This is a genomic window from Methylotenera mobilis JLW8 (genome assembly GCF_000023705.1).
Taxonomy (GTDB): Bacteria; Pseudomonadota; Gammaproteobacteria; order Burkholderiales; family Methylophilaceae; genus Methylotenera; species Methylotenera mobilis.
Genome location: NC_012968.1, coordinates 1,557,131 through 1,672,473, shown reverse-complemented (window position 1 = coordinate 1,672,473; position 115,343 = coordinate 1,557,131). Strand labels below are relative to the sequence as shown.

The window sequence follows — 115,343 nt, the reverse complement described above, 5'->3', positions numbered from 1 at the left end:
CAGTATGTTTATGCAATATGTTTATAAGGTGCAGTAAGTTTTATAACTTGCAGTAAGTTTTATAACTTGAGTAAATTCATCGGTTATTTTAACTTAATTTGCAGTGTTGCCTTGTAAGTTTTCAGCCGAACTTTTGCATAAACTCTATGCTGGTAGTGATTAATTGAATCTGTACTTTAAAAATAGTAAGCATAGGCGGAAAAACAGTAATCATTGCTGGGTGAACCATGCTGCATTTGTTAGAATACGGATTTAGCTCAATAGATTCATTTATCTCATGGCAACAGCAAACAATCCTCGCAAAATTCTAGTTACTTCAGCGCTGCCGTACGCAAACGGCAGTATTCATTTAGGCCACTTGGTGGAATATATCCAGACTGATATCTGGGTACGTTTTCATAAAATGCAAGGCCATCATGTGCATTATGTATGTGCTGATGACACACACGGTACGCCTATTATGTTGCGTGCAGAAAAACAGGGCATTACACCAGAAGCGTTAATTGCCAACGTACACAAAGAGCATGCTGCTGATTTTTCAGAGTTTTTGGTACAGTTTGATAACTACTATTCAACCAATGCACCTGAGAATAAAGAGCTTTCGCAAAGTATTTACAAAAAACTAAAAGCAGCAGGCAAAATCTCCACCAAGACTATCGAACAGTTTTATGACCCAGTCAAAAACATGTTCTTGCCAGACCGCTTTATTAAAGGTGAGTGCCCTAAGTGTCACGCTAAAGACCAATACGGTGATAGCTGTGAAGTGTGTGGCGCCACCTATAACCCGACAGAGCTGATTAATGCCTATTCAGCGGTTTCTGGTGCGACACCAGTGCGTAAGGAGACCGAGCACTATTTCTTTAAACTCTCCGAATGCGAGCAGTTTTTACGTGATTGGACACGCTCTGGTACGTTGCAAGGTGAAGCAGCCAATAAAATGGGTGAGTGGTTTGAAAATGGCCTGAATGATTGGGATATTTCCCGTGATGCACCTTATTTTGGTTTTGAAATCCCGGATGCACCAGGAAAGTATTTTTATGTGTGGCTAGATGCGCCAATCGGCTACATGGCTAGCTTCAAAAAGCTATGCGAAACCATAGGTCTGGATTTCGATGAGTATTGGCAAAAAGATAGTAAAACTGAGCTGTATCACTTTATTGGCAAGGATATTTTATATTTCCATGCTTTGTTCTGGCCGGCGACCTTAGAGTATTCTGAGCACCGTAAACCTACACAAATTTTTGCGCATGGCTTCTTAACCGTAAATGGCGAGAAAATGAGTAAGTCACGCGGCACGTTTATCACAGCGCGTAGCTATTTAGAGCATATTAAGACCCCAGAGTATTTACGCTATTACTACGCAGCTAAATTAAATAGCACAATGGAAGATATCGATCTGAATTTGGAAGATTTTGTCGCTCGTGTGAACAGTGATTTGGTGGGTAAATACATCAATATTGCGAGTAGAACCGCTGGCTTTATCAATAAGCGTTTTGAAGGGAAATTAAACCCATCGGCAAATAACCCAGTGATTGCTGAAATTAAAGCCTCTGCTGCAACACTTGCTGAGAGCTATAGTGAGCGTGAGTACAGCAAAGCTTTGCGTGAGATTATGCGCTTAGCTGATGTTGCCAATGGCTTCGTGGCTGAAAAAGCACCGTGGGTAATGGCTAAGCAAGAAGGGCAAGATGCCGCGTTGCAACAAGTGTGCTCTGATGCTTTAGAAATGTTCCGCTTGCTTACCTTGTACTTGAAACCAGTGTTGCCAAAACTGGCTGGTGAGATTGAGCAGTTCTTGAATATCGCGCCATTAACTTGGGATGCCGTCGCAAACTCCTTATTGCCGCAACATGCAATCAATGCCTATGAGCATTTAATTACACGCGTGGATGGCAAGCAGGTTGAAGCCATGACAGAGGCGAATAAAGAGAATCTACAAGTAACGCCAACACCGGCAGCACACTCTCAGCAACGCCATGCCGAACATCAGCAAGCAGCGAGTACTGATGCAGTAGAGGCCGAATACATTAGCATTGATGATTTTACTAAGGTGGATTTGCGCATTGCCAAAATCGTGAATGCAGAGCATGTGGAAGGTGCGGAGAAACTGCTAAAACTTAGCCTCGATATTGGTGAGGATAAGCCACGCCAAGTGTTCGCCGGTATTAAGTCTGCCTATGATCCTGCCAGTCTGGTGGGGCGCTTGACGGTAATGGTGGCCAACCTAGCACCGCGTAAAATGAAGTTTGGTATGAGTGAGGGGATGGTGCTGGCGGCTAGTGATGAGCGTGGCGGCCCGTATATTTTAAGCCCGGACAGCGGTGCACAAGCAGGTATGCGTGTTAAATAAAGATTTATTAAACTTATTTTCCTGTGGGTAATCTACAGGAAGGTTAGAATAAATTACTGGCGATATGAATAAAGTTTAAGCTTGTGTGGTGTAGCCACACAGGCCGATTTAAATTAATAAAGGGAATTTCTATGAAGTTAATTAATGCTATGTTACTGGCAGCTCTTATGATCTCAGGGCAAGCAATGGCTGCGGATAGCAATGCCAAAACAGCAATTGGCGGTGGTTTAGGTGCAGCCGCAGGCACTGCTATTGGCAGCGTGGTGGGTGGTAGCACCGGTGAGGTGATAGGCGGCGCGGTTGGTGGCGGCCTAGGTGGTGCTGTGACGACTAAAGGTAAAGGTCAGGCTGGTGCAGTGATTGGTGGCGCAGCAGGTGGTGCAGGCGGAGCTTATGTAGGCCGCCAAGTGAGTGGTAGCACGGCAGGTGCTGTGGTGGGTGCAGCAGCAGGTGGTGCTGGTGGTGCGGTAGTAGGTAAAGTGATTGATGAACCAGGACCTAGAACCGGTGGTGATTACAAGCGTAAGCACAAACATGGTAAAGGTCACTACAAACACAGACATCAAGGCCATGATGACTAATAGATTGAGTCGTTTAATCAGATTGAATCTATAAAAAATTCAACCAATAAAAAAGCCGCAATTAGCGGCTTTTTTATTGTTGTTTAAAACTATTCTTTTTTATCAGCAGCAGCTTTTTTGTCAGCTTTGGTTGATTTCTTAGCTTTGCTTTCTGTTTTAGTCTCTGTTGCTTTCGACTCTTTTTTGTCAGACTTGGCAGCTTTTTCTTCTTTAGCTGTATCGGTTTTCGCAGCTTTGGCTTCTTTTACATCAGCTGTTTTGCCTGCAGTTGCTGCTTTTTCTGTACCCACTGCTTGCGATTCTTTAGCTGGTTTATCTGCTTTAGCAGCTTTTTTCTCGGTGGTTGCTTTCGCATCTTTGGTATCGGCAGTTTTACCTGCTGCCGCTGCCTTTTCATTACCTACCGCTTTAGGGCCTTTAGCAGGCTTGCTATCGTTAGCCTTGGCATCAGCCATTACGGCTGTTGATTTGCCGCTAATTGAAACATCTTTACGCACGCTTTGCAGAGTGGCAGCACCAACGCCGTTTACTTTTTCGAGATCATCTACCGATTTGAAATTACCATTTTTCTTACGGTAGTCAATAATTGCCTGTGCTTTGACTGGGCCAATGCCGTTGAGGGATTCAAGTTCAGCCTGAGTTGCAGTGTTGATGTTAACTGCGGCTAGCGCACTGATACTAAAGCCTAAAAAAACAAATAATGCTAGTAACATTTTTTTCATTTTAATTCTCCGTTAAGTTATCAGACTAATCATTAATATTGTTTTAAAATTTAAACAATGCGATGCCCATCATAGCTTAAACCGTCAACATCAAACAAGCTTGAAACGGTTAAGTCTAAGACACACATTCAGCGTGAATCGCCTCTAATGCTTTGAGTGGGTTTGCTGCTTGTGTAATAGGTCTGCCGATTACCAGATAGCTAGACCCCATGTTTAGTGCATCTGCAGGAGTGACAACGCGCGACTGGTCGTCTTTGTTGACATTGGCAGGGCGAATGCCTGGTGTGACCAAGCAAAAATCATTGCCTAGTTTTGTGCGTAATATTTCGGCTTCTAATGCTGAGCAAACCACGCCATCCAAACCGGCTTGCTGCGTTAGTGTTGCTAAATTTAAAACATGGGTGGCGATATCCGTTTGAATCCCAATTTGATTTAAAGTCTGCTGATTCATACTGGTTAGCACCGTCACCGCAATTAATAGTGGCTTGCTAGCGCTGGTATCCACGGCTTGCTTAGCTGCTTGCATCATTTCCATGCCACCGCTGGCGTGCACATTCAGCATCCAAACGCCTAAGTTGCTTGCGGCGGAACAAGCTTTAGCCACGGTGTTCGGGATGTCATGAAATTTTAAATCTAGAAACACGCCAAAATTTGAGCGTGCCAGAGATTCAACAAACTGCGGGCCTGCACTGGTAAATAGCTCTTTGCCTACCTTCAAGCGACATAACGCAGGGTCTAACTGCGCTACTAGTTTTAGTGCACTGGCGCTATCTGCGTAATCAAGCGCAACGATGATTTTTGGGTCGTGTGATTGTGGCGTATTTTGTGATGTCGTCATGGTATATATCGTTTAATTAAACTGCAGTGGGTTCTGATGGCAGTGCTTCCCATGCGTTACACGCTGGGCATTGCCAATGATGGTATTTGGCTTTAAAACCGCATTGTTCGCAATGATAAGCAGTTTTGTTGCCAATCGCATGGCGCACGGCTTGCTGCATCAGTTGCGTGTCTTGTAAGTTGCTATGTTGTGGTTGGTTAGTTTCTACGATAGCCCGCGCCTGCAGTAACAAGTCTAAGGTATTGAGGCTAGGCTTTTTAATCAATTCGGTACGTGCGAGCTTCGCTGCACTTTCTGCGCCTTCTTCGGCTAAGGTTGCCTCATACAACACATTAAGCAATGAGTTTAGCTGGTAGGTTTGCAAATAAGTGTTGAGTAAAGCAAGCCCCTCAGCTGTCGCATTTAAATTACGGTAGCTAGCGAGTAATTTGGGGGCAATTAAGCCTAAGTATTCAGGTTTTTGGAACTCTATGCGCTTCCAGGTGGAGATCGCGACCTTATGCTCGCCGGACTCAGCTTCCAGGTCACCCAGTAATACATTGGCGCGTACACAATTTTTGTTGGCGCTGAGTGCTAGGTCTAGCTCAAAGCGTGCGCTATGCGTGTCATTGGCAAGTTTAGATTTGACAGCCATTTCACAATAGTAATGTGAGATTTCAACACGGAACGGCACACCAGAAAGACGCTCTAGCTCAGTTGCGGCTTTAATAGCACGCTCCCATTCACGCTCTCGTACATAAATTTCTAGTAGTGCACGCAGTGCCGGTTGGCGGTAACGGTCATCATCTAAAGTCTCAAATAGTTCTTCAGCGCGGTCAAACAGGCCGGCTTTTAAATAATCCTGCGCAAGCTCTGCGGTAACTGCGAGTTTTTGCTGTGGTTCCAGCTCTTTCTTGGTGAGTAGATTCAGGTGTAAGTGTATAGCACGATCTACCTCACCACGTCTTCTAAACAGGCTGCCTAAAGCAAAGTGTAGTTCTAGTGAGTCTGTATTGGCTTGTACCGCTTCTGAAAAAGCTTCGATGGCTTTATCATGCTGGTTGGTAATTAGGAAGTTCAAGCCTTTGAAATAGGCGGCGGGGAGGGCGGTAGACTCGGCCAGTAGTTGTTTAAGATCAACACGTGCGGCTATCCAGCCCAAGCTAAAGAATAAAGGTAATGCTAATAGCCACCAGAACTCAAATTCCATTTTATTCTACTTTATTAATTAATTAAGATTGTGAGCTTAGGTGCTGTGTGTGTGCATGTCTATGGTGATGCGCTACTTAACCTGATAAAGGTATGTAACCCAAGCTTGTTAGCATTTTACCTTATTTGTATATGGCAACATAAAAAAAACGGCAACCAGATGGTTGCCGTTTTAGCTTGGAACTTAAAAGCAAATGCTAGCTTAAATCCACACGTTCACGTAGTTCTTTACCTGCTTTAAAGTGAGGTACATGTTTCTCAGGTACCTCAACCTTGCTGCCGGTTTTTGGGTTGCGACCCAAACGCGGTGGACGGTAATTCAAGCTAAAGCTGCCAAAGCCTCTTATTTCAATGCGTTCGCCTGTCGCAAGGTTATCAGACATAGCGTCTAATATTGCCTTTACTGAAAGCTCTGCATCTTTCATCACCAGTTGCGGAAAACGTTCTGCAAGCAGTGTGATTAGCTCAGATTTTGTCATGCTTATATGCCTTTTTTTTCTTGATACTAAAATAACGGGCTAATTATTTCTTGCTATCTAACTTGGCTTTCAATAGAGCACCAAGGTTAGTCGTACCAGCAGCCGCGCCGTCATCTGGCAATTGAGCAGGTTCTTTAGCTTTAGCAGATTTAGCTTTAGGTTTAGCATCTGATTTTTCTTCAGATGAAGCACCTGAAGGATCAGCAGTCAGTTGTTTTACGCCTAATGAAATGCGCTCTTTTTCAACGTCGATAGCTAAGATCACAGCTTGTAATTCGTCACCTTTTTTGAAGTTGCGGATTGCTTCTTCGCCTGATTGTGCCCATGACAAATCAGATAAGTGAACTAAACCATCGATGCCGCCTGGCAAACCAATGAACACACCGAAGTCTGTGATTGATTTGATTTGACCTGAAACTTTGTCGCCTTTAGCGTGTGTTGCAGAGAAATCATCCCAAGGGTTAGCTTGGCATTGTTTCATACCCAATGATAAACGACGACGTGCTTCGTCGATTTCAAGAATCATTACTTCAACTTCGTCGCCTAATTGAGCGATTTTGCCTGGGTGAATGTTTTTGTTTGTCCAGTCCATTTCTGAAACGTGAACTAAACCTTCGATACCTGGTTCGATTTCAACGAATGCACCGTAGTCAGTCAAGTTAGACACTTTACCGAACAAGCGTGTGCTTACTGGGTAACGGCGTGTTAATGCAACCCATGGGTCGTCGCCTAATTGTTTGATACCTAGTGAAACACGATTTTTCTCTTGATCGAATTTCAATACTTTAGCTTCAACTTCTTCACCTACTGTAAGCACTTCTGATGGGTGCTTAACGCGACGCCATGCCAAGTCAGTGATATGTAGCAAACCATCAATGCCGCCCAAATCAACGAATGCACCGTAGTCAGTGATATTTTTAACGATACCTTTAACAACAGCACCTTCAGCCAATGTACCTAGTAAAGCTTCGCGGTCAGCACCAGCAGAAACTTCCATTACAGCACGACGTGAAACCACGATGTTGTTACGTTTACGGTCTAGTTTGATTACTTTCAAATCACATTCTTTGTTTTCGAATGGAGTAGTGTCTTTAACTGGACGTACGTCAACCAATGAACCTGGCAAGAATGCCATGATGCCGTTTACAGATACGCGTAAACCGCCTTTAACTTTACCACTTACAAAACCTTTGATGATGCGGCCTTCGTTCATCGCATCTTCTAAGTCTAACCATGTTTCCATGCGTTTAGCTTTTTCGCGTGAAAGTACGGTTGAACCGAAGCCGTCTTCTAGCTTCTCAATTGCTACTTTAACAAAGTCGCCCACTTGAACTTCAAGTTCACCTTGAGCATTACGGAATTCGTCAGCGTTGATTACGCTTTCAGATTTAAGACCTGCGTTAACGATCACATGATCATTATCAACAGAAACAACTTCAGCAGTGATCACTTCGCCAGAACGCATTTCTTGGCGAGCTAAGCTTTCTTCAAAAAGCGCAGCAAAGGATTCCATAGATGAAGCAGTAGAATTAGAAGTAGAAGCCATTAAATAAAATTACCTAAAATATCCCACCTAGCAGTGGGGTAGTTAAAAAACTACGCATCGGTGACGACGGGTAGGACTAAATAGGGTGATAAAACCCGAATCTGGAATTATAACTAAAACATTGAAAAATAAAAGACTATTTATGAATTTTTACTAATATTTTTACTATTTAAAATAGCCTGTTGCACTATATTTTGGTGAAATCAAGGTGTTGCAATCTAATCTTGATTTATTTTCGAAATATTTAGCCACTTAGTCTTTTAGTCATACGCGCTAAAGCTACATCTTAAGTAGATATACAAATATAGGTTTATAAGCTTAGGCGTTACACTTCTGATAGGCATCCAGCACCATGTTCACCGCGTCTGCAATACTCAGATTGTCAGTTTCTAGCAGGATGGCATGCTCTGCCATGACTAATGGTGCACTGGCGCGGCCTTTGTCTCTGGCATCGCGCTCTTGCAGGTCTTGTAAGATGTTATCGTAGTTAGCTGGCTGGTTTTTGCCTAGTAGTTGTTTGTAACGGCGCTGTGCTCTTACCTCGGTGGAGGCGGTAAGGAATATTTTGAGTGGGGCCGATGGGAAAATCACCGTGCCCATATCGCGGCCATCAGCCACTAAGCCTGGTGCTTGTAGAAAGCTGTGCTGCAAATCGACCAAGGCTGCGCGAACCGGGGCGTGCACCGCAACTTGGGATGCGCCTTTGCCCATTAACTCAGTGCGAATTTCGTTGGAAATATCCTGCCCATTTAACAACACTTGCTCATGTACGAACTTGATTTGTAAAGATTTTGCACATGCGGCTACCGCGTTGGCATCATCCCAGGCAATATTGTTTTGGTGCGCTGCAAACGCCACTACTCGGTAGAGTGCGCCGGAATCCAGGTAAGCGAAGCCTAGTTTTTCGGCAACCAATTGCGCTACTGTGCCTTTGCCGGAAGCGGATGGGCCATCAATGGCAATAACTGGAAGGTGGTGAGCTTGCGTGTTGTTCATCTGTAAAAATTTATCGTAGTGTTAATAACAATCAATGCGTGTAAATTCGCCCCATAGTAACAAGGCACATCTGGGCTTATGACACCAGTTTTTTGAATTCAGCAAAGTAGTTAGGGAATGTTTTGGCTACACAGTTAGGGTCGTTAATGATAATCGGCACACCACCTAAGCTAACTAGTGAAAAGCACATGGCCATGCGATGATCATCGTAGGTGTCAATCGCTGCATTCGGGGTTAGGGTTGCCGGCGGCGTGATGGTGATGTAATCAGCGCCTTCTTCAACAATCGCGCCTACTTTGCGTAACTCTGTGGCCATGGCGGCAATACGGTCAGTTTCTTTCACGCGCCAACTGGCGATATTGCGTAAAGTGCTGGTACCCTTGGCAAACAGGGCGAGGATGGCCAGGGTCATGGCAGCGTCTGGAATGTGGTTGCAATCCAAATCTATCGTATGAATCTGCTCGGCCTTGCTAGCAGTGATATGGTTGTCAGCATAGCTGATATTGCCGCCCATCAGTGCTAAGGCATCTGCAAAACGCACATCACCTTGAATGCTGTCTTTGCCTAAACCTTGCACCGTGACGTTGCCGGCAATAGCACCAGCCGCTAGAAAGTATGAAGCACTGGATGCGTCGCCTTCTACAAAAATTTCCTGCGGCGCAGTATAGCTACTGTTGGCGGGGATCGTGAAGCTTTGCCAGCCATTGCGTGCCACTTGCACGCCAAACTTTGCCATCAGGTTGAGGGTGATTTCAATATAAGGTTTGGAAATTAGTTCACCGATCACCTCAATGGTGGCTTGCTGTTTGGTTAATGGTAGTGCCATCAGTAATGCAGTAAGAAACTGGCTGGAAACATCACCGCGAATCTTAATCCGCTTGGATAAGTCCAATTGAGGTGCGGCAATTTTTAGCGGTGGATAACCATCGTTAGCCAGATATTGAATATCTGCACCAGCTTGTTTTAGGGCGTCGACCAAGTCGCCAATCGGGCGTTCATGCATGCGCGCCACGCCGGATAGTTGGTAATTGCCGCCTGCTAAAGCCAATGCCGCGGTAAGAGGCCTGAAGGCGGTACCTGCGTTGCCTAAGAATAAATCAGCCTGTTTATTAGGGAAGTTGCCGCCGCAGCCTGTGACGCGCCAAGCATTGTCAGCAAAGTTCTCTAACTGTACGTCTAAAGCTTCCAATGCCTCTAGCATGCGGGAAGTATCGTCAGATGCTAGTACATCGCGTATCTCGGTGGTGCCATTGGCAAGTGCGGCCAGTAGCAGGGTGCGGTTAGAAATGCTTTTTGAGCCTGGTAAAGTTAGCGTACCTTGCGCCTGATGGCTTGCGGCTAGTGTGAGTTGTTCCATAATCAATTCTTTAATTAACTCTTTATCTTGTAGATTACTGTGCTCTTGTTGTGCTTTAAGTTTTTTGTGTTTTAAATTTACTGTGCTTTAAGTTTACTGATCTCTAAGTTTTGCCCAGTTGTTACGGGCAGTGCTGGCGCGCTCGAATAACGTATGCAGTGCGTCGCCATCGCTTTGTTCCAGCATGTGTTTTAATCGAGACAGCTCGTCCTGGTATGCGGTGATTTCACTCAATAGTGCCGTTCGGTTAGCGAGGCTGATATCACGCCACATTTCAGGGTGGCTGCCTGCAATGCGGGTAAAGTCTCTAAAGCCGCTGGCGGCAAAGCCAAATAGCTGCTCTGCGTTCTGGCGTGAGGCAATATCATCCACCAGCGCAAAGGCCAACAGGTGTGGTAAATGGCTGACCGCGGCAAAAATGCTGTCGTGCGTTGCTGCCGGCATTTCGGTGACGCTGGCACCGCAAAGCTGCCATAACTCACGCACACGCTGCACTGCATCAGCATTGGTGGCTTCAGTTGGCGTCAGCACTACATTTTTATTGCGGTACAGGTCTGTAGTGGCAGCGGTAACGCCACTTTTCTCCGCGCCGGCAATGGGATGGCCGCCCACAAACTGGTTAAATTGCTCACCCAGTATTTCCTGTGCGCAGGCAAGTACGTCACTTTTAGTGCTGCCTGCATCGGTAATCACGGTGCTTGGCGCTAAAGCTGGTTTAATGCTGGTAAGAATGCTGGCTGTTTGCGCGACTGGCGCGGCAATCAGCACCATATCTGCGTATTGTAGCGCTTGGGAAGCGTCACTGCATGCGGCATCTATTACGCCTAAATCCAATGCGGATTGCATGCTGTCAGTGGAGCGACCCACACCTATGATTTGTGCTGCACTGCCTGCTTTTTTTAAAGCGAGTGCAACCGAGCCACCAATTAGGCCCACACCGAAGATAACGATTTTTTTCAATTTTTTTAAGATGGTTCACGACAATCAATAGCTGCAATTGTAACATTGTTGTAATTGCCAAAAATCATAGCGCTATTTTTTGTTTTTCTGGAGCTGAAAATTAAAGTGTAAATCATTAAAAAACTCTTAATTATTTTTTTGTGGCGTTATTTAAACAACTAGGTAATAATCAAAATAAATATTCTGCACAAAGTAAATAATAATGAGAATTTGGCAGCTAATAATATTTATTCAACTCATCGTGTTTCTTCAGTCGCGGCCGCTTCTTGCTGCTAGCGTCGATGCGGCCGCGGGCTCTAAAGTTGCGGTCATTGCCTCTTCATCATCTACCCCAGGTGTCATTAGCGCCAATACGCTGCGCGCTATATTTGTAATGAATCAGACCAAGTGGAGTGACGGTACTCCAGTCAAAGTCTATGTGTTCTCAGATTCAAATCCAATCCATGAAACTTTTAGCAAAGAGGTTTTGAAGTTTTTTCCACGCCAGCTAAGACGCGCTTGGGATAGGCAGGTGTTTGCGGGCTTGGGGCAATATCCTGAGCAGGTTTCTACGCCACAAGAAATGCTCGCAAAAGTGAAGGCTACGCCTGGTAGCGTAGGTTATCTATTGTCGCAAGAGGTGAACCAAGATGTACGCATACTTCAAATTTCGCAATAGATCTAGCCGTAGCCGGGCTGGCCTTAATCAATGGAGCACTAGGTGGCTACTGGTATTCTCTCTGTTCGCATCCAGTGCGGCTAATGCGGTTGATATGCTGGATGGCAAGCTACAGCTACATGGATTTATTACCCAAGGGATGATCAATACCACCGGCAATAACTTTCTAGGTAAGAGCCGCGATGATATTAGTTATGATTTCCGTGAGGTGGGCTTAAACGCTACCTATCGTGCGCTGCCTCAATTACAGTTTTCCACACAACTCATTTCTCGCAAGGCAGGTGAAAATGACAATGGCGAGTTACGGATTGGGCATGCCTTTGTTGATTGGACAGTAGCCTCTGGTGATTGGGGTAGCTCCGGTGTGCGCTTGGGCCGGGTGAGGGTGCCATATGGTCTTTATGCGGAAACCGGCGATGTGGCATTTACCCGTGACTCAGCTATTTTGCCGCAGCCGATTTATTTTGATGTAACGCGCCGCTTACAAAAGTCAGCCGACGGTTTGTCGCTTTATCATAACGCGGTTTCTGACTATGGTAACTTTGGCATCAAGTATTACCTAGGGTATCCACAGGCCGACGGTAAGTCGACCGAGGCTACGTTTTTAGGTAAGGACATGCCTGGTCGATTGGACTCTAAATTGACACAGTTGGTTAACTTCTCATTTGATAGTAATAACGGTCAGTGGCGGCTTGGATTGACAGCAGCTAATGTCAAGATGGCGTACGATAGAAAAGCTACTGACTCTTTATCCAGTGGTGATATCACCTTAGTGCCCTACCTGTTATCCGCACAATATAATGCGGAAAAATGGAGTTTAACCGCCGAATATTTACTTGAATTTCTTGAATTTAAGGGATTTGGCCCGCTCATGGATAGCAAAACAAGTGCAGATGGCTTTTATGTGCAGGCGGCCTACCGTCCAGCGTCCAAGTGGGAAGTTTTTACTCGCTATGATGCTTTTTATAGAGACCGTTCTGATCGCCATGGGAGGGATTGGCAGGCGACCACAGGACTCCCTGACTTTATGCTCTACAGTAAGGATTGGTCAGCTGGCGTGCGTTATGACGTGAATGAAAGCTTTAGCTTGCGTGCAGAAGCACATCGGATTAATGGTGCTGGCTGGCTATCTCCGCTGGAAAACTCAAATCCTGCTGCACTCGAAAAAAGCTGGGATATGTTGATTTTGCTTGCTTCTTATCGCTTCTAACTCTTAGCCTAAATCATGTTATCGCTGAGAAAAGGTCCGAATATTTTCTTTAGTCTTAAATGGAAGATTATGGCTTTGTTGGGCTTGGTTTTCGTGACACTAACGTTGTTGTTGATTAGTTGGGCTTATTTAAGTCAGGCTGAACGCCTTAAGCATGAGCGTGAAGTTGTACATGCGCGCTACTTGGTGCAGTTTAAGGCGATGCTGGCTGACTTTTCATTAAAGACTTCACAAGTTTCTTCTTTAGTCGCAACCATGGTGGGTGTTGATGGTGCGTTGTCAACAAAGGGCGCTGCTACTGCAAAATGGCTGGGGCCTCGTGTTAACTCTGCGCTCGCATCATTGCAGTTAGATTACGGTTTAGAGTCAATCCGTATTTACGATCAACATCAGCATATGCTGGCTGAGTGGGCTGGGTTAAGGCAGCAAAATGCTTTGGAAGTACAGCAGGTTGCCGAAGCGATTCGTCAAGAATCTAGCCTTACATGGATTGATTGTACTGAAGTATGTTTGCAGTATGCCACAACGCCTATGCTTACTAATGGCAAGGTAAGTGGTGTGGTTGTGGTCGCATCCTCCATGGCTGATTTAATCTTATCGTTTAATCGATTCTCTGGTGCCGATGTTGGATTTGTATTAAAAAACGAGGCGAATCATTATCAAAATGCCTTGCCGAAATTAGGGTTACGTATTGCTGGGCTATCAAATGCCAATGTTAATTTACCTTTGTTACAGCAGTTGGAAAGCATTGTATTGGCAAAGAGTCAGCATGTTTGGCAGCGTGTTGCTTATTCTGACAAATACTATGATCTTGTTTTTTTTCCGATTGAGCACAAATTGGTGAATGTGCCGGCCATGGTTGTAGTGATTGAAAATGTAACAACGCAAGTGCTGGAGACGCATGAGTCCACATTACAGCGCTTGAAATTTGGCTTTATTTTTACTTTTTTCATGCTACTGGCGATTTATTTTTTATTGAATACGCCTCTCAAACGTATTACTGATGCCGTTAAGGCCATTCCATTTTTAGGAGAACGGCAATTTGAAGCGGTACGCGCGCAAATAAAAATACGCAAGAACCCAGTGCTTTTAGATGAGGTGGATCGGTTAGCAGAAGCCGCACTGAAACTAACAGACCGCCTACAATCTCTTGAAAAGGATGCGAGCCTGCATCAATCTGAAATTCTGGATATGTTAGGTCGGATCACACAAGCTAACGCATTTTCGGAGCGTATTTTAGATACCGCACAAGTAGTAATTGTGACGCAGGATGGGAATGGCAAGGTAACCAGTATCAACCATTATGGTGAGCAACTCTTAGGCTGGGATGAACGTAACCTGCAAGGTAAGTCTTTAATTGATGCACTGGAGAAACCGGGAGGGCGTGGACAATTGCGCCAAGTGTATCAGGGCATTATTGCCAACAGTGTTGACACTCATTATCACGAGTGCACCATGTTGTGTAACCATGAAGTAAAGCGTGAAATAGCATGGCACCACTCACGTATGGATGGTGAGCAGGTGCAAATTTTGTCGGTAGGGGTTGATATTACTCTACGTAAAAGAAGTGAGGAGAAGAGCCTGTACTTAGCTGAGCATGATCAGCTTACTGGCTTGATTAATCGTCAACGGTTTATGCAGGAAATAGAAGCTGCACTCGTGAGGTTGAATGGGACTAGTGCGTGTGAAGCATTGCTTTATCTGGATTTGGACGGCTTTAAATATATTAACGATATTTCAGGGCATACGGCAGGTGACATGGTATTACGTACTGTAGCGGATATCTTGTCCAATATCTGCGACACGCAGGATACGCTCGCGCGGCTTGGTGGTGACGAAATGGGTATTTTGGTACGGGATTGTGATTTGCCAAGAGCAATTAGTATTGCTGAAGAAATAAACCGTCAGTTAGGCGAGATTAAATACCCGGGGCTGGCTGGTGATCACCATATTACAGCAAGTATCGGTATTGTGGCTGTTAGTGCCAATAATCATGATGCTAAGCGCTTACTGGCTAATGCAGATATTGCTATGTATCAGGCTAAGCTGACCGGTAGTGCACGCTTGCATGTGTTTTCTGAGGGCGAACACTTACAGCAGAAACTAGAGCAGAAAGTGCTATGGGAAGACCGCATTAAACAAGCGCTACGAGAGCAGAGCTTTGTCATGCAGTATCAGCCTATTTTGGATATCCATCAAAATGTCATTAGTCACTATGAAGCACTTGTACGCATGGTCGATGAAAATGGGGCAATGGTGCCGCCTGGCGAGTTTATTGAGTTTGCCGAACGTTCAGGGTTGATTAAACAAATCGACCACTATGTCGTGCGTACTGTGATTAAACGTTGGGCAGAGTTGTTGGCGGAAGGTAAGGATCGCAAAGTGGCCATCAACCTCTCAGGACACAGCATGAATGATGAAAACATGCTGACCTTATTGCAGAGCTTGTTTTTACAGCATCCTGAATTGCCATCACATATTATTTTTGAAATTACAGAAACTGCAGCAGTAGCAGATTTTGCAACGGCACAAACTTTTATTGAGACCATACGTGCTTTGGGCTGCGCGTTCTCATTGGATGATTTTGGCGTCGGCTTCTCTTCTTTCTATTACGTGAAGCACTTCCCGGTGGATTATGTAAAAATTGACGGCTCGTTTATCCGCAATCTTGCCGATAGTACGGATGATCAGATATTTGTGCGCGCACTCACAGAGGTGGCGCGTGGCTTTGGCAAGCGTACAGTGGCAGAGTTTGTGGGTGATCAGCGCTGTTTAACGCTGCTGCGAAGCTATGGGGTTGATTATGCGCAAGGTTACTTTATTGGTAAGCCAGCAAATGAAGTTGTGTAAAGTTAAATAGTATTAAGCAGTGTAATGCTAGATGTGACAGTTAACACCTCAGCTTGCTGGCTACATCAGCAATCTAGCGGGGAATCAACGCCACTCACCGTCTATTAGTTTTTCCAGTGGTTGGTAATTTTGTTTATACGCCATTTTTTTGCTGTCTTTAATCCAGTAGCCTAGATACAGATAGGGTAAGCTCAAGGTTTGAGCCCACAATGCTTGCCATAACACGTTATAGGTGCCATAGCTGGTTGTGCTGTCGCTGGTGTCGTAGAAGGTGTAAACCGCAGAAACGCCATCAAGGACAATATCGACCACGCTCACCATTTTGAGCTGACCACCTTCCCTAAACTCAACCAGCACGCTTTCTACGTTAGATTGGCATAAAAAGCTCTGATACTGTTCTACATCATTTTCTTGTGTATCAGTTTCAAGCTCTCGTTGCTCATCTGTTTTGTCATCACTGTGGCGAGCGCGCTGATAGCTGGCATACAGCGCATAATGCTCTTCATGAAAGCCTATAGGCAGTATGCTGGTGGTGAGATTCTGGTGTTGTTTAAACGCACGTTTCTGGCTGCGGTTGGGCGTAAATCTAGCCAACACCAACCTTACCGGCACACACTCTTGGCAGTTCTCGCAATGTGGTCTGTACGAGAATTTTCCGCTACGTCTGAACCCTTGTTGAATTAAGCCGCTGTATACGTTTGCGTCCACTAGGTGTTGTGGCGCTGCAATGAGACTTTGTGCCATTCTATTGGGCAGGTAGCCGCAACTATAGCCTGTGGTCACGTAAAATTGCAGTTTTTGCAGCGGTGTATCGCTAGGTAAGCTCATGGCAAAAGTATAACTCTATTTTTATGCGATGTTGCTAGGTCTGGCCTGGGTTAGCCTAGATATTTGCGCTGCAAATTCGGCACGCTCAATTTCGCGTGCACCCAAACTCGCCAAATGTGCGGTTTTCATTTGGCAGTCTATCAGGCCAACTCCTTGAGCCGTTAGGTGCTGTACCAAGCTCACAAAGGCAACCTTGGATGCATCGGTTTTGTGATGAAACATACTTTCACCATAAAACATATTGCCTATATGCACGCCGTAACAGCCGCCCACCAATTGGCCATCAAAGTAAGATTCGACTGAAATCGCAAAGCCAGCGTCATGCAGCCGGCAATAGGCATCAATAATATCCTGCGTTATCCAAGTACCGGCTTGCTGGCTGCGCAACGTGTTGCTGCAAGCGGTAATCACTTCACGAAACTGCGTGCTGAGCTTCACCTCAAAGGTTTTCTTTTTAAGCGTTTTTTGTAGTGAGTTGGATATTTTTAACTCGTGCGGATACAACACCATGCGTGGGCTTGGGCTCCACCAAAGGATAGGTTCGCCCTCGCTAAACCAGGGAAAAATGCCTTTATGGTATGCTGCGAGTAGGCGTTGCAGAGATAGGTCACCACCAATTGCAATTAAGCCATTGGGTTCGCTGAGCGCTTCAGTTAGCGCTGGAAAGGCACATTCGCCATCTATACTGGCCACTCGACCATTGGGAAGTTGATAATAACCGTGGCTCATAAACTTAGTCTTGATTTGCTGGCTGCTGTCCAATTGTGTTGATGATGCACTATGCTGTTTATCGTTACTTAGGCATCATCATTTAGAAGCATTATTTAAAAGTAAGTTTTAAATATAAAGTAATCACGCAGATTGATGAAATGGTTTAGCGTGCATTTTGCGCATTTGACAGATTTTATTTAAAAGATCTTAAAGTATGCCAATGCCTTTTCGCCAAAGTACCATAGGGCAAAAAAGAATGCGCCGAAGTAAATGGTAGTGACGACTAGCCAGAATAGCGCAATCAGGTACATCAAACCGTCATCTTCAAGTTCCCCTATGCAGTAAAACAAGATGGCGAGACCGGGTAGGAAGTTATTGAATGGCAGTACCCCAAACGGAATTGCCATCAACCCGCCTGCTGCCAGCAAGATAAAGCCTCCCATTTTCTGGCCGCGTACGCCTGCTGCAATAAATGGGTAGCGTGGTTTACTGATTTTTCTGCATAGCCCCAGGATCTCCAGGCAAACTTTGGCTAACATTTTCCAGGTGTTTTCACTAAACTCAATGGCCAATACTTGTTTGGGCAAGACCGGTGATTCGTGACCACGTAACAGCTGCCAGCCCAAGGTGGCAAAGGCCACACCACCCAGTACCGTGAACGGACCCAGCGGGATGGGCTGCAAAAACGGTAATACCAGTATGATGCAAATAAAGGCATAACCTGCTTCATCTAACGTGTCTAATGCTTCGCCCACGCTCAATGGCTGGCCCTTGGCTTTCTCTGCGAATTGATGCAAACTTTTTACTAAGTTGGCGTAGTCACACATAGTTTTGCGTATGTTCTTGTGGGCGTATCATGTGAGTATTGTATGCAATATTGGAGGTGGTGGTCATGAAAAAAACCGCAGTTAATTGGCTGGGTTTTGATATTCATGTAATTGAACTATAAAAAAGCTTCTTAATCATATGATTAGCGCGTAAAATGCGCGCACTTTTATCGATTTATAGCAGATACCTTGGAACAATACTCAACAATGTTAGCAAAGCCTATTCCTAGCTATCGTCCTTATTGGGCGAAGCGGTTTGGGCCTGCGCCAATTTTACCGATGTCTCGTGCCGAAATGGACGCCCTAGGCTGGGATAGCTGCGACATCATTTTGGTGACGGGGGATGCGTATATTGATCACCCCAGTTTTGGCATGGCATTGGTAGGCCGTCTATTAGAGGCTCAGGGTTTTCGCGTTGGTATTATCGCGCAGCCAGATTGGCAAAATGCCAATGCATTTAAAGTGTTGGGCAAGCCGAATCTGTATTTTGGTGTGACGGCAGGCAATATGGATAGCATGGTGAATCGCTATACCGCGGATAGAAAAATCCGTAGCGATGATGCTTATACCCCTGATGCTGCACCTAATAAACGTCCAGACCGTGCGGTATTGGTATACAGCCAACGTTGCCGTGAGGCTTATTCTGATGTGCCATTAGTGGTGGGTAGTATTGAGGCGAGTTTGCGCCGTATTGCACATTATGACTATTGGTCAGATAAAGTACGCCGCAGTATTTTAGTGGATTCTAAAGCTGATATTTTATTGTATGGTAATGCTGAGCGCGCGCTGGTTGAGCTGAGCCACCGCATCGCCAAAGGCGAGAAGATTGCCGAGATTCAAGATATTCGCGGTACTGCTTTTTTACGTAAGAAGGTGCCAGAAGGCTGGAGTGAAGTAGAAAGCACCAAGCTGGATCGCCCTGGTGCGGTAGATAAACCAGTTGACCCTTATGAAATGAAAATGGGTAAATCAGATGCCAGTTGTGCTACTGATGAAGCGAAAAAAACAGAATTACCGGCAGGCGTAAGTGCTATTGAGATTGTACCAAACCTCAGGTTAAAAGCTCCTAAGGCTGATCGGTCTAAGCAAGTAGTGCGCTTGCCTGCGTTTGAAGAGGTGGCGCATGACCCGGTATTGTATGCGCATGCTTCACGTGTGCTGCACTTAGAGGCTAACCCAGGTAACGCGCGTGCTTTGGTGCAAAAGCATGGCGATAGGGAGGTGTGGCTCAATCCGCCGCCTATCCCGCTTACCACCAAAGAAATGGATTATGTGTATGACATGCCTTATGCACGTAAGCCGCATCCTGCCTATAAAGATGCCAAAATCCCAGCTTGGGAAATGATACGCTTCAGCGTGAATATCATGCGCGGCTGCTTTGGCGGCTGTACTTTCTGCAGTATTACCGAGCACGAAGGCCGTATTATTCAAAGCCGTTCCGAAGCTTCTATCCTGAAAGAGGTGGAAGAAATTCGCGATAAAGTGGATGGTTTCACCGGTGTGATTTCAGATTTGGGTGGACCTACCGCCAATATGTACCGTATTGCTTGTAAATCTGAATCCATTGAAAAGAATTGCCGTAAATTAAGCTGCGTTTATCCGGCGGTGTGCGAAAACTTGAACACCGACCATAGCGCGCTGATTCAGCTATACCGTAAAGCACGTGCGATTAAAGGTGTTAAGAAGATTTTGATTGGCTCCGGTCTGCGTTATGACCTTGCGGTGAAATCACCAGAGTACGTGAAGGAGCTGGTGCAGCACCATGTGGGCGGCTATCTGAAAATTGCGCCTGAGCATAGCGAAGAAAACGTGCTGAGCAAGATGATGAAACCAGGCATGGGTGCTTATGATGAATTTAAAGCCATGTTTGAGAAGTTCAGTGCGGAAGCAGGCAAGAAGCAGTATTTGATTCCATACTTTATTGCTGCACACCCGGGTACTACTGATAATGACATGTTGAACTTGGCATTATGGCTGAAGAAATACGACTTCAAGTTAGACCAAGTGCAGACCTTTACCCCTACACCGATGGCGATGGCTACCGCGATGTATCACTCAGGTAAAAATCCATTGCGTAAGGTAACGGAAGATTCTGATGATGTGCCTATCCCAAAAGCGGGTAATGTGCGCAAGTTGCATAAAGCGTTTATTCGCTATCACGACCCTAATAACTGGCCAATGCTGCGAGAAGCATTGAAGAAAATGGGACGTGATGATTTAATCGGTAGTGGCAAGCATTGTTTGATTCCGGCTTGGCAGCCGCTATCCAGCAAGCCTGTGACCACGGTGCGCGGTGAGCAGTTAGAGCGCACGGTAAGGCCTAGGCGTACCACAGAGAAAAAGCGCAAATACTCCTAAGTAATTTTTTGTGAGGGTAATGTGATGTTAAGGTCATTCATACCTAATTTATACCAAGCCCTCATAATGCTGATATTTGCCTTGCTCAGCACCAATGCTTTGGCTGAGCGTGGGCTGTTCTGGAAAGCTGAATCTAGAACCGCACCTACGATTTATCTATTTGGCTCGATTCATACCGATGATAATCGCGTGACTGATTTCCCCCCCAGCGTGCTGGCGGCATTAAAGTCGATAGACGTCTTTATGATGGAGTCTGACGCACCGCAAGACCCACGCATGCTGCAGACGCCGGATTCCGACCTCAAATCTAGCTTAAGCCCTAAGGAGCTTGAGCAACTGTATGCATTGGCAGATTTTCACGTCATGCATAGAGATGTGGCGCTGCGCACCAAGCCCTGGTTGTTAGCAGTGGTGTTTGACTCCCCTAGGCCACTTACCCCATATGCGCAAGATAATTTGCTTATGCGCCTTGCAGAAGATAACGGCAAAGCTGTGCAGGGCATAGAGTCTGCGGCTGAGCATTTTGCCGTGATGGATAGCCTGACCCAGGCTGAGCAACTGGCTTTACTGCGGCAGGTCTTAAAGCGTAGCCAGCAAGCCAAAGAGCGTGATTATGAGCAGTTAATCAAAGCCTATTTAAAGGGAGATGCTAATAAACTCGCCGCCCTCAATGCGCATACCACCGGCAGTATGCTGTCTAGGCCCTTATGGGAGAAAATGCGCGTTAAACTGCTCGATGAGCGTAATACGGTGATGGCGCAGCGTGTACTTGCTAAAGCACAAGATAACAGCCTATTTGTGGTGGTGGGCGCTTCACATCTGGCTGGCTCAACCGGCCTGCTTGCTACGCTGAAGCAAGCAGGTTACAAGTTGAGCGTAGTGAAATAACAGAACTTTAGTGAAGTAAAAAAATTTAGTGAAATAACAGAATTACTGATGCGTTACGTGACGTCCCGCTTCGTAATTAACTGTTTCTGGCGATTGGTTCACATAGATAAGTTTATCGGTTGCAAAGCCAAGTTCTTTGGCTTGTGCAATCAAGTGCTGCTTAATGGGGTAGGATAATTGTGGTGTACGCGAAAGTATCCAAAAGTAGGATTTATCCGGCCCGCAAATCATGACGTAGTTGTAATAGGGTTTATCTAATTCAATGATATTGTAAGCCCCGTAAAACGGACCAAAGAACGATACTTTCAGTTTGCCTGTATGCGTTTTGTCTGTGTTGGCAGGGTCCACAAAATAGGCTTTGCCCACTGCTTCTTCCCATTTTTTTGTACTGGTATTCAGGCCGCGGTTAATTACCTTAATGCCGCCGTCATCACGTAGGCTGTAGGTGGCCGTGACGTTATCTAAACCACGTTCAAAACTATGGTCCAGCCGCGCAATTTCGTACCATGTGCCAAGGTATTGCCCAGCATCAAAACTTTCAATCACTTTTACGTTGTCAGGTACCCCCATGCATGATGATAAGAGTAAACAGCATGAGATTAATAGTTTGCGCAGTGCCATGGTGAGTGAGCCTAGTATCGTCGTTAGTGAGCTATTGATGTAAATGGATTAGACATTATTTGCTTAGTATCAGTTTGTGATTCTGGTTGTCTATTTAGGTTGCTCTGATTTAGACATCCATGCAAACAGTGAAGCACTCATCACTTCTTCAACCGACATGTCAATCGGTGTTAGCCAGTCGCTCGGCACAAACACAGTGTAGCCGCCTATCATGTAACCCATAGGTAAGTATACGGCAACACGATCACCCTGTATAAAGCCTGTCGGCAGTGCATCTGTATTTTGTCTGGTGATTAAGCCTACTATTTCCAGCGTATTTTCCGGCTCTGCTGTGCGACCAGGAATTTTTAGAATCACAGCCTGTTGTGCGCTACCTTTTTTGTGTGGGGCAAAATAATCAGCAAAACTCTTTAGCGATGAATAGATGCTTTTGACCACGGGTAAATTGGTGAATGGGAACTCAAGTAGTGCCAGCAGTTTGTACAGCTGTTTGTGCGAAACTAGATAGCCCAGCAGCACAATTCCCCCCAACCCCATTGCCAGACCCAGACCAGGGATGTAGAAATCACCAATAATCGGACGCACCCACCACATAGCGATATGCTCTGCCCAAGTTAAGAACGTATACAGTAAATATACGGTAAGCCCCAAAGGCAATGCTGTAATCAGGCCGCGAAAGAAATATTGGTAAATACGTTTCATAAAGCTCCCGTTCTATATGGCAGGTAAGATGCTGGTGCGCTGATTTGTAATGGATTTGATTACTGGTTTTGACCATCTGCCTGCAAAGCGTTCAGGTCAGATGCGCTTAACCAGCGCCATTCCCCAACTTTTAAGTCTTGTGGCAATTCCAAACGCCCAATTTTAATGCGCTTCAATGCTTCTACACGATTGCTGATAGCAGCGACCATGCGCTTTACTTGATGGTATTTACCTTCAGCTAGCGTCATGTGGATTACGTGGTCATTGATTTTGGTGCATGCCAGCGCTGCAATCGGTGCATCTTCATCAACTAGCTGCACGCCTTTTAAAATATGTGCAATTTGCTCGTCACTGACGGCATGCTTACAAGTGACCTCATAGACCTTGGGTACCTTGTGTTTGGGCGAACTCATACGGTGGATAAACTGACCATCGTCTGAAATTAGAATCAGCCCGGTGGTGTCTTCATCCAGTCTGCCTATGCATTGCACGCCTCGCTCTACCAGTGGGTGTGGCAGTAAGCTGTAGATAGTAGGGTGGTGCTGTGTTTTGTGTGAGCATTCATAATTACTGGGTTTGTGCATCATGAGGTAAGACTTTTCATGATAGACCCATGCCTCACCCTTGATGGTGTAGTGCAGGTTTTCCAGTTCAAAAGTGGTATCTGGGTCATCGCACAACTCACCGTTTACCGTCACCTCTTCGTTAATAACAAGAATGCGGCATAGCTTGCGGGAGCCAAAGCCTTGGTTGTGTAATATGCGTTCGATAGAAAGTTTTTTAGCCATAGCCGACATTATAAGGCACAAATAAAAACGCCCGCATGTTTCGGTGCGGGCGTTGTGATGGCTGTGCTTTAAAATGCGGTACTTTAAAACTAGGCTTAAAAATAAGTCTTAGTCCTCGCTAACGCATTTATAAGCTAAGGCGCCTATCACTGCACCAACAATCGGCGCTAGCCAAAATAGCCATAGCTGCTGTAACGCAATACCACCCTCAATCAAGGCAGGGCCAGTGCTACGTGCAGGGTTGACTGAGGTGTTGGTGACAGGGATGCTGATTAAATGGATGAGTACCAAAGTAAAGCCTATCGCCAATGGTGCCAAGCCTGCAGGTGCGCGTTTGTCGGTCGCACCCATGATGATAAATAAGAACATGGCAGTCATGACGATTTCTGTGATTAAGCCTGCCATCATGCTATAACCATGCGGTGAGTGTTCTGCAAAACCGTTCGATGCCAAGCCACCGGTATAGCCCTGCATGCCGCTAGCGATAGTGTGTATCAGTAATGCGGCTAAAATTGCGCCCAATACCTGCGCGATAATGTAATGTGGGAGTTCTTTGGCGCTAAATCGGCCACCTGCAACCAAACCAATCGAAATAGCAGGGTTGAGATGGCAGCCCGAGATATGGCCGATGGCGTAGGCCATAGTCACCACGGTTAAGCCAAAAGCGAAGGAAACTCCTAAATAACCTAAGCCTAAATCTGGAATGCCAGCAGCGAGGACTGCGCTACCGCAGCCGCCCAACACTAACCAGAAAGTACCGATGAGTTCGGCAAGTGCACGTTTTGATAATGACATAATTACTCCAATCTTATAGTGATTATTAGAATCTACATGGACTGCATTTATATCAATTGCATCGCTAATTTACTGCAATCATGATGTGACTACAAGCGAGTTTGGGTTAAACTAGGCCTTTAATTCACACACCATTGTTATATGTCTTTTAAGCACATCATCTCCCGCGACAACCCAGTTTTTAAGCAACTCAAGAAATTTGCAGACAATGCGCGCGAGCGTAGGGCTGAGGGCAAAACCTTGCTAGATGGCGTACATTTGATTGAATCGTATATGGACACTTTTGGTGAGCCGGATTTAATCATTATTCCTGAAGGTAAAAGTAGCGTAGAAGCTACCGGTTTGATACAGAATTTGGCGGATATTTCAACCATTATGCTGCCTACATTAATGTTCGCAGAGCTGACCCCGGTGGCCAATGCTACCGGCATTTTGGCGCTTGTAAAAATACCGCAACTACCTGTTCCAGAGCAGCCAGAATTTGTATTGATGCTAGAGGACATACAAGACCCAGGTAATATTGGCAGTATGCTGCGCACAGCGGCTGCATCCGGTGTTGATGTGGTTTATCTAAGTACTAGCTGTACTGATGTATGGTCGCCCAAAGCGCTGCGCGGCGGGCAGGGCGCACAATTTGTACTGCCTATTGTGGAGCGCGTAGATTTAATTAACGCACTGCAGGAGTTTGACGGTAATAGTTATGCTACCGCCATGCAGGGTGAGTCTCTTTATGCTCAGGATTTATCTGCGCCTACAGCTTTTGTGATTGGTAATGAGGGAGCTGGGCTACGTAAACAAACCATGGCGGCGACCAGCAAACGGATTACTATCCCGATGGCAAACACTGCATTGGGCTCGGTAGAGTCTCTCAATGCGGGTGCGGCAGCGGCGGTCTGTTTATTTGAGCGGATGCGTCAGGCGTCTTTGACGTAAACCTTTTGAAAATAAGGATGTAGTAATGTTTAACTACCCAGTCACTGAATATCAAGCAGATACAAACCAAACGGTTGGGTGTGCCACTCGGCCAGCCCAGCGTGGGTTTAGTTTGATAGAAATGATGGCAATCGTTGTGATTATGGGTATTTTGGCTATGGTGGCGATTCCGTCCAGCATGGGCCGTATTATTAAAGAGCAAATCACCGCGGCATTGCCGTTAGCCGATATTGCCAAAGCACCAATCGCTGCGGCATGGGCGACCTCTCAGGTGATGTTGGCGGATAATGCAGCTGCCGATTTACCCAGTAGCGATAAAGTGGTGAGTAACTTTATTTCTGATACCAAGATTGAAAATGGCGTAATCCATATGACCTTTGGCAATAAGGCACACCCCAAAATCAAAGACAAAGTGCTGAGCCTGCGACCAGCGGTGATAGAAGAGTCTAAAGTGGTGCCTGTAGCATGGGTGTGTGGAAACGCAAAAGCCCCAGACAATATGGTGGTAAAGGGCGAAAACAAAACCAATATACCGGATGAGTATTTGCCGCGACTATGTAGGTAGGCCGTAGTACCTAAACTTAAGTACCTAAATCAATTATCTAAGCTCATTGTTTGCTGAGTGCGAGGCGACATGCCAAACCAATAAAAACAACGCCCGCCACGCGGTTGATTACCAATTGACCACGCTTGGAGCTATTAAGCCAGTGAGAGATGTAACTTGCTGCCCATGCGATACAGCTAAAAACAATAAGGGCGGCGATGATGAAAACTATGCCGAGCATGATGATTTGTAGCGGAATTGAGCCGCGCGCGGGATCTGCGAACTGCGGCAAGAATGACAAAAAGAAGATTGCCACCTTAGGGTTTGTAATGTTCATCAAAACACCGCGACTATACAGTGCCCAACCACCTTGTTTTTGATTTGCGGCGTTAGAAATGTCAGTAGCGCCTGCGCGAAATGCTTGCCATGCGAGATAAAGCAGGTAGGCCGCGCCTACCGTTTTTAGAATGGTAAAAGCAAGTGTTGAAGTTTTAAATATAGCAGCTACGCCAAGCGCCACGGCTGAAATGTGGAACAACAGTCCTGTGCAAAGACCAAGCGTAATGATGAAGCCTGACTTTTTGCCGTTTATGGCAGACTGGGTGAGGACAAATATGTTGTCCGGGCCAGGTGCAATCGCCAGTGCAACTGATGCAGCGAAAAACAATAGAAGAGCGTCTACCGGTATCATATTTGCGACTCCAAGCTCGCGTGAAAACTCATACGGCCTAACGCTTTTTAGCCGTGCTTAATGTACTTCTGGGTGCGCTTTTGTGGTGACTTCACTGACCATTAGTTGCGTGGCATCCACTTTATCAAAGCTGTAGTGAGCGTTACAAAAGTCACAGTTCACTTCAATTTTGCCTTGCTCCTCAATGATGCTGGTGATTTCATCGTTGCCTAGCATGCGCAACATACCGGAAACACTTTCACGCGAACAGCTGCAATGAAACTTGGTATTGCTCGCTTCAAATAATCGTACATCTTCCTCGTGGAATAGGCGCGTGAGTATGGTTTCTGTCGGCAGGTTGAGTAGCTCGTCGTCGGTAATCGTATCAGCTAAATGCCCAATACGATTCCATGCGTCTAAGTCCTGTGCGCTAAGGTCTTCAGTTTTAGTGACTTGGTTCATGGTATCCGGCAATTTTTGCAGCAGCATGCCTGCCGCGGCGTTGCCATCGCAATGTAGCCAGATTTTGGTGTCAATTTGCTCTGAGCGTAGCATGTAGTTTTCTAGAATGGTGCTGATGCTGTCGCCCTCTAGCGCAACGATTCCCTGATACGCCTGACGGCCATCTTTGGGGTCTAGCGTGATCATGAATTGCCCTTGTGACATGAGGTCGAACAGGCTTTGTTCGTCTGATACTTCACCTTTCCACTTGGCGGTGGCACGGATGCCAAAATCTGAGTTGCATTCAACCACCAATAATTTTAGCGCGCCCTTGCTTTGAATTTGCAGTACAAGTGAGCCGCTCATTTTAAGGGTGGCGGTCAGCAATGCACTGGCGGCCATTAGCTCGCCCAGCGCGCGTTTTAGGCCAACAGGCAGGTGCTGTTTGTTCAGCGCTAGTTGTAGTGTGCTGGTGAGGTTAACAAGGTTGCCACGTATCGGCGTGTTTTCAAAAACAAAACGTTGTAGGGTGTCTGGTAGTTTATTCATCCCGACATTTTAACATTAGCGTGCAGCATTCAAAAATGTTTGGATGGAGTTTTTGATATCCACACGTTATGTGTTGTTGGCATTATGCGTTAGCTGGCAATGATAATCTGCTTGGTTTGCGGTACGGCCAATATTGACCAATACGCAAGCGCCCACTGCCATATTGTATTTAACGGTGCAGTGCTGATACTGGCGGGTGGTTGCTGCCCTAAAAAACATAATGCATCGTAAAGTAACTGGCTGGCAGTGCCAATTTCTATGGGTTTTGCTAAAGTTTGTTTGCTGAGCTTTTCATGGTTGGCATTAGCAGCAACTGGCACGTGTGCATATTGTGGCGTGGGGAAGCCAAGCTCCTGCTGCAGATATATCTGGCGAGGCGTGGAATTTAGTAAGTCTGCGCCACGCACGATATGTGTGATGCCTTGCGCGGCATCATCTACCACCACTGCCAGCTGGTAGGCAAATAAGCCATCTGCACGCTTTAAGATAAAATCACCTACATCTAGGCCAATATGTTGTTGTACTCCGTGCTGAATCTTGTCATGAAAGCTAATGGTGGCGTCATGAGTTTTGATGCGCCAAGCAATGGCAGTGTTAGGCTTGGTTGCTTTATGCAAGCAAGTCTGGGGATAGATGCGCCCATCAATGCCGAAAGCCGTGCTGGAGTCGGCAATTTCCTTGCGGGTGCAGGTGCATGGGTATATCAGCTGCTTGTTATTGAGTTGGTTGAGTGCGTCAGCATAAAGCTCACTTCGCTGGCTTTGGTAAACCACTGTGTCGTCCCACTCAAAGCCAAATGCTGCTAGCTGCTTTAGTATTGTATCTGCCGCCCCTTGAATTTCACGTGGTTTGTCTAAATCTTCCATGCGTACTAACCATCGCCCTTGGTTGACTCTTGCTTCACAAAAGCTGGCAACAGCCGCCACCAGCGAACCAAAGTGCATAGGCCCTGTGGGCGAGGGGGCGAAGCGGCCAATGTACATATTGGTGAAAATTTAATTCACTGGTTGTAGGTAGGGCGGAATATGCCAGTAGCCTAGCTGGTTACCCAATAGCATGAGCTGGCAGTGCAGGCGGTCATTACCGCTGGCGCTGACATCAAACTCGTAAGTGCGTAAAAATTGCACGCGGCCACGGCGATTACGCCCTAGCCATATTCTGCTGCAGGCGACAGACTCATCTAGCAACTGCAGATTGAATCTAGCCGAAAGTTCGCTACCAAGCAGAATGGCACGTTCACGTTTGTTTAAACTGTCTATCCAAAACCAGCCGATGGCCAGTAGGATAATAATTAACATTATTTCCATTAATACTCACTCATTCCTATGTAGGGTCTAGCTCGGATTCATCAGGCTCATCTTCATGTAGTGACAAGCTATCAAAATTGGACGAACTCTTAGTCTTGCCTGCATTTTTACCATGTAACTTAAATCGTAAGCGCAACTCGTTAATTGAGTCTGCATTACGCAGGGCATCATCTTCAGTAATGCGGCCTTCCTCGCATAAATTAAAGAGGGCTTGATCAAATGTTTGCATACCAAGCTCGGTAGATTTAGCCATCACTTCTTTAATCATGTTCGTTTCACCCTTTAAAATCAGGTCAGAGATCAGCGGTGAGTTAAGCAAGATTTCAATGGCAGCACAGCGACCGCCACCGGTTCTGGAAACCAGACGTTGCGAGATGAACGCTTTCAGATTGAGCGATAAGTCCATATGCAACTGCGCGTGACGCTCTTCAGGGAAGAAGTTAATGATGCGGTCAATCGCTTGGTTGGCGCTGTTGGCGTGCAAGGTGGCCATACAAAGATGGCCGGTTTCTGCAAATGCTAGCGCAAACTCCATGGTTTCTCTATCGCGGATTTCGCCAATTAAAATCACATCAGGGGCTTGGCGTAATGTATTTTTTAGCGCGTTAAACCATCCGTTGGTATCTCTACCTACCTCGCGATGGGTGACCAGGCAGTTCTTACTTTGGTGCACGTACTCTACCGGGTCTTCTACGGTAATGATGTGGCCAAACGTGTTTTCATTGCGGTAATCAATCAGCGCGGCTAGCGTGGTGGACTTACCCGAGCCGGTGCCGCCTACTAGAATCACTAGCCCGCGCTTAGTAAGCATTACGTCTTGCAGCGTGTCAGGCAGGCCTAAATCGTCAAACTTAGGAATTTCAGTGGTAATGGTACGTAGCACCATGCCGACTTTTTCTTGTTGTACAAATACATTCACCCGGAAGCGGCCTATATTTTTAGGCCAGATCGCAAAATTACATTCTTTTTCTGTTGCAAATTCGGTGCGTTGCTTTTCATTCATCAACGCATCAGCAAAGGCTTTGGTATGTTCACCGCTCAGTTTCTGCTGAGTAACTGGTGTCATCTTGCCATCAATTTTCATGGCGGGAGGAAAGTCTGCGGAAATGAATAAATCCGAGGCTTTCTTATCAAGCATGCCACGTAAAAGGTTATGCATGTAATTAAGTGCTTGTTCGTTTGTCATTCAAGAAACCTTATCTATTGGGGTTACAATATGGCACGAGTTCATCCATAATTAACAAGTCGTCACTTTCACGCTTGTTGTCGGCAATTGTACTTAATTTAATTGTAAGCGAACATTCGCTTCATCAGCTATTGTTGCATGGGATTATTGATAAGAGCCATTACTGCATGAATGAAATACGTGAAAAAGAAGCCATCGATGCTTACTTAAAATTGTTGCAGGCTAAAGGCGCAAAAAGTGATGTGCTACATAGGCGCTGCTTGTTTATTGATCTTTTAGCTGAAAAGCTTGTTGGACAGGTGTCTAACGGTGAAGTCTATCGAGATATTGTTGAAAATGTGATGGACTCAGTTCCAGCAGATGCTTGGCATGATAGTCTTACCGCTGCACGTGAATTTTATCCGTTTTGGATGAAAGATTTTAAAGCGATTGCTGCTTTAAACATTAACCCTGGTTTTGATGTTAAGCCTATAGACTGGCGACCAGTACAGGCATCACTCAAAGCGTTATCTGATAGATTAGAAACAGAGAAGTTTGAGGCCGCTGAAAACTGGCCTTTAAAAGCATATACCCAAGCTTTGCGTTATGAAGGGGCTGAGCAGTCTTTGGTGGATACACGTATGAAGCTGGCGAAAATCATATTAATCCGCTTGCGCACCGCACCAGATAAAGACAGCAAGGCCTATCGTGCGGCAGTGGATCAGACCTTGCCCTTATTCAGCATTAAGCATAGTCGCCGCTTGTTTTTGGTAGTCGTGCGTGAGTTTTATCATTTTTGGTCAGGTAACCCGGATGCTGCTAGCATGGTGTTGAAAGAGGGCGCTGGTAACGCATTAATCTAGTTTTGAAACCATCTCTTGAGTTGGATTGCACATATTTAGTGCAATGCACCATGTGTTGCACAATGTTAGTGCAATAATTCCATGCTGTGTTATGCAAGTTCTATACAAAACAATAGGTTATGTTTTGGCGTGATATTTGCTTATTTTGCGGGGCTTAAAATGTTAATAGGTGATTGAAATGGAAGCATTAGTCTCAGCAAATGATGTTTTATTTGTATTGCTTGGCGCCATTATGGTGCTTGCAATGCACGCAGGTTTTGCATTTTTAGAGGTGGGTACAGTCAGGCATAAGAATCAGGTCAATGCACTGGTTAAGATCATGGTGGATTTTTCAGTTTCTACCATTGCTTACTTTTTTATTGGCTACAGCATTGCCTATGGCGTAGATTTTTTTAGTGGCGCTGACGTGCTGGCTGCTAAAAATGGATTCGGTCTAGTCAAGTTTTTCTTTTTACTGACATTTGCCGCGGCGATTCCGGCGATTATTTCCGGCGGCATTGCCGAACGTGCGAAATTTAATCCGCAAATGTTTGCTACTTTTACCTTGGTTGGTTTTGTGTACCCGTTTTTTGAAGGGATTGCATGGAATAACCATTACGGTTTGCAAGAGTGGCTAAAGGTGGCGACTGGTGCGTCATTTCATGATTTTGCAGGTTCGGTTGTGGTGCATGCGATGGGCGGATGGATCGCACTTGCTGCCGTGATTTTGCTCGGTGCACGTAATGGCCGCTATAGTAAAGATGGTCGTTTGCATGCGTACCCACCGTCAAATATTCCGTTTCTTGCATTAGGTGCATGGATACTGACCGTAGGCTGGTTTGGCTTTAACGTGATGTCTGCACAGGCTGTACAAGGTATTAGCGGTTTGGTTGCCGTGAACTCCTTGATGGCAATGGTGGGTGGTACTTTAGCAGCTTTGGTGATGGGTAAAAATGACCCGGGTTTTGTGCACAATGGCCCTTTAGCTGGTTTGGTTGCGGTTTGTGCCGGTTCTGATGTAATGCATCCGCTAGGTGCATTGGCAACTGGCGCAATTGCTGGCGTGCTATTTGTGTTGACCTTTACCTTAACCCAGCAGCGCTGGAAAATTGACGATGTGCTTGGCGTGTGGCCGTTGCATGGCCTATGTGGTGCTTGGGGTGGTATAGCCGCCGGTATTTTTGGACTTAAAGCATTAGGTGGAATGGGTGGCGTAAGCTTTGTATCGCAATTGGTTGGTACAGCAACCGGTGTAACAGTTGCCTTGGTGGGTGGTTTTGCTGTGTATGGCGCCTTGAAGCAATTGGTTGGTATTAGATTGACCGCAGAGGAAGAGTATGACGGCGCAGATTTGACCATTCATAAAATTCCATCTACAACTAATGATTAATCTTTAAATTGGCCATTGATAGAAATTAATAAAGTCTGTCGGCGAGTAATAAAGTCTGTCGATAGAACTAAAGTCTGTCTTAACAGATAATTTAAAAAGCCCTGAGAAATCAGGGCTTTTTTGTAGGGTAATCTTTATCTACTGCTCTCTGACGTTTAAAGTTGGTAACCAAAGCAGTGTAAAGTCGGTAACTAATTCAAATTTTATGTGATTGGTACTTTTAAGAAGAGTTGATACTAATGATGAAATTTTGTATCAAGGTGTAGTTTTACGCAGTTTCTACATGGCTTTAAATTTACAGCTCTTTTATGTCACAACCTTAATGTCCCTTAATTCGGTCTGTAGAGTCGGAAAATTCCGTGAAAAGTTTGTGGCACCTACCCCTCTAGGTCTTAGAATAGCTTATCAGGTGTAATGCGAAGCCCAAATGAAACCCACTGGTTATCATTCACACCATTGAGCTGTCTCCCCAAGGTAGCGTCTACTTGAAACAGGTCAGGTATAACAGACATCCTTATGCCAGCTTGAGTGAAGGGGTTTGATTGATGGTCTCCGTATACTTCTAAAACCCCTGTAAACCTCGGTGAAGCCTTGAACTCACCACCGACACCCCAAGTCATGTTGTCTTTGTTGGACGCATGGTCATGCAGCACGCCCGCATTTAGGTGCATTACTATTTTGTCATCGTTAAAGGATGCTGAGAACGGAATATACGCATAAGTGTTTCCGAGTTGGTTTGCGCTAGGAGTTACCGCTGGGTGGTAAACCTTACCAATTGCAAAGCCTATTCCCCATCCGTTAGTTTCAAGGGCTTTGAATAAAGTCTTAGCTTGTATCACATAGTCTGATGTGTCCTTTGTATCACTAGCCATAGACAAGCCAGCACCTAGAGTCACCTCAAGGTTACCTGTAGGGTTGCAGGCAGGCAAAGCCCAGAACTCAGTGCTGTTTGGGTATATGCGAGTCCAACTTTCAAGCTGACAGCTCTCTGCGTTGGTTAATCGTGCATCATCGGTAACAAAAGGACGAGCTGACCATGCGGGGTGTGCGTATAGCAGGATAGGTAAAAGTAACAGTTTTTTCATTGTTGCCATTTTATTCTAGTTTTATTTATTTTAGGTTACAGCCTCATGTATGGATTGTATTTACTGTGCGTCCGCCAGAGGTGTAACTAGTAGCGTAAAAGAACTCATGTAGCAAAATAAGATTTCTGAGCTTTCGGTAGTGCTTATAGAAAAGGTTTGCGAAAATTCCAGTATCAACTGGATCAACTCCAAAGCGGACATATAAGTGGTCTCACAAGCTCCAAGTTTTTCCTCATAAGTTGCAACTAAAAATGCATGGTAAGTCATGCTTATGCTTGTTAGTAAGTGACTGCTTTCGGCCCAAAGCAGACGTTCATTTATGAAAAGCGACTGGCAGAAACGTGGAACAACGCTGACATTAAACTTTCGTGAATTAACCAGTATTAATTAAATCAAAAACTAAACAAATAAACGCTTTTGTGGATTTATAACTTTAAGATTTCAACCTTAGCGCATTTGCAATTACTGAAACAGAACTCAAACTCATGGCAAGAGCCGCTATCATCGGTGAAAGTAGCCATCCAGTAAGTGGGAAAAGCAGGCCCGCGGCCAAAGGAACACCGAGCGAGTTGTAAACAAAGGCAAATGTCAGGTTTTGCTTCATATTGATTATTGTCTGCTCAGAAATTGCTCTCGCTTGCGCAATACCACGCAGATCACCTTTTACAAGCGTTACTTGGGCACTATTCATTGCAACATCAGTTCCTGTTCCCATCGCAATACCCACATTAGCTTTTGCCAATGCTGGGGCATCATTAATACCGTCTCCTGCCATTGCAACAATTCTTCCTTCACGTTGTAGCTTATCTACCAATGCTAATTTGTCGGCTGGCCTGACCTCCCCATAGATCTCACTAATACCCAATTTAGCAGCTACAAATTTTGCTGTAACTAGGCCATCACCAGTAGCCATGATGACACGAATGTTAAAAGACCTAAGGATATTTAACGCATCTAATGAACTAGCTTTAATAGGATCAGAAACAGCTAATAAACCAGCCACATTTCCATCCACTGCCAACACCATGACACTTGCTCCCTCCGCCCTTAAATTTTCAGCCTGTAACTTTAGCTCTTCATATGAAACTCCAATTTGTGTCATCAGAGCACTGTTTCCTAATGCAAGCGACCTTCCGCCGACTATACCTTTTACACCTATGCCAGAGATTGAGTCGAAGCTTTCTACTTTTTCTAGCCGGAGTTTCCGATCACGAGCTTCTTGCAAAATAGCATCGGCCAAAGGATGTTCGCTCCCTTGGTCTAAGCTTGCTGCGAGACGAAGCACTTCTTCTTCCGTATACCCTTGATTTGCAAATACTCGATCAAACCGTGGTTTACCTTCGGTTAGCGTTCCAGTTTTATCAACAATAATGGTGTCTATTTTTCTGAAATTTTCAATCGCTGCTGCATCGCGGAACAACACTCCTTGAGAGGCTGCTTTTCCTGTAGCAACCATAATTGACATTGGTGTTGCCAATCCTAGCGCACATGGACAGGCAATAATAAGCACAGCAACAGCATTAATGAGCCCGTATACCCAGCTTGGCTCTGGGCCAAACACGCCCCACACAAAAAATGTCAGTAGCGAGATAAGTACGACTGTTATAACAAAGTACCCTGCAACATGATCAGCAATGCGCTGCATAGGTGCTCTTGATCGTTGCGCTTGCATAACCATTTGCACAATACTTGAAAGAACAGTTTGAGTTCCCACCTTTTCAGCTCTTAACACTAATGTACCACTTGTATTTAATGTTGCTCCTATCAGTTTATCTCCAACGCGTTTTGTCACTGGAACAGGTTCACCTGTAAGCATAGACTCATCAACTGCGCTAACTCCCTCAATCACAACGCCATCAACAGGTACCTTTTCACCAGGACGGACGCGAAGAGTGTCGCCAACATGCACATGCGTCAAGGGCACATCCTGCTCTGTACCATCGGTATTAATTTTACGAGCTGACTTAGGTGCCAAACCCAGTAATGATTTGATAGCTGCAGATGTCTGTGATCGTGCCTTAAGCTCAAGGACCTGACCAAGTAAGGTAAGTGAAATGATGACTGCAGCGGCTTCAAAGTAGACAGACACTCGGCCCATATCGATAAATGAATCTGGGAAAAAATCAGGTAATGCTGTTGCTATTACACTGTAAATAAATGCAGCTGAAGTACCGAGACCAATTAAGGTCCACATATTAGGTTTACGGTTAATTATTGATTGGACGCCTCGTTGGAAGAAAGGCCAGCCTGCCCATAATACAATCGGCAAAGAAATAATGAGCTCAATCCAGCTTTGAGTCGCCATCTCAAACCATTGTAGCCTGTGACCTAACATTGCCAAAACTGTAACAACAACGGTTAATGGCAATGTCCAAAAAAAACGCCGTTTAAAATCTATTAATTCCGGACTTTCGTCTTCCTCAAGGCTCGGTAGCTCTGGCTCCAATGACATGCCGCACTTTGGACAGACGCCTGGAGAGTCCTGCCGTACTTCGGGATGCATCGGGCATGTATATATAGTCCCTTTGGCGCTTAACTCAGCTGAAATTTGGTCATCATTTACAGGTTGAGGTTGATGATATAGAGCTGGATTTTCTAGAAACTTACCTTTGCATTTATTGCTACAAAAATAGAACATTGCTCCTGCATGCTTTGCAGAATGTTGTGACTGGTCAGAAACATTCATTCCACAAACTGGATCTTTCATCGTATTAGTATTGTTCTTCATATCCATAACCTTCGCTCCTGGGACAATTGATGCAGATGAGCCAAATATCGAAAAATGTTTAGTATCCAGCCACGTCCTTTCTTCAATCAACAGGCTTTATATTGATGACTAATGGGGATTCACCTTCTACTTTTACGAACCCAAAATCAACTTGATCTCCAATTTTAACTGTATCTAATAGTGACTTATCAGCAACTTTAAAGAACATAGTCATCCCTGGCCAGTTTAGCGCTGGAACAGGTTCGTGCTTTAATTTCACTTTGCTTAACTCAGTATCCAGAGCCACTACTTCGCCTCTTGCAGAATAGCTCTTTTGTATCTCTTTACTTGGGTGATGTGCGTCATTAGCTAAGGACACTAAAGAGGCTAAACTCAAAAATGTTGTGAATATAACAATTAATATTTTATTCATTTCAACTCTCCTTTTAAGAATATAAAAATTTATCGTAATGGCTGAAACCCAGCATCAGATATTGCTTGAATAATTACTGCTTCGGGCATGGCCGAATTAACACGTAATGTTTTTGTAGATAGTTCAACATCAATCACCGCCAACGCGTCTATTTGTTGAATGGTTTTTTTGATTGTATTAACACAACCTCCACAGTTCATATTTTGTACTCTTAATATATACATAATAGGCTCTTCTTTATAGAAAATGTGAATGTACAATCACTCTAAAGCTTCCAACAATTGTAAGGTCAAGCGTTTTTTATTAAATTACTTCTTGACCTTACAATAGTGGAAAGCATTAGCATTGTTAGGGTAAATAAATTCAGTAATAAACATTTAGATTGATGATGAGTTTCAGTCCCAACTTTAGAGTAAGGATTTTTTATGGATAATGACTTTTACAATATTGGAGAAGCGGCGAATGCTTCTGGCATATCTGCAAAAATGATTCGTCATTACGAGAAGGTAGAGCTACTTCCAGCTGCATCAAGAACGATTTCTGGGTACAGAACCTACAACCAACGTGACGTTCATATGCTGAGATTTATAAAGCACTCTAGAGACTTAGGATTTTCAATTAAGCAAATTGCAGCATTGTTAAGCTTATGGCGTGACAAGAACCGCTCAAGCAGCAAGGTCAAGTCATTAGCCATCAAACATATTGAGGTGCTAGATCAAAAGATAAAAGAGTTGAATGCGATGAAGTCTGAATTATCACACTTAGTAAAATGTTGTCATGGCGATGAGCGCCCTGATTGCCCGATACTCGATGAGCTGGCAATTGACGAAATATGAGTCTAACTTAACAACTAAAACGCAAGTCATCAGCTAGTTGATTAACATCAATTAAATTCAAAATAGTTGTGTAATAATAAATACGTGAAAATGCTTTATTAAACTAATTCTCTGCTTTGCTGATTTTTCTGCCATTCGTAATTATTAAACGAAATTTCGCATTGAGCCGCATGTGGTCGCAGCTTTCAGCCCAAAGCAGACTTTTAATCCTGAACCAACAGAAACTTGTTGAAAAAAGTTTGAAGTGATAGAGTAGCTCCATAATGAAAATGTTCCGTGCAATTGCAATAGTGTTAATTCTGGCGTTGGCTTCAACCCCGGCGCTGGCAGCCATTTGCGCTACTTCATGTGCTTCGCATTCGATTATGACTTCTATGCATTCAGATAGCATGGTTGGTATGAAAAACTGTCATGAAGCCTCCATGAGTAAAGACAAGCATAAATCGAGTAATGAACATAAATCTTGTGCGATGGGTGCAAGTTGTCAGTTCGTGCAAGTTACAGTAATCGAATCGCCCACTAAGTATTTCCTGGCTGTTTCTGCAACAGCTTCATTCCCTAGTTTTGTCTCATCCGAAAAATCCGTAGATCTATCCCCGCCGTTAAAGCCTCCAGCTTGAATTGTTGCCATTAGGGCGTAATTACGCCCTAAATTTGCACATTTAAGTTTAGGAGAGCTCTCATGAACGCCCCCAGATTGGCTTATACGCCAAGAGTAATATGCATGTGGTTTAGCATAATGGTGGTGTTGGCATTGTCTTTAAAAGTTGCTTCTGCGAAAGCAGAAGAAGCACTGACATTAGCTGAAACCATACAATTAGCCACACAAAACCAGCCCTTGCTGCAATCACTTGATGATGCAGCTGCCTCTTCGCGCCAAGCGGCCATTGCAGAAGGGCAACTGCCAGACCCCAAAGTAAAGTTTGGAGTCATTAATCTTCCCGTCACAACAGGTGATGCTTTACGTTATAACCGTGATGACCAAACCATGGTCAATGTTGGAATCTCGCAAGACATCATTCCACGAAAAAAACGTGAGGTCGCTTCAAACCGGATGCTGGCAGAGGCAGATCAGTTCCACACTGAGCAAATTGCGACTGCTAGAACCATTGAGCGCGATGTCGCTTTGGCTTGGCTGGATGTGTATGAGGCGCAGCGTAAATCTGAGCTTTACCAACGCATAGTCGATGATATGACAGCAGAGCGTAAAGTGCTGGCTGCCAGTGTGAGTTCTGGCAGCGCTAAATCCAGTGATGTCTTGCGCATGGATACGCAAACCTCCATGACCAATGAAAAGCGCATCTTTGCACAACGCGATGAGCGTAAAGCACGTGCTGCTCTAGCGCGCTGGATAGGTAAATCTGCATCTCGTCCAATCTCGTCTGAACTGCCGGTGATGACTAATAGCTTGAATCAAGACGCTACACAGTCAGCGCTTGAACAGCATCCATTGGTACGTAATGCCCATCAAACAGAGAAAGTTGCGCAATATGATGTAGATAGTGCCCAAGCCAACTTGGAGCGTAATTGGGGCTGGGAAGTAGGCTATGGCAAGCGGTTTAATGATCGCAGCGATATGCTCAGCTTTCAGGTTTCGATTGATCTGCAGTTAGATCGTACTAATCGACAAGACCGCCGCACTGCGGAAAAACTCGTACTAGTCGAGAAGGCACGCAAGCTGACCGAAGACAAACGGCGTGAGCTCTCCTCTGAACTTGAAAGTGCAATGGCAGATGCTGAAGCAGCTGAAGCCCGTGAAAGCGAGCACATCATAAAACTTATCCCCAATGCTGAAGCTAAGTTACGTATCGCTCAGGCAGCCTATCAGTCTGGCAAACAGCCACTTAGTGATGTCTGGGACGCTCGTCGGGATGTTCTGGATATCGAGTTAGACCACTGGACAATTTTGACAGACAAGCAACGCGCTGCCGTCAAAATTGGCTATTTATTAAATGATAGTCGTTTATTTAAAAAAATTGAAAAGGAATAAATCATGAAAACCACACAAATTTTAGTATTGGCAACATTCTTAGTGGCGGTAGCCGCTTGTTCTAAACAAGAAAATACTGAAGCCACCAGTCAAGCACCTAAAGCAGAAATGCCCGCGATGGAAACACCTATGGAGGCTAAGCCTGCTGTGAAGCTACCGAATGAAATTGATGCCAATGACCTGAGTGGCAGCAATGTGGAGCAAGATGCGAGCGGTAAGAAAGTCCTGTACTGGGAAGACCCAATGGTGCCAGGTAGACACTTCAGCAAGTCCGGTCAGTCTCCATTCATGGATATGAAGCTGTCTCCAAAGTACGCAGAGTAATTAAGCGCAAATACTAAGGAAATAAAATGAAGCGACTCCATTTAATAATAGTGTTAATTTTACTAACCCTAGTTGCAGGATTAGGTTGGCTTTTGGGGCAAAGGTCCGCGCAATCGCCTATGGGCAGCAATACATCAGCCAGCGATTCAAAAATAGCCCAATCCATTAATGGAGTCGTTCAAGACGGTAGCGGCAAAACCGTTAAATACTGGTATGACCCCATGGTGCCAAATCAGAAGTTCGATAAGCCTGGTAAGTCTCCTTTCATGGACATGATGCTTGAGCCCAAATATGCCAATGAAGGTAGCAATGGCGAGGAAGGCGGCGTAGCAATTTCATCACAAACCGCTCAGAACTTAGGGATTAGACTTGAGAAGGTATCCACTAAAAGTTTTGGTGAATCCTTTTCAGCTGTAGGTCGCATCGAGCCAGACGAGCGTCGCTTTTACGTAGTGCAAACGCGCATTCCAGGATTCGTAGAGCGTCTATCCGTTCGCGCTGTAGGTGACCCAGTCAGCAAAGGCCAAAAAATTGCTGAAATCTATGCACCCGATTTGCTGGCAGCTCAGCAAGAGTATCTAGCTTTACTGGAACTAAACAGTGTAGACAGTGATAACTCTCTCAAACAGGCTGCACGCAATCGACTCAAATTACTTGGCATGACTGAAGGTGAGATTGCTGTCATTACGAAGTCGGGTAAATCTAGTCCAAGGTTTGGCGTATATGCTCCTGCATCGGGAATCGTCACTGAGCTAGGTGTGCGCCAAGGTGGTCAATTGATGGCTGGCAGCTCATTGGTACAAATCTCCGACCTCTCCCAAGTATGGATGATTGCAGAAGTGCCTGAGCGTGATGCCGCCAGATTGAAACCAGGGATTGCCACAGATGTGCAGTTACAAAGTCTGCCTGGTGAAGTATTCAAAGGCAAAGTCGGTTATCTCTATCCGATATTGAACGACAGCTCCAGAACCTTGCAGGTACGTATCGAATTACCTAACAAAGGTAACCGCTTACGCCCTGGCATGTATGCCAATGTCAAATTCACAGGGCAAGCGCACGAAGCGCTGTCTGTACCTACCGAAAGCGTTATCGCGACTGGTAAGCGCAAAGTCGTGATTGTGAAGGAAGTGAATGGTTATCGTCCGGTGGAAATTAAAACAGGACAGGAGCTAGATAGCCGTACTGAAATTTTAGCTGGTTTAGCTGAAGGCGAAGATGTCGTGGTTTCAGGCCAGTTCCTAATTGATTCTGAGGCATCTCTATCTGGTGTGTTGGCGCGACTTTCCCAACAAGATAAAGCGATGGATAAAGGCATGGGTCAAAGCAGTGACATACAAATGAGTAAAGACACAGCAATGTTGGCTGAAAAAATGCCCAAAGGCCGAGGCAAAGTAATTGACGTAGATCCTAAGTCAAACCATGTCACGTTGAATCATGAACCAATCGCTGAGCTTGGTTGGCCATCTATGACCATGGGCTTCAAAGTTAAAGACAGCAAGCAACTCAGTAATCTCAAAGCTGACGATGAAGTGGAGTTCGATTTGAAAGCAGAAGCACCAGAAAAACCTGGGATGCCAACGCAATACATGATTGACCGTGTTGAAAAGGCACCAGAGATGAAAGGCAGCATGAAGGGAGCCAAACCATGATTGCTCAGCTCATCCGCTGGTCAGCCAATAATCGCTTGCTGGTATTGCTGGCAACTCTGATGGTGATTGCATGGGGAGTATTCGCCATGCTTAAAACGCCTTTAGATGCGATTCCTGACTTATCCGACACGCAAGTCATCATTCGTACCCAATGGCCTGGCCAAGCGCCGCAGATTGTTGAGAACCAGCTGACTTATCCACTCACTACAACCATGCTTTCCGTGCCTGGTGTGAAGACTGTGCGTGGCTATTCATTCTTTGGCGACTCCTTCGTTTATATATTATTCAACGATGGTACCGACCAATATTGGGCACGCTCTCGCGTACTGGAATACTTGAGCCAGATTTCCTCAAAGTTGCCCAAAGGCGCAAATCCTAGCTTGGGCCCTGATGCGACAGGCGTGGGCTGGGTATATGAATACGCTTTAGTAGATAAAAGTGGCAAACATGATTTGGGAGAGCTGCGAGCACTACAGGACTGGTTCCTCAAGTTTGAATTGAAGACCATTCCTGGTGTAGCTGAGGTAGCGACACTAGGTGGTATGGTGCGTCAGTATCAGGTACAGGTTGATCCTGATAAGTTACGCAATTACCGTATACCTCTATCTAAGGTCGTGTCTGCAATTCAATCTGCCAACCAGGAAACTGGCGGTGCAGTGGTGGAAACCGCGGAAGCTGAATACATGGTTCGTGCGCATGGATACTTAGAATCACTTGAGGATTTCCGTAACATCCCACTCATGGTGAGCAATAGCGGCACTCCTATACTTTTGTCTGATGTTGCGCACATTCAAATCGGGCCTGAATTAAGACGAGGTGTTGCAGAACTGAATGGCGAAGGTGAAGTGACAGGTGGCGTCATTGTGATGCGTGCTGGGAAAAATGCGCTAGAAGCCATTGATGCAGTGAAAGCCAAACTTGCTACCCTCAAGAAGAGCTTGCCTGAAGGTGTAGAGATTGTAACTACCTATGACCGGTCGCAACTGATTAAACGTGCAGTAGATAACCTAACGCACAAATTGATTGAAGAGTTCATCGTGGTGGCCTTGGTGTGTGCTGTATTTTTATGGCACTTCCGCTCAGCGCTAGTCGCGATTGTCGCTTTGCCTATCGGTGTGCTGGTCAGCTTTATCGTCATGTACTATCAAGGCGTTAATGCCAATATCATGTCGCTGGGTGGTATCGCCATTGCCATCGGTGCCATGGTCGATGCCGCTATTGTGATGATAGAAAATGCCCATAGGCAGCTTGAAAACTATAAAAATGAGCATGGCGAACCAAATAACAGTCAGCGCATAAAAGTCATTATTGATGCCGCCAGCGAAGTTGGACCGGCATTGTTCTTTTCCTTGCTGATAATCACGTTGTCGTTCATTCCGGTATTCACCTTAGAAGCGCAAGAAGGTAAGTTATTCGCGCCTTTAGCTTTTACCAAGACTTATGCGATGGCCGCAGCCGCAGGATTATCCGTGACATTGATTCCTGTGCTGATGACAATCTTCATTCGTGGACATATACGACCTGAGCATGACAACCCACTCAATCGTGGCTTGATCGCCATTTATAAGCCACTGCTCAGTAAAGTCTTACACTACCCAAAAGTTACATTAGGCGTCGCCCTAATATTAGTGCTGATCACGTTATATCCTCTAAGTAAGCTTGGTAGTGAATTCATGCCACCCTTGGATGAAGGTGACTTGCTCTATATGCCAACGGCGTTGCCTGGGCTGTCTGTTTCCAAAGCCTCTGAAATACTGCAATTGAGTGACAGACTCATCAAAACCGTACCTGAGGTAAAGTCAGTGTTTGGTAAAACCGGTCGTGCTGAAACAGCGACAGATCCCGCGCCATTGGAGATGTTGGAAACCACCATTCAATTTAAGCCTCGTGATGAATGGCGTGCAGGTATGACACCTGAAAAACTAGTCAAAGAACTTGATGCACGACTGAAAATCCCAGGTATGGCCAACGTATGGGTGCAGCCAATTCGTAACCGTATCGATATGCTATCTACCGGCATTAAAAGTCCGGTTGGTATCAAGATTGGTGGGGCTGATTTAGCTACCTTAGAAAAGCTGGGTGAAGAAGTCGAAAGGCTCATGAAAAAAGTACCAGGAGCCAGCTCGGTGATTGCTGAGCGAGTCACTGGCGGGCGTTACATTGATGTGCAAATTGATAGGCTAAAAATCGCACGTTACGGCTTAAATATTGATGATGTGCAGATGTTGGTATCTACTGCGATTGGTGGTGATAACATAGGTGAAAAAATTGAAGGGCTCGCTCGCTTTCCAATCAATGTTCGATTCCCAAGAGAGTTACGTGATTCTGTAGAAAAGCTAAAGTCATTACCTATCATCACTGAGCAAGGAGCTACCGTGCCCTTAGGTGAAGTGGCTGAGGTTAAAGTGACTGATGGCCCACCTATGATTAAGAGTGAGAACGCACGGCCTAATGTTTGGGTATATGTAGATATTCATGATCGAGATTTGGTTAGCTTTGTTAAAGATGCGAAAGCGATGTTGGATAAAGAGTTGCAATTGCCAGCGGGCTATTCGCTTGCATGGTCTGGTCAGTTTGAATACTTCGAACGAGCATCCAAAAGGCTAAGTTACGTTGTGCCAATGACCTTAGGTATTATCTTTATTTTGTTATTTCTAGCCTTTAAGCGCATGACACCGGCTTTGCTTATTTTGGGTAGTTTGCCGTTTGCATTAGTAGGAGCGGTATGGTTTCTGTACTTCTTAGGACATCACTTCTCGATTGCAAGTGGTGTGGGCATGATTGCTTTATCGGGTCTGGCTGCAGAGTTTGGCATCATCATGTTGGTGTATTTAGATGACGCAATAGCGCGTTATAAAGCTGCCGGTAAACTCAATAATAAAGAGGATTATTATGCTGCTTTGATTGAAGGGGCAGCACTTAGGGTTAGGCCAAAAGCCATGACAGTGGCAGTGATTCTAGCTGGTTTGATACCTATCTTAATTGGCACAGGTACAGGTTCGGAGGCAATGAGCCGTATTGCAGCGCCTATGGTAGGAGGAATGCTGACAGCTCCATTATTATCACTGTTCGTATTGCCCGCAGCTTATATCCTTCTGAAGCGGAGCTATGCTAAATCCTGAATCGATACTAATTGAGAATTACTTTCACTCTGATATACTTAACCTAATGATTAAAATCTTTCTAAAACTCTTGATTGTAGTATTCCTCATGGAATCTACATGGGCAGTTGCTGCACAGTACTGCCCGCATGAGCTTGGCTTGAAGGTCTCTTATTTAAGCCACGATGCTAATAAGGCGGATAGCGATAAATCTCTGTCTCAGTTACCCGCCATTGGCGCTGATCATTCAAAGTCTGATACAGATAATGATTGTCCTTATTGCCATCTTGGATCTATGAAGTCTATGGTTTCTATATTGTCACTACCATCGGCTGTGACAGAGAGCATAACTATTATCACCATTGTTTACTCTTATGCTGACGTCACTCCGCGTCATCCTGATCGTCCTAATTGGCTTGCCGCTGTTTAATTCAGCGGGAAGTCAAACCTCATAATTTATCTAGCGTAAAGATTTAAGTCACTTCGTCTCGCTGAATTCGTCCTTTTTATTTTGGAGAGTTCAATGCGCATATTTTATATATTTTTCATTTTTCTAATATCAGTCTCAACGGTGGTTAAGGCTGATGAGAATACTTCAGACTCAACCCTGTTGGAGCCTACAGGCAGCATTACCTTAACCGATGCACTTCACCTAGCATTAAGTGCTAATCCTGACCTGTCGGTTGCATTACGAGAGCTTGAGGCAATAGCTGGCGTAAGGATGCAAGCCGCTACAAGACCGAATCCATCGATCTCTACATTGATGGAAGATGCTCGTAACTCAACGCGGCAAACCACTATACTGCTAGAACAACCTATAGAGATGGGAAATAAACGCGATAATCGCATTAAGTCTGCAGACATTCGATATGATGCGGTGAATACGGATATTGCTATCAAAAAGTCTGAAGTCTATGCCAATGTACAGGCTGCATTTTATAGTGTACTAGCGGCCCAAGAGCGACTGAGTCTGGCTACCTCTTCACTAGATGTTGCGAAGCAAGCAAGAGAGGCTGCATCAAAGAAAGTACAGGCAGGAAAAATATCTCCTGTAGAAGAAACCAAATCAAAGGTTGCAGAGTCCGGCATTAAAATCGAAGCGAATCAAGCAACGAGTACACTCAATACAGCACGTAAGCGATTGGCTTCGTTGTGGGGTAGCCCTTTCCCAAAATTCATGCAGACGGTAGGCCAGATAGAGAATATTCCTGCGATACCTTCACTGCAAGAACTCTCAAACATGCTGGACAATGCACCTTCTATTCAACGTGCAAAACTTGAAATTGATGTTCGCCAAGCACAAGTCAATATCGAAAACACAAAGCGCACACCAGATTTAACGTTAAGTATTGGCGCGAAACGTAATGAGGAGCTTGGGTTAAATCAAGCTGTATTAGGTTTCTCCATACCCATTCCAGTCTTTGACCGTAACCAAGGCAATCTGCAAGTAGCGGTCAGCCGCACAGATAAAGCTCGTGACGAATTGGTGGCATTTAGAGTTCAGTTGGAAACTCAACTGGGTGGCGCGTACGAGCGGCTAAGTACAGCGCGGCAATCAGTTGATACATTGCAGAAAGAGATTCTGCCTGGTGCGCAAAGTGCCTTTGATGCCGCCACCAAAGGTTTTGAGTTTGGCAAATTTAACTATCTAGATGTACTGGATGCACAGCGTACTTTGTTTCAGGCCAAGTCACAGTACATCAATGCATTACTAGACGCGCATCAGGCATCAGCTGATATCAAACGAATCCTCGGTGATGCTATGCCTGAAACTGCAGTAAAGCCTTAGGAGGCGAACATGACAATACACTCAAAAATAAAATCTACACTTTCAAGCAAGCAGTCATTATTAATTATTATCGTTATCCTAATTGGCATCATCTTGGGAAACTTGATTTTGCAATCAAATAAGCCAAAATCCGGTGAGGAAGAAAGTTCAGAACAATCGACCACTCACGAAGAGCTGGATGGTCACCAACATGAAGAGCAAGCAAAAGAACTACCTAAAGGCCCACATGCTGGCAAAATATTTACACAGAACAGCTATGGTCTAGAAGTTGTCATTAGCAATCAAAAATCTACACCAGAGTTCAGAGTCTATACCTATGAAGATGGCAAGCTACTTGATCCTGCCACATCGAATGTGACGTTTACTGTAAATAGATTAGGCCGTCATCCGGAAAAGCTCAGTTTTGTAAAAGAAGCGGATTATCTCAAAAGTAACAGTGCTGTCGAGGAACCGCATTCATTCAAAGTCAGTATTGATTCCGAGCATAACGGCAAACACTATCAATTTGCTTACGAGCAGGTTGAAGGCAGAGTGACCATGACAGATCGTCAGCTCACCCTAAATGGTGTGGAAATACTCACCGCAGGTCCTGCACGCATCAAAACGACCCTAAACTTAATGGGCGAAATCAAACTGAATGCAGACAAGAGTGTAAGGGTCGTACCTCGTCTGAATGGCATTGTTGAGTCTGTATCAGCTAATGCTGGCGATAAAGTGCATAAGGGTCAGTTGCTGGTAGTGGTTTCAAGCCAAGGTATCGCTGATCAACGTAGCGACCTTATGGCTGCGCAAAAGCGGCTAGATCTTGCAAGAGTGACCTATGAGCGTGAGAAAAAACTTTGGGAAGAGAAAATCTCAGCGGAACAGGATTATCTGCAAGAAAAACAGGATTTGCAAGAAGCTGAGATCAGTCTGCAAAGAGCAAAGCAAAAGCTGCAATCTATAGGGGCAGGTCTAGGTGCTAGTAATAATCTAACCCGTTATGAAATCAAATCGCCCATTGATGGTGTGATCACTGATAAACAAATCTCAGCAGGGCAAGTATTGAACGGCGATGAAAGTATCTTTGTCGTGGCCGACCTATCGACGTTATGGGCTGAAATGACCATTTATGCCAAGGATGTGAATGCTGTAAAAGTTGGTCAAAAAGTGACGGTTAGAGCGACCGCTTTTGAAGCTCAGACTACAGGCACAGTAGCTTATGTGGGCGCATTAGTAGGAGAACAATCTCGTACTGCAATGGCACGAGTTGTACTAAAAAATGCTGACAAAGTATGGTTGCCAGGCCTCCCAGTGAACATTGAATTACAGGCGGACGAAGTTGAAGTTCCGCTGGCAGTATCGGTTGAAGGCTTGCAAAGCATGGATGAAGGCAAAGTCGTATTTGGTCGATATGGGGATTTATTTGAGGTTCGTCCACTGACACTGGGTCGTGGTGATGACAAATACGTTGAGGTTCTGAGTGGGTTGAATGCTGGTGAAAAATACGCCGCCCAAAATAGCTATCTGGTTAAGGCCGAACTTGGCAAAGCCAGCGCGACCCATGACGATTAAGGAACCTTGCTATGTTTGATAAACTCATCCGCTTTTCTGTAAATCAACGCTGGCTCATCATGCTGATAGCTTTAGCTATTGCTGCCTTAGGGGTGTTCAGTTACCAGAAATTACCTATTGATGCTGTACCTGATATTACTAATGTTCAAGTGCAGATCAATACAGTAGCTGCAGGTTATTCACCTTTGGAAGCCGAGCAGCGTATTACTTATCCAGTCGAAACTGCGATGTCAGGCTTGCCTGGTCTAGAGGAGACACGCTCCATTTCACGTTACGGTTTATCTCAAGTAACGGTAGTGTTCAAGGAACATACTGATATCTATTTTGCTAGGCAGTTGGTCAATGAGCGGATTAGTCAGGCCAAGGAAAAACTGCCTGCAGGTATTCTTCCTGAGATGGGACCGACCTCTACTGGCCTAGGGGAAATCTACATGTGGACGGTAGAAGCAAAAGAAGGAGCATTGAAGGCTGGTGGCACACCTTATAGCCCGACCGATTTACGTGAGATTCAAGACTGGATCATCAAGCCGCAATTACGCAATGTGCCTGGTGTTAACGAGATCAATACTATTGGCGGATATGCCAAGCAATATCAAGTGTCGCCCTATCCTGATCGTTTAGTAGCGCATGGCTTAGCTTTAAAAGATGTCGTAGAAGCACTGGAAAATAACAATGCCAATATGGGTGCGGGTTATATCGAAAAGTCAGGGGAGCAATACCTGATTAGGGTGCCAGGTCAATTATCCTCTATGAGCGATATCAATAACGTGGTGGTTTCTACTAAGCTAGGAATCCCCATACGTATTAAAGATGTTGCTGATGTTCAGCTTGGCAAAGAATTGCGAAGTGGCGCTGCCAGCGAGAATGGCGAAGAAGTTGTGATAGGTACCGTCTTCATGTTGGTTGGTGAAAATAGCCGTACAGTTTCTGCTGCAGTCGATAAAAGAATTTCAGAGATCAACAAGACGCTACCCACTGGGGTTGTAGCTAAAACAGTCTATGACCGTACTATCCTAATCGACAAAGCAATCAATACGGTTAAAAAGAACCTTTCAGAAGGTGCGCTTTTGGTTGTGGCTGTGCTATTTCTGTTTTTGGGCAACTTTCGTGCTGCCGTAATAACAATGCTCATTATTCCATTAGCAATGCTATTTACCTTTACAGGCATGGTCACGGGTAAAGTCAGTGCCAATCTAATGAGCCTAGGTGCTTTAGACTTTGGCATCATTATTGACGGTGCTGTTGTGATTGTTGAAAACTGCATGCGTAGGCTTGCACATTCGCAAACGATTTTAGGTCGCACCTTGAATCGTGAAGAACGCTTTCAAGAAGTATTCGCTGCTGCAAGGGAAGCTAGACGACCTTTGATATATGGGCAGATCATTATTATGGTTGTTTACTTACCGATATTTGCCTTAGCTGGGGTTGAAGGCAAGATGTTCCATCCTATGGCCTTTACTGTAGTCATTGCGCTATTAGGTGCAATGTTGCTTTCAGTCACTTTTATTCCAGCGGCAATTGCGCTATTCATCACTGGTGCTGTGACGGAAAAGGAGAATGTATTCATTGCATGGGCTAAGCGTGCCTATGAGCCGATTTTCCATTGGTCTATAGGCAATAAAGCTTTGGTGCTTACCGTTACGCTGGTATCAGTTATTTTGAGTGGATTAATGGTGAGTCGTATGGGTAGTGAATTTATGCCCAATCTCAATGAGGGCGACATCTTGATACAGCCTATTCGGATTCCTGGAACCAGCTTATCTCAGTCATTATCAATGCAACGTGAGATTGAGCATACTGTGATGCAGTTTCCACAAGTGGAAAGGATATTTTCCAAGTTAGGTACCGCTGAGATTGCTAGTGATCCTATGCCGCCGAATATGGCAGACAATTACATCATGCTTAAACCGAAGTCAGAATGGCCTGATCCTAATTTAAGCAAAAATGAATTGATTGCTAAAATAAAGCATGCAGTAGAAGCGGTTCCAGGTAATAACTATGAAATCACCCAACCCATTCAGATGCGTTTTAATGAATTGATTTCAGGTGTTCGTAGTGATGTAGGCGTTAAGATCTTTGGTGATGATATGGATACCTTGAATCGTACCGCCGAAAAAATAGCAGCAACTTTAAGCAAAATTCCTGGTGGTGAAGATGTGAAGGTAGAGCAAACGACTGGTTTGCCTATCCTCACCGTTAATATTGATCGTGAAAAGATTGCACGCCTCGGCATCAACATCACAGAAGTGCAGGAAGCAATATCGATTGCCATGAACGGCAAACAAGCTGGAGCCATATTCCAAGGCGACCGTCGCTTTAATATTGTCGTACGACTCCCAGAAAATCTCAGGGTAGATATGGTTGCTTTCAAGCAGATACCCATACGACTGCCGGTTAGTAGCGAGAATGCCAAAGCTAGCTATTTGCAGTTAGGGGAAGTTGCAACACTTGATTTAGCACCAGGTCCAAACCAGTTCAGTCGAGAAAATGGAAAACGTCGTGTTGTTGTCACAGCTAATGTACGAGATCGCGATATAGGTTCTTATGTGGCTGAAGCACAGCAACGTATCGAACAGGAAGTCAAAATACCTTCTGGATATTGGCTAACTTGGGGCGGTACTTTTGAACAGCTGCAATCAGCCACAGCGCGATTAGAAGTAGTTATCCCTCTAGCGTTATTGCTGGTTTCAATATTGTTGTACTCCATGTTTGGAAACTTTCGCGATGGGCTCATTGTGTTTACAGGTATTCCGTTTGCACTCACTGGCGGGGTATTGGCCTTGTGGCTAAGGGGTATACCACTCTCCATATCGGCAGGTGTTGGGTTTATTGCTTTATCAGGCGTGGCGGTATTGAATGGTTTAGTGCTGATCAGTTTTATCACGGCGCTTCGTGACGAAGGAAAACCATTATTGGAGGCGATTCAAGAAGGTGCTCTAACGCGATTACGGCCTATTTTGATGACCGCATTAGTAGCATCATTGGGGTTTATTCCGATGGCGATTGCTACCGGCACCGGCGCTGAAGTCCAACGCCCTTTGGCTACAGTCGTAATCGGTGGGATATTGTCAGCTACGTTACTGACTTTACTTGTATTGCCTTTATTATATGAGCTTTTGTATAGAAATAAAGACCATTGATACAACTCTATAATTTAACGGAGACCCAATTATGGCCAAGGATTGTTGTGATAGCGGATGTACTAGTAATCAATTGATAACACCCAGATATCGCAAGATACTCTGGGTGGCACTGATCATTAATTTTGCTATGTTTATCGTCGAAGTGCTGAGCGGCCTCAATGCCAACTCAGTATCATTAATGGCTGATGCAATTGACTTCTTCGGCGATGCTATGAACTATGGCATTTCTTTAGCAGTACTGTCCATGAGCTTGCTGTGGCGTGCGCGTGCGGCGCTTTTAAAAGGGCTAACAATGGGGGTGTTCGGCTTATTTGTGTTAATTGGTGCAGTGTGGTCCTTGATGCACGGCAAGGTGCCAGAGCCCTATACGATGGGAGTCATAGGTACGCTCGCTCTAATTGCTAATGTTAGTGTTGCAGTCCTACTGTATGCATACCGTGACGGTGATGCCAACATGCAATCTGTATGGTTGTGTAGCCGTAACGATGCAATTGGAAACATAGCTGTAATGTTAGCAGCTTTAGGTGTTTTTGGAACTGGAAGCGCTTGGCCAGACTTATTGGTTGCAGTCATTATGGCAAGCCTTGGAGTATCAGCTGCTTTTCAAGTTACTAAAAATGCTTGCTTAGAGTTGAAGGCAACATGATTTGTATTACGAACGTCTGCTTTGGGCCGAATTGAGTCATTAGAATTGAGTTTTTTTTATAAGCTCCAGGACGGCTTTACACTAAGAACAAGTGGGGGTAAATAACTATTAGTGTTTCTTTTTACTGTAATACGCAATTGAAAATTTATTACAGTGTAGTGCAACGCAGTACAATAAATTCAAGTGTTAACCCGCCTGTTGCCCTTGAGACACAGAACCGGTCAAACAGCACAAGGCTGAATTAGTTTTGTGTGAGAAACGTAGCACCGTGAGGTCGTCAAAAGACAGCTACGTACCAATGGTTCCTCACAACGTACCAAACAGAAGGCCTCTGAAAAGAGGCCTTCTGCTTTTCGGTAACCGTATGTTTGCCTGTACTGCCCCTATAACAAAAGCTAATCGCATAGCCCCGCCTTGGAAGCAGGTAGCCTCAGAATTTATCAAAGACTGCTTGCCACCCTACATTCCTCAGAGCTCGTGAATTACAATTAAGTAATGCTTCTGTATGAAGTTCTATAAAGGAACGAGAAAGTGCAAATTGGAAAAATATACAACGTTGCATTCACAGCAGGGCGCTATGAAATTGAATATGAGCGCAGTGTGAAATGCATCAAAAAGACGCCCCTGTCATATCGCATAGAAAGAATGGATGGTACGACGAGGTTGATAGGGCATGACTGTATTATTGAGCTCAAGGAAATTGTAGAAACCACGAGCCTCGGCGCGGCATCCGTTGAGTAATTGACAGAGGCTCTGGCATCTTCGAGGATAAAAATGTCCCGCTTAAAAAGTTTCTCCACCCCAGTTTCATTGACACAAAAACTTGAAGAACCACTTAGAAATACTCTTCGTCATCCTTAGGAATAAGATTACGTAATATCTCCTCCTTAGTTTTTAGCAACGATTCATCTGGACTTTTAAATATTCTATCCATGACATGTAGTACAGCCAAAGCGTTGAGGTAGTTACTAGCAAGCACTGAATGTTCGCCACGTTCAATTCTTTGTAATGTATTTAAACTGATGCATGCTCTATATGCAAAGTCTCGCATAGAGATACCTCTTAGTTTTCGCTGAGCAGATATCACCTTCCCCCAATAGCTAATAGTGTCTAAAGCATCGATGCTAATTGGAGTAGTTTGGGGTATTCGCTTAGCCATGATGTACCTATAAAAAGTAATTTAAGTGGAATAATACACTTTTTATAGGTACATGAGTATTTTTAATAATCTACAGTTTTGCGGAAAATCGACATTCTTTTATATAAACCTGAGTAGGGTGTCGGTTTTGAACAAGAGCTAATGGTTGATTTAATAGGAATACGCACCTGCCTTTAGGATCTGGTAGGACTGCCTAGATAAGCTGGTCCTTGGCAGCTGGTGTAGGAGTAACCCAATTTCTGCATATTGTAAAAACATAAACTTATACCTGTTAGCCAGATTCCCAATTGAATTCGGCTTATAGACTGCAATTTACAGAGTCATAAAATGGTTTTTTGTGAGTTGTGAAAGCATAAATTTATATGATTTAGAGCTTTTGAGTTAAGTTGGAAAAATTTAACTTATTGATGGAAAAATCCCCATAGCGGATAGCAACGTTTGGGCATCTATAATTTATTGGAGCGAGCCTAATATTGTTAATTTTTTGCCAAAATTCTGGTCAACTCTGTGAAGCCTTAGTTGTTAATGGGGCTTATCTATGGCTCTATTAGCAGCTATTTTTATATTTTATTGCATCATAACTTCTTGGGCAGGCTCTTTGATAGATAAGTCCTGCTTTGTGTCAGTGCCACGTGCATTCTTTGAGGTTATTTTATTTACTTTTAATACATTATTTTTAAGTAAAGCTGGTTTGATTTGATTGAAAATATCCCTAAAAGTATTACCTGCGTTTCTTACAATGTATTCAAGTTGCTTATTATTTATATTGGGTTTTTGTAGTACTTCCAATAAGGGCGCGCCATCATAAAAATCTCCTATTGCAACTATAGTGTCGTTCGACAATATACTGAGTGGAGGTAGTTCATACTTGAGCAAATTGACGCGATTTTGGTCGTAACTTCCACCAATTTCTGTTGTTAAGTCGCGGCAGCTGCCACTGTGCTTGATATATAAGTCACGTAGCTCGTCACTGCGCCAGAAGCTTTCAGGTCTTTTTATTAACTTCCTGAGAGATTTTTTGCTGTCCTGCTGTGAGTGAATTAATTTATTTAACGCTTCATCTGCATCACTGAATAATATTGCTGCGCCTAGTATAAAGTGGTGCACACTATGATTCTGAAATCTAAATATCGTCACGCCATCAATAGATGGGATAAATTGCTGTGGTTGTTTATTTTTAAGTACAGGGAAATTATCAAACAACCACTCACCAGAAATTTCTTCTATAGCAATATCACTGAGGTTTCTACCAGTTTTTTTTGGAGATCGATTTAGGCCAAGTTTTATTGCTTGTTCGGATAGAACCCAAGAGGCATGTTCTGCAGAAATGGGTGAGTTGTTGGTTGTGAGACCATCAAAAATATCGACATATCTTCTAATAATAGGATGTTGGTTAGATAACAGACTTTTTGTTGTGGAAAAGTTAGTTATTTGTCTTAAAGATTTTGGATCAGGAATCTTGGTTGTTTCAAACTCTTGCAACTTACCTTGGTGTTTTAAGCACCACTCAATGCCAGTAAGTTGATGTGACCTCCTAAGATAAGGATATCGCCAGGTTTTAATGTCTTCTTGAATGCAGTTTTCGCAAAATCTAGCGTGCTTCACCATCTTTCTTGTTCCTAAGGCATCTAAATGATAGTTGCCATGACGTGTAGACGGGTTGCTGTCTGTTATAGCGCGTATAGCTGGTATGAGAGTATGCTTCCAAACGATATTCTCGATTGGTTGATCAATTAATGCAGCTATTGTTTCGATTATATTTTTTGATTTATCTAGTTTTAGCTCTTTTTGCAATGCATCAATAATATTTTCTTGATACCAATGTTCGTTTAAGAATTTTATATGTTCGTAATATCCATTTATCCATTCATCAGGCAAGATTTTAGGTATATACATCATTTATTTTTGACAGCTTTCGTTTCAATCACTGGTTGCTCATTGTTATTCATTACTAACCCCAACGTTCTAATGACCGATGCGAGCGCATTTGATTGCCTTTCGCTGCCATCCCACACGCTTGCAATAGCTTCTAGAAGTTCGTGATTTCTACTGACCATTTCAGTAGTTACGCCAGATTGATATTTATTTACATAATTGCATATTGCTACAAATACTCTGGAGGTGCGTTTTGATCTTCCAGAAAATACTCTGCTAACCTGTGATTGGCTAGCTCCTATTGCTTTAGATATCACTTCTTGAGTGATATTTAATTGCTTTGCTTTTTGTGCAATTGAGATTGAGGTTGTTTTAATATTTGCATATTCCATGCATAAATTATGCATTTTATTAGGAAAATTGCAATATTAAAATCAGGGAAATTTTGATTGAGGATTATTAAGTGAGGTATCTGTAGTGGTGCTACAGTCATTAAGCCATGCTTAATCAAGTGTTAACTGAAAATGGTTAGTTTTGAACACTTAGCTTTTATTAATAACTATCGCTTCCATAAGCTTGGCAGAGTAGTTAATAGCCATGTTCTATCGTTTATATAAAGCCATTGAAAACCATTACTTGGCAATCGTCTAATAAGTTTAATTGGTAAATCCGGATGTCTGTTGAGCGTGTTAATTAACTGATTGCGATGTGATAGTTGCTGTTTTTTAAAATATGCGTCACACCATTCTTTTTTTAAAGTTGTATGGCATCCCAAGTAATCTTTGATGAATGAAGCTTTAATCCCTAAATTCTGACAGATATCTTTGCGAGAAAGTCCTTCTTTAAGAAGTTGAACTAGCCTTATTTCTTGGTCTGTGCCGACAATCCGTGGCTTCTTTATTCTTATAATTGATTCTTTATCTAAGAATTTTGCAGCGGATGTTACTGATGTATCTAATGAGCTAGCAACTTTATTAAGTGAAAAGCCCTGTTTAGAAACCATATCAATCAGTATTTTCTGATTGCACTTAAGTTTTTCTGTACATACTGCAGATCCTCCTTCCTCTAGATCTCGCTTTACTTCATGGTATGTTGATAAAAAATCGTCAGAGCAATCAAATAAAAAGTTGATCATCAATATATGTTTTAATGGGTGTCGTCTACTGGGTGCCATTCTGAGTAGATGTGCGATAAAGCCGCTATTGACATCATGCAAGTCTCCTAAAAACTCTCTTCCAAAAAAGTTAACAACCGCTTGGCCGTAGTATTTAATAAATGCATCTCTAATTTCTTGTGTTCTCGCACTACCATCAAAAGAAAGCCACCCCTTGTTCATTGCTTTTTGTAGATAACACCACCTGAGAGTGTCATCGGCAAGGTTGTTGTTAATGTCGTTGATCAGGTATCCCCATTTACTAATTTTGTTTAATCCGCTTAGAAATAATTTTTCTGTACAGATTACCAATTTGTTTGTGTTTAAAAGCCGGTCGTTTGGAAGATGTAGGTGATTGCATATGCCACGATAATGGGGCGGTTTGAATAGTTCTAGAGGAGTTCCATGTGAGGAGCAAAAGAAGGAAGTTGGAAATTGGTGACTTGTTTTCCACCAGTTAAAACTATCGGTCCTAGATTGCTCTAAGAAACACTCGGGACAATGCTTTAATACCATTGATAGCTCAGTAGGATATTTATTCAGTCCCATTTTGGTTCGAGCATTTGGATTGTCGCCGTGCAATAGGGAGTTTGAGATGATTTCACTTAACTTCACTGGCAAAAACTTCTTGTAAAAACCAAACATTGAATGCTGATTAAGAAGAAGCTCCGCTTTTCCTAGTAGCGATTGTGTATTCTTTTCAAAATTAATATATTGATATTGGATGTCATGTCTTCTAGCTGCATTTGAATTGCCAAACAGAATGTTAGAGGTGGTTTTTGAATTTAATATTAGGCTGACTTTATTAAATCTAGCACACCAGCTGTAAAGGGTTTCGTCAGGAATGATTGCCGGTAGCTGTAAGTCTCGGCAAGGCAGTAAGCTATTCATTAGCTATAGAGTTTTATTGGATGGGACTTATGCTCAAGCTTCAGCAAGCCATGGTTTAAGTGCTTCAAGTTTATGAATAACCGGGAACATTCTAAATGATCGATCTAGAATCAGACCAACAACTCCACCTACTGCGAGGCCTAATCCTAATGAGTAAAGCATTAGTGCCGGTAAATATATGGGTAGGAAAATGATGTTATATAAAATTAATATAGATAGAATGCAAATAATCAATAAGAAAAAAATGGCCTTATTTTGGGGGATTATTTCGCCTTTTTTCTTGTTAATGAATGGCCGAGATTTACTATCAAAACTTATATATTTTATCTGCGATAGTAGCCGCATCTGCTTATCTGTGAAATTACATGTTTGTTGAATTCTTCGTGCGATTGCACTTTTTGATTGAGCAGGAAAAAGTTTAAAAATCAGGGCAGAATGCTCTGATCTAATTGTAAATTTAAGCTGTTTATTTTGAGGTATGTCTTGAAGTTTTTGAGTGAAACTTATGTCTATCTCATCCAATGATTTGTTGGAGTTCATCGTCATATTTACCACTCCTTGCAGAGCCGTGAGAATATGATCGATATCCTTCAATGACTCATCATCGTTACTCATCCAGCGATTACCTTAATTGCGTTTTTTAGCAATGAGGTTGGATCAAAGTCGGCTTGTAAATCTCCTGCATGCATTTGAGTTAAAAAGCTTTTGAATAAATAAAATAGCATTTTGTAAGTGTCTGGCGCCAATCTGCCATCTCCCATCGTGTTTGCACATTTCTCAATCCATTCAAAAACCTTGGCTTCAATCACTTGCTCTTGTTCATCAGACAAACTGACTTGATTAAAGCGTACACCCAAAACCAGATACCCAAGGTCAACACCTGCTAACGCTATGGAGTTTAAATATCGAATCGTTGGTGCTCTAGATTCGTTTTCATATTGCAATTGGGCGAGGCGTTGGCAGCCTCCGCGTTCGGCCATCTCAACTTGGCTTAGATTGAGACGTTTTCTTTCTTCTTTCAGACGCTCACCAAAGCCGTCTGGAATACCAGGGCATGTAATGTTTTGTGTAATCATGTAATCATTAGTATACACATTGTGTGATTGTTTTCAATATATGTTGTATGTTAGTATTCATTTGAATACTTATTTGAGTGAAGGAGGAGTGGCATGAACGCATCTGAAGCTAAATTTCTATTTGATGCGTCTGGTATCTCAATTTCTGAATGGGCACGCGTTAATAATTTTTCTGCAACATTGGTTTACCAAGTGCTTGATGGTAAAAGAAAATGCATGCGTGGACAAAGTCATCAAATTGCCGTTGCATTAGGGCTTAAATCAGGATTTAAAATGGATGTAGAACAGTTATCGAAGAAGTTAACTGATTTGAAAGAGGAGAAACAGACGTAAAAAAAACCGAACCCTTAGTAATTCACATTAGAAAAGATTCGGCTTTTACCTGCTTTCGCAGAATACTACTTATTCGCAAATTTAGTATCTCGTGAACAGCAGAAAAAGTCAAGTCATGGCTTTTTTCATTTTCATAGGGAGATACTATGTTGCTTGCACAATTAGTGCTTGCTACACCCCCTATTTACGGAGGTGTGCATGTCTAAAAAAATATCTGCGGCGCGTCTTAGAACAATTTATAAGCGTCAAATAAATGCTCGATGGGATGAATCCTATATTCCATCAATTTTAGCGACGAGGGAAGAGGCTCCGTCAAAATCATGGCCAACGATTCTAACCTCAAAAAAAATCAGCAACCGTCATATACATCTTTTATCTAAGCCAGAGCGTAATGCTGCGTTATTAGGTTTATATAACCCAAAAATTATTGGGCTTCAGGAACAACGCATGTTAAACCCTGAACCTGATTTACATCCACTACATACTTTTGTGGGTGTAGACAGATCGACTTTGTGCTCTTTTTCTGGGTTGATTAGTGTTGCAGAGCGTCTTAATTGTGAGGATTTTCTTACAAGAATTAAGGTTAAAGTAAAAAATGATGTATTAACAATGGTTTTCCCACTTTTCGGTGACTTGCTATGGGCTGTTAAAAATGATGTTGGTGATGTTTTTTGCATCAATTGGTCCATAAAGGGCAAGCGTGAACAGTTTTTAGAGTCTCAAAGTAAAAGTAAAGGAAATGCTGGCAATCAATTTCATCAGGATTTGCTAGTTAGGCATCAAATTGAGCAGGTTTATTACTCAGACTGTGATATTCGCACGACTCATATCTCGGATGAATTTATTGACTCAAATGTAGTTGCGAACTTAAGGCAGCTTTTTCTTCATCATGCTAGTGAAGTTAATCTCAATGTTGAACAGCATAATGAAATTGCAAGTGCCTATAAAACTGCTATGGAAATTGGCATCGCCCCAAACAGTGTTATTGAAAATTTTTCTACAAGAAGAAAATATTCTGTTTATCAGTGCCGCACTATTTTTTATCAACTGATCTGGAATCGAGAGCTCAGAGTAGATTTATTTTCACCGATTTTAATCAATAAACCTCTTAATCCAGAAGCACGTGATGTTTTAGAAGTTTATGCCGACTGGTTCAAGGAGGCGTCATGAAGATAGGCGCTAAGATACATGCTCCAGAAGGGTGGAAGTCAATATGTAAAGAAATTGAGTATTATTTTTTAAACAGTGATTCAAACAGTAGACGTGTTTTATTGGTATTTTTTGAATATGCAGAAAAGAAGGCTATAAAAGCAAGTTTGGTGTCGGTTAATCAGCAAACCTTTGAAGCTGGAGTAAAACAGAATTCAATTTTAATGTGTGAAACACAAAACACATTGCCACCATGGTTAGAGAAGTTTGAAGGATATGATCTTTCCAGAATTGATGACTACAGAACGGGTAAGCCTAAAGTTAGTCATTCAACTCGAGTGACAGAACGATTTAAGATTATTACAGAGGCTGTAACTAATAGTGCTGAAATATTAAAAGCGAAGTCTCCACAAGAAGAAATCAGTAGGTATGCTCAACGGTGTGAAACTTCACAAAACATTTCCAGATACACATTATGGTTTTTGACATATCTAATTTTTGGAAGAAATATATGGTCACTATTACCTCCTTTTCATAATAGTGGGAATTGGAACCGCTTAAAACATCCAGATACTAAATTTGGAGCCCCATCAAAGTCTCAGGGGCGAAATTATGGCTATGGTATGTCCACTGATCTTGCTAAGCGCTGCGTTGATAGTTTTGATAATTTAGCTGTGTTAGGTAAATCTATGGTGTCGATCTATAGGGGGGCAATGGTTAAGTATTTTAATTGTCATTTAAGTATTCAGAAAAAAGGAATGAAAATTCTGATTAGTAAAAATGAAAGCGCTTTCCCCACATACGATCAGTTCAGATATCAGGTGAAAAAAGCTTACAGCCAAGAGCAGATTCAAATAAAAATTTATGGGGAAGTGCGTGTTAGAACTAAGCTTTCGAATTCAAAAGGCCGATTCTCAGAAGAAATTTCAAATTTGTACGAGCGCGTTGAAGTTGATGGATACTATACATCTGACTTTCCCCGAGGTTATGTTGAGGGCTCAACTTTGCCCCCTTTATGTGTGGTAGTAGGTCGAGACCTGCTTTCTGGGAGCAAGCTTGGCATTGGTTTTTCATTTGGAGAGGAAAGGTTAACAGCATACAGAATGATGTTGTTCTCGATGGCAATTCCAAAACATGCATTTTGTCGATATTTTGGAATTAGTCTCAAGGAGAATGAATGGATGAGTGAAGGATTACCTCCTCATTTTACTGTAGATAGAGGACCTGGTTCATCTAAAGATCTAATTGAGCGCTTAGAAAAGATTATTCCAATCAAAGATATGTCACCATCTTATTCTGGGCAATCTAAAGCAACTGTTGAATCTAGTCACCCTAGAGATATTTCAATCGAAGGCCAGCCTACTTATGTTGAAAGCGGTTTAACACCTGTTCAACTTGCACGAAGAGAAATTAGAAGACTGATTACTTTCAATGAAAGTGCAAACATGGAGGATAGGATTGACCCTGATTCAGAAATGATAGATGTAACCCCATCCCCCAATGGATTATGGAAGCATTACGATCAACTTTATCGTAACGATGCACAACCAATCTCATTTGACGATGCTGTTAGGGCGTTTTTAAGTCCTGTTGAGTTTACGGTTAAAGAGGATGGTATTTACCTTTTAGGGAGATTATATTTTTCTGAATCACTCAGAGAGTCAGGTTTATTTGATATGCCAGGTGTTACAAAAGTTAGCGGATATATGATGGATATGTGTACACGCTACATTTGGGTTGATGTTAGCGGTAGGTTAATTGAAGTGCCGGCAATGCTCAGGATAAGGGGCGATTCAGAGACACTTTTCACTTCAATCGACGAGTTGAATGATTGGAATCAAAATAGAAAGATTGTCCAGTCTGCTTTTCGTTTGCATGCTCATGCTGTTCATGTTGATGCTCAGGTAAGGTTTGAAGAGGATGTAGGCAAGGATTATGAAGGTGGTAGTCGCAAGAAAGGTCGTCCCGTTAAGAATGATAAATCTCGACAAGAAACCAACGAAGTTATCCATTCAGCCTCAACTAACTTAAGAAGGTCTAGGGTAGCCTGATGCAGAATAAAATCAATCCATGGGCTCATCGATTTGCTGACTTATTGAATAAAGAGCGAATAAAAGAACTGGCTACAGTAAGAGTCTCTCCCTTAGAGGATCTTTATTCATTACCTATTGAGTTGGCATGCGCAAAACTAGAGTCTCTTTTAGATCAAACGTTTTATCCTACTAATCAATGTGTTGACATACTTGCAAGATTGATTGGGGCAGCAGATGCCCATTATCGGCTTACTTATAGTGATATCGAAAATTTTTTAATGGGTATATATGACGAAGATGTGCCGCTTAAGCAATTTGAGCTACCTATTTGTTTAACGGGGCTGGCTGGAATTGGAAAAACTAGTTTATTAAAAGCGTTTTTACGGGTTATGGGTTGCGAACAATATATAGAGTTAAATCAATATCACTCACCATTTGTAATGGCAACTCCCAAGTTAATTACGATCGGCCCTAGGAAAAGTGTTAATGATTTGATGAAAGCTTTAACGAATAGTGACGCAAAAAATCTTAATTACGTAGCTAGATTTCAATCATACAGGGACTCCATTCCGTTTATTATCGCTGATGAGTTCCAGTTTGCTACTAGTTCAAGCACGGCTAATACGATTATTTCTCAAATGTTATTATCTTTATGTTACGTAGGTGTGCCATGGATGTTTTGTGCAAATTTTAGTCTACTTAATAAGTTACAACGCAGGCCAGTTGAAGAAGTTGAGAGGTTATTATCAAACCCAATAGTGCTACGTCCTGACTCTTACAATTCAGAGTGCTGGATGAATACTTTAGGATTCCAAAAGGAAGTTGCGCCAGAAATAATCAAGTTTGATGCAGAGAGTGACGCAAAAAGAATTTATATAATGACTGCTGGTAGAAAGCGTGCAACTAGGCGATTAATCTGCGAAGCATTTAGAATTGTCTATCCATCAAAAGGGTTGATTGATATGTCAGCATTGGAGCGTGCCTACAAATCATATGAGTTTTCAAGCTATCGCAAAGATTCTGAAATTATTCTCAATCAAATGATACTCAATCATCCTCACAAAGGCAGAGCTGATTTGTGGTGCTCGTTGCCAATGCCCAAGGATGCAGCAACTCAATTTTTTGAGGATGCTAGAGCGCATAGAAATGACTTGGTTGCAGAAATGGAGCTTAAATCAGCATTAACTGGCCCTGAACGTAAAGCCGCGAAGGAAATTCAATCAACTTTTAAGAAAAATAAAAATAATGTTGTTCCCCTAGGTAAGAACAATAAACTTAACAGTCAAGAGTTGATAAATAATGCCAAAAAGTTTCGTGATAGTTTGTAATGGCCATAAAGAGTATTGGAGTAGTATCTCCTAGTTATTTAGTTTACAAATCTATGGTCATACAAGAACTTCAAACCATCGAGGGAGATGCATATTATTTCTGTGAAAGTATTGATGGATGTGGAGGAGTATCTACAAAGATAGTTGAGTGGTATCCTCAAAACAAAATAGGTAAGACAGAAAGCGGTAGAATTTACCAATTGATAGATGAGCCTGGGGATCCCAAAAACTCAGAATTGCAAATAATTAAACGTGCATTGATAATTAAGTATTTACCTATTACGCATCGGGATGTAACCTTCGAATTCACTAAAAAAAAGACATTAGTACAACAACAAGCAAATTGAATTAATAATTATTAAAGTTATTGAAATTACCAAGAGGTTTTTACGCTAAAACGCGATTTCCCTACATTAGGATCAAATCCAACATTAAACATTTCTGGGTCGTTTAAATATAGCAGTACAAGAACATGATCTTTTGTTGAAACCATGCACTGCTCAAGTATTTCATATTGATCCGCGTCATCATTTTCAAACCAAGTTTCTGCAGGCTGCTTCGCAAGCCGTGGACAGAGCTTGCCAGAGTAAAGCAAGTCGTATGCGAAACTATCCTCATCCAGCTTCTGACACAGCCACCATCTCTTGGGAATATGAGGGGATTTTAATGACCATTTGAGTCCAGCCTTGTTGTAACAGGCAACAATTACTGGAAGCGAATCCAGCAATGCCAATCGTATGGACACGGCTTGAAGGCTGACATCAAATTGATTGGCTATTTCTTGAAGGTCTCTCAGTCCTGGACGGTTTGCTGCTTTGATAGCTGGTTGAAATAAGCAAGTTGGCATCAACAAATGAGATGCAAATAAGTCCGCCTCTTTTTCCAGTTGGATGTTAGCTTCGTAATTTTGGACAATATCATCAACTCTGCAACGAAAAGATTTTCCTCTATGCATAAGCCAATGTCCTATTTCATGCGCAATTGAAAAGCGCTCCCTGCCTCGGCTTGAAGATGGACTAATCGTTGCGATTGCTTTTGAACCAAAACCAACCAGTGTAGCTTCGCAGCCATAGAGACGCTCGTATAAAATCTCAATCCCAGAATCGAAAGCAATAACTTCTACATCAATTTCATTTGCAGATGAAATACATAATTCATTTATGAGACTTTCAGCGCGTACAGCAGGGTTCATAAGATATTACTTAGAGCCGCTAATGTCTTGCTGCAATTTATTAAGTTGGGTATACATTCTGATAATATCCGCATCTGACATTTCTCCTAATGATCTAGCAGCAATAGTTATTCGAGAATCATTCGCTGCTGCCTGAAGATAAGCACGAGCATCATCAATATTGACTGCGCTAATTATTGGTGAAGTCGAGACTTTTCTATTTGCCATTGCTGCTTTTGCTGCAGCCATTCGCCTCCCGCCAATCTTTGCTTTCGCAGCTGCAATCATTGCCATACCTTCAATTTTTAGTACTTCAGGGTCTGAACCTTCAAGAATTTCCTCATCAGACATTTCAAGCAACTCGTCAAGCTGAGTCTTAAAAAATTTACGTAGTTCATCTTGCTTATGTGTAGTATCAGTCATTTGGTTCTCCTCACAATGACTCAAGTAGGCGTGTAAGGCGTTTTCTCGCAGCCTCGTACTTATTCATTTCCCAGCCTAACTCTATGGCAGCATCTTTGCCGCGAATTCCTAAGCTCCATACAAGCACCACATCTTGTAACTCTTCATCATTTTCGACTAATCTTTCTATAGCTTCAATGTCACCACGAGACTCAACGATTCTTTCTGGGGTCACTTCATTGATAGGCATTACTAAAGTTCCAGCATCTTCATCATACTGTTGCGACAATACAGAAATATCAACTCGATGATCGATAGCTCCAGACTGCTCTCGTTCCCTGCAGTTAGAAGCTTCACTATGCATTGCATTAATAACTACAATTACTGATCTTGCACTTCTAGGCCACACACGGTCTCCAGATAGCAAGTTGATCAATGCTTCTTGAATTATGTCATCTGCCGTTAAGTATGTAAGCGCTTTGGAATAGGTTCGAGCTTTGATTTTTATACGCTTCCAATCGGCAGGCGACATCTGCGTCAATGCCGCTTCAACTTCAGATTTGCTTAGTGATGTTTCATCTGACATTGCATGACTCCCAAACCTATCAAACTATTAGACTGTTGTGTTACTCCATGCGGACGTTTTAAATAAATTTATTTTTTTCGTCCGCAAAGTAGTTGCTGTCAGTCTTTATATATACGACATGGTAATGCAGAAAAAAGCTTAGTAGTTGTAACTAACTTAATACAGATAGTGAATCATTAGCTTAATGATATCAAGTATCTAACGATGTTATGACTTACTAAATTTTAATACTGCAATATCCACTGTCTGTTTAAACCCGACTCAACAATAGATTGGAGCAACAAATTATGAGTATCGAAAATGCTGGAAAAAATAAAGAAGCAAAAGTGGTAACAATTATTATCAATGGCGCTGCTAAATCAGTAGAAAAAGAACGTATGTCATTTGAGGAAATTGTGGCATTGGCATATGAAACGCCCCCTACTGGTGATGGTGTCCAATTCACAATTCAATATACAAAAGGACACTCAGATAAACCAAAAGGCACCTTAGTAGAAGGTCAATCAGTTAAAGTGAAAGAAGGGATGGAATTCGATGTCACATCAACTAATCGCTCATAGCCCTGACTTACAAAAACTCAGGAATCAAGGTTTAGATCTTGATATTCAACATGGTTATCTTCTTATAAAAGATGTTCCCTATGTAAACGCAAGTCGTGAGGTAAAACTAGGAACACTAGTATCTAGGCTTGAATTGAATGGAGACATTACCAACAGACCTAGCGATCACGTTGCTTATTGGGTTGGAGAACACCCATGCCACAGTACAGGAGCAGTAATTGCTACGATACAGAATCCTAGTGCACCTCAAGATTTAGGCAACGGTCTAAAGGTTGACTTCACTTTTTCAGCGAAAGCAGAATATCGTGACTATCATCATAAAATGACAACCTATATTGGTCGGATTACAGGTGAAGCACAGGTTATTGATGCAGCTGCTACAGCTGAAACGTATCCAGTAATCCCTACGGAAGAAAATGAATCGGTATTTAAATATCAAGATACCGCTTCAAGTCGGGTCAATATTGGTAACTTCAACGAAAAGTTAGCCGGACAGCGAATCGGAATTGTTGGTTTAGGTGGCACGGGGTCTTATGTTCTGGATCTAGTAGCTAAAACTTGTGTTAAGGAAATCCATCTTTTCGATGGAGATGTTTTTTCCCAACATAATGCATTCCGCACTCCGGGAGCGGCATCAATCGATGAGTTAAAGATTAAACCCTCAAAAGTAATGTATTTAGAAAGTGTCTATGCAAAAATGCGACACGGGTTGGTGATCCATGAGACATACATAGACAGCTCTACATCCAATCAACTTAATGGACTTGATTTTGTTTTTCTCTGTTTAGACCGTGGAGCATCAAAAAAAGCCATCGTAGCAACGTTGATACAGCTTGGTATACCTTTTATCGAAGTAGGCATGGGGGTAGTACGTAGTAATGACAGCCTATCTGGGATAATAAGGGTTGTGACAGGTACAAAAGAAGTTCATGACAAGGTTCTAAACAAAATCAATTTTTCTGAAGGTGATGCCCCTGAAGATGAATATTCAACCAACATTCAGATTGCTGAACTGAATGCTTTGAATGCATGTTTAGCGGTGATACGATGGAAAAAGGTATTTGGTTTTTTTCGGGACTCATCAGATGCCCACTTTATTAGCTATTCGATAGCGGCCAATGAAATGGTTAACGAGGACGAATGATGGGGCAGCAGCAATCTGTTAAGCATGAGTATGTAGAGTATATTCCTGAACATTTACAGCCTGGAATTCTCTACATCTCACTAAAATACAAAACTGCTTCTCATCTATGTTGCTGTGGATGTGGACATAAAGTTGTTACACCACTTAATGCTGCCAAGTGGGCCTTAACCGATCATGGCAAGTCTGTCTCTCTCTTTCCTTCCGTTGGTAATTGGAGTTTTCCATGTAAATCACATTACTGGATAAAGCACGGACAAATTAAATGGGCGGCAAAAATGTCTGATAAGCAGATTGCACATGTACGCAAGTTGGATCGTGCTGATGCAGAAATATATGCTTCGACCACTGATAAATCGTCAAAGGACATTATTCCGCAACTTTGGCTATGGATCCGAAATTTTTTTAAATAACTTAATATATACTCATTAAATTGTTTTGATTTTGGCTAGGCAGTTGGCCACTGGGGAAACCACATGACAAATTGGGCAGAAAAAGCTACAGCGAATATCTTGCATCTATCTAGAGCTAACAATCTAGCAGAAGCATTACGCGAATGGGTAACTACAGGCGGTTATGAAGATAGCCATAACATCGAAGAGGTATGCGAACTATGTGAGCATGAAGGGCTACGTTATCAATATGAAATTGAAAACTTAACTACTCGCAAAACTCTTTGGGTCGGCTCTACCTGCATCACAAAGTTCATCCCATTATTTGAGAATGGTCGCGAGATAATTGGTGAAGAGGCTAAAGCAAGTCTACTTCGCCGTCGCCAAACGGAATATGAAAATCAGTCAAGAGAAGAGAGAGCTTTTGATCTTTTAAGCAAACTCGCTAAAAAACATCCCGATAAGTTTGCACAAATATCGTGGCGCACAACCTGGAAACTAGGATATAGCGCTAAGCAATTGTTAATGATTTCCGTATATTGCAAGCAAAATGGATTTACTTTCAATTCAGCAGATTTCCGTATCAATACAAGACGTGGAAGAGTTGTTGATCAGGTTGGAGATTTAGAATACTGGCAGTACCGACGATTACGTGCCGCATTACCTAAATCAAGAAGAGTGAATTTCGATGCTTATTTTCAGGAGTTAAAATAACAGATCACAGGATTTCAAATATTAGATTAGTTTGGACTCGTTTTACACAATGTTAAGGTTAAAACAAGTCTGAAAGGCTTAAATTTTTCCAATACTAATGCTCAGAGATTCCCAGTCGTTTTCTATTCAGGTCGCTTATGAACAGTTCACCGATATGGGTGTATTCATGAGCTTTAGTTTCGATGGCCTTAACCTTATGGAATCGTAGGGAGTTCGGAAGACAGTAGAGCATGGCTCCGTCTTCAAATGGCTCCTCTTCATGCTTTTCAGTTTTAACGCTTATATGTTTGGACTCATTCCGAAAGTTCTTTGCACTTACAATGCTTACTTCAGGGAAGAAGACCACGTTAGTACCTTGTTCTCCTGTTTGTACCGAAGGAAAGACCAACCCGTTTACCTGACCGCCAAAACGGAGCCTAAGGTATTCAAAGACAACTTGTGTGGATAGGTAGCTCAAATCGTCATTGCGACCCTTGGGTTTCGACATTTTCTTTACAAGGGTACTAATGAATGTTTTAAGGTGTAATGCATTACGATAGCCATTGTCCAAGAGAGTCAATTGAGGGGGTTCAACAAGCTCTAACTTAGTCAAATCTAGAAGTCGGAGCTCATTAGTAGGGGTCATGGCGACGCTTACCACGTTGTCACCTGTTATGGATCGGATCTCGCTCAAACAAGTCTCTCTCTCCAGAGCACAGTACAAAGCCGAAATACCATTGGGAGTCATCCGTTGGTTACTGGCTCTGTCCTTCGGTGTTGGTCCAAGTTGACTTGCTGGATCATCTGCAATCTTCTTGATTTCCTCATAGGTAGAAGCAGACCGAGCACGATAAAGTGGGGTGCCTTTTAAAATAGTCCGAACGCATTCAGGTTTCAACAAATTATCGATAGAGAGAAAAGCAAAAACTGAGTCCAGAAACTCTTTAGCGTTTGGATTGAAAAAGCGATGTGAGTGTCTGATGTCGTCAATGAATTTTTCCCATCTCTCTTCGTAAAAATTCTTTTCTAGCATCCCATCATCGCCAAAGTAATGGCGATCGATATTACTAAGATTAACTTTGTATTTCCTAGGAGCATATTCATAAAGGTCGTTAAAGTAAGGCTCATTGTCGAGACTTATCCATTCGGCAAGAACCACATCTAAGGTTGCGATTGAAATATCTTCTGCACCACATTCATAAAGCATCCCATATTCGTATGGTGATAAATCATCTTCTGTAGCGGTGTTTTCATCTATCAGTTTAAGAATTCCATCAAAAAATAAACTCGATTCAATCGCTATAGCGTCTTCGCCACAATATTTACAAGTTTGAATAGCTTGCCCAATAAAAAATTTCTTGAGCGGTTCTGGAGAAACACAATGTATGCAAATCATTTTTATTTTCTTCAAATGCGTTAATGATTACAGGTTTAATACCATGATGTTATATGTTGAATTAAACAAACGAATTAGACAGACTTTGAATGCATTTCGCTAATAATGCAATATATTAAAATTCATATAGTTATCTTGCTATGTCTCGACAGACTTTATTAGTTCTTATCACCATAATTGATATAAATTAATTAAGTCTGTCGGCTGGGAATAAAGTTTGTCGGAAATGAAATTGAAAGGTTTTATATTAAGGCCTTTTTTTTGTGACATTAAGGTTGGTAACTTATTGATAGTTATAGCTAGTAACCGAACAGCGCTATATTATTGAAATAGTTTTGATTGATACTTCTTATGAAATTTTGTAGCAACGAAGTGGATGAAAATGTTTAAGTTTATTCTCACAGATTTCTAAGTTTCTCTCAAACATTAGATTTACATTTATTATTTTTTAGCTCACTACTTTAAGCAAATATGCAATTAAGAAGGTCAGCCGCGACGACTCGTGCTTGGTTCTAGATGATTATCTTTACACCATATCACAAAGTCGTCGCTACCAAACTGACTGCTTAATCAGAGTGGATAATCACTTGCTGAAGCCTATTTGGTGATGCTACAGATAATACCAACCTCTCTTAAGTTGCAGTGAATTAGAGGGCTGCTGTAAATGCCGCAGCTTTCCTCATAGGGCCGTTTAATTTCAACTAGCAGTGCTGTATCTTCAATTGCGCGGTTAGATAATGGTTTTAACTTCCAAGCGTAGTAGTCACTGCGATGCACTTTCATTACGCGGCACATACTTATTAAGCGGAATAGATGACAGTGCTGATCAATAAATGCGTACTTTAATCGGACAGTTTGGCAAAGTGCGCGGCGGCCTTTTTTCGAATGACTGGCTCTTCGGTGGTGCGATTGAGCTCAGCTTTCATGTGTTGTAGCTATTTATCTTTTGAATTTGGTAGATCATCTGGTTGGCTTAGCTTAAGCCAAGCGTAAAGACTTTTATCTGAAACACCTAGGCGATTTGACACTTCAACGACACTATGACCACGCTCAGTGATTTGTTTGACTGCTTCAGCTTTAAATTCAGCTGTATATCTTTTGTCTCTTATTGACTAGTCTTCAGTTCAATTTCGACATTATTGAATGGCTACTGAATTCTGGGAAGTCCATTTACTCTTTACTGGTAAAAACGATTTTTACACTTTTTTTACAGTAATCATTTTACTTGTTACGACATTTTTATTCGCTGAAGCCTACCATTCAATACTCATAGTTTGTATGGAATTCGAGTATGGATATCTGTGGCATTAGCTTGGTTATTATCTATTTAATCATTTGCTATTTCCTGATTTATATCCTCGTTAATTGGAGTGGTAAAAAATGAACGCAATGATTTGGATTAGTGGTCTAATAGCCTTGCTGGTATTGGCTTATTTATTTTACGTATTAATTAAACCGGAGAATTTTTAATGTTCTCAAATACTTTAGTGCAAGTAGGTTTATTTCTCACGGTATTATTGTTAGTTACTAAGCCTATGGGTTTGTGGATTGTCAATGTAATGAATGGCAACTGTAAAATAATCAATAGGCTTAGTGCTCCTTTTGAGCGTCTTATCTATCGCACACTTGGCACAAGCCCAGATACCGAAATGGGGTGGAAGCAATACGCTATAGCGTTATTACTTTTTAATTTAGTAGGTGTGGCGTTTGTCTACATATTGCAACGCTGGCAAGTCTGGTTGCCGTTAAACCCACAACACTTCTCCGCAGTCAGCGTTGATTCATCTTTCAACACGGCGATTAGTTTCGTCACAAATACGAATTGGCAAGGCTACTCAGGCGAGACAACAATGAGTTATTTGTCGCAGATGCTTGGGCTAACAGTGCAAAACTTCCTTTCAGCCGCAACAGGAATTGCAGTGGTTTTTGCTCTAATTCGTGGATTTGCAAGACATACATCAAAAACCATCGGTAATTTCTGGGTGGATATGACGCGTTCTACTTTGTATATATTGTTGCCGTTGTCATTTGTATTTGCAATCGCGCTCATGGGACAAGGGGTAATTCAAAACTTTGATGCTTACAAAGAAGTTTCGACTTTACAACCAACCACTTATTCAACGGCTAATGAAGCTGGTCAGCTGATAAATCAAACTGCCAATACGCAGACATTAGCAATGGGGCCTGTAGCTTCACAAGAGGCCATCAAAATGATTGGTACAAATGGTGGTGGCTTTTTTAATACCAATTCTGCACATCCATTTGAAAACCCCACGCCGCTTTCTAATTTTTTACAGATGCTGGCGATATTTTTGATACCGGCAGGATTGTGTTTTGCATTCGGCATGATGGTGGGCGATAGACGACAAGGTTGGGCGGTATTTTCTGCCATGGCGATAGTGTTTGTAGTCATGGCTGCAGTCGCAATTTCGGCAGAACAGGCTGGTAACCCTATATTAACGGCTAGCGGTGCAGACCAAACAGTGAGCGTCTCGCAGTCTGGTATGGCACTTCAATCAGGCGGTAATATGGAAGGTAAGGAAACCCGGTTTGGTATTGTTTCATCTGCCTTATTTGCTACCGTTACCACTGCTGCCTCATGCGGTGCGGTAAATACCATGCATGATTCATTAACACCAATTGGCGGCCTAGTACCAATGTGGCTCATACAGCTTGGTGAAGTGATTTTTGGTGGTGTTGGCTCTGGACTTTATACCATGTTGATCTATGCAGTATTGGCTGTATTTATTGCCGGGCTAATGATAGGCCGTACGCCAGAATATTTAGGCAAAAAAATTGAAATATTCGATATGAAAATGACTGCCATCATTATTTTAGTCACACCATTGTTGGTATTAATTGGTACCGCGATTGCCGTCAGCGTTACTTCAGGTACTGTAGGCGTTGCTAACCCCGGGGCGCATGGCTTTAGTGAAATGTTATATGCCTTGTCATCAGCAGCCAATAACAACGGTAGTGCGTTTGCAGGGCTTTCTGCCAATACCCCCTTTTATAACACGTTATTAGCTTTTGCGATGTTCTTTGGTCGCTTTGGCATCATTCTGCCGGTATTAGCGATTGCAGGTTCTATGGCAGCTAAAAAACGTATTCCTGTGAGTTTGGGCACCATGCCAACACACGGCGCATTATTTGTCACATTGCTGATAGGTGCAGTGATATTGGTAGGCGCACTTACTTATATTCCGGCCCTCGCCCTTGGCCCTGTCATTGAGCATCTGCTTATGGTTGGCGTTTAATAAAGTTAAAGAATTATTTAGGAAAACACTATGTCTAGTTCAGCCTCAAGTTCAGCGATGAAATCAATGTTTGACCCGAAACTGGTCAAGCCGGCCATTGCAGAATCATTCAAAAAACTAGCCCCACAAATACAGTGGCGCAACCCAGTAATGTTTGTTGTTTACTTGGGCAGCATCCTTACTACTATGTTCTTGATAAAGTCTCTATTTGGTAAAGATGAGGCTGCTTCAGGATTCATTGCTTTAGTAAGTATTTGGTTATGGTTCACTGTGTTATTTGCGAACTTTGCTGAAGCGATGGCAGAGGGTCGTAGTAAAGCACAGGCTGCCTCATTACGCAGTGCCAAGAAAAATGTGGTCGCTAAAAAGCTAGCCAATGAATCACGTGAGTCTGCAGTCACGCTTACTGATAGCAATAGCTTGCGTAGAGGCGACTTGTTATTAGTAGAAGCTGGAGACATGATCCCGGCAGATGGTGAAGTGGTTGATGGTATTGCGTCAGTCAACGAAGCTGCCATTACGGGTGAGTCGGCTCCTGTGATTCGAGAATCCGGTGGTGATTTCAGTGCGGTCACAGGCGGTACGCAGGTGTTGTCTGACTGGATAGTGATGCGTGTCAGTGTTAATCCTGGTGAAGCATTTCTAGACCGAATGATTGCTATGGTAGAAGGTGCAAAACGTCAAAAAACACCTAATGAAATTGCCTTAACGATTCTTTTGGTAGCACTCACGATAGTATTTCTATTGGTCACGGTCACCTTGTTGCCGTTCTCAATGTTTGGTGTAAGTGCAGTTGGTGCTGGTTCACCCCCTAGCGTCACAGTACTCATCTCCCTATTAGTCTGTTTAATTCCAACTACCATTGCGGGTTTACTTTCAGCCATTGGTGTGGCGGGCATGAGTCGCATGATGCAAGCTAATGTCATTGCAACTTCAGGTCGCGCAGTCGAAGCAGCTGGAGATGTAAACGTATTGTTGTTGGATAAAACAGGTACGATTACATTGGGTAACCGCCAAGCTTCAACATTTATACCGGCTAATGGTGTTACTGAACATGCGTTAGCCGATGCAGCGCAATTGGCATCATTAAACGATGAAACACCAGAAGGACGCAGTGTCGTAGTATTAGCAAAAATCCGCTTTAATATTCGTGAACGCGAAATTGCCACACTAGGCGCTACATTCATACCGTTTACAGCACAAACTAGGATGAGCGGGGTTCATTTGAAAGATGGTGATCGTCAACGTGAAATTCTCAAAGGAGCTGCAAGTGCTATCAAACAGCATGTGGAAAATCTGGGTGGTGTATTCACCGCGGATATTAATCAAAAAGTAGATGATGTAGCGCGTCGTGGTAGCACGCCGTTAGTGGTTGCAGATGACAAAGTAGTATTAGGTGTCGTCGAACTTAAAGACATTGTGAAAGGTGGTATAAAAGAACGTTTTTCTGAATTACGTCGTATGGGTATTACAACCATCATGATTACGGGCGATAACCGTTTAACCGCTGCTGCCATTGCTGCTGAGGCAGGGGTGGATGACTTTTTAGCAGAAGCTACACCAGAAGCTAAGCTAAAGCTCATCCGAGATTATCAGGCAGAAGGTAAGCTAGTCGCGATGACGGGTGACGGTACGAATGACGCCCCAGCATTGGCACAAGCAGATGTTGCCGTGGCCATGAATACGGGTACACAAGCAGCTAAAGAAGCAGGCAACATGGTGGATTTAGACTCAAACCCTACTAAGCTGATCGAAATTGTTGAAATTGGCAAACAAATGCTGATGACGCGCGGTTCGCTTACAACATTCAGTATCGCTAACGATGTAGCCAAATATTTCGCCATCATCCCTGCAGCCTTTGCGAGTACATTTCCAGCACTTAATGCACTCAATATCATGCATTTGGGCAGTCCAAACTCAGCCATCCTTTCTGCTGTGATTTTTAATGCTCTCATTATTATTGTTTTAATCCCACTGGCCTTAAAAGGTGTTGCTTACAAAGCCATAGGCGCACAGCAATTATTACGTAGAAACTTGCTCATCTATGGTTTAGGTGGACTTGTTGTGCCTTTCATTGGTATCAAAATTATTGATGCTGCGCTGACATCAGTTGGTTTTGCATAAGCAAATATCACAGAGTTTTTAAAGGAAAAATCATGGATAGAATCATCGAAAATAATGCCGCTATAGGTTTCAAAGAGTCAATCAAGCAAACTATTAGGTCTGCAGCATTGTTGTTTGTTGTACTTACAATCATTACCGGAATAGTGTACCCACTAGTGACAACCGGCATTGGGCAATGGCTAATGCCAAAACAAGCTGGTGGATCTTTGATAGAGAAAGATGGAAAATTAGTTGGCTCTACTTTAATTGGTCAAAACTTTACGGAAGCCAAATACTTTTGGGGCCGTCCATCTGCTACAGCGCCCTATCCAAATAATGCAGCAGCCTCGACTGGCTCAAGTCTAGGGCCGCTTAATCCTGCATTAGCTGAAGCAGTTAAAGGACGTGTTGCTGCGCTGAAAAATGCAGATCCAGACAATTCGCAACCTATACCTGTTGATTTAGTGACGACTTCTGCCAGCGGCTTGGATCCGCACATCAGCCCCGCCGCAGCTTATTATCAGATAAATAGAGTGGCGAAAGCCAGAGGATTAAGTCCAGAAACTGTACAAGCTTTAATTAATAACAATACTGAAGGGCGCCAATGGGGCGTATTGGGCGAGCCGCGTGTCAACGTGCTATTACTTAACATTGCCTTGGATAACGCAACGAAGACTAGCGCTCGTTAATTCTGGATATTTTAGACTTCTATATAAATAATTAACTATGAATGATGATCGCCCAAATCCAGACCTGTTGCTGGAAAAGATTAACAAAGACGCGGAAAAGGAAAAGCGTGGTCGCTTAAAGATTTTCTTTGGCGCTTGCGCAGGTGTAGGTAAAACCTTCGCTATGCTATCAACGGCCCGTACGCTACGCCAAGAAGGTCTGGACGTTGTTGTTGGCATAGTGGAAACGCATGGTCGTATTGGGACACAAAGCCAATTAGCCAACTTAGAAGTATTGCCACTTAAAAAACTCATTTATCGAGAGCGTGAGTTAACTGAATTTGACCTTGATGCGGCATTAGCACGTAAACCAGACTTAATTCTGGTGGACGAACTTGCACACTCCAATGTTGAAGGGTCGCGACACCCAAAACGTTGGCAAGATGTTGAAGAGTTATTGATTGCAGGTGTTGATGTTTACACCACGCTCAATGTGCAACATATTGAGAGTTTGAATGATGTAGTGGGCCAAATCACTGGCATTCGAGTCAGTGAAACGATACCTGACAAAGTATTCGATATCGCTGATGAAGTTACTTTGGTTGATTTGCCAGCGGATGAATTGCTGCAAAGACTACAAGATGGGAAAGTGTATCAACCGCAACAAGCAAAACGTGCAGGTAAAAGTTTCTTTCGCAAAGGAAATCTCATCGCCTTACGGGAAATGGCACTAAGACGTACTGCGGATCGCGTAGATTCGCAAATGCGTGAATACCGTACCAACTCATCTATAAGTCAGGTTTGGCAAGCTAAAGATCGCTTGCTGGTCTGTGTTGGTCCGGATTCAGAGTCTGAACGTTTAGTGAGAGTGGCTGCTAGATTAGCGCAAAGTTTAAAATCGGACTGGCTAGCAGTCTATGTAGAAACACCAAAATTACAGCGCATTTCAGATAAGCAACGTAACCTAATTTTAAAAACACTAAAACTTGCTGAAACGTTAGGTGCAGAGACGGCTACATTAAGCGGTACCAAGGTGGCGGAAACTGTGTTGAGCTATGCCCGCAGTCGTAATGTAACAAAACTTGTAGTGGGTAAATCTACCCGTACGACCCTTGAGCGTTTGATTTTACCTGGCGTGGTTGATGATTTGACTAACCACGCGACGGACATTGATCTTCATGTTGTTTCTCGTGAACGAACATTAGCTGAAAGACTAGCCACTAATCATGATAATACGGATAACTTGGAACGAGCCTCTGGAGATAAAAGCTATGCAGGATATTACATTGCTGCCATTGTGTGCGCTATTACGGCAATATTGTCCGCTCAGTTATTAGATTATTTTGAATTAGCCAATGTAGTGATGCTTTACCTTTTAGGTGTGATTTTGATTTCATCTAAATATGGTAGAGGACCCGGCATATTTTCATCTTTTATCAGCGTTGCAACGTTCGATTTCTTTTTCGTACCACCTAAACTTTCGTTTAGCGTATCAGATACACAGTACTTACTTATTTTTGCTGTTATGTTAGTCGTTGCGTTAGTCATTAGTAACTTGACCGCCAATTTACGCTATCAGGCGATGGTAGCGATGAATCGCGAAAAGCGCAGTCGCGCCTTGTATGATTTAGGTAAGTCATTGGCTTCAGCGCTTACTGCAGCACATATTATTGAAATTAGCATTCCACATTTATCTGGTATTTTTAAAGCTAAAGTAGCAATATTATTACCAGATAGCCAAGAGAAAATTGTCAACACTTCTCTACATAAAATCTCAAATGCTAAACCTGATTTAAATTCTAATTTTGATGTGGATTTAGCTGTAGCTCAATGGGTATATGACCATCAGCAGCAAGCTGGCTTTGGAACCGATACATTGCCATCAGCACCTGCTTTATATATTCCTTTGCAGGCTCCTATGCGCACGAGAGGCGTGTTAGTGATTTTGCCTGATACTAATTTATCGAAGGGAAACCGTACAATATTCTTACCTGAACAAAGACAATTGCTAGACACTTTCTCTTCTCAAATTGCAATTGCAATTGAGCGTGTTCATTATGTGGAGGTTGCACAGGAAGCCCTCATCTCTATGGAGTCTGAACGATTAAGGAATTCTGTATTAAGCGCAATTTCACATGATTTAAACACGCCACTTACCACTATTATTGCAGCTGCCGGCTGGCTTAAACAAGAAACAGAAATTAATGATAAGCGTTATGAATATGTCTCCATGCTGAATGAGCAATCCATACGAATGAAGAATCTTGTCGTTAATTTACTTGATATGGCGAGACTACAATCCGGGAAAGTTAAACTTAATAAACAATGGCAACTACTTGAAGAGGTTGTTGGCACCTCGCTGCGCACTATGAGTGAAGTAGTATCAAAGCATACTATAGTAATCGACATGCCACATGACCTGCCACTGATTGAGTTTGATGCTGTTCTAATTGACAGAGTTTTATGTAATTTGCTAGACAATGCTAGCAAATACTCACCTGCAGGGAATAGAATCTTTATAAGTGCTAGAACGCAGCAAAATGATGTTTGGATATCAGTTGCAGACGAAGGCTCTGGTTTGCCTGAAAATTTGGAAAATCAACTCTTTGAGAAATTTACACGTGGGGAGAAAGAATCATCAAAAGCCGGTGTTGGTCTTGGGTTGTCTATATGTAAAGCAATTATTGAAGCGCATGATGGCAAGATTTGGGCGAACAACAAACCTCCACATGGCGCTATATTCACCTTTTCGCTACCTTTAGGGACACCACCAAGTCTCCCACCAGATGATGATTTAGTATAAATGTTTAACACTATCGGAAATATCATATTAATCGAAGACGAATTACAGATTCGTCGTTTCGTTACTGCTGCCCTTGAGAGTGAGAATTTTCAGGTGTATTGCGCAGAGACTGGAAAACAGGGGCTGATTGAGATTGGCACAAGAAAGCCGGATGCGGTTATTTTGGATCTGGGATTACCTGATATGGACGGGCTTGAAGTAATAAAGGACACCAGAAACTGGAGTAATGTCCCAATCATTATACTTTCTGCCAGAACGCAAGAGTCCGAAAAAGTAGCTGCTTTAGATGCTGGTGCAGATGACTTTGTATCTAAACCTTTTGGCACACCTGAGTTGCTAGCGAGATTACGGGCGCAATTGCGACGGAGAGCCATGCTTAGTGATGTAAATCAGCTGGGTGTTCATGTATTTGGAAGCATTACTGTAGATCTACCCAAAAGATTAGTTTCAAAAAACGGACAAATAATTCATCTTACGCCAATTGAATTTAGACTTTTTACAGAATTAGTTAAAAATGCTGGCCGAGTAGTTACCCAAAGACAATTGTTAAAAGAGGTCTGGGGGCCAAGTTATGTAGATAATGAACACTACCTTAGAATCTATATGAGTCACTTACGACAAAAGCTTGAAGATAATCCAACGCAGCCTGAGCATTTAATTACAGAAATCGGAGTTGGCTTTAGATTCATTTAATAAGCTACTTCGGCACCAATTTAGGGTGGTTGACGGGCATGTTGAGATATAAAACTCACCCTAACAGCCTTTAATAAAATTACTATAATTTACGATAGATACAAATAATATCCAGTAGAACTTAATTGGATGTTAAATTTTTAAAAAAGCTCGCTTAAGCGAGCTTTTTTTGTTGTTTAATAGTTGTTTGTTAGCTTGAGCTGAGGCTTCGTGAGCTTCCTCTGAGGATGCTATGTTTTTGAGCGTTAGCTCGGAGATTACTGTATGTCCTTGGCGATACAGTTCTGCAGCTAGGTTGGTCCTGTCTTGAACCTGTTTGTTCTGACTTAGCTTTGACTTGCCTATAATTCTGGTGATGCTAATCTCAATGCCTATAATCGCTTTTAACATTCCTGCTATATAGTCTGGCGGGGCATCTGACATCTGCCAGGGAGACTCTGGCTGTACCTTATGTTCGTGCGTATGCGTGAGGCGTTCAAGCATCGCGCGCAGATAGTTCACATCTTCTATAAACCTAATTTTCCCGTACACATGCACGGCTTGATAATTCCAGGTGGGCACTTGCCGATGCGTTTCATGTTTGCTTGGATACCAGTTGGGCGATACATATGCATCTACGCCCTTAAAAATTACCAGCACTTCATCACCTGCTGCAGTTTTACGCCAAATTGGGTTAGCTTTTGCTACGTGTGCCAGTAATGTGCAGTGCTCATCCCCGTCTGCATATATTTCAAATGGGAGGTGATTGGCTTCTAAGCCATTGGCGTCTTGCGTTACCAATGTTCCCAGTGGGTAGTTTGCAATAATGTCTAAAAGTACTTGCGGGCGACTTTCTGCAAAATGTGCTGGAATATACATAAATTAACTTTTAGGTGTTGCGTCTATGGATTTACATACAATAGTTTATTGGTTTTCTGGGATAGCGACAGAGCGTACCAATACAAAGCGTTTTTGCTGGGAGTTGCTGCCTGTGCATGCGGCTAATTTGTTGGAAAAATTGGTTAGGCACGGTTTCTCATCTTTAGATTTAACGATTGGTGTTTCTTGCGCAATATCGGTGGTGGCTTGTCTGCCCTGTGCTTCCGCTTGGTTGGTACATCCTGTTATTGCTAACAAAATTAGGCATGCTGGTAGTGTAATGCGTTTCATGGTTGGGTGATCCCGTTATTGACTGATACCACTATAGCTTTCTATACCATGACACTACATGTACAATTTATTATTCACTACGGATAACTGTACAGGTAACAACACCATGCCAGATACATCGCCTTTACTGACTTTGAATCCACTCGATTCCATCCCCTTGGTGGAGCAGATTGTTGCAGGCATCAAGCGCTTAACTGAGGAGCGTGTACTGAGAACGGGGACGCGCCTGCCTTCTATACGCAACTTTGCCATTCAGCATGATGTCAGCCGTTTTACTGTGGTGGATGCTTATGATCGCTTGGTGGCATTAGGGTATTTGTCCTCGCGTCGCGGCTCTGGATTTTATGTTGCGGCGCGGCAGCAGGTGGAAATTTCGACAGTGAGCAACTGCCGTCTAGAACAGGCGGATGATGTGTTATGGCTGCTGCATAATACTTTTCATGATATCTCTGGTGCAGTCAGGCCAGGCTGTGGCTGGTTACCTAGCGATTGGTTGAATCAGAGTGTGATACAGAAAAGTTTGCATGAACTATCACGCAAGCCAGGTGAGTTTTTAACGCGGTATGGCGATGTGAGCGGCTATTTGCCATTACGTCAGCATCTATTGCAAAAGCATCTGTCTGATATTGGCATTGCTGCCGAGGTGAATCAGGTCATCATGACTAACGGCGCTACACATGGCCTGGATTTAACGGCGCGCCTTTTGATCAGGCCAGGTGATGCCGTGTTGATTGATGATCCTGGTTATTACACGCTTTTTGGCTATCTTAAAACTTTGGGCGCCAAATTAATCGGCGTTCCCCGTAATATAGACGGGCCCGACGTGGCGCGCATGGGGCAGTTAATCCAAGAGTATCAGCCCAAGTTGTTTTTTACTAATACCGTGCTGCATAACCCAACCGGAACCAGCACCAGTCTGGCCGTTGCGCACCAAATTTTGCAATTGGCTGAAAAGCATCAGCTCTATATCGTGGAAGATGATATCTACGGCGACTTGCATCCAAGCAATGCATCTAGGCTGGCAACGTTAGACCAGCTTAAACGCGTCATCTACATTAGTAGCTTCTCCAAGACCATATCTGCCAGCTTGCGCGTAGGTTTTATTGCCTGTGCTCCAGAGCTGGCTGCAAAGTTGCTGGATTTAAAACTACTTTCTGGCCTGACGACTTCTGAAATAAACCAGAGAGTGATGTACCAGATTTTAATTGAGGGGCGCTATCGCAAACACGTGGAGCGCGTACGTTCACGTTTGCAAGAAAAGCGCGGACAAGTGATAGCGCAGTTGGAGCAAAGTGGCCTGAAGTTACACGCAGACCCGGTTGGCGGTATGTTTGTGTGGGCTGAGTTACCAAATGGGCGCAATGCGGCAGAGGTTGCCACATTAGCAACACAGGAAAATATCATGCTAGCGCCGGGTAATTTATTCCGCCCTTATCAGGAGCCATCATCCTGGCTGCGTTTTAATGTGGCACATTGCGATGACGATAGGATTTTTGACTTTCTAAAACGGCAGGTCGATGCAAATAAACCAAACTAGTTAGCTAGCTTGTTAACTGGCTAGTTAATATGCTGGTGCCACGCCAGATACACATGTCTAGCACCGCGTTATTTTTAAAATCGGTCAGGTGGCTATGTTAGAATCCGAGCATGATTTTTAATTTATTGATGGTTTAGTATGGCACGTTTTCACATTGTTATCCCCGCAGCTGGCATCGGTAATCGGATGGAAACGGCTATTCCAAAACAGTATTTGCCCTTGTCTGGTAAGCCGATGATTTCTTACAGTATCCAGACTTTTTTCGCATCGCCACGTATTGCTAGTATTAACTTAGCGTTAAGCCCGGAGGATTATTTCTGGCGCAATCTCGATCTAGATGCTAATAGTCGATTGCAGCTACATTACACAGGCGGTGAAACGCGGGCGCAAACCGTGTTAAATACCTTGCTGGCGTTGCAATCGCAGATAGCAGAGGATGACTGGATACTTGTACATGATGCGGCACGACCAGGTTTAAGTTTGTCGCTACTCAATACCTTATTAGATAGCTTGGAGCATGATGCGGTGGGCGGGTTGCTGGCACTGCCCTTGGCAGATACCTTAAAGCAGTCTGATGCCGATGCGCGTGTGAAAAATACGATTCCTCGTGAAGGTCTGTGGCAGGCACAAACCCCACAAATGTTCCGCTATAGCCTGTTGAAGCGTGCTTTAGAGAGCTTTGATGGCTCACCTACGGACGAAGCGCAGGCCGTAGAAGCGCTAGGGTTGGAACCTAAATTGGTGGTTGGCTCACTAAGAAACATGAAAATTACCTACCCACAAGACATGGCGCTGATGGAAGTGCTAATACAAAAGGAAATCGCATAATGAGAATTGGTCACGGCTTTGATGTGCATGCTTTAGTGGTTGGTCGTAAGTGCATTATCGGCGGGGTAGATATTCCGCATGACAAAGGCTTGGATGGACATTCTGATGCGGATGTATTGCTGCATGCTATTTGCGACGCATTGCTGGGCGCTGTAGCCCTGGGTGATATTGGTAAGCACTTCCCGCCAACGGATATGCGCTACAAGGGGATAGATTCACGTCAGTTACTAAGACACGTGGTGAGCCTAGTGCGAGAGCGTGGCTACACGGTGGGTAATATTGACGCTACCGTGATGTGCGAGGCGCCTAAGTTGAGCCCGCATACGGCTGCGATGTGTGTGCATATTGCTGCAGATTGCGGGGTTGATGTGACGCAAATTAACGTGAAAGCTACCACAACCGAAAAGCTTGGTTTTACTGGCCGAGGTGAAGGTGTTGCCGCCGAGGCGGTATGCCTGTTGCAACCTAACTGAAGGCAGCTGCACTAACCTGATGCGCATTGCCCATCTATACAAAACCGATGCGTGTTACGCAATCTATTTACGCATTTATGACTAAACGCATCTGTATAAGATGCATGACCAAAGGCCACTATGCTGCGCTGGTTTGAAAACCTGTTAAATCCTTTTCCTGCAAAAGAAATCGTTCCTCCACCTAATGCCCTATGGCCATTCTTATGGTCATGCACCAAAGGTTCGCGTTTATTTATATTAGTGATGACATTTTTTACTGCCATGATTGGCGGGTTTGAGGCCATGCTATTTGCCGTGATGGGCAAAGTGGTGGATTGGTTGAGCAAGACCTCGCCAGCATTGTTGTGGCAGACTGAGAAAAATCACTTATTGATGTTGGCAGGGTTGCTGATTTTCAGTGGTGTGCTGATAGCGGTACAAACCCTGATTAAGCATCAAACCTTAGCGGGTAATTTCCCGATGCGTTTGCGCTGGAATTTTCACCGATTAATGCTTGGGCAAAGCATGAGTTTTTATCAGGATGAGTTTGCCGGGCGTGTTTCTGCAAAGGTGATGCAAACTGCATTAGCCGTGCGTGACGTGTGGTTTATTGTGGCGGATATTTTAGTCTTCGTAGTGATTTATTTTGTGACGATGGTAGCAGTGGTCGGGCATTTTAACGCCATGGTAGTCGTGCCGTTTCTGGTGTGGGTCGTATGTTATGTCATTTCACTCAGCTACTTTGTACCAAGATTAGCCAAGGTTTCGCAAAACCAGGCAGATGCTCGCTCATTAATGACTGGGCGTATCACCGATGCCTATACAAATATCAGTACAGTTAAATTGTTCTCACACGCGGGGCGCGAGGCATACTATGCCAAATCTGCCATGAGTGAGTTCTTGGGCACTGTGCATAAGCAAATGCGCTATGTGTCTGGTGTGGAGTTTACCAACCATATTTTGAATATGCTGTTAGTGATTGCAACTTCCGGTGTTGCGCTGTGGTTGTGGACTAATAATCAGGTGAGCGTTGGCGGTGTGGCGGCCGCTACGGCTATGGCGCTACGCCTCAATGGTATTTCGCATTGGGTGATGTGGGAACTTACTTCGCTATATGAGCATATCGGCACCGCGCAAGATGGCGTAAACACGCTATCGCTCACCCAGCAGATTATCGACAAGCCAGACGCGCCATCATTAAAAATCAGCAGCGGTGAAATCACCTTTGATCAGGTTGATTTTGCGTATGGTATGCAGACCTCAGTATTAAGAGCGTTGAGTTTGAATATTAGACCTGGTGAAAAAGTTGGTCTGGTTGGGCGCTCTGGCGCTGGTAAATCTACCATCGTGAATCTGCTGTTACGTTTTTATGATGTAGAGAGTGGCCGCGTTTTGATTGATGGGCAGGATGTGCGCGACGTGACGCAAAACAGCTTGCGCAGCCAGATTGCGATGGTGACGCAAGATACCTCGCTGCTGCATCGCAGTGTGCGTGACAATATTCTGTATGGGCGGCCAAACGCCACCGAGCAAGAGATGATGGATGCAGCAAAGCGTGCCGAGGCGCATGACTTTATCTTAAGCCTGCGCGATGCTAAAGGGCGCACCGGTTATGATGCACATGTAGGCGAGCGTGGTGTAAAGTTATCAGGTGGCCAGCGTCAGCGTATTGCAATTGCGCGGGTTATTTTAAAAGATGCACCAATCTTGCTGCTGGATGAAGCTACCAGTGCGTTGGATTCTGAGGTGGAGCAGGCGATACAGGCGAGCCTGTATGACTTGATGCAGGGAAAAACTGTGGTGGCTATTGCGCACCGGCTTTCTACCATTGCAGCGATGGACCGCCTTATTGTGCTGGATGATGGCCGAATTGTCGAAGAGGGCGATCATCAAACCCTGATTAAACAAGGCGGTATATACGCAACTTTATGGGCACACCAAAGTGGCGGCTTTTTGGGAGAATAGCGCTTACTCATTTTTCTCGTTTCATCAGTGTTAAATATGTTCATATTTTAGGAGTGAAGAGATGTCAGCAAGCAATGAAGTAAAGCCACCGTTACCTCCATTTACGCGTGAAACAGCAGCGCAAAAAGTGCGTCTGGCTGAAGATGGCTGGAACAGCCGAGACCCGCAACGCGTATCGCTGGTATATACCCCTGATAGTCAGTGGCGTAATCGGGCAGAGTTTATAACTGGGCGTGAGCAGATTGTTGCGTTCTTAACCCGTAAATGGTCGCGTGAATTGGAGTATCGCTTAATTAAAGAGCTGTGGGCGCACGATCACAACCGTATTGCGGTGCGCTTTGCCTATGAGTGGCATGATGACTCTGGGCAGTGGTATCGCTCTTACGGTAATGAAAATTGGCAGTTTGATGCCAATGGTTTAATGGAGTTACGTTATGCCAGTATCAACGATTTACCGATCAAAGAGACTGAGCGTAAGTTTTTATGGCCGATAGGGCGCAGACCTGATGATTATGCCAGCTTGAGTGAATTGGGCTTATAGCGCGAGGCATCGTTAACCAGCCTCAATCTTCGATTGGCTGGTTTAGGGCTGATATTTGTGGGTAGTGTTTCTCGTGCATTTGCGGCACCCAATGTGCCGTAAATGCTTATTTCACAGGTGATGCAGCTGAGGCTGTTTTAGACGATGGGGTGTGGCTTAATTAAGCGCGTTCTCTTACCACTAAGCCTTGTAGTCTGCCCAGTGTTTTTGAAAAGGCTAGCACCTCTTCGTTAGGGATTTGTCTGATGGTTTTTTGCGTCGCAGTGTCGATGACTTTCACAATCATGCGACCAGCTTCTTCATCCATCGAGAATTGAACTGTTTGCAGGGCAGGCGCTACCAACTCATTCAATTTATTGACCGCAGCCGTTAACATGTCTTTGTTTGCTTCAGTTGAAGTTCTGTTGTCAGACGTGTCCACTGATTTTAACGCAGCGCGATTCGCACTACTGGTTTGGGCCGTCGCTCTCGCATCTGTAGTTTGTTGCGTGCTGATTGGCATTTTAATGCCGCCGTAACCATCTATTGAAGAATTAAACATGTTAGCCCTTTAAAATCGCGTCTTAAATTGTTATTGGTTAAAAAATTAAGTTAAATTTTGCCATATCCTACAACTATTTAACGGCAGCTAATTTAGATACTTTAGGGTAAAAGTGAAAAATATTTAAAATAATTTATATATTTATCTAATTGTTAATGGATTCATATAGTTAGTTTTTAAATTATTTTTAATTTGTACGTATTTTTATGTCATTTCTAGGATTTTTTCTGTATAAAACTTAATTAATCAGCATGATTTTGGTGGTTTGTATTTAATAATTTTAGATTTAATTATTTTTCAGTATTGAAGTTAGTATTCATTTCTATAAAGCAGTGCTTATCGGGTAGCATGCCATTTGTATACATTTAACCTCACAGGAAAGCGATGAAGCTTTACGAGCAGCTTGCTAATTCTATTGCCCAGTCTATTCAAGAAGGGGTGTTGTGCCGTGGCGATAAACTGCCATCTGTACGCCAAGCCAGTATTAGCCGTGAAGTGAGTGCGGCCACGGTATTAGAGGCATATTATCTGCTGGAGGCACGTGGCCTGATTACGGCGCGCGAACGCTCCGGTTATTTCGTTACCGGCGGTGCGCTGAATATTCCGTCTTTGCCCGAGCCTGTGACACAGGACCAGCTAGAATCTAAACAGGTGGATGTGAGTGAGTTGGTATTTGAGGTGCTGGAGTCGATTCGGCTCAAAAGCGTGGTGCCTTTAGGTTCGGCATTCCCAAGCCCGTTACTGTTTCCACGCGCGAATCTGGCCAAGAGCATGGCTTCCAGCGTGCAGATTATGGACCCTTGGGCCAGTGTAGATAATTTAAGTGCTGGGGATATGAATCTTAGGCGCCAGATTGCTTTGCGTTACATGATAGATGGCCTGCATGTAACTGCAGATGAAATTGTGGTGACCAATGGTGCGCTGGAGGCATTAAACCTATGTTTGATGGCAGTGGCTCGCCCTGGTGATACCGTGCTTATTGAATCGCCGACCTTTTATGCTGCCTTACAATCTATAGAGCGCATAGGTTTGCGCGCGGTAGAGATTCCTAGCCACCCTAAAGACGGTATTGATTTAGCGGCAATGGAGCGCGCCATTGTGCAGCACCAGCCTAAAGCTTGCTGGTTGATGACTAACTTTCAGAATCCGTTAGGTAGTTTGCTTTCTAATGAAAAGAAACAGGCCTTGGTGGTACTCATCACCAAATATCAACTGCCGCTAATTGAAGACGATGTTTACGGTGAGTTGTATTTTTCCGATAAACGACCCATGCCGGCAAAAGCCTTTGATAGCGAAGGTTTGGTCATGCATTGTTCATCATTTTCTAAATGCCTAGCACCTGGTTACAGAGTGGGTTGGGTTGCACCTGGGCGATTTGCAAAGGCAGTCGCGCGGCTTAAGTTAACCACAACTATTTCTGCATCAGTACCGGCGCAAGTAGCCATTGCCAAATATTTGCAAAAGGGCGGTTACGACAGACATTTGCGTAATCTGCGTCATGCCTTATTGCTAAACCAAATTAAATTTGTAGAAGCAATAGAGCGTTATTTCCCTACCGGTACCTGCTTAACCTTACCGCAGGGCGGGTATTTTTTATGGGTGAAGTTGCCAGATAGCGTTAATGCACTGGAACTGCATAAACTTGCGCTTAATCACGATATTAGCATCGCGCCTGGCCCGATATTTTCTGCGCAGCGTCACTTCAGCAGTTATGTACGCTTGAACTACGGGCATATTTGGGATGCGCGCATAGAAGCCGCGCTGTTAACTTTAGGTTCGCTGGTATTAGCGTTAATACCACAGCCGTTATCGTAAGATTTTTATCATCTGTTATGCTTTTTTTGCAAGCATCTGTCTCTGTTATTAATTAGTAGCAAGCCTTAAGCTTTAGTCACTGTTAAACAAATAACTTGGCCGTTGTATCAACGCCAATTTGTAAGGTGATTAAATGTATATCTATGATGAAATAGATCAGCGACTGGTGGAACAGCGCGTTGCCCAATTCCGGGGGCAGACGCAGCGCTTTCTCAATGGCCAGCTCTCTGAAGATGATTTCCGCGTGCTGCGTTTGCAAAATGGATTGTATCTTCAGCGTCATGCGCCCATGCTACGCGTAGCGATTCCTTATGGGATGTTGACCTCTAACCAATTACGTACGTTGTCTTATGTTGCGCGGCGCTGGGATAGAGGCTATGCCCATCTCACCACTAGACAGAATATACAGTTCAACTGGCCGCGTTTGGAAGATGCGCCTGATATTTTGGCTAAGCTGGCTACTGTGCAAATGCATGCGATCCAGACCAGCGGTAATTGTATTCGTAACACCACTACCGACCATTTTGCCGGGGTGGCACATGATGAAATCATTAATCCACTGGTATGGTGCGAAATTATCAGGCAATGGTCCATGCTGCACCCTGAGTTTGCATTCTTACCACGTAAATTCAAAATCGCCGTGAGTGGTTCCGTCACGGATAGGGCTGCCATCGGCGTACACGATATCGGCTTGCAGGCAGTTGAGAGTAACGGCGTATTTGGTTTCAGAGTATTTGTGGGCGGCGGCTTGGGTAGGACGCCGCTGGTTGGCAAGCTGATTAATCCTTTTGTGGCCTGGTATGACCTGCTGACTTATTTGCAGGCAACATTGCGTGTGTATAACCTGCATGGCAGACGCGACAACAAATATAAAGCACGCATTAAAATTTTGGTAAAAGACCTCACGCCAGAGGTGTTTGCACAGCAGGTAAATGAACAATGGGCGCTGATTCGAGGTGGTGCAGATACCGTAACCGCAGAATTTGTCAGCGCGATTGCCGATAAATTTACCTGGCCCAGCTATAAACAGTTGCAAGATGATGACGGTACCAGTATCGCGCATCATTTAGAGGCTAACCCAGCTTTTGCACGCTGGTTTCGCACCAATATTCACCAGCATAAAATCCCCGGCTATTCATCAGTGACGGTGTCTTTGAAAGCGCCTGGTTCTCCACCGGGTGATATGACTGCAGACCAGATGGATGTGCTTGCTGAAATGGCTGACAACTACGGTTTTGGCGAACTGCGTGTTTCACATGAGCAGAATATCATTTTGCCTGATGTTAAAACCAAGTCGCTTTATGCTTTATGGCAAGAGTTGAGCGTGCTTAATCTGTCCACCCCTAATATCGGCTTGATTACCAATATCATCGCCTGTCCAGGCGGAGATTACTGCAGTTTAGCCAATGCGGTTTCTATTCCAGTGGCAGCGGCTATTCAGCAAAAATTTGATGATCTGGATTATGTGCATGAGATTGGTGAGATTGATCTTAATTTATCTGGCTGCATGAACTCCTGTGGGCATCACCATGTAGGTCATATAGGGATTTTAGGCGTGGATAAGGCCGGTGAGGAGTGGTACCAAATTACATTGGGCGGCAGACAGTCTGGTGCGCTCAAGGCTGATAGCAAATCCAGCATAGATGGCAATACAAGCGCAGCGATTGGTCGAGTGATTGGGCCATCGTTTGCGCGTGAGCAAGTGCCTGATGTGATTGCTCGCCTGATTAAAACTTATTTATCCATCCGCGAAAGTGATGTTGAGCGCTTTATTGATGTGGTGGACCGTATCGGAATTGAGCCATTTAAGAAGGATGTTTATGCGGATCCTATGCTAGCCAAGATGCCAAACTTAGTGGGGGAATCTAATGTCTGACTATAGCAAAAACCTGATTTGTAATGGTCAGCTTACCGTGAATGAGGTGCAGTGCTTCGATGTGAGTAACGATGCTGCATTGCTGGTTCCGCCTGATGATGCAAGCTGGATGGTGACATTGGATACTTGGATAGCGCAACAGTCGTTATTGGAGGGTCGGCAGTTTCCAGTAGCCGTGCTCATTGCCTCCGATGTGGATTTTGATAGCGGTATTAGTCATCAGGTACAGGCCTTATGTCAGGCCGATATTGCGTTTATTGCCATAGATTTCCCAAGCTACACCGATGGTAGAGGCTACTCACTGGCGCAATTGTTAAGAAATGTCTACCAATGGTCTGGTGAGCTAAGGGCTGTGGGCGACGTGATGATTGATACCGTGTACTACCAAGCTAGATGCGGGTTTGATAGCTTTCTGATTAAGCCGGGGCATGATGCTCAGCTGGCGTTAGCTGCCTTGCATACGTTTAGTGATACCTACCAAAAGTCTTATCGACAGCCGCTTAGGAGCAGACCTTAAAAACTAATCTCGTCCGAAAGTTAATTTCGATTGAAAACTTTAGATTCACGCCAGTTTAACTAACTTTATATCAGTTTAACTATTTAAATCAGTCTAATTTAAGTGGTTATATTGTAAGCAAGGATTGCAAATGAAAGATGCTAAAACCACATCTAAGAAAATAATTCCTATCGCGCCTGCACCGGGCGGTTTTATGCCAATGTACGAAGCGCAGGCCAAGATCTACCCACGCAACACCGCTGGTTTTTTCAAAAACTGGCGCTGGGTGATGATTTGGATCACGCAAATTGTATTTTATGGCGTGCCATGGCTGCAATGGGGTGAGCGTCAAGCCATGCTGCTGGATATAAGCACTCACCGTTTCTATATTTTTGGCTTGGTACTGTACCCGCAAGATTTAATTTACCTGGTAATTATCCTGATTATCGCCGCTTTAGCCCTGTTCTTATTTACGGCGGTTGCCGGTAGGCTATGGTGTGGCTTCTCCTGCCCGCAGTCGGTTTATACCGAAATCTTTTTATGGATGGAGCGTAAAATTGAAGGGGATAGAGCGGCACGCATGCGCCTGGATGAAAGCAAGTTTGGCGTTAAAAAGCTATATATAAAATCCATGAAACATTTTGCTTGGATTAGCTTTTCCATTTTTACCGGGTTTACTTTCTTAGGTTATTTTTCACCAATACGTGATTTATTGCATAGTATTCTTGAGATTAAACTCAGCCCGTGGGAAACGTTCTGGATTTGTTTTTATGGCCTAGCCACTTATGGCAATGCCGGCTTCCTACGCGAGCAGGTATGTAAACACATGTGCCCTTATGCACGCTTTCAAAGTGCAATGTTCGATAACGACACATTGATCGTAACTTATGACCAAGAGCGCGGCGAGCCTCGCAGTGGCCGCTCCAGAAAGGTAGATGCAAAACAGGAAGGTCTAGGTGACTGTATTGATTGCAATTTCTGTGTGCAAGTGTGCCCAGTGGGGATTGATATCCGCAATGGCTTGCAGTATGAGTGTATTAGTTGCGGCTTATGCGTGGATGCATGTAACAGCATTATGGATAAAATGAATTATTCACGTGGCTTAATCAGATTTACTACACAAAATGGCTTGGCACAGCATTGGACTAAGCATCAAGTGATACAAAAGATATTGCGTCCGCGTGTGCTGATTTATAGCGCGCTACTGTTACTGCTTTCCTTAGGCTTGGTTGCCTCCTTGGCGCTGCGTCCATCGTTCAAAGTGGATGTGAATCGTGATCGTGGTGTGATGTCTAGGTTGGTCTCTGGCGGTAAGGTGGAAAATGTCTATCAATTACAAATTACCAATGTAACCGAAGCCGCAGAAAGTTATCGCGTGTCTGTGACGGGTATTGATGGCTTGTCGATGGCTTCGCAAACCCAGTTTACGGTTGAGCCAGCCAATGAAAGGCTAGTAGCGGTGAGTCTGCAAATTGCTGATGGCGCCATACGCAGCGGTACGCACCCGATTATGTTTGAAGTTGAGGCATTGGGCTCTAAAGAGCGTATTACGCAAAAATCTATCTTTTATATGTCTCGATAGTTATTAAGTATCGGTAGTTTGGCATGGAGTTAAGGGCACCTGAGGGTGTCCTTTTTTATGGGGTGCCCTTTTGTTATGAAGACAGTGCTAGTTTAGCCTTGCTTGATGATGGCTTTATTTAGGCTTTGAGCAGCACAATCACTGCGCCGCTGCCGCCATCTTGCCGACGAGCTTCAGCATAAGCGATGACTTCATCACGTTGCATTAACCAGCCACGTAATTTGTGTTTCAGTACCGGCTCGCGGTTACGTGAGCCTAAGCCTTTGCCATGCACAATGCGTACGCAACGTATGCCTCGTTTTTTGCAGTCGTTTAAAAAGGTGGCTACGTAAAGCCTTGCCTCGTCACTGATTAAGCCATGCAGGTCAATTGCTGCTTGTATTACCCAATGGCCACGACGTAATTTACTTAAAATATCCGGAGAGTGGCCTTCGCGCAGGTAAAGCAGTTCCTCACCGGTTTCTAGGTCATGTGCTGGTATGTAGTGGTCGCTTAGCGAATCGGCTAGCGCTTGCTGTTCATCTCGAATGAACTGTCTGGGGATTGGTTTAGGGCGTAACGGTGCATGATGCACACGTTTTGGTTTGAGTGGGCGCGCATCTTTGACTGCTTCTAAAAACAGGTCGGCTCCGTTGTCGTCAGCGTCTTCCACAATGTTGTTAGCTTTACTGAGTAGGTGAGGGCGGTATGAATACCGCCCTCATGTTTACTTATTTCAAATGATCCAAATAACGCTCAGCATCCAGTGCAGCCATACAGCCTGTGCCAGCACTGGTAACGGCTTGGCGGTAGATATGGTCTTGCACATCGCCTGCGGCAAACACGCCTGGTACGCTAGTGGCTGTGGCGTTGCCGGCACGACCCATTTGCGTCACGATGTAGCCGCCTTCCATTTCAAGCTGACCTGCAAAAATATCGGTATTTGGTTTATGGCCAATCGCAATAAACACACCCTGCAATGCAATGTCTTTGGTGCTGCCGTCATTTACATTTTTGATGCGCATGCCAGTGACGCCAGTGTTATCACCCAGCACTTCATCCAAGGTGGCGAATGTTTCCAGCACGATTTTGCCTTCAGCCACACGCGCCATTAATTTATCAACCAAAATAGCTTCAGCTTTAAATTTATCGCGGCGGTGTACTAGCGTTACTTTGCTTGCAATGTTAGCCAGATATAAAGCCTCTTCAACCGCAGTGTTACCGCCACCAATTACAGCAACCTCTTGATTTCTATAGAAGAAACCATCGCAAGTGGCACATGCGGAAACACCTTTACCTGAGAACGCCTCTTCACTTGGCAAACCTAGATATTTCGCTGAGGCACCGGTAGCAATAATCAGCGCATCACATGTGTATTCGCCGCTATCACCTACTAAACGGATAGGTTTTTCTGTGAGGTGCGTAGTGTGAATATGATCAAAAATCATTTCAGTGTTAAAGCGCTCAGCATGCTTTTGAAAACGCGACATCAACTCTGGGCCTTGCACGCCATCTGCATCTGCTGGCCAGTTATCCACCTCGGTGGTGGTCATGAGTTGACCACCTTGCGCAATACCGGTAATTAATACTGGCTTGAGGTTGGCACGTGCAGCATAAACTGCTGCAGAGTAACCAGCAGGGCCTGAGCCCAAAATGAGTAATTTGGCGTGACGTGTTGCCATAGTGAATTGCTTTCTTAAGTTAAGGTTGTTTCTTGTACGTTGGGTATATCATTTAGTTTTTCAAGTGAGCGGGTGGCATCACTGTAGTTTTGCCTTGGCTTATCTTGAAAAACCAAGCCTTGAAAAACTAAGGTGTTATTTTTCTAGCAAGCTTCGCAGCATCCAAGCGGTTTTTTCATGGGTTTGTAAGCGCTGGGTGAGTAAATCTGCTGTGGCTTCATCTGAGGCCGCATCTGCGCTTGGGAACACGCTGCGTGCGGTGCGGCACACTGCTTCATGGCCAGCTACCAATTCAGCAATCATGTCTTGCGCTTTCGGCACGGATTCTGATTCTTTAATTGAGCTTAATTTGGCAAAGTCGCGATAAGTGCCCGGCGCGTACACATCTAAAGCGCGAATACGCTCAGCCACTAAATCGACCGCTAGTGCCAGCTCGTTGTATTGAGTTTCGAACATCAAGTGCAGGGTGTTGAACATTGGACCAGTTACGTTCCAATGAAAGTAATGTGTTTTCAAATATAAAGTGTAGGTGTCTGCTAGTAAATGGGAAAGACCCTGAGCAATATTTTTTCTATCTTCTTCTTTAATGCCAATATCCATTTGCACTCCTGATAAGACTCTAGATTAAGAAATTACAACGTTTTATGATTAGAATTGAGAATGATATTCTAATCGCTACGCAGCGACTTTGATACTGCTATAATTAAATCCGACACTTAAAATACGTTAAAGGTTTATCTTGTTTTTCAAAAAATCTAAACCGGTTAATGCTCGCCGTGAAGCTGAAGTAATTAAATCTAGTGCCCTCGCTACTACGCTGATTAAAGAAGCTTGGTGGTTGGTTTTAGTGCTAATCGGGTTGTATATTACCGTCATTCTTTTTACGTATAACCCTAACGACTCCTCATGGTCGCATATCGCGCCTGATAGCGCTGTGATTCAAAATGGCGGCGGTAGTGTCGGTGCCTGGATTTCTGATCTATTACTCTATGTGTTTGGTTTCTCTGCATGGTGGTGGGCTGTACTGGCTTTTTACGCGATGTGGTTTGTGTATTTAACCTTAGAAGCTGTCGATCAGAGCGAGAAGCCATTTTTACTCTTCAACTTTTTCGGGTTTGCTTTGCTGTTGCTTGCATCAAGCGCGCTGGAAGCCGGACACCTGATTGACCTGCCTGCCGCCTTACCTGACAGTGCGGGTGGTATGCTGGGTAGTGCCGTGGATGCAGGGTTGCGTAGCTTGTTTGGTTATACCGGCTCTAGCATGCTGCTGCTGTTAATGTTTGTGGTGGGTTTTAGCTTGTTTACAGGTTGGTCATGGATCATGATTACCGAAAAATTTGGCGCACTTTTGATTACAAGCTATGCGTTTATTACGCTTAAGTGGCAAGACTGGCAAGACAGAAAAGCTGGTAAAGCTGTAGAGCAAGAGCGTATTGAGTATGTGAAAAGCGAACGTAAGCGTGTGGTAGATCGTGAGCCGGTGCAAATTGAAACGCCAGTGCTTGAAATCGCGCAAAGTGTGCGTGTACAAAAAGAAAAGCAAGTGCCGCTGTTCGATACGCACCCGGATACGCCATTGCCACCTATCCATTTGTTGGATGAGCCTTCTGGCACCGTCGAGCTGCCTTCCGCTGAAACTTTGGATTTCACCTCGCGCTTGATAGAACGTAAGCTCATGGATTTTGGCATTGAAGTCAAAGTGTTAACTGCATTGCCAGGACCGGTAATCACGCGTTATGAGCTGGAGCCGGCAGCAGGTGTGAAGGGCAGCCAAGTGACTAATCTTGTCAAAGACTTAGCGCGCGCTTTATCTGTGGTTAGCGTGCGTGTGGTAGAGACTATTCCAGGTAAAACTTGCATGGGTTTAGAGATACCTAACCCGAAACGCCAAATTGTCTATTTGTCAGAAATCATGGGCAGCCAAGCCTATGCGGATATCCATTCACCACTGGCTATTTCTTTGGGTAAAGATATTGGCGGTAAGCCTGCGGTAGCAGATTTAGCGAAAATGCCGCACGTGTTGGTTGCTGGTACTACCGGCTCTGGTAAATCTGTTGCGATTAACGCGCTGATTTTAAGCGTGCTGTACAAAGCAGATTCCAGCCAAGTACGTATGATTCTGATTGACCCTAAGATGCTGGAGCTGTCAGTCTATGAAGGTATTCCACATCTGTTAGCGCCAGTTGTCACCGATATGCGCCAAGCAGCAAATGCGCTGAACTGGTGCGTGGCTGAGATGGAGCGTCGTTATAAATTGATGTCTATGTTAGGCGTGCGTAACCTTGCGGGTTATAACCAGAAAATTAAAGACGCAGATAAAGCCGGCGAGAAAATCCCACATCCATTTAGCATTACGCCAGATGAACCTGAACCATTAGAGGAAATGCCATTGATTGTTGTGGTCATCGACGAATTAGCAGATTTGATGATGGTGGTGGGCAAAAAAGTGGAAGAGCTGATTGCACGTTTAGCGCAGAAAGCACGTGCTTCTGGCATACATTTGGTGTTGGCAACGCAGCGTCCATCAGTGGATGTGATTACCGGCTTGATCAAAGCTAACGTGCCTACGCGTATTTCATTCCAGGTTTCGAGCAAAATTGACTCACGGACCATTCTGGATCAAATGGGCGCAGAGGCCTTGCTAGGGCAGGGTGATATGCTCTACATGCCGCCAGGTACCGGTTACCCGCTGCGTATCCACGGCGCGTTTGTTTCAGATCAGGAAGTGCACAAAGTTGTTGATTATCTTAAAGCGCAAGGTGAACCGAATTACATTGACGGTATTCTAACCAACGAAACTGAAGAAGCTGGTGGTGGCGATTTTGTTGCTAGTAGCTCAGGTGGTGGAGGTTCAGAAGTTGATCCGCTGTATGACGAGGCAGTGGGTATCGTGCTTAAATCACGTCGTGCCAGCATTTCATCGGTACAGCGTCAGTTGCGCATAGGCTACAACCGTGCCGCTCGCCTGATCGAAGATATGGAGCGCGCAGGCTTGGTTTCTGCGATGCAAAGCAATGGTAACCGTGAGGTATTGGCGCCGCATCATGAGCCTTAATTTTTCATGAGCGCTAACTTTTAAAGAAAATAGATTACTGAATGAATATTATTAAAAAACTGCAACGTACGCGTTTGCATTTTATTAACAGTTTACTTGTATTGCCTGCGCTGTTCTTGATGCCAGCGGCACATGCCGATGGCATGGATAGCGTAAAGGCCTTTTATGAAAAGACGCAGGCAGTACGTGCGAGCTTTCACCAAGTGGTGACCGATAAACAAGGACGCAAGGTGCAAGAAGTACAGGGCACCATGCAGCTGAAGCGCCCGAATAAATTTAGATGGGATTACCACAAGCCATACGAGCAACAGATTATTAGTGATGGCAAACAGGTGTGGTTGTATGACACCGAGTTGGCTCAGGTAACCGTGCGTGATATTGGCAAGGCGCTGGGCTCTAGCCCTGCTGCGTTGTTAGCTGGTGGTAAGGCCATCGAAGAGACTTTTACTTTGGCTAATGCAAGCAATCGCGATGGTTTGAATTGGGTGAGTGCGCAGCCTAAAGATAAAGAATCAGGCTTTGAGAAAATATTGCTGGGTTTCAAAGACAATCAGATTCAGGAAATGGCGTTGTTAGATAGTTTTGGCCACAACACAAAAATTGTCTTTAGCAAGGTTGAGGTAAATCCTGCCCTAGATGAAAAGTCATTTTTATTCAAACCACCCAAAGGTGTTGACGTGGTGGGTGAGTAGTCAATGGCGAAAGATACCGATTTATTTTGAACAGCCTATTTGAACCCAATACCCCCCAAGCACCACTTGCTGAGCGATTACGCCCTAAAGCGTTAGATGAGGTTGTCGGTCAATCTCATCTGCTAGGCACGGGCAAGCCGCTACGCCTAGCTTTTCAGTCCGGCAAGCTGCCCTCTATGATTTTGTGGGGGCCGCCCGGCGTAGGTAAAACCACCTTGGCTCGCCTCATTGCCAACACGGCAGATGCTGAGTTTATCCCTATTTCTGCGGTGTTGTCTGGCATTAAAGATATCCGTGAGGCAGTAGAACTTGCAGAGCATACTTTGCAGCAGCACCGGCGTAAAACCATATTGTTTGTGGATGAAGTACATCGTTTCAATAAAGGCCAACAAGATGCATTTTTACCTTTCGTTGAAAGTGGTCTGATTACTTTTATTGGCGCGACAACCGAGAATCCTTCGTTTGAAGTGAATAGCGCGTTGCTAAGCCGTGCGCAGGTATTTGTACTCAACTCGCTATCTGAGGCGGAGTTGTCGTTGCTGCTAGATCGTGCGCAACAACTGGTAGCCTCAGATTTAAGCGTTACGCCAGAAGTGCGTGAGCAGGTTTTAGCCTATGCTGATGGCGATGCCAGACGTTTGCTCAATTTTGCAGAAGGTTTGTTCAATGCGGCGCAGGGTGCAGGCATCTCTGAAATTGATGAGACATTTTTGCAGACGACGATGGCAAGTAAACTGCGTCGGTTTGATAAAGGCGGCGAGGCGTTTTATGACCAAATCTCTGCATTGCATAAGTCGGTGCGTGGCTCTAATCCAGACGCTGCTTTGTACTGGTTTTTACGTATGATAGATGGCGGGGCAGACCCGCTATACTTGGGGCGCCGTATCGTGCGTATGGCGGTTGAGGATATTGGTATTGCAGACCCACGTGCGCAGACTATGGCGCTAGAAGCCTGCCAGATTTACGAGCGGCTTGGCTCGCCTGAAGGCGAGTTGGCGTTATCTAACGCCGTGATTTATCTGGCAGTCGCCGCTAAAAGCAATGCGGCCTATATGGCTTACAATCAGGCCAAAGCCTTTGTAGCGCAAGATAAGTCACGAACCGTACCGTTACATTTACGCAATGCGCCAACCAAACTGATGAAGGCGTTGGATTACGGTAAAGAGTACCGTTATGCGCACAATGAACCAGATGCTTACGCCGCAGGTGAAAATTACTTTCCAGATGATTTACCGCCGCAGCAATTTTACTCCCCCACGCCACGTGGTCTTGAGGGTAAAATAGCGGAAAAATTAGCGTATTTGCGTGAGCTAGACAGAAAAGCAAAAAAATAAGCAGTCGACCACACACTATGCATTTGAATCCGCGCGGCTCAGGCCGGATAGAGCGGATAGTAGATGGTGCTGGCGAGCATGCAACAGAATAATTAAGGGATTTACATGTTAGACATTCAAGCATTAAGAAATGATTTAGATGGCGTAGTCAGCCAATTACAAGTACGTGGTTTTGAGTTTGATGCGGCTAAGTTCAGCGCCTTAGAACAAGAGCGTAAAACAGTACAAACTAACACGCAGGATTTACAGGCTAAGCGCAATAATGCCTCTAAGCAAATTGGGTTTGCCAAGTCTAAGGGTGAGGATGTTAGCGCAATTATGGCCGAAGTAGCAGGCTTGGGCGAGCAGCTAAAAGCGGGTGAAGTACGTTTGGCTGAGTTGCAAGCGGATTTACAAAGCCTGCTGCTCAATGTGCCTAACCTGCCACACGTTAGTGTGCCACAAGGTAAGTCTGAGGCGGATAATGTAGAAGTGCGTAAAGTGGGCACACCGCGCACGTTTGATTTTGAAGTAAAAGACCATACCGATGTGGGTACACCGCTGGGTTTGGATTTTGATACTGGTACTAAATTATCCGGTGCACGCTTTACGCTGATGCGTGGCCAGATTGCAAAGATGCATCGTGCTCTAGCGCAGTTCATGTTGGACACGCAAACCGAACAGCATGGTTACGAAGAGTGCTATACGCCATATCTGGTGAATGCAGAGACATTAACTGGTACCGGTCAATTGCCAAAGTTTGAAGAAGACCTGTTCTCACTGGCGCACAACGACAGCAAGTTATATTTAATCCCCACTTCAGAAGTAACCCTCACCAATACCGTGCGTGATGAAATCGTGCCGTTAGAATCTCTGCCGATTAAGCTGACTGCGCATACGCCATGCTTCCGTTCTGAGGCTGGTTCTTATGGCCGTGATACCAAAGGCATGATACGCCAGCACCAGTTTGATAAAGTGGAAATGGTGCAAATCGTGCATCCTGAAACTAGCTACCAAGCATTGGAAGAAATGGTCGGTCACGCCGAGAATGTCTTGAAGGCATTAGGTTTGCCATACCGTGTGGTATCGCTGTGTACCGGTGACATGGGTTTTGGCGCAGCTAAAACTTACGACTTGGAAGTATGGCTGCCAGCGCAAAATACTTACCGCGAGATTTCTTCAGTATCTAACTGTGAAGCATTCCAGGCACGGAGGCTGCAAGCACGCTTCCGTAACGAGAGTGGTAAGCCTGAGCTAGTGCACACCCTGAATGGCTCTGGTTTAGCGGTAGGGCGTACCTTGGTTGCAGTGTTGGAAAACTACCAAAATGCAGATGGCAGTGTCACCGTGCCAGAAGTGTTAAGACCCTATATGAACAATTTGGCTGTCATGTCAGCCTAGATTCTTCAGCTATTCTAGATACTTCGGTCTTTTTAGTTTAGTGGAGCTGCTTTATGTAGCTGGACGCCTGATGTTCTCTCTGGCGTCCACTGTCTATCAAAAAAAATTGGCGCAACATGGTTTGCACCCGTTTTATATCGTTGCAGCTACTTATTTGGTACTAGGTGTTTTAGCTGCGCCTTTGCTGCAGATGATTCAGTTCAGTAGCCTGCGTCATGATTTTTGGCTCAATATATGGCTAGCATCGTTATTTGATGTTGCTGGCTGGATGTTTTTAGTCCTATCCTTATCCAAAACCGATTTGTCCGTATTTGGCCCGCTCAACGCGTATAAAGTCGTGGCCTCCATGTTGCTGGCTGCGCTGTTTCTGCACGAAGTGCCCAGCGCTCAGGGCTTGTCAGGTGTGCTGCTGATTATTATCGGCAGCTTTTTCTTAATGCCTGCTAAGGCAGCAACGCAAGCTAATAGGATCGGTGGCTTGTTACGCGATAAAGGCGTGCAGGCGCGCTTCTTATCTATATTCCTGTTTTCGGTAGGTACGGTTTTTCTTAAAAAATCAGTGGCTGACGGCGTGCTGGAAACCATGGTGTTTTGGTCGCTAATCGGCCTGCCGCTGGTATTACTCAGTAATTATTTTTTTCTACCCAATAGCGTTGCCGAGCAAATTAAAACGACTAAGCAGCATTGGTACAGCGTTAGCCTAATCGGGGCGATGGTGTTTGCCATGCAGTACTTTACCTTGCTACTGCTTGCCAATATGCTGGTGGCCTACGCACTGGCGCTGTTTCAATTGGGCATGGTGTTGCAGGTGCTGATAGGCTACCGCCTATTTAATGAGAAAGATATTGCCAGAAAGCTGTTAGCTAGCTTGGTAATGATGGCTGGCAGTCTTTTGGTCTTGATGAATTAGTGGTCTGGGTTCACTAGTATCGTTGATTGTTGATACACGGCACTTAATTCAGTTAGAAATGAGTGTAAGTGCAGATTAATTGCGTGCAATCTTAAATGCATCAAAGTTTGGGTTATGGCTAGGTTGGTGTTTTTCTAGAATGCGCTGATAACTGCGCACCGACTCCACAAAAATCACAGGCGCGCCACCGCTGGCGTATCCGTATTTGAGGGTGGTGTAGTACTCAGGGTTTTTGAGTAAGACTAAAGTCTTTTTAATATCTGCCCAGCTGTCAGGGTTTAATTTCAAGCGTTTGGCCAGTACACGAGCGTCTTCCACGTGGGCGTAGCCTATGTTGTAAGAGGCAAGCGCCATATAGGTTCTGTCTGGCTCTGGGATGCGCTCAGGCACCGTGTCTATGAGTTTAAGCAAGTACTTAGCGCCCGCCGGTATGCTTTGCTTAGGGTCTAGCCTGTCAGTTACGCCCATCAGGTCCGCAGTGCCTTCTGTTAGCATCATCAGGCCGCGTACATTGGTAGGAGAGGTGTTGTAAGTATCCCAGTGTGACTCTCTGTAACTTACCGCAGCCAGTAAACGCCAGTCTATGCCGGTAATATCCTGTGCCTGTTTAAACAAGTGTATGTATTTGGGTAGCAAGCTATCACTGCGCTCAAGAAACGTGGTGATATCTGACGAATTAAGGCGCTTGTTATGACCGTAATAGCGATCTAGCAGATTACGTAATGTGCCGTCATTTTTGATTTTCTCAAAAAACTTATTGATGTTAGCCAGCATTTGGCGATCTGAGTTTTTAGACATCGCCCAGGCAATTTTATCGGCAGGGCCAATCGGCATGGCAATGCTCAGGTTGGGGTGGTAGTTTTGCATTAATGCCGCGAGATGATTGTCTGCGATCGTGTAGTCAAGCAGGCCATCTGCTACTTCTTCTATTAATGATTCCGTATTGGTGCGCTTCACGCTTTGCCATTTGAGTGCGCTATTTTTTTTCTGTAAAACTGCTAAGTGTTCTTCATAGCTGGTGCCTTCTGGTACGGCAATGGTTTTGCCAATAATGTCGGAGACATTATCAGGCTCGGCGTTGATTTCACTGTTGAAAATGAGCTGTTGCTGCGTTTCCTGATAAGGAGTGGAGAACAACACCAGATGTTCGCGCAGATGCGTAATGCTTAGGCTAGCAGCGGCAATGTGTGCCTTGCCTTTGAGCAGGCTAGGAATCACATCACTAATGCTGTTGACCAGCAAGAAGCGAGCTTTGTATTCAGGGTAGTAGTCTTGCACAAACAGCGTAGCTAGGTCGTATTCAATCCCGGCAGGCTGGTTGTCACTGTTTAAATAGTAAGTGGTTGGACCATTGTGCGTAACAAAGACAATTTCTTTTTTCTTGGTATCAATGGTCAGCGTGCGCTCAGCTTCTTGCTTAGGTTTACAGCCAACGAAACACACACAAAGCAATGCCAGCGCGCATATACGCAGCCACTGTTTATTTTGTATGAGGGCTAGCAAACTTAGCGCTCGCTCACCACGCCGTCTTGGGCGATTAGTATGGTATCGGCTAGCTGGTAGAAAATGCCATGTTCTACCACGCCAGGCGTGTTATTGAGCATGGCATTTAGGGTATTGGCATCAATGTTAGCATCAAACTTCATGTCCAATACGTAGCTGCCGTGCGAGGTAATCCAGAAGCCATCTTTTGCGGCATTCGGGCGCAGTTCGCCTACGCCGCCTAATGCTTCTAAGTTTTTCTTTGCTAGCTGCCAGGCAAAGGGAATGACTTCAATTGGGATAGTGAAGTTTTGTCCGATATGACTCACAAGCTTGCTGGCATCGGCCACGGCAATAAACTGGGTGGCAGCTTTGGCCAGTAGTTTCTCTTTAACCAGATCGCTACCACGCCCTTTAAGTAAGGTTTTGTCTGGTGTGATCTCATCTGCACCATCGACGTATAGATCTATGCTGGCTACGTGCTCTAGCGCCACGATAGGCAACTGCAAGGATTGGGCCTTGTGTGCACTGATGGCGGAGCTGGCAATCGTGGTACATCGTAAACCTTGCTCACGTGTCAGTCTGGCGAGTTCTTCAATGAAATAATTTGCTGTTGAGCCGGTACCTAAGCCAACCAGCATGCCGTTTTGTACGTACTGCGCAGCACGTAGTGCGACCAATTGTTTGTCATTCATTTTCGTATCCCCATGACTTTTTTACTTATTGTGATGACTATATTAACGCTATTTACTTTGCTTAGTCATAAAAAAAGGGAGCGAGTTGCTCCCTTTTCAATTTTTTTGCTATCGGCTGATAGCTGAAAAATTATTTCATTACACGGTTACGGTATTCACCAGTGCGAGTATCGATCTCGATTTTGTCGCCTTGAGCACAGAATAAAGGCACTGAAATCTCAAAGCCTGAAGCGATTTTAGCTGGTTTCATTACTTTACCTGAGGTGTCGCCTTTTACTGCTGGCTCAGTGTAAGTAACTTCACGTACCACGGTTGTTGGTAACTCAACAGTAATTGCTTTGCCATCGTAAAAACGCAAGTCAGCTGGCATGCCGTCTTCTAGGTATGGTAATGCATCTTCCATGAATTCTGCATCTACATCGTATTGGTTATATTCTGCATCCATGAATACGTAAGTAGGGTCAGCAAAGTATGAGTAAGTCACTTCTTTTTTCTCAAGTACGATCACATCAAACTTATCGCCAGCGCCGTAGATGCTTTCGCTCGGTGCTTCTGTCAGTAAGTTTTTGAATTTCATTTTAACAACGGCAGTGCTGCGGCCTGACTTGTTGTATTCTGCTTTTACTACGACTAGTGGAACGTTATCCACCATAATCACGTTACCGGCGCGGAGTTCTTGTGCTGTTTTCATAGGGTGCCTTAGATTCTAAATGCGTAAAATCGCGCATTATACCTTATTTTTCCTATATGTTATTTTCCTTGACGTTATTTTTCTGTGGTGCTTTTGATGATTTTCTCACTAAAAATCACCAACTTAGTCGCTAGGTCTGTTTGCTGTGCAAGGGCATTCGTTTGCAGGGTGTGATAGCTTTTAAGTGCAGTTAGCTTGTTTAAATAATCATCCCATGCTGTGTTAGGTACTTGTTCTGATTGCCATGCGTTATGCAGTTGATACGCTGCCGCCTTGGGAGCAGGTGGGCATTGTGCGTAAAATAAATCTAAAAATGCATGTAGTTTTTTAATGTGGGTTTGTTCTGTTTGCAGGTATGGCTGCCAAATAAATGGCTTGCCCGCCCAAATGGCACGTATCCAGCTATCTTCACCGCGTACAAAGTTGATGTCGCAGCAGGCTAGCAGTTGATCGTAACCATCCTGACTTAAAAACGGAATCACATGCAAGGTAAGGTTTTGTTGGTTTAGCGTATCGCCAATGTGTAATGACGGCTTTCCGAAAAAGTCAGCCACACTAGGTAAAATGCTACCGGCCGGCACGTAGCAGTTAATCGGCTGTGTCGATTGCGCCATGGCCGATAATAGTGTGGAAATAGGTGCATGCGGATAGCAGAATAATGATACTTTCAGGTGCTGGCTGGGTGTTAAGCCTAAGCCTTTCCAATGGTCTGGCTGCTGCGCGGGTACTTGGCTCTGCTGTTGCAGCATAGCATGTTCGCGTAACAAGCCGCCGGTGTTGTGAGTAAAGCCGGGGAAGAAAAAGTGACGGGTTAAAGCACCGCGTTTTGAGCTGTTGGCATGAAAATCATCAACCCAGCCTTCGGCCGATAAATACTCCAGATTAATCCAGACCGTGCTGGGCTGCATGGTGGCGAGATAGGTTGGCGGTAATTCGCAGGCAAAGCTTTCAATCACCACCGGAGCCGCATGCGGGAACTGGGTATCTGCATGCCATACAATGATGCAGATATTTTGTATGGTTTGCTGTGCTAGTGAAGTATCGATGGCCGGAATCAGCTGCTTGGCGACATACAGGTCATCAATATACAAGCAGATGGTTAACTGATGCTCGTTGTGTAGCTGTTTGGCCAAGCGCCAGCAGACGCCGATGTCACCAAAGTTATCGACAATTTTGCAGAATATATCCCAATGTTTATCGCTTGCCATAATCTCTTACAGCAAGTGAATATTGAAGATTTTGAGCAGCTGAGCGTAGCCGTAGAACAGCACAGCCGTGAGTAAGATACAGGTAAGGAGCGTAGGCCAGAATCCGAACCTTGGTAGCATCCATGCAAACAGCGGAAACATCGGCAGCGTGGGGATAACATACCAAAACGTATAGTAAGCGTGGTTGGCAATTTTAGCCGTGGGCTGTTGTTCGATATAGAGCCAAATCAGGCTGATCACAGTAATCAGGGGCAGCGCAGCCACTAAACCACCCAGCTTGTCGTTGAGTTTCGCGGTTTCAGAAATCACCACAATCGCCAGTGCTGTTAGCAGGTATTTGATAATCAGGTAACTCATGGCGGCTAGTACTTAATCTCGATGATTTCGAAAGTTGCTTCACCTTTGGGTGTGGCGGCGCGTACCGTATCACCGATAGATTTGCCTAGTATGGATTTGGCCAGTGGCGACACCCAGCTGATATAACCTTTGCTGGGCTCGAGCTCGTCTTTACCCACAATACGGTAAGTATATTCAGTGTCATCGTCCAGGTTGTATAAGGTGACCCACGCGCCAAAATATACTTTTTCCAGATGCTGTTGTTGGCTGGCATCTACGATTTCCGCTAAATCCATACGCCGCATTAAATGGCGGCAGCGGCTGTCAATTTGGCGTAAACGCCGTTTGCCGTAAATATAGTCACCATTTTCGCTGCGGTCACCGTTGCTGGCAGCCCATGATACGGTGCGTACGATTTCAGGGCGTTCAATTTTATAGAGCTGATGAAACTCTGCCCTGAGCGCTTCAAAACCTTCAGGGGTGATGTAGTTTTTTTCGTCGGTAGCGGCCATGAGGTAATTAGTCGCTCGCTTTAGTTGGGTCTAGTAACTCTACGTCTTTGACATAAAAGCTGGTTTCGCCAAAGCAGGTGGTTGGTACACCTTTATGCTCTTCATAGATTAGACGTACGCGTTCGCCAACGGTTGTATTGATTTTTTTTGCGACGCTAGCATCTCTGACCGTAAAAGCGAACTTCTCCGCCTGTGTGCCCGGCATGGAAACTAAAATCAGCTCACCTTCATAAGTTTTGCAGATCCAACCTTTTTGCGAGAGTTTTTGCACATAGCCCGCGCGCTCGCCAGAGGAGTAAACCCAGCTTAATGATGCCCAAGTGTATAGCGCAAAGAGCGCGAGGGGTAGCAGCACCAAAAAGGTGAAAAAAGTCATTATTTTTTTTAGGCGAGATAGCATGGCTGGTTTTTAGACTTTAGGTTGTGAGTACGGCTATTTTATTTGCCTATTACAAATAATCCAATAGAATTGTGCAATGACCTCAAACACGCTTATCCTTTGCCCGTCTGCCCGTTTGGCGCGCAGTATTCAAACCGACATCGCACAGCAGCACCTACAAGCAGAGCAAAACCAGTGGCATAGCCCTGATGTACAGACCTTATCGCAATGGTTAGAGAGTGTTGTTGAAATAGGATTGCTGACTGGCGAGCTAGCCGCACAGAACTCACCTTATGCCTTAAGCGGCTTTAATGAGCAGCTGCTATGGGAAGAGGTGATTACGCAGTCACTGAAAAAGAATGCTTTTGGTGAGCTGTTTGATGTGTCCGGCCTGGCCAAGGCTGCGATGGAAGCGAACCGCTATGTAGTGGCTTGGCATCTGCATGTGCCACGTGAACATCAGGCCGAAGAAACGCGTCAGTTTTTACTGTGGCAGCAAGCTTTTCAGGCGCGCTGTGGCGAGCTAAACGCACTAGAGAGTGTGCGCTATTTAGATTGGCAGCTTTCTCAATTGGCTAATGTGGGCAGTGGCTTGCCATGCCGAATTGCGTTTGCCGGTTTTGACCAGACTGCGCCGCAGGAAAAGCGTTTGCGGGAGATTCTAATAGCGCGCGGTGTGCAGGTCGAAGACTACGTCACTACAGCCAATGAACCTGCACAGGCGCAGCATGTGTGCTTGGAGCATGATGATGCAGAGTGCCGTGCCGCCGTAGCATGGGCAGCGCAATATTTAGCGGCGCAGCCTGATGCCGTGATAGCGATAGTGACGCCACGCTTGGGCGAGGTGAGAAGCCAGCTGGCAGATTTACTGGATGACGTGCTTTACCCTGAAAGTGTGCGCCCTAGCTTGGCTGCGTTACCGCGCCGTTATAACTTTTCTTTAGGCACACCGCTGGCGCAGCAACCCGTGGTGCAAGCCGCGCTGCATTTATTGCGATTGGTGACTGCTTATCAATTGGCCTATGCTGATGTTTCCGCGATGTTGCTTTCTCCATTTTGGTCTGCAAGCCAGCAAGAAGCGGATGCGCGTGCGTTGCTTGACGCAAGGATGCGTGAAAAACTCCCCGCGCAGTTTACCTTGGCCAGTTTTATTGCATTTGCACAGAAGCAACATGATGAAGGCCTGAACTTGCAGCAGTTGTTGCAAGACCTTAACGCGGTGGTGGCTGCAGTGCCGAGCAAATTAGCACACGCGGCACAGTGGGGCGAAGTGCTAGATACGTTGCTGGAGCACATGCGTTGGCCGGGCGAGCGTACTATCAGTAGCTTGGAGTATCAGGCAATCAATGCATGGCAAAAAGCATTGCAGCAGCTAGCGCAGCTGGATGTCTTGGGCAGACGCATTTCTGCGAATCAGGCCGTGGCTTATTTGCAGCAAATCTGTACCAACCAGGTGTTCCAGCCAGAAACCGAACAAACGCCGGCGATTCAGATATTGGGCATTATGGAAGGCCTGAGTGCACCGGTGGATGCGATTTGGTGCATGCATATGAATGACCATATTTGGCCGCCGCCGGCACGTCCTAATCCATTGCTGCCAGCGTTTATTCAGCGTACAGCAGGTTTACCTAATGCTGATGACAGTATTCAGGCAACGTTTGCGGCAACCATACATCACCGTTTATTACATTCGGCACAGCAGATTACGTTTTCCAGCAGTCGCACGTCTGGCGAGAGTCAGCTACGTGCATCACCATTGATGCATGATATTCCGACGCTGGATACGGATATCCCTTTGGCTGAAACACTAGCTGAGCAGTTAAGTGCTAGCGCGCACGAAACGCTGATGCATATGGATGACCACATGGCGCCAATAGTGGAGGAGGGTGACCATGTTTCGGGCGGTACCGGTTTATTGAAAGCACAGGCGATTTGCCCTGCCTGGGCATTTTATCAATATCGCCTAGGGGCGAAAGCACTCAAAACTCCCACCAGCGGTTTAGATAATATGATGCGCGGCTCACTTGTGCACGATGTGCTGGAGCGGTTTTGGAATAAGCGTCATTTTGCCGATTTACGGGATATGAGCGCGGATGATTTTATCTTGGCTTTAAAACAGGCGGTGAGTCTAACGTTAGAAGATTTTGCGACCGAGACTGACGTGGCTTCCCCTGCGATACTTGAGTTGGAACACGAGCGTCTTTTCAACCTGGTCGGTGATTGGCTGCAGTTTGAGAAAGAGCGTGGCGTAGCATTTAAGATGATAGGTTGTGAAGTAAGCAAACTCGTACAGATTTGCGGGATAGAAGTGACCTTGAAAATTGACCGGGTGCATGAGTTGGAAAACGGTGGTTTAGAGTTTATTGACTACAAAACGGGGCAAACGCCTAAAACCAAAAACTGGGGTGAAGACCGCATTACTGAGCCACAACTGCCTATTTACGCAAGCTTTTATGCGGAAAATACACAGGCTGTCACTGGCATTTATTTTGGGATGGTGAAGGTGGCTGACCATGCGTTTAGCGGAGTGGGGGAAGTGAACTTTGAGACGGAACAAGCCAAGCGTAAACCAGCATTTACCCAAAACTTTGTAGATTGGCCGCATTTGTTACAGCATTGGAAAGCATCAATTGAAGATATAGCACTGGAACTGAAGGCGGGAGAAGCTGCAACGCGCTTTAGCGATGCCACTGATCTGATGTATTGCGAAGTGACTACACTGCTCCGGCTACCCGAGCGTAAATTGCAATTTGAACGGTTTCAGGGTGCGAATGCACAGGGTGGTGTGTAATGAGTATAGAACATACCTCAGCCGCTGAAGCTTTAGCGCTAGATGCGCAAAATCGCCTACGCGCACTGGATTTAGCTTCTTTTATTGTAGAGGCACCGGCAGGCGCGGGTAAAACCGAGCTACTGACCCAGCGCTATTTGAAGCTGTTGCAAACAGTTAATGCGCCGGAAGAGATTATTGCAATTACCTTTACCAATAAGGCGGCGGCAGAAATGCGCTTGCGTATTCTGGATAGCTTGCTAAAAGCAGATAGCAAGGAAATGCCAGCGCAGCCGCACAAGCAAATCACTTATGAATTGAGTTTAAAGGCACTGCAGCAATCTAAGCAAAAGAATTGGCAGCTGATAGAAAACCCATCGCGCTTACGTATTTTTACTATTGATAGTTTATGTGCGCACTTAGCGCGACAAATGCCGTTAATGAGCCGCTTTGGCGCGCAACCACAGGTAACGACTGATGCCGGCGTGCTGTATGCGCAAGCTGCTGAGCAGGCGCTGGCTTTGGTGAACGGCACTGAGCATAGCGATTTAGTGAAAACAGCGCTGCGCTATGTGGATAATGATAGCAACCAGCTTAAAAATCTGCTGGTCAAGATGTTGGAAAAGCGCGACCAATGGCTACACCATGCCCAGCATGAGGTAGATGCCGAGCAGCTGCAGCAAACCTTGCGTTATTTGGTAGAGCAAGAGCTTGAAGTAGCTGCGCAGGCGGTGCCGTTCAGGTTGCAGCATTTACTGATGCCTACCGCACGTTTTGCTGCATCTAATTTGCCTTGTGATCACCCGATTGCCTTGTTGGTGGATTGGGAAACGCCTCTTGCACAAAAGCAGGAAGTCTTGCCAATGTGGTGCGCCTTGGCCGAGCTATTACTGACTGCAAGTGGCGAGCCGCGTAAAGAAGGCGGCCTGAATGTAAAAGTGGGCTTTCCCGCGACCGATGAAGGTCGCGCGCAAAAGACTGCCTTGGTTGAAATTATTCACGCTGTGGAAGACCCTGCTGCGCTATATCGCGTTAAATCGTTGCCTAATTTAAGTAATGAAAACGCTAGCTGGCAAATTATCACCACGCTGTCTAAATTGCTCACGCTCGCAGTGGCCGAGCTGTGGCTGGTGTTTCAACGTGCAGGCGAGGTTGATTTTGTGGAGATAGCACAGCGTGCGACCCATGCTTTGTCTGACCATTTTGGCGAGCCTACCGAGCTGGCGTTAAAGCTAGATTACCAAATCCAGCATTTGCTGGTAGATGAGTTCCAAGATACCAGCCCTAGCCAAGTGGCACTGATAGAGCAGCTAACTTTAGGTTGGCAATTTGATGATGGCCGTACTTTGTTTGCCGTGGGCGATCCGATGCAGTCCATTTATCGTTTCCGTAAAGCTAATGTGGGCTTGTTTATTGAGGCCGCGGATAATGGGATTGGTAATATCCACTTAGAGCGTTTGCAGCTTTATCGTAATAATCGCTCTTGCCCTGCGATTATTAGCTGGATTAATCAGACTTTCGCTCCTATATTCCCCACACATGACGAAGTGACACAGGGCGCGATACATTACCGGCCATTTATCGCCACCAAGCAGGAGTTGGCTGAGGCTGGGGTAGTGGTGCATCCATTGATTAAGCAAGCGGATGAAAGCTACGAAGCTGCTGCGCAGCGCGAAGCGGAGGCTGTGATTCGCACCATTCAAGAGGAGCGTAACCGGTATCCTGGGCAAAAAATTGCGGTGCTGGTCAGGTCGAAAAAGCATTTATCACATTTGGTGAGCCAACTGCGGCGCGAGCATCAAGATATTCCGTTCCAAGCGGTGGAGATTGAAGCGTTGGAAGGGAGGCAGATAGTGCAAGACCTGCTCTCCCTGATGCATGCGCTGCACCATAGAGCAGACCGGGTGCATTGGCTGGCTATTTTACGTGCGCCTTGGTGCGGGTTAACTTTGCATGATTTATACGAACTAGCCGGGCGCGACCATTACCGTACGGTGTGGTCGCTGATGCAAGATAGCGAAATTATTCAGCGCTTATCTGACGATGGACAAGCACGTTTGCTGCATCTGCGTGCCGTGCTGACAGAAGCCTACGTGAACCAAGGCCGTATGGGTGTAAGTCGCTGGATTCGCGGTGTGTGGCTGATGCTTAACGGTACGGATTGCCTGTGGGATAAGGCAGATGTAGTGGATGTGCAGGCGTTTTTCACGTGTTTAGATGGTTTAGACCGTAGTAATCAATTTTCACCAGAACGGATGGAGAGTGAAATCACCAAGCTGTTTGCAGCGCCTGACAGCCAGGGCGAGCATCTGCAAATGATGACCATACATAAATCCAAAGGTCTGGAGTTCGATACCGTAATGCTGTTAGGGCTAGGGGCGCCAACCGGCGGCAACAACACTGATAAGCCTTTAGTGCTGTGGGAAGAGGTAAAAACATCCTATAGTCATGAGCTGCTCGCTGCGCCTTATATCCCGAAAGGTGCGCGCGATAAAGATAATGTGAGCCCATATGATTACTTAGAATCGCGTGAGAAAGCGCGTGATGCGAACGAATCAGCACGTGTGCTCTACGTGGCAGCAACGCGGGTGGAGCGTAAATTGCACCTGTTTGGCATAGCCAACCAAAATGCCAAGGGCGAGATTAGCCCGACCAAGAATACTTATTTAGACCTGCTATGGAATGAGGTTGCACCCGTGTTTGAGGCTGATGCTCAGCTGGCATTCGAGCAGCCTGCACAGGGTGATATTGCTGACTTTACACCGCAACTAATACGGCTGGCACAGCCTGCCGTACCTGTACTATTACAGACGGGAAAAGCTGCGCCTAGTTATGCGAAGCCGAACGTAAAGCCTAGCTACCATAGCAGTTTAGAAGCAGATGCAGGTACTTTAGCGCACCGTTATATGGAGATGATAGCGCAGCAAGGAGTGGCGAACTGGACAGCTACTCGAGTTGCCACGCTTGAAGCTGCGATGCAACACTGGTTACGTCAGCAAGGACATACCGCAGCGGCAGCCAATGATGCAGCTGTGACGGTGGTGCGCATCTTACAGCAGACGCTAAATAGTGCTGATGGTCAGTGGGTACTACAGGCAAGGCATGACGCGGAGTCTGAGCTGGCTATTACCCGCACCGAGCAAGATAAGGTGAAAAGTTATGTGGTAGACCGTACCTTTGTAGAGGATGGCGTACGCTGGATTATTGATTACAAATCAGTACGTTTGGCGCCTGATGCGGCTGAGTATGAACTTAATGCGGCCACTGCACCGTACCGTAGCCAGCTGGAAAACTACGCTATGTTATTTGCACATGAAGGGCTGCCGATTAAAAAAGCGATTTTGTTTTTAAGTATAGGTAAATTAGTCTTAGTGTGAGTTGGTCATATTCTTAATTAGTCCTGACATAAACTAACCTCGGTATAAGCTAGTCATGCTATAAATAGTGCTACCTGTAAGGGCTAATTTAATCTTAGCCTTTGTGCCGCTTGGAAGTGTTATCAAAGTCGTGATTAAGAACCATGATTGAGGAGTGTAAGCTCATGTTGATTGGTGTACCTAAAGAAATCAAAGCGCAGGAATATCGCGTAGGCCTTGTGCCAGAAAATGTACGTGAACTGGTGGCACGCGGTCATGAAGTTGTGGTGGAGGCGGGTGCCGGGAATGGTATTAGCGCTTCCGATGCGGATTATGTGGCTGCTGGCGCAACCATTACCTACTCGGCACAAGAGCTGTTTAAAAGTACTGAGCTCATCGTTAAAGTCAAAGAGCCGCAGGCTGTAGAGCGACAATGGCTACAAGCCGGGCAAATGCTTTTTACCTATTTACACCTCGCGCCGGACCCGCAGCAGGCAATCGATCTAATTGATTCTGGTGCAACCTGCATCGCTTATGAAACGGTGACCGGCAAAGGTGGTTTACCATTGTTAGCACCTATGTCCGAAGTGGCAGGCCGGCTTGCAGTACAAGCTGGTGCATACTTTCTGGAAAAAACACATGGCGGTTTGGGCGTGCTGTTGGGTGGCATTCCTGGGGTGGCGCCCGGGCAGGTTACCGTGCTGGGTGGCGGTGTAGTGGGTTTGCATGCGATTGATGTGGCACTGGGTATGGGTGCTAATGTGACGGTGCTGGACCGTAATATCGAGGTGCTGCGTAAACTGCAAAAGCAATTCGGTCATCGCTTGCATACTGTATGTTCAACCGCGGCTGCTATTGAGCAGCACTGCATGATGGCTGACTTGGTGATTGGCGCAGTGTTGATTCCGGGTGCATCCGCACCTAAGCTGATTACGCATGAAATTGTAGCGCGGATGAAGCCAGGTAGTGTGATTGTGGATGTTGCCATTGACCAGGGCGGTTGTTGTGAAACTTCCCATCCTACAACGCATGACGCACCGACTTATGTAGTGGATGGCGTGATTCATTACTGCGTGGCCAATATGCCGGGCTCGGTGCCGCGCACCTCGGCCTACGCGCTCAATAATGCCACATTACCCTACGTGATAGCGCTGGCGGATAAAGGTTTGCAGGCGTTACGTGATGACGAGGGCTTGAGAAACGGCTTAAATATCCATCAAGGCAAAGTCACTAATCTGCCAGTGGCTAGTGCCTTAGGGTTTGCCTTTAATGAGCCAGTTGAGGTGTTAGGCATGCGCTAAATAGGTGAGCGTAGCGTGTGCTTAACTGTTTGGTTTTGATTATGATTTATCGTACTTTACTGCAAACTCAATAAGGATAAATGATACTTTTCAGGTACTATCTGTCCTCAATTAATCAACACATCCATCATCTAATGCAAAAAGAAGTTAAAGAGCGCTCAAATCTCGCGCTGGTCGCCGCTGTGCAATTACCTAACGTGAGTGATGCTGAGTTTGAAGCTTCACTAACAGAGCTGCGAGAACTTGCAAAAACCTTAGGCTACGATGTAGTTAAAACCTTTGTGCAGAAACGTGCTGGGTTTGATATCAAAGCTTATCTTGGTGAAGGCAAGCGAGAAGAGATTCGCGCTTTCGTTAATCATGAGTCATATGATGTGGAGTTTGATAAAGCGCCACCTAATCTCAATGATTGGGAAATTGACACCGTACTCGTTGACCATGAAATCTCGCCATCACAAGCACGTAATCTTGAAAAAGAAGTAGGCTGTGAAGTGATGGATCGCACTATGGTGATTCTGGAGATTTTTCACCGTAATGCACGCTCACGTGCGGCACGTGCACAAGTTGAAATCGCTCGCTTGGGCTATATGGCGCCACGTCTGCGTGAGGCAGCAAAGCTGGCGGGCCCGCAAGGTAGGCAGCGTAGCGGTGAAGGTGGACGCGGCGCCGGTGAGTCACATACTGAACTGGATAGACGTAAAGTTCGCGACCGCATTGCTGAGTTGCAGCAAGATATCATCGCGATGGAGGCGGAGCGTAAAACGCAGCGTGCACGTAGGCAGGGGCGTCAAGGCTTAGCCGGAGTTGCATTGGTAGGATATACCAACGCGGGTAAATCCACATTGATGCGCGCGCTTACTGGCAGTGAAGTGCTGGTTGCTAATAAATTATTTGCAACACTGGATACCACAGTGCGTGCGCTCTATCCGGAGAGCATCCCACGTATTTTGGTGAGTGATACGGTAGGTTTTATTAAAAATCTGCCACATGGTTTGGTGGCGTCATTTAAATCGACCTTAGACGAGGCGTTAGATGCATCGCTGTTGCTGCATGTGATTGATGCCAGTGACTCGGGGTTTGAACGCCAACTGGAGGTCACCAATGAGGTGCTTGCAGAGATCGGTGCAGATGATGTGCCACGTATCCGCGTCTTTAATAAAATTGATTATGTCGGGGATGATGCAGCACAGGCAGCATTAACACTCACGCTGCAAAGCCGCTACCCAGATTGCGTAGTAATGAGTGCAAAACGGCCGGACGATGTAGCGCAACTGCATCAAAAGATTGTTGCAATCTATCAGCAAGATCAAATTGAAGCTGAGATATTCTTACCGTGGGAAGCGCAGCAGTTGCGCAAGAATATATACGCAACTTGCCAAGTCTTAGCGGAAACCTCTGATGATACCGGGGCGTTTTTTAAAGTGCGCGGTGAAGTGGATGCCGTTAGAAAACTGAGCGAAAGTGTAAAGTTAATTTAACGTGAAGTTAGATTGTGTGGCGTTTAACAATTGTTCGAATTGGTCAACAGTGATTGGTTTTGAGTACAGGTAGCCTTGTGCAAAGTCGCAGTCGGCATTGCGTAATAAATCGCGTTGTTCATCGGTTTCTACACCTTCGGCAATCACTTTCATGCCAAGTTTGTGTGACATTTCAATAATCGCCTCACACAGCACCATATCACTGGAGTTGGGGGTGATATTAGAGGTGAACGAGCGGTCAATCTTCACAAAATCAATATCAAACTTTCGCAGGTAGGCCAGTGATGAGTAACCCGTGCCAAAGTCATCAATGGCGATTTTCATGCCAGCTTCTCTAAATGCATTAAGCTGACTCACCACTGAGTCTCTTGCATCTAACAGCAAACCCTCAGTAATTTCTACAATAAAATTTTCGCCAGATAATCCTAGTTGCTCTAAGCGCTCTATCCAATTAGAGCAATTATCGTGCACACTTCTAAACTGCACCGGTGATTTATTCACGCTCACTTGCAGGTTGGGGTAGTGCTGCTTCCATTTTACCATTTGGCTAGCAACTTCATTAAACAGCCAGTCACCAATATCTACAATTAAGCCGGTATCTTCAGCCACAGGAATAAAGTCATTCGGGCCCACTAAGCCGCGCGTTGGATGTTGCCAGCGGATAAGTGCCTCAGCTTTAAAAATCGCACCGGTTGCCAGTTCAACAATCGGCTGGTAGTACACACGGAACTGGTTGTCATTTAATGCGCCCCATAAATCACTGATCAGGCGCATACGTTTTAGTGCTTCTTCCTGCATCACAGGCGTGAAGTATTGATAGCGGTTGCGACCCTGTTCTTTTGCCACGTACATGGCTTGGTCGGCATTTTTGAGCAGCAGCTCTACCTCGGTATCATCTTTGGGATAGTTACTGATGCCAATGCTCGTACTCACATGAATGACTTCGTCGCCCAAGTGAAACGGCATCGTTAGTTGATTTAGAATATCTTGTGCAATGCGCTCGATATTTACTTGGCTATTAATATCGTTAAGAATAATGGTGAACTCATCACCGCCCATGCGCGCTACCGTATCGGAATCGCGTACGCAGTTTTCTAGGCGCCGCGCT

105 protein-coding genes and 1 pseudogene (1 of these 106 cut by a window edge) are annotated in these 115,343 nt (G+C 44.5%); 56 read left to right on the top strand and 50 right to left on the bottom strand.

Features of this window, described 5'->3' with window-relative positions:
• Positions 1-277: 277 nt before the first annotated feature.
• Positions 278-2,350, top strand: a complete 2,073-nt coding sequence (gene metG / locus MMOL_RS07725; RefSeq protein WP_015832463.1) for a methionine--tRNA ligase — start codon at positions 278-280, stop codon at positions 2,348-2,350.
• A 131-nt stretch (positions 2,351-2,481) separates the two neighbouring features.
• Positions 2,482-2,931: a glycine zipper domain-containing protein gene (locus MMOL_RS07720; RefSeq protein ID WP_015832462.1), complete on the top strand. Its 450-nt coding sequence runs from the start codon at positions 2,482-2,484 to the stop codon at positions 2,929-2,931.
• Between the two features lie 89 nt (positions 2,932-3,020).
• On the opposite strand, the gene MMOL_RS12305 is transcribed toward MMOL_RS07720, so the two are convergent.
• The 8 genes from MMOL_RS12305 to MMOL_RS07680 form a co-directional block, all read right to left on the bottom strand.
• Entirely contained in the window at positions 3,021-3,653 is a 633-nt protein-coding gene (locus MMOL_RS12305) for a ComEA family DNA-binding protein (protein WP_015832461.1), read from the bottom strand.
• Positions 3,654-3,768: 115 nt separating this feature from the next.
• Positions 3,769-4,491 carry an orotidine-5'-phosphate decarboxylase gene (gene pyrF, locus MMOL_RS07710; protein WP_015832460.1) on the bottom strand — a complete coding sequence of 241 codons (723 nt, stop codon included), beginning with the start codon at positions 4,489-4,491 and terminating at the stop codon, positions 3,769-3,771.
• A gap of 16 nt (positions 4,492-4,507) precedes the next feature.
• The gene (lapB, locus tag MMOL_RS07705) at positions 4,508-5,680 is read right to left on the bottom strand and encodes a lipopolysaccharide assembly protein LapB (protein ID WP_015832459.1); all 1,173 of its coding nucleotides are present in this window, start codon (positions 5,678-5,680) and stop codon (positions 4,508-4,510) included.
• A 196-nt stretch (positions 5,681-5,876) separates the two neighbouring features.
• Positions 5,877-6,158 carry an integration host factor subunit beta gene (locus MMOL_RS07700; RefSeq protein ID WP_015832458.1) on the bottom strand — a complete coding sequence of 94 codons (282 nt, stop codon included), beginning with the start codon at positions 6,156-6,158 and terminating at the stop codon, positions 5,877-5,879.
• A 43-nt stretch (positions 6,159-6,201) separates the two neighbouring features.
• Positions 6,202-7,704 (bottom strand): 30S ribosomal protein S1, encoded by a 1,503-nt coding sequence (rpsA, locus tag MMOL_RS07695; protein WP_015832457.1) that lies wholly within the window; start codon positions 7,702-7,704, stop codon positions 6,202-6,204.
• Between the two features lie 318 nt (positions 7,705-8,022).
• Positions 8,023-8,700, bottom strand: a complete 678-nt coding sequence (cmk, locus tag MMOL_RS07690; protein ID WP_015832456.1) for a (d)CMP kinase — start codon at positions 8,698-8,700, stop codon at positions 8,023-8,025.
• A 76-nt stretch (positions 8,701-8,776) separates the two neighbouring features.
• Positions 8,777-10,057: a 3-phosphoshikimate 1-carboxyvinyltransferase gene (gene aroA, locus MMOL_RS07685; protein ID WP_015832455.1), complete on the bottom strand. Its 1,281-nt coding sequence runs from the start codon at positions 10,055-10,057 to the stop codon at positions 8,777-8,779.
• 93 nt (positions 10,058-10,150) lie between these two features.
• On the bottom strand, positions 10,151-11,017 hold the full coding sequence (locus MMOL_RS07680; RefSeq protein ID WP_015832454.1) for a prephenate dehydrogenase: 867 nt from the start codon (positions 11,015-11,017) through the stop codon (positions 10,151-10,153).
• Positions 11,018-11,219: 202 nt separating this feature from the next.
• Between MMOL_RS07680 and MMOL_RS07675 the strand changes: the two genes are divergently transcribed.
• From MMOL_RS07675 to MMOL_RS07665, 3 genes are read left to right on the top strand one after another with little or no spacing between them, the layout of a single operon-like run.
• A complete protein-coding gene (locus MMOL_RS07675; protein WP_015832453.1) occupies positions 11,220-11,675 on the top strand; it encodes a type 2 periplasmic-binding domain-containing protein in 456 nt (151 codons plus the stop codon).
• A complete protein-coding gene (locus tag MMOL_RS07670) occupies positions 11,647-12,885 on the top strand; it encodes a porin family protein (RefSeq protein WP_015832452.1) in 1,239 nt (412 codons plus the stop codon). The genes MMOL_RS07675 and MMOL_RS07670 overlap by 29 nt, the downstream gene beginning before the upstream one ends.
• A gap of 15 nt (positions 12,886-12,900) precedes the next feature.
• Positions 12,901-15,735: a bifunctional diguanylate cyclase/phosphodiesterase gene (locus tag MMOL_RS07665; RefSeq protein ID WP_015832451.1), complete on the top strand. Its 2,835-nt coding sequence runs from the start codon at positions 12,901-12,903 to the stop codon at positions 15,733-15,735.
• 84 nt (positions 15,736-15,819) lie between these two features.
• Here MMOL_RS07665 and MMOL_RS07660 read toward each other — a convergent pair whose 3' ends face one another.
• The 3 genes from MMOL_RS07660 to MMOL_RS07650 all read right to left on the bottom strand — a co-directional run bounded on the left by MMOL_RS07660 (position 15,820) and on the right by MMOL_RS07650 (position 18,071).
• The gene (locus tag MMOL_RS07660) at positions 15,820-16,563 is read right to left on the bottom strand and encodes an arginyltransferase (RefSeq protein WP_015832450.1); all 744 of its coding nucleotides are present in this window, start codon (positions 16,561-16,563) and stop codon (positions 15,820-15,822) included.
• A gap of 21 nt (positions 16,564-16,584) precedes the next feature.
• Positions 16,585-17,292 carry a leucyl/phenylalanyl-tRNA--protein transferase gene (aat, locus tag MMOL_RS07655; protein WP_015832449.1) on the bottom strand — a complete coding sequence of 236 codons (708 nt, stop codon included), beginning with the start codon at positions 17,290-17,292 and terminating at the stop codon, positions 16,585-16,587.
• A gap of 179 nt (positions 17,293-17,471) precedes the next feature.
• Positions 17,472-18,071, bottom strand: a complete 600-nt coding sequence (locus MMOL_RS07650) for an exopolysaccharide biosynthesis protein (protein WP_238524366.1) — start codon at positions 18,069-18,071, stop codon at positions 17,472-17,474.
• 237 nt (positions 18,072-18,308) lie between these two features.
• Between MMOL_RS07650 and MMOL_RS07645 the strand changes: the two genes are divergently transcribed.
• Together MMOL_RS07645 and MMOL_RS07640 are read left to right on the top strand one after the other, a co-directional pair.
• Entirely contained in the window at positions 18,309-20,459 is a 2,151-nt protein-coding gene (locus tag MMOL_RS07645) for a YgiQ family radical SAM protein (protein ID WP_015832447.1), read from the top strand.
• Positions 20,460-20,525: 66 nt separating this feature from the next.
• Positions 20,526-21,347 carry a TraB/GumN family protein gene (locus MMOL_RS07640; protein WP_238524365.1) on the top strand — a complete coding sequence of 274 codons (822 nt, stop codon included), beginning with the start codon at positions 20,526-20,528 and terminating at the stop codon, positions 21,345-21,347.
• 42 nt (positions 21,348-21,389) lie between these two features.
• On the opposite strand, the gene MMOL_RS07635 is transcribed toward MMOL_RS07640, so the two are convergent.
• The 4 genes from MMOL_RS07635 to aqpZ form a co-directional block, all read right to left on the bottom strand.
• Positions 21,390-21,968, bottom strand: a complete 579-nt coding sequence (locus MMOL_RS07635; protein ID WP_015832445.1) for a lipocalin family protein — start codon at positions 21,966-21,968, stop codon at positions 21,390-21,392.
• A 90-nt stretch (positions 21,969-22,058) separates the two neighbouring features.
• Positions 22,059-22,670: a DUF502 domain-containing protein gene (locus tag MMOL_RS07630; RefSeq protein ID WP_015832444.1), complete on the bottom strand. Its 612-nt coding sequence runs from the start codon at positions 22,668-22,670 to the stop codon at positions 22,059-22,061.
• Positions 22,671-22,729: 59 nt separating this feature from the next.
• Positions 22,730-23,458: a pseudouridine synthase gene (locus MMOL_RS07625; RefSeq protein WP_041928767.1), complete on the bottom strand. Its 729-nt coding sequence runs from the start codon at positions 23,456-23,458 to the stop codon at positions 22,730-22,732.
• Positions 23,459-23,566: 108 nt separating this feature from the next.
• Positions 23,567-24,253 carry an aquaporin Z gene (gene aqpZ / locus MMOL_RS07620; protein WP_015832442.1) on the bottom strand — a complete coding sequence of 229 codons (687 nt, stop codon included), beginning with the start codon at positions 24,251-24,253 and terminating at the stop codon, positions 23,567-23,569.
• A 141-nt stretch (positions 24,254-24,394) separates the two neighbouring features.
• Between aqpZ and MMOL_RS07615 the strand changes: the two genes are divergently transcribed.
• Together MMOL_RS07615 and MMOL_RS07610 are read left to right on the top strand one after the other, a co-directional pair.
• A complete protein-coding gene (locus tag MMOL_RS07615) occupies positions 24,395-25,186 on the top strand; it encodes a TrmH family RNA methyltransferase (protein WP_015832441.1) in 792 nt (263 codons plus the stop codon).
• A 25-nt stretch (positions 25,187-25,211) separates the two neighbouring features.
• Positions 25,212-25,751 carry a pilin gene (locus tag MMOL_RS07610; protein WP_015832440.1) on the top strand — a complete coding sequence of 180 codons (540 nt, stop codon included), beginning with the start codon at positions 25,212-25,214 and terminating at the stop codon, positions 25,749-25,751.
• Positions 25,752-25,794: 43 nt separating this feature from the next.
• Here MMOL_RS07610 and MMOL_RS07605 read toward each other — a convergent pair whose 3' ends face one another.
• From MMOL_RS07605 to MMOL_RS07585, 5 genes are all read right to left on the bottom strand, one after another.
• On the bottom strand, positions 25,795-26,421 hold the full coding sequence (locus tag MMOL_RS07605; protein ID WP_015832439.1) for a LysE family translocator: 627 nt from the start codon (positions 26,419-26,421) through the stop codon (positions 25,795-25,797).
• A 57-nt stretch (positions 26,422-26,478) separates the two neighbouring features.
• Positions 26,479-27,390 carry an Hsp33 family molecular chaperone HslO gene (gene hslO, locus MMOL_RS07600; RefSeq protein WP_015832438.1) on the bottom strand — a complete coding sequence of 304 codons (912 nt, stop codon included), beginning with the start codon at positions 27,388-27,390 and terminating at the stop codon, positions 26,479-26,481.
• Between the two features lie 89 nt (positions 27,391-27,479).
• Positions 27,480-28,373, bottom strand: a complete 894-nt coding sequence (gene gluQRS, locus MMOL_RS07595; protein ID WP_015832437.1) for a tRNA glutamyl-Q(34) synthetase GluQRS — start codon at positions 28,371-28,373, stop codon at positions 27,480-27,482.
• A 12-nt stretch (positions 28,374-28,385) separates the two neighbouring features.
• Positions 28,386-28,697: a DUF3301 domain-containing protein gene (locus tag MMOL_RS07590; RefSeq protein ID WP_015832436.1), complete on the bottom strand. Its 312-nt coding sequence runs from the start codon at positions 28,695-28,697 to the stop codon at positions 28,386-28,388.
• 16 nt (positions 28,698-28,713) lie between these two features.
• Positions 28,714-29,883, bottom strand: coding sequence for a PilT/PilU family type 4a pilus ATPase (locus MMOL_RS07585; RefSeq protein ID WP_015832435.1), 1,170 nt, complete (start codon positions 29,881-29,883; stop codon positions 28,714-28,716).
• Positions 29,884-30,050: 167 nt separating this feature from the next.
• Here MMOL_RS07585 and MMOL_RS07580 point away from each other — a divergent pair, with 167 nt between their 5' ends.
• Together MMOL_RS07580 and MMOL_RS07575 are read left to right on the top strand one after the other, a co-directional pair.
• On the top strand, positions 30,051-30,725 hold the full coding sequence (locus MMOL_RS07580) for a hypothetical protein (protein WP_015832434.1): 675 nt from the start codon (positions 30,051-30,053) through the stop codon (positions 30,723-30,725).
• 178 nt (positions 30,726-30,903) lie between these two features.
• Entirely contained in the window at positions 30,904-32,094 is a 1,191-nt protein-coding gene (locus tag MMOL_RS07575; protein WP_015832433.1) for an ammonium transporter, read from the top strand.
• Between the two features lie 392 nt (positions 32,095-32,486).
• Here MMOL_RS07575 and MMOL_RS07570 read toward each other — a convergent pair whose 3' ends face one another.
• From MMOL_RS07570 to MMOL_RS07550, 4 genes are all read right to left on the bottom strand, one after another.
• Positions 32,487-33,179, bottom strand: a complete 693-nt coding sequence (locus tag MMOL_RS07570; RefSeq protein WP_041928765.1) for a hypothetical protein — start codon at positions 33,177-33,179, stop codon at positions 32,487-32,489.
• A gap of 433 nt (positions 33,180-33,612) precedes the next feature.
• Positions 33,613-35,913 (bottom strand): heavy metal translocating P-type ATPase, encoded by a 2,301-nt coding sequence (locus MMOL_RS07560; RefSeq protein ID WP_015832430.1) that lies wholly within the window; start codon positions 35,911-35,913, stop codon positions 33,613-33,615.
• A gap of 76 nt (positions 35,914-35,989) precedes the next feature.
• The gene (locus tag MMOL_RS07555; protein ID WP_015832429.1) at positions 35,990-36,319 is read right to left on the bottom strand and encodes a copper-binding protein; all 330 of its coding nucleotides are present in this window, start codon (positions 36,317-36,319) and stop codon (positions 35,990-35,992) included.
• A gap of 29 nt (positions 36,320-36,348) precedes the next feature.
• Positions 36,349-36,543: a heavy-metal-associated domain-containing protein gene (locus tag MMOL_RS07550; protein ID WP_015832428.1), complete on the bottom strand. Its 195-nt coding sequence runs from the start codon at positions 36,541-36,543 to the stop codon at positions 36,349-36,351.
• A 201-nt stretch (positions 36,544-36,744) separates the two neighbouring features.
• On the opposite strand from MMOL_RS07550, the gene cueR reads away from it, so the two are divergent.
• The 12 genes from cueR (at position 36,745) to MMOL_RS07490 (ending at position 52,092) form a co-directional block, all read left to right on the top strand.
• On the top strand, positions 36,745-37,155 hold the full coding sequence (gene cueR / locus MMOL_RS07545; RefSeq protein WP_015832427.1) for a Cu(I)-responsive transcriptional regulator: 411 nt from the start codon (positions 36,745-36,747) through the stop codon (positions 37,153-37,155).
• A gap of 263 nt (positions 37,156-37,418) precedes the next feature.
• Entirely contained in the window at positions 37,419-37,775 is a 357-nt protein-coding gene (locus tag MMOL_RS12150) for a hypothetical protein (RefSeq protein ID WP_015832426.1), read from the top strand.
• A gap of 104 nt (positions 37,776-37,879) precedes the next feature.
• The gene (locus MMOL_RS07535; protein ID WP_041928558.1) at positions 37,880-39,145 is read left to right on the top strand and encodes a TolC family protein; all 1,266 of its coding nucleotides are present in this window, start codon (positions 37,880-37,882) and stop codon (positions 39,143-39,145) included.
• A 3-nt stretch (positions 39,146-39,148) separates the two neighbouring features.
• Positions 39,149-39,469: a hypothetical protein gene (locus tag MMOL_RS07530; protein ID WP_015832424.1), complete on the top strand. Its 321-nt coding sequence runs from the start codon at positions 39,149-39,151 to the stop codon at positions 39,467-39,469.
• A gap of 119 nt (positions 39,470-39,588) precedes the next feature.
• Positions 39,589-41,118 (top strand): efflux RND transporter periplasmic adaptor subunit, encoded by a 1,530-nt coding sequence (locus tag MMOL_RS07525; RefSeq protein ID WP_049764480.1) that lies wholly within the window; start codon positions 39,589-39,591, stop codon positions 41,116-41,118.
• Positions 41,115-44,240, top strand: coding sequence for an efflux RND transporter permease subunit (locus MMOL_RS07520; RefSeq protein WP_015832422.1), 3,126 nt, complete (start codon positions 41,115-41,117; stop codon positions 44,238-44,240). The genes MMOL_RS07525 and MMOL_RS07520 overlap by 4 nt, the downstream gene beginning before the upstream one ends.
• The gene (locus MMOL_RS11925) at positions 44,227-44,649 is read left to right on the top strand and encodes a hypothetical protein (protein WP_015832421.1); all 423 of its coding nucleotides are present in this window, start codon (positions 44,227-44,229) and stop codon (positions 44,647-44,649) included. The genes MMOL_RS07520 and MMOL_RS11925 overlap by 14 nt, the downstream gene beginning before the upstream one ends.
• 93 nt (positions 44,650-44,742) lie before the next feature.
• Positions 44,743-46,008: a TolC family protein gene (locus tag MMOL_RS07510; RefSeq protein ID WP_015832420.1), complete on the top strand. Its 1,266-nt coding sequence runs from the start codon at positions 44,743-44,745 to the stop codon at positions 46,006-46,008.
• A gap of 9 nt (positions 46,009-46,017) precedes the next feature.
• On the top strand, positions 46,018-47,562 hold the full coding sequence (locus MMOL_RS07505) for an efflux RND transporter periplasmic adaptor subunit (protein ID WP_015832419.1): 1,545 nt from the start codon (positions 46,018-46,020) through the stop codon (positions 47,560-47,562).
• Positions 47,563-47,573: 11 nt separating this feature from the next.
• Positions 47,574-50,702 (top strand): efflux RND transporter permease subunit, encoded by a 3,129-nt coding sequence (locus MMOL_RS07500; protein WP_015832418.1) that lies wholly within the window; start codon positions 47,574-47,576, stop codon positions 50,700-50,702.
• Between the two features lie 31 nt (positions 50,703-50,733).
• The gene (locus MMOL_RS07495) at positions 50,734-51,351 is read left to right on the top strand and encodes a cation efflux transmembrane domain-containing protein (RefSeq protein WP_015832417.1); all 618 of its coding nucleotides are present in this window, start codon (positions 50,734-50,736) and stop codon (positions 51,349-51,351) included.
• Positions 51,352-51,882: 531 nt separating this feature from the next.
• Positions 51,883-52,092 (top strand): hypothetical protein, encoded by a 210-nt coding sequence (locus MMOL_RS07490; RefSeq protein WP_015832416.1) that lies wholly within the window; start codon positions 51,883-51,885, stop codon positions 52,090-52,092.
• Between the two features lie 94 nt (positions 52,093-52,186).
• Here the strand turns inward: MMOL_RS07490 and MMOL_RS07485 are convergent, their stop codons facing one another.
• From MMOL_RS07485 to MMOL_RS07460, 6 genes are all read right to left on the bottom strand, one after another.
• The gene (locus MMOL_RS07485; RefSeq protein WP_015832415.1) at positions 52,187-52,510 is read right to left on the bottom strand and encodes a helix-turn-helix domain-containing protein; all 324 of its coding nucleotides are present in this window, start codon (positions 52,508-52,510) and stop codon (positions 52,187-52,189) included.
• 567 nt (positions 52,511-53,077) lie between these two features.
• Positions 53,078-54,409 carry a TniQ family protein gene (locus tag MMOL_RS07480; RefSeq protein ID WP_015832414.1) on the bottom strand — a complete coding sequence of 444 codons (1,332 nt, stop codon included), beginning with the start codon at positions 54,407-54,409 and terminating at the stop codon, positions 53,078-53,080.
• Complete coding sequence (locus tag MMOL_RS07475; RefSeq protein ID WP_015832413.1) at positions 54,406-54,777, bottom strand: helix-turn-helix domain-containing protein; 372 nt, start codon at positions 54,775-54,777, stop codon at positions 54,406-54,408. Before MMOL_RS07475 ends, MMOL_RS07480 begins: the two co-directional genes overlap by 4 nt.
• Positions 54,778-54,944: 167 nt before the next feature.
• Positions 54,945-56,429 carry a TnsD family Tn7-like transposition protein gene (locus MMOL_RS07470; protein ID WP_015832412.1) on the bottom strand — a complete coding sequence of 495 codons (1,485 nt, stop codon included), beginning with the start codon at positions 56,427-56,429 and terminating at the stop codon, positions 54,945-54,947.
• 33 nt (positions 56,430-56,462) lie between these two features.
• The gene (locus MMOL_RS07465; RefSeq protein WP_041928557.1) at positions 56,463-57,044 is read right to left on the bottom strand and encodes a hypothetical protein; all 582 of its coding nucleotides are present in this window, start codon (positions 57,042-57,044) and stop codon (positions 56,463-56,465) included.
• On the bottom strand, positions 57,041-57,505 hold the full coding sequence (locus tag MMOL_RS07460) for a helix-turn-helix domain-containing protein (RefSeq protein WP_015832410.1): 465 nt from the start codon (positions 57,503-57,505) through the stop codon (positions 57,041-57,043). Before MMOL_RS07460 ends, MMOL_RS07465 begins: the two co-directional genes overlap by 4 nt.
• A gap of 93 nt (positions 57,506-57,598) precedes the next feature.
• Here MMOL_RS07460 and MMOL_RS07455 point away from each other — a divergent pair, with 93 nt between their 5' ends.
• From MMOL_RS07455 to MMOL_RS07435, 5 genes are all read left to right on the top strand, one after another.
• Positions 57,599-57,838 (top strand): DNA-binding protein, encoded by a 240-nt coding sequence (locus tag MMOL_RS07455; RefSeq protein ID WP_015832409.1) that lies wholly within the window; start codon positions 57,599-57,601, stop codon positions 57,836-57,838.
• Between the two features lie 198 nt (positions 57,839-58,036).
• On the top strand, positions 58,037-59,008 hold the full coding sequence (locus tag MMOL_RS07450; RefSeq protein WP_015832408.1) for a PDDEXK family nuclease: 972 nt from the start codon (positions 58,037-58,039) through the stop codon (positions 59,006-59,008).
• Positions 59,005-61,038 carry a hypothetical protein gene (locus MMOL_RS07445; RefSeq protein ID WP_015832407.1) on the top strand — a complete coding sequence of 678 codons (2,034 nt, stop codon included), beginning with the start codon at positions 59,005-59,007 and terminating at the stop codon, positions 61,036-61,038. Before MMOL_RS07450 ends, MMOL_RS07445 begins: the two co-directional genes overlap by 4 nt.
• Entirely contained in the window at positions 61,038-62,348 is a 1,311-nt protein-coding gene (locus tag MMOL_RS07440) for a hypothetical protein (RefSeq protein ID WP_015832406.1), read from the top strand. Before MMOL_RS07445 ends, MMOL_RS07440 begins: the two co-directional genes overlap by 1 nt.
• Positions 62,348-62,695: a hypothetical protein gene (locus MMOL_RS07435; protein WP_015832405.1), complete on the top strand. Its 348-nt coding sequence runs from the start codon at positions 62,348-62,350 to the stop codon at positions 62,693-62,695. Before MMOL_RS07440 ends, MMOL_RS07435 begins: the two co-directional genes overlap by 1 nt.
• Before the next feature lie 26 nt (positions 62,696-62,721).
• On the opposite strand, the gene MMOL_RS07430 is transcribed toward MMOL_RS07435, so the two are convergent.
• Genes MMOL_RS07430 through MMOL_RS07420 form a run of 3 tightly spaced genes read right to left on the bottom strand, consistent with a single transcriptional unit; the run spans position 62,722 to position 64,507 of the window.
• Entirely contained in the window at positions 62,722-63,540 is an 819-nt protein-coding gene (locus MMOL_RS07430; RefSeq protein WP_015832404.1) for an ImmA/IrrE family metallo-endopeptidase, read from the bottom strand.
• A 6-nt stretch (positions 63,541-63,546) separates the two neighbouring features.
• Positions 63,547-63,942, bottom strand: a complete 396-nt coding sequence (locus MMOL_RS07425) for a hypothetical protein (RefSeq protein ID WP_015832403.1) — start codon at positions 63,940-63,942, stop codon at positions 63,547-63,549.
• Positions 63,943-63,952: 10 nt separating this feature from the next.
• On the bottom strand, positions 63,953-64,507 hold the full coding sequence (locus tag MMOL_RS07420) for a hypothetical protein (protein WP_015832402.1): 555 nt from the start codon (positions 64,505-64,507) through the stop codon (positions 63,953-63,955).
• A gap of 287 nt (positions 64,508-64,794) precedes the next feature.
• On the opposite strand from MMOL_RS07420, the gene MMOL_RS07415 reads away from it, so the two are divergent.
• From MMOL_RS07415 to MMOL_RS11920, 4 genes are all read left to right on the top strand, one after another.
• The gene (locus tag MMOL_RS07415; RefSeq protein WP_015832401.1) at positions 64,795-65,067 is read left to right on the top strand and encodes a multiubiquitin domain-containing protein; all 273 of its coding nucleotides are present in this window, start codon (positions 64,795-64,797) and stop codon (positions 65,065-65,067) included.
• Positions 65,042-66,211, top strand: a complete 1,170-nt coding sequence (locus MMOL_RS07410) for a ThiF family adenylyltransferase (protein ID WP_015832400.1) — start codon at positions 65,042-65,044, stop codon at positions 66,209-66,211. The genes MMOL_RS07415 and MMOL_RS07410 overlap by 26 nt, the downstream gene beginning before the upstream one ends.
• Positions 66,208-66,621: a ubiquitination-like system serine protease family protein gene (locus MMOL_RS07405; protein WP_148207853.1), complete on the top strand. Its 414-nt coding sequence runs from the start codon at positions 66,208-66,210 to the stop codon at positions 66,619-66,621. Before MMOL_RS07410 ends, MMOL_RS07405 begins: the two co-directional genes overlap by 4 nt.
• A 63-nt stretch (positions 66,622-66,684) precedes the next feature.
• Positions 66,685-67,314, top strand: coding sequence for a hypothetical protein (locus MMOL_RS11920; RefSeq protein WP_015832398.1), 630 nt, complete (start codon positions 66,685-66,687; stop codon positions 67,312-67,314).
• A gap of 94 nt (positions 67,315-67,408) precedes the next feature.
• On the opposite strand, the gene MMOL_RS07395 is transcribed toward MMOL_RS11920, so the two are convergent.
• The 3 genes and pseudogenes from MMOL_RS07395 to MMOL_RS12325 form a co-directional block, all read right to left on the bottom strand.
• Positions 67,409-68,704: an RES family NAD+ phosphorylase gene (locus MMOL_RS07395; protein ID WP_202943667.1), complete on the bottom strand. Its 1,296-nt coding sequence runs from the start codon at positions 68,702-68,704 to the stop codon at positions 67,409-67,411.
• Between the two features lie 582 nt (positions 68,705-69,286).
• Positions 69,287-69,472 (bottom strand): hypothetical protein, encoded by a 186-nt coding sequence (locus tag MMOL_RS07390; protein ID WP_049764479.1) that lies wholly within the window; start codon positions 69,470-69,472, stop codon positions 69,287-69,289.
• Positions 69,473-69,648: 176 nt separating this feature from the next.
• A pseudogene (locus MMOL_RS12325) lies at positions 69,649-69,798 on the bottom strand (transposase); the annotation flags it as partial.
• Between the two features lie 271 nt (positions 69,799-70,069).
• Between MMOL_RS12325 and kdpF the strand changes: the two are divergent.
• Genes kdpF through MMOL_RS07365 form a run of 6 tightly spaced genes read left to right on the top strand, consistent with a single transcriptional unit; the run spans position 70,070 to position 78,213 of the window.
• Positions 70,070-70,159: a K(+)-transporting ATPase subunit F gene (gene kdpF / locus MMOL_RS12320; RefSeq protein ID WP_081433023.1), complete on the top strand. Its 90-nt coding sequence runs from the start codon at positions 70,070-70,072 to the stop codon at positions 70,157-70,159.
• Positions 70,159-71,946, top strand: a complete 1,788-nt coding sequence (gene kdpA / locus MMOL_RS07385) for a potassium-transporting ATPase subunit KdpA (protein WP_015832396.1) — start codon at positions 70,159-70,161, stop codon at positions 71,944-71,946. Before kdpF ends, kdpA begins: the two co-directional genes overlap by 1 nt.
• 30 nt (positions 71,947-71,976) lie before the next feature.
• Positions 71,977-74,070 carry a potassium-transporting ATPase subunit KdpB gene (gene kdpB / locus MMOL_RS07380; RefSeq protein WP_015832395.1) on the top strand — a complete coding sequence of 698 codons (2,094 nt, stop codon included), beginning with the start codon at positions 71,977-71,979 and terminating at the stop codon, positions 74,068-74,070.
• A gap of 32 nt (positions 74,071-74,102) precedes the next feature.
• A complete protein-coding gene (gene kdpC, locus MMOL_RS07375) occupies positions 74,103-74,738 on the top strand; it encodes a potassium-transporting ATPase subunit KdpC (RefSeq protein WP_015832394.1) in 636 nt (211 codons plus the stop codon).
• Positions 74,739-74,775: 37 nt separating this feature from the next.
• A complete protein-coding gene (locus MMOL_RS07370; protein WP_015832393.1) occupies positions 74,776-77,520 on the top strand; it encodes a DUF4118 domain-containing protein in 2,745 nt (914 codons plus the stop codon).
• Complete coding sequence (locus MMOL_RS07365; RefSeq protein ID WP_015832392.1) at positions 77,521-78,213, top strand: response regulator; 693 nt, start codon at positions 77,521-77,523, stop codon at positions 78,211-78,213.
• 132 nt (positions 78,214-78,345) lie between these two features.
• Here MMOL_RS07365 and MMOL_RS07360 read toward each other — a convergent pair whose 3' ends face one another.
• A complete protein-coding gene (locus tag MMOL_RS07360; protein WP_015832391.1) occupies positions 78,346-79,071 on the bottom strand; it encodes an FMN-binding negative transcriptional regulator in 726 nt (241 codons plus the stop codon).
• 45 nt (positions 79,072-79,116) lie between these two features.
• Positions 79,117-79,362 (bottom strand): hypothetical protein, encoded by a 246-nt coding sequence (locus MMOL_RS07355; protein WP_015832390.1) that lies wholly within the window; start codon positions 79,360-79,362, stop codon positions 79,117-79,119.
• Positions 79,363-79,420: 58 nt separating this feature from the next.
• On the opposite strand from MMOL_RS07355, the gene MMOL_RS07350 reads away from it, so the two are divergent.
• The 5 genes from MMOL_RS07350 (at position 79,421) to MMOL_RS07330 (ending at position 84,685) form a co-directional block, all read left to right on the top strand.
• On the top strand, positions 79,421-80,899 hold the full coding sequence (locus tag MMOL_RS07350; protein ID WP_015832389.1) for an aminotransferase-like domain-containing protein: 1,479 nt from the start codon (positions 79,421-79,423) through the stop codon (positions 80,897-80,899).
• A gap of 138 nt (positions 80,900-81,037) precedes the next feature.
• A complete protein-coding gene (ispD, locus tag MMOL_RS07345) occupies positions 81,038-81,727 on the top strand; it encodes a 2-C-methyl-D-erythritol 4-phosphate cytidylyltransferase (RefSeq protein ID WP_015832388.1) in 690 nt (229 codons plus the stop codon).
• Positions 81,727-82,200 carry a 2-C-methyl-D-erythritol 2,4-cyclodiphosphate synthase gene (gene ispF, locus MMOL_RS07340; protein WP_015832387.1) on the top strand — a complete coding sequence of 158 codons (474 nt, stop codon included), beginning with the start codon at positions 81,727-81,729 and terminating at the stop codon, positions 82,198-82,200. The genes ispD and ispF overlap by 1 nt, the downstream gene beginning before the upstream one ends.
• A 120-nt stretch (positions 82,201-82,320) precedes the next feature.
• Positions 82,321-84,144, top strand: coding sequence for an ABC transporter ATP-binding protein (locus MMOL_RS07335; RefSeq protein WP_015832386.1), 1,824 nt, complete (start codon positions 82,321-82,323; stop codon positions 84,142-84,144).
• A 61-nt stretch (positions 84,145-84,205) separates the two neighbouring features.
• On the top strand, positions 84,206-84,685 hold the full coding sequence (locus MMOL_RS07330; RefSeq protein WP_015832385.1) for a nuclear transport factor 2 family protein: 480 nt from the start codon (positions 84,206-84,208) through the stop codon (positions 84,683-84,685).
• Positions 84,686-84,845: 160 nt separating this feature from the next.
• Here the strand turns inward: MMOL_RS07330 and MMOL_RS07325 are convergent, their stop codons facing one another.
• Positions 84,846-85,226, bottom strand: a complete 381-nt coding sequence (locus tag MMOL_RS07325; RefSeq protein WP_015832384.1) for a flagellar protein FlaG — start codon at positions 85,224-85,226, stop codon at positions 84,846-84,848.
• A gap of 384 nt (positions 85,227-85,610) precedes the next feature.
• Here MMOL_RS07325 and MMOL_RS07320 point away from each other — a divergent pair, with 384 nt between their 5' ends.
• The 4 genes from MMOL_RS07320 to ccoG all read left to right on the top strand — a co-directional run bounded on the left by MMOL_RS07320 (position 85,611) and on the right by ccoG (position 90,995).
• Positions 85,611-87,041 carry an aminotransferase-like domain-containing protein gene (locus MMOL_RS07320; RefSeq protein ID WP_015832383.1) on the top strand — a complete coding sequence of 477 codons (1,431 nt, stop codon included), beginning with the start codon at positions 85,611-85,613 and terminating at the stop codon, positions 87,039-87,041.
• Positions 87,042-87,174: 133 nt separating this feature from the next.
• Positions 87,175-88,917, top strand: a complete 1,743-nt coding sequence (locus tag MMOL_RS07315) for a nitrite/sulfite reductase (RefSeq protein ID WP_015832382.1) — start codon at positions 87,175-87,177, stop codon at positions 88,915-88,917.
• A complete protein-coding gene (locus MMOL_RS07310; protein ID WP_015832381.1) occupies positions 88,910-89,434 on the top strand; it encodes a DUF934 domain-containing protein in 525 nt (174 codons plus the stop codon). The genes MMOL_RS07315 and MMOL_RS07310 overlap by 8 nt, the downstream gene beginning before the upstream one ends.
• Before the next feature lie 130 nt (positions 89,435-89,564).
• Complete coding sequence (gene ccoG / locus MMOL_RS07305; RefSeq protein ID WP_015832380.1) at positions 89,565-90,995, top strand: cytochrome c oxidase accessory protein CcoG; 1,431 nt, start codon at positions 89,565-89,567, stop codon at positions 90,993-90,995.
• A gap of 118 nt (positions 90,996-91,113) precedes the next feature.
• On the opposite strand, the gene MMOL_RS07300 is transcribed toward ccoG, so the two are convergent.
• From MMOL_RS07300 to MMOL_RS07290, 3 genes are all read right to left on the bottom strand, one after another.
• On the bottom strand, positions 91,114-91,647 hold the full coding sequence (locus MMOL_RS07300; RefSeq protein ID WP_015832379.1) for a Smr/MutS family protein: 534 nt from the start codon (positions 91,645-91,647) through the stop codon (positions 91,114-91,116).
• A gap of 58 nt (positions 91,648-91,705) precedes the next feature.
• Positions 91,706-92,656: a thioredoxin-disulfide reductase gene (gene trxB, locus MMOL_RS07295; protein ID WP_015832378.1), complete on the bottom strand. Its 951-nt coding sequence runs from the start codon at positions 92,654-92,656 to the stop codon at positions 91,706-91,708.
• Between the two features lie 135 nt (positions 92,657-92,791).
• Positions 92,792-93,256: a Dps family protein gene (locus MMOL_RS07290; protein ID WP_015832377.1), complete on the bottom strand. Its 465-nt coding sequence runs from the start codon at positions 93,254-93,256 to the stop codon at positions 92,792-92,794.
• A gap of 139 nt (positions 93,257-93,395) precedes the next feature.
• On the opposite strand from MMOL_RS07290, the gene MMOL_RS07285 reads away from it, so the two are divergent.
• The 5 genes from MMOL_RS07285 (at position 93,396) to MMOL_RS07265 (ending at position 100,027) form a co-directional block, all read left to right on the top strand.
• On the top strand, positions 93,396-95,711 hold the full coding sequence (locus MMOL_RS07285) for a DNA translocase FtsK (RefSeq protein WP_015832376.1): 2,316 nt from the start codon (positions 93,396-93,398) through the stop codon (positions 95,709-95,711).
• A gap of 41 nt (positions 95,712-95,752) precedes the next feature.
• A complete protein-coding gene (lolA, locus tag MMOL_RS07280) occupies positions 95,753-96,403 on the top strand; it encodes an outer membrane lipoprotein periplasmic chaperone LolA (protein WP_015832375.1) in 651 nt (216 codons plus the stop codon).
• Positions 96,404-96,429: 26 nt separating this feature from the next.
• Positions 96,430-97,737 (top strand): replication-associated recombination protein A, encoded by a 1,308-nt coding sequence (locus MMOL_RS07275; protein ID WP_015832374.1) that lies wholly within the window; start codon positions 96,430-96,432, stop codon positions 97,735-97,737.
• A 105-nt stretch (positions 97,738-97,842) separates the two neighbouring features.
• A complete protein-coding gene (gene serS / locus MMOL_RS07270) occupies positions 97,843-99,117 on the top strand; it encodes a serine--tRNA ligase (protein ID WP_015832373.1) in 1,275 nt (424 codons plus the stop codon).
• Positions 99,118-99,157: 40 nt separating this feature from the next.
• Positions 99,158-100,027, top strand: a complete 870-nt coding sequence (locus MMOL_RS07265) for a DMT family transporter (protein ID WP_041928555.1) — start codon at positions 99,158-99,160, stop codon at positions 100,025-100,027.
• A gap of 75 nt (positions 100,028-100,102) precedes the next feature.
• On the opposite strand, the gene mltF is transcribed toward MMOL_RS07265, so the two are convergent.
• The 7 genes from mltF to MMOL_RS07230 form a co-directional block, all read right to left on the bottom strand.
• Positions 100,103-101,530 (bottom strand): membrane-bound lytic murein transglycosylase MltF, encoded by a 1,428-nt coding sequence (gene mltF, locus MMOL_RS07260; protein WP_015832371.1) that lies wholly within the window; start codon positions 101,528-101,530, stop codon positions 100,103-100,105.
• Between the two features lie 2 nt (positions 101,531-101,532).
• Positions 101,533-102,204, bottom strand: coding sequence for a ribose-5-phosphate isomerase RpiA (gene rpiA / locus MMOL_RS07255; protein WP_015832370.1), 672 nt, complete (start codon positions 102,202-102,204; stop codon positions 101,533-101,535).
• A gap of 130 nt (positions 102,205-102,334) precedes the next feature.
• Positions 102,335-102,895, bottom strand: a complete 561-nt coding sequence (gene efp, locus MMOL_RS07250; protein ID WP_015832369.1) for an elongation factor P — start codon at positions 102,893-102,895, stop codon at positions 102,335-102,337.
• A 74-nt stretch (positions 102,896-102,969) separates the two neighbouring features.
• The gene (gene earP, locus MMOL_RS07245; protein ID WP_015832368.1) at positions 102,970-104,103 is read right to left on the bottom strand and encodes an elongation factor P maturation arginine rhamnosyltransferase EarP; all 1,134 of its coding nucleotides are present in this window, start codon (positions 104,101-104,103) and stop codon (positions 102,970-102,972) included.
• A 6-nt stretch (positions 104,104-104,109) separates the two neighbouring features.
• Positions 104,110-104,460, bottom strand: coding sequence for a DUF3147 family protein (locus MMOL_RS07240; protein ID WP_015832367.1), 351 nt, complete (start codon positions 104,458-104,460; stop codon positions 104,110-104,112).
• Between the two features lie 5 nt (positions 104,461-104,465).
• The gene (greB, locus tag MMOL_RS07235; protein ID WP_015832366.1) at positions 104,466-104,951 is read right to left on the bottom strand and encodes a transcription elongation factor GreB; all 486 of its coding nucleotides are present in this window, start codon (positions 104,949-104,951) and stop codon (positions 104,466-104,468) included.
• A 7-nt stretch (positions 104,952-104,958) separates the two neighbouring features.
• Positions 104,959-105,351, bottom strand: a complete 393-nt coding sequence (locus MMOL_RS07230) for a hypothetical protein (protein WP_015832365.1) — start codon at positions 105,349-105,351, stop codon at positions 104,959-104,961.
• Positions 105,352-105,427: 76 nt separating this feature from the next.
• Between MMOL_RS07230 and MMOL_RS07225 the strand changes: the two genes are divergently transcribed.
• The 4 genes from MMOL_RS07225 (at position 105,428) to hflX (ending at position 114,235) form a co-directional block, all read left to right on the top strand.
• Positions 105,428-108,121, top strand: coding sequence for a PD-(D/E)XK nuclease family protein (locus MMOL_RS07225; RefSeq protein WP_015832364.1), 2,694 nt, complete (start codon positions 105,428-105,430; stop codon positions 108,119-108,121).
• The gene (locus tag MMOL_RS07220) at positions 108,121-111,477 is read left to right on the top strand and encodes a UvrD-helicase domain-containing protein (RefSeq protein WP_015832363.1); all 3,357 of its coding nucleotides are present in this window, start codon (positions 108,121-108,123) and stop codon (positions 111,475-111,477) included. Before MMOL_RS07225 ends, MMOL_RS07220 begins: the two co-directional genes overlap by 1 nt.
• A 164-nt stretch (positions 111,478-111,641) precedes the next feature.
• Entirely contained in the window at positions 111,642-112,757 is a 1,116-nt protein-coding gene (ald, locus tag MMOL_RS07215) for an alanine dehydrogenase (RefSeq protein WP_015832362.1), read from the top strand.
• 134 nt (positions 112,758-112,891) lie between these two features.
• Positions 112,892-114,235, top strand: coding sequence for a GTPase HflX (gene hflX, locus MMOL_RS07210; protein WP_015832361.1), 1,344 nt, complete (start codon positions 112,892-112,894; stop codon positions 114,233-114,235).
• Here hflX and MMOL_RS07205 read toward each other — a convergent pair.
• On the bottom strand, positions 114,227-115,343 hold the 3' portion of the coding sequence (locus tag MMOL_RS07205) for a putative bifunctional diguanylate cyclase/phosphodiesterase (RefSeq protein ID WP_015832360.1). Its footprint extends 839 nt past the window's final position; 1,117 of the gene's 1,956 nt are visible here — the last part of the coding sequence; the start codon falls outside the window, past its right edge; it ends in the stop codon at positions 114,227-114,229. The two genes, hflX and MMOL_RS07205, sit on opposite strands and share 9 nt — an antisense overlap.

Bases quoted from the DNA above. Each gene is read 5' to 3' on its own strand.
- metG (WP_015832463.1), top strand. From the start codon at position 278: ATGGCAACAGCAAACAATCCTCGCAAAATTCTAGTTACTTCAGCGCTG.
- MMOL_RS07720 (WP_015832462.1), top strand. From the start codon at position 2,482: ATGAAGTTAATTAATGCTATGTTACTGGCAGCTCTTATGATCTCAGGG.
- MMOL_RS12305 (WP_015832461.1), bottom strand. From the start codon at position 3,653: ATGAAAAAAATGTTACTAGCATTATTTGTTTTTTTAGGCTTTAGTATC.
- pyrF (WP_015832460.1), bottom strand. From the start codon at position 4,491: ATGACGACATCACAAAATACGCCACAATCACACGACCCAAAAATCATC.
- lapB (WP_015832459.1), bottom strand. From the start codon at position 5,680: ATGGAATTTGAGTTCTGGTGGCTATTAGCATTACCTTTATTCTTTAGC.
- MMOL_RS07700 (WP_015832458.1), bottom strand. From the start codon at position 6,158: ATGACAAAATCTGAGCTAATCACACTGCTTGCAGAACGTTTTCCGCAA.
- rpsA (WP_015832457.1), bottom strand. From the start codon at position 7,704: ATGGCTTCTACTTCTAATTCTACTGCTTCATCTATGGAATCCTTTGCT.
- cmk (WP_015832456.1), bottom strand. From the start codon at position 8,700: ATGAACAACACGCAAGCTCACCACCTTCCAGTTATTGCCATTGATGGC.
- aroA (WP_015832455.1), bottom strand. From the start codon at position 10,057: ATGGAACAACTCACACTAGCCGCAAGCCATCAGGCGCAAGGTACGCTA.
- MMOL_RS07675 (WP_015832453.1), top strand. From the start codon at position 11,220: ATGAGAATTTGGCAGCTAATAATATTTATTCAACTCATCGTGTTTCTT.
- MMOL_RS07670 (WP_015832452.1), top strand. From the start codon at position 11,647: ATGTACGCATACTTCAAATTTCGCAATAGATCTAGCCGTAGCCGGGCT.
- MMOL_RS07665 (WP_015832451.1), top strand. From the start codon at position 12,901: ATGTTATCGCTGAGAAAAGGTCCGAATATTTTCTTTAGTCTTAAATGG.
- MMOL_RS07660 (WP_015832450.1), bottom strand. From the start codon at position 16,563: ATGAGCTTACCTAGCGATACACCGCTGCAAAAACTGCAATTTTACGTG.
- aat (WP_015832449.1), bottom strand. From the start codon at position 17,292: ATGAGCCACGGTTATTATCAACTTCCCAATGGTCGAGTGGCCAGTATA.
- MMOL_RS07645 (WP_015832447.1), top strand. From the start codon at position 18,309: ATGTTAGCAAAGCCTATTCCTAGCTATCGTCCTTATTGGGCGAAGCGG.
- MMOL_RS07640 (WP_238524365.1), top strand. From the start codon at position 20,526: ATGCTGATATTTGCCTTGCTCAGCACCAATGCTTTGGCTGAGCGTGGG.
- MMOL_RS07635 (WP_015832445.1), bottom strand. From the start codon at position 21,968: ATGGCACTGCGCAAACTATTAATCTCATGCTGTTTACTCTTATCATCA.
- MMOL_RS07630 (WP_015832444.1), bottom strand. From the start codon at position 22,670: ATGAAACGTATTTACCAATATTTCTTTCGCGGCCTGATTACAGCATTG.
- MMOL_RS07625 (WP_041928767.1), bottom strand. From the start codon at position 23,458: ATGGCTAAAAAACTTTCTATCGAACGCATATTACACAACCAAGGCTTT.
- aqpZ (WP_015832442.1), bottom strand. From the start codon at position 24,253: ATGTCATTATCAAAACGTGCACTTGCCGAACTCATCGGTACTTTCTGG.
- MMOL_RS07615 (WP_015832441.1), top strand. From the start codon at position 24,395: ATGTCTTTTAAGCACATCATCTCCCGCGACAACCCAGTTTTTAAGCAA.
- MMOL_RS07610 (WP_015832440.1), top strand. From the start codon at position 25,212: ATGTTTAACTACCCAGTCACTGAATATCAAGCAGATACAAACCAAACG.
- MMOL_RS07605 (WP_015832439.1), bottom strand. From the start codon at position 26,421: ATGATACCGGTAGACGCTCTTCTATTGTTTTTCGCTGCATCAGTTGCA.
- hslO (WP_015832438.1), bottom strand. From the start codon at position 27,390: ATGAATAAACTACCAGACACCCTACAACGTTTTGTTTTTGAAAACACG.
- gluQRS (WP_015832437.1), bottom strand. From the start codon at position 28,373: ATGTACATTGGCCGCTTCGCCCCCTCGCCCACAGGGCCTATGCACTTT.
- MMOL_RS07590 (WP_015832436.1), bottom strand. From the start codon at position 28,697: ATGGAAATAATGTTAATTATTATCCTACTGGCCATCGGCTGGTTTTGG.
- MMOL_RS07585 (WP_015832435.1), bottom strand. From the start codon at position 29,883: ATGACAAACGAACAAGCACTTAATTACATGCATAACCTTTTACGTGGC.
- MMOL_RS07580 (WP_015832434.1), top strand. From the start codon at position 30,051: ATGAATGAAATACGTGAAAAAGAAGCCATCGATGCTTACTTAAAATTG.
- MMOL_RS07575 (WP_015832433.1), top strand. From the start codon at position 30,904: ATGGAAGCATTAGTCTCAGCAAATGATGTTTTATTTGTATTGCTTGGC.
- MMOL_RS07570 (WP_041928765.1), bottom strand. From the start codon at position 33,179: ATGAAAAAACTGTTACTTTTACCTATCCTGCTATACGCACACCCCGCA.
- MMOL_RS07560 (WP_015832430.1), bottom strand. From the start codon at position 35,913: ATGGATATGAAGAACAATACTAATACGATGAAAGATCCAGTTTGTGGA.
- MMOL_RS07555 (WP_015832429.1), bottom strand. From the start codon at position 36,319: ATGAATAAAATATTAATTGTTATATTCACAACATTTTTGAGTTTAGCC.
- MMOL_RS07550 (WP_015832428.1), bottom strand. From the start codon at position 36,543: ATGTATATATTAAGAGTACAAAATATGAACTGTGGAGGTTGTGTTAAT.
- cueR (WP_015832427.1), top strand. From the start codon at position 36,745: ATGGATAATGACTTTTACAATATTGGAGAAGCGGCGAATGCTTCTGGC.
- MMOL_RS12150 (WP_015832426.1), top strand. From the start codon at position 37,419: ATGAAAATGTTCCGTGCAATTGCAATAGTGTTAATTCTGGCGTTGGCT.
- MMOL_RS07535 (WP_041928558.1), top strand. From the start codon at position 37,880: ATGTGGTTTAGCATAATGGTGGTGTTGGCATTGTCTTTAAAAGTTGCT.
- MMOL_RS07530 (WP_015832424.1), top strand. From the start codon at position 39,149: ATGAAAACCACACAAATTTTAGTATTGGCAACATTCTTAGTGGCGGTA.
- MMOL_RS07525 (WP_049764480.1), top strand. From the start codon at position 39,589: ATGGGCAGCAATACATCAGCCAGCGATTCAAAAATAGCCCAATCCATT.
- MMOL_RS07520 (WP_015832422.1), top strand. From the start codon at position 41,115: ATGATTGCTCAGCTCATCCGCTGGTCAGCCAATAATCGCTTGCTGGTA.
- MMOL_RS11925 (WP_015832421.1), top strand. From the start codon at position 44,227: ATGCTAAATCCTGAATCGATACTAATTGAGAATTACTTTCACTCTGAT.
- MMOL_RS07510 (WP_015832420.1), top strand. From the start codon at position 44,743: ATGCGCATATTTTATATATTTTTCATTTTTCTAATATCAGTCTCAACG.
- MMOL_RS07505 (WP_015832419.1), top strand. From the start codon at position 46,018: ATGACAATACACTCAAAAATAAAATCTACACTTTCAAGCAAGCAGTCA.
- MMOL_RS07500 (WP_015832418.1), top strand. From the start codon at position 47,574: ATGTTTGATAAACTCATCCGCTTTTCTGTAAATCAACGCTGGCTCATC.
- MMOL_RS07495 (WP_015832417.1), top strand. From the start codon at position 50,734: ATGGCCAAGGATTGTTGTGATAGCGGATGTACTAGTAATCAATTGATA.
- MMOL_RS07485 (WP_015832415.1), bottom strand. From the start codon at position 52,510: ATGGCTAAGCGAATACCCCAAACTACTCCAATTAGCATCGATGCTTTA.
- MMOL_RS07480 (WP_015832414.1), bottom strand. From the start codon at position 54,409: ATGATGTATATACCTAAAATCTTGCCTGATGAATGGATAAATGGATAT.
- MMOL_RS07475 (WP_015832413.1), bottom strand. From the start codon at position 54,777: ATGGAATATGCAAATATTAAAACAACCTCAATCTCAATTGCACAAAAA.
- MMOL_RS07470 (WP_015832412.1), bottom strand. From the start codon at position 56,429: ATGAATAGCTTACTGCCTTGCCGAGACTTACAGCTACCGGCAATCATT.
- MMOL_RS07465 (WP_041928557.1), bottom strand. From the start codon at position 57,044: ATGAGTAACGATGATGAGTCATTGAAGGATATCGATCATATTCTCACG.
- MMOL_RS07460 (WP_015832410.1), bottom strand. From the start codon at position 57,505: ATGATTACACAAAACATTACATGCCCTGGTATTCCAGACGGCTTTGGT.
- MMOL_RS07455 (WP_015832409.1), top strand. From the start codon at position 57,599: ATGAACGCATCTGAAGCTAAATTTCTATTTGATGCGTCTGGTATCTCA.
- MMOL_RS07450 (WP_015832408.1), top strand. From the start codon at position 58,037: ATGTCTAAAAAAATATCTGCGGCGCGTCTTAGAACAATTTATAAGCGT.
- MMOL_RS07445 (WP_015832407.1), top strand. From the start codon at position 59,005: ATGAAGATAGGCGCTAAGATACATGCTCCAGAAGGGTGGAAGTCAATA.
- MMOL_RS07440 (WP_015832406.1), top strand. From the start codon at position 61,038: ATGCAGAATAAAATCAATCCATGGGCTCATCGATTTGCTGACTTATTG.
- MMOL_RS07435 (WP_015832405.1), top strand. From the start codon at position 62,348: ATGGCCATAAAGAGTATTGGAGTAGTATCTCCTAGTTATTTAGTTTAC.
- MMOL_RS07430 (WP_015832404.1), bottom strand. From the start codon at position 63,540: ATGAACCCTGCTGTACGCGCTGAAAGTCTCATAAATGAATTATGTATT.
- MMOL_RS07425 (WP_015832403.1), bottom strand. From the start codon at position 63,942: ATGACTGATACTACACATAAGCAAGATGAACTACGTAAATTTTTTAAG.
- MMOL_RS07420 (WP_015832402.1), bottom strand. From the start codon at position 64,507: ATGTCAGATGAAACATCACTAAGCAAATCTGAAGTTGAAGCGGCATTG.
- MMOL_RS07415 (WP_015832401.1), top strand. From the start codon at position 64,795: ATGAGTATCGAAAATGCTGGAAAAAATAAAGAAGCAAAAGTGGTAACA.
- MMOL_RS07410 (WP_015832400.1), top strand. From the start codon at position 65,042: ATGTCACATCAACTAATCGCTCATAGCCCTGACTTACAAAAACTCAGG.
- MMOL_RS07405 (WP_148207853.1), top strand. From the start codon at position 66,208: ATGATGGGGCAGCAGCAATCTGTTAAGCATGAGTATGTAGAGTATATT.
- MMOL_RS11920 (WP_015832398.1), top strand. From the start codon at position 66,685: ATGACAAATTGGGCAGAAAAAGCTACAGCGAATATCTTGCATCTATCT.
- MMOL_RS07390 (WP_049764479.1), bottom strand. From the start codon at position 69,472: ATGAAAGTGCATCGCAGTGACTACTACGCTTGGAAGTTAAAACCATTA.
- kdpF (WP_081433023.1), top strand. From the start codon at position 70,070: ATGAACGCAATGATTTGGATTAGTGGTCTAATAGCCTTGCTGGTATTG.
- kdpA (WP_015832396.1), top strand. From the start codon at position 70,159: ATGTTCTCAAATACTTTAGTGCAAGTAGGTTTATTTCTCACGGTATTA.
- kdpB (WP_015832395.1), top strand. From the start codon at position 71,977: ATGTCTAGTTCAGCCTCAAGTTCAGCGATGAAATCAATGTTTGACCCG.
- kdpC (WP_015832394.1), top strand. From the start codon at position 74,103: ATGGATAGAATCATCGAAAATAATGCCGCTATAGGTTTCAAAGAGTCA.
- MMOL_RS07370 (WP_015832393.1), top strand. From the start codon at position 74,776: ATGAATGATGATCGCCCAAATCCAGACCTGTTGCTGGAAAAGATTAAC.
- MMOL_RS07365 (WP_015832392.1), top strand. From the start codon at position 77,521: ATGTTTAACACTATCGGAAATATCATATTAATCGAAGACGAATTACAG.
- MMOL_RS07360 (WP_015832391.1), bottom strand. From the start codon at position 79,071: ATGTATATTCCAGCACATTTTGCAGAAAGTCGCCCGCAAGTACTTTTA.
- MMOL_RS07355 (WP_015832390.1), bottom strand. From the start codon at position 79,362: ATGAAACGCATTACACTACCAGCATGCCTAATTTTGTTAGCAATAACA.
- MMOL_RS07350 (WP_015832389.1), top strand. From the start codon at position 79,421: ATGTACAATTTATTATTCACTACGGATAACTGTACAGGTAACAACACC.
- ispD (WP_015832388.1), top strand. From the start codon at position 81,038: ATGGCACGTTTTCACATTGTTATCCCCGCAGCTGGCATCGGTAATCGG.
- ispF (WP_015832387.1), top strand. From the start codon at position 81,727: ATGAGAATTGGTCACGGCTTTGATGTGCATGCTTTAGTGGTTGGTCGT.
- MMOL_RS07335 (WP_015832386.1), top strand. From the start codon at position 82,321: ATGCTGCGCTGGTTTGAAAACCTGTTAAATCCTTTTCCTGCAAAAGAA.
- MMOL_RS07330 (WP_015832385.1), top strand. From the start codon at position 84,206: ATGTCAGCAAGCAATGAAGTAAAGCCACCGTTACCTCCATTTACGCGT.
- MMOL_RS07325 (WP_015832384.1), bottom strand. From the start codon at position 85,226: ATGTTTAATTCTTCAATAGATGGTTACGGCGGCATTAAAATGCCAATC.
- MMOL_RS07320 (WP_015832383.1), top strand. From the start codon at position 85,611: ATGAAGCTTTACGAGCAGCTTGCTAATTCTATTGCCCAGTCTATTCAA.
- MMOL_RS07315 (WP_015832382.1), top strand. From the start codon at position 87,175: ATGTATATCTATGATGAAATAGATCAGCGACTGGTGGAACAGCGCGTT.
- MMOL_RS07310 (WP_015832381.1), top strand. From the start codon at position 88,910: ATGTCTGACTATAGCAAAAACCTGATTTGTAATGGTCAGCTTACCGTG.
- ccoG (WP_015832380.1), top strand. From the start codon at position 89,565: ATGAAAGATGCTAAAACCACATCTAAGAAAATAATTCCTATCGCGCCT.
- trxB (WP_015832378.1), bottom strand. From the start codon at position 92,656: ATGGCAACACGTCACGCCAAATTACTCATTTTGGGCTCAGGCCCTGCT.
- MMOL_RS07290 (WP_015832377.1), bottom strand. From the start codon at position 93,256: ATGGATATTGGCATTAAAGAAGAAGATAGAAAAAATATTGCTCAGGGT.
- lolA (WP_015832375.1), top strand. From the start codon at position 95,753: ATGAATATTATTAAAAAACTGCAACGTACGCGTTTGCATTTTATTAAC.
- serS (WP_015832373.1), top strand. From the start codon at position 97,843: ATGTTAGACATTCAAGCATTAAGAAATGATTTAGATGGCGTAGTCAGC.
- rpiA (WP_015832370.1), bottom strand. From the start codon at position 102,204: ATGAATGACAAACAATTGGTCGCACTACGTGCTGCGCAGTACGTACAA.
- efp (WP_015832369.1), bottom strand. From the start codon at position 102,895: ATGAAAACAGCACAAGAACTCCGCGCCGGTAACGTGATTATGGTGGAT.
- earP (WP_015832368.1), bottom strand. From the start codon at position 104,103: ATGGCAAGCGATAAACATTGGGATATATTCTGCAAAATTGTCGATAAC.
- MMOL_RS07240 (WP_015832367.1), bottom strand. From the start codon at position 104,460: ATGAGTTACCTGATTATCAAATACCTGCTAACAGCACTGGCGATTGTG.
- greB (WP_015832366.1), bottom strand. From the start codon at position 104,951: ATGGCCGCTACCGACGAAAAAAACTACATCACCCCTGAAGGTTTTGAA.
- MMOL_RS07230 (WP_015832365.1), bottom strand. From the start codon at position 105,351: ATGCTATCTCGCCTAAAAAAAATAATGACTTTTTTCACCTTTTTGGTG.
- MMOL_RS07225 (WP_015832364.1), top strand. From the start codon at position 105,428: ATGACCTCAAACACGCTTATCCTTTGCCCGTCTGCCCGTTTGGCGCGC.
- MMOL_RS07220 (WP_015832363.1), top strand. From the start codon at position 108,121: ATGAGTATAGAACATACCTCAGCCGCTGAAGCTTTAGCGCTAGATGCG.
- ald (WP_015832362.1), top strand. From the start codon at position 111,642: ATGTTGATTGGTGTACCTAAAGAAATCAAAGCGCAGGAATATCGCGTA.
- hflX (WP_015832361.1), top strand. From the start codon at position 112,892: ATGCAAAAAGAAGTTAAAGAGCGCTCAAATCTCGCGCTGGTCGCCGCT.